Source organism: Rhodococcus sp. IEGM 1318, from assembly GCF_033142465.1.
GTDB classification, from domain to species: domain Bacteria; phylum Actinomycetota; class Actinomycetes; order Mycobacteriales; family Mycobacteriaceae; genus Rhodococcus_F; species Rhodococcus_F qingshengii_B.
In genome coordinates this window covers 1-115,343 of sequence record NZ_JAWLSC010000013.1, presented here as the reverse complement: position 1 = coordinate 115,343, position 115,343 = coordinate 1, and the positions used below count along the sequence as shown (strand labels likewise).

The 115,343-nt window shown below is 61.7% G+C and carries 102 protein-coding genes, 3 tRNA genes and 2 riboswitches (1 of these 107 running past the window's edge); of the genes, 52 read left to right on the top strand and 53 right to left on the bottom strand.

The features are described from left to right. The 3 genes from R4P65_RS26375 to R4P65_RS26365 all read left to right on the top strand — a co-directional run. Positions 1 to 634 carry the 3' portion of an AzlC family ABC transporter permease gene (locus R4P65_RS26375; protein WP_317828707.1) on the top strand. The gene continues 104 nt to the left of window position 1, outside the view, so the window shows 634 of its 738 coding nt (coding positions 105-738); its start codon lies off the left edge, out of view; it ends in the stop codon at positions 632 to 634. Beyond that, the gene (locus tag R4P65_RS26370) at positions 627 to 956 is read left to right on the top strand and encodes a branched-chain amino acid transporter permease (RefSeq protein ID WP_003940007.1); all 330 of its coding nucleotides are present in this window, start codon (positions 627 to 629) and stop codon (positions 954 to 956) included. Before R4P65_RS26375 ends, R4P65_RS26370 begins: the two co-directional genes overlap by 8 nt. Positions 957 to 1,096: 140 nt before the next feature. Continuing rightward, positions 1,097 to 2,242 carry a HoxN/HupN/NixA family nickel/cobalt transporter gene (locus R4P65_RS26365; protein WP_317828706.1) on the top strand — a complete coding sequence of 382 codons (1,146 nt, stop codon included), beginning with the start codon at positions 1,097 to 1,099 and terminating at the stop codon, positions 2,240 to 2,242. A 23-nt stretch (positions 2,243 to 2,265) separates the two neighbouring features. On the opposite strand, the gene R4P65_RS26360 is transcribed toward R4P65_RS26365, so the two are convergent. Beyond that, positions 2,266 to 2,634, bottom strand: a complete 369-nt coding sequence (locus tag R4P65_RS26360) for a hypothetical protein (RefSeq protein WP_095968796.1) — start codon at positions 2,632 to 2,634, stop codon at positions 2,266 to 2,268. 212 nt (positions 2,635 to 2,846) lie between these two features. Between R4P65_RS26360 and R4P65_RS26355 the strand changes: the two genes are divergently transcribed. Further along, positions 2,847 to 3,221, top strand: coding sequence for a hypothetical protein (locus R4P65_RS26355; RefSeq protein ID WP_317828705.1), 375 nt, complete (start codon positions 2,847 to 2,849; stop codon positions 3,219 to 3,221). A 262-nt stretch (positions 3,222 to 3,483) separates the two neighbouring features. Here the strand turns inward: R4P65_RS26355 and gap are convergent, their stop codons facing one another. Next, entirely contained in the window at positions 3,484 to 4,479 is a 996-nt protein-coding gene (gap, locus tag R4P65_RS26350) for a type I glyceraldehyde-3-phosphate dehydrogenase (RefSeq protein WP_095968795.1), read from the bottom strand. Positions 4,480 to 4,501: 22 nt separating this feature from the next. Further along, positions 4,502 to 5,080, bottom strand: a complete 579-nt coding sequence (locus R4P65_RS26345; protein WP_095968794.1) for a TetR/AcrR family transcriptional regulator — start codon at positions 5,078 to 5,080, stop codon at positions 4,502 to 4,504. 130 nt (positions 5,081 to 5,210) lie between these two features. On the opposite strand from R4P65_RS26345, the gene R4P65_RS26340 reads away from it, so the two are divergent. Next, positions 5,211 to 5,795, top strand: a complete 585-nt coding sequence (locus R4P65_RS26340; RefSeq protein ID WP_095968793.1) for a hypothetical protein — start codon at positions 5,211 to 5,213, stop codon at positions 5,793 to 5,795. 92 nt (positions 5,796 to 5,887) lie between these two features. Here the strand turns inward: R4P65_RS26340 and R4P65_RS26335 are convergent, their stop codons facing one another. Next, entirely contained in the window at positions 5,888 to 6,169 is a 282-nt protein-coding gene (locus R4P65_RS26335) for a hypothetical protein (protein ID WP_317828704.1), read from the bottom strand. A gap of 140 nt (positions 6,170 to 6,309) precedes the next feature. Then, positions 6,310 to 6,726: a hypothetical protein gene (locus R4P65_RS26330; RefSeq protein WP_317828703.1), complete on the bottom strand. Its 417-nt coding sequence runs from the start codon at positions 6,724 to 6,726 to the stop codon at positions 6,310 to 6,312. Positions 6,727 to 6,873: 147 nt separating this feature from the next. Between R4P65_RS26330 and R4P65_RS26325 the strand changes: the two genes are divergently transcribed. Beyond that, complete coding sequence (locus R4P65_RS26325; protein ID WP_317828702.1) at positions 6,874 to 7,506, top strand: alpha-ketoglutarate-dependent dioxygenase AlkB; 633 nt, start codon at positions 6,874 to 6,876, stop codon at positions 7,504 to 7,506. Here the strand turns inward: R4P65_RS26325 and R4P65_RS26320 are convergent. Together R4P65_RS26320 and R4P65_RS26315 are read right to left on the bottom strand one after the other, a co-directional pair. Continuing rightward, positions 7,499 to 9,037 carry an AMP-binding protein gene (locus R4P65_RS26320; protein WP_317828701.1) on the bottom strand — a complete coding sequence of 513 codons (1,539 nt, stop codon included), beginning with the start codon at positions 9,035 to 9,037 and terminating at the stop codon, positions 7,499 to 7,501. The genes R4P65_RS26325 and R4P65_RS26320 overlap by 8 nt on opposite strands. Then, positions 9,034 to 9,861, bottom strand: a complete 828-nt coding sequence (locus R4P65_RS26315; RefSeq protein WP_317828700.1) for a crotonase/enoyl-CoA hydratase family protein — start codon at positions 9,859 to 9,861, stop codon at positions 9,034 to 9,036. The genes R4P65_RS26320 and R4P65_RS26315 overlap by 4 nt, the downstream gene beginning before the upstream one ends. A 105-nt stretch (positions 9,862 to 9,966) precedes the next feature. On the opposite strand from R4P65_RS26315, the gene R4P65_RS26310 reads away from it, so the two are divergent. Continuing rightward, positions 9,967 to 10,740 (top strand): hypothetical protein, encoded by a 774-nt coding sequence (locus tag R4P65_RS26310; RefSeq protein WP_317828699.1) that lies wholly within the window; start codon positions 9,967 to 9,969, stop codon positions 10,738 to 10,740. Between the two features lie 22 nt (positions 10,741 to 10,762). Here the strand turns inward: R4P65_RS26310 and R4P65_RS26305 are convergent, their stop codons facing one another. After that, positions 10,763 to 11,455 (bottom strand): SDR family NAD(P)-dependent oxidoreductase, encoded by a 693-nt coding sequence (locus R4P65_RS26305; protein WP_317828698.1) that lies wholly within the window; start codon positions 11,453 to 11,455, stop codon positions 10,763 to 10,765. A 134-nt stretch (positions 11,456 to 11,589) separates the two neighbouring features. Here R4P65_RS26305 and R4P65_RS26300 point away from each other — a divergent pair, with 134 nt between their 5' ends. From R4P65_RS26300 to R4P65_RS26265, 8 genes are all read left to right on the top strand, one after another. Continuing rightward, positions 11,590 to 12,507, top strand: a complete 918-nt coding sequence (locus R4P65_RS26300; protein WP_317828791.1) for a LysR family transcriptional regulator — start codon at positions 11,590 to 11,592, stop codon at positions 12,505 to 12,507. A gap of 139 nt (positions 12,508 to 12,646) precedes the next feature. Next, positions 12,647 to 14,023, top strand: a complete 1,377-nt coding sequence (locus R4P65_RS26295) for an MFS transporter (protein ID WP_317828697.1) — start codon at positions 12,647 to 12,649, stop codon at positions 14,021 to 14,023. Positions 14,024 to 14,086: 63 nt separating this feature from the next. Beyond that, positions 14,087 to 14,968, top strand: a complete 882-nt coding sequence (locus R4P65_RS26290) for a shikimate dehydrogenase (protein ID WP_317828696.1) — start codon at positions 14,087 to 14,089, stop codon at positions 14,966 to 14,968. Between the two features lie 44 nt (positions 14,969 to 15,012). Continuing rightward, positions 15,013 to 16,965 (top strand): FAD-dependent oxidoreductase, encoded by a 1,953-nt coding sequence (locus R4P65_RS26285; protein ID WP_317828695.1) that lies wholly within the window; start codon positions 15,013 to 15,015, stop codon positions 16,963 to 16,965. After that, entirely contained in the window at positions 16,962 to 17,786 is an 825-nt protein-coding gene (locus R4P65_RS26280; protein WP_317828694.1) for an aldo/keto reductase, read from the top strand. Before R4P65_RS26285 ends, R4P65_RS26280 begins: the two co-directional genes overlap by 4 nt. Continuing rightward, positions 17,786 to 18,880 (top strand): Gfo/Idh/MocA family protein, encoded by a 1,095-nt coding sequence (locus R4P65_RS26275; protein WP_230814574.1) that lies wholly within the window; start codon positions 17,786 to 17,788, stop codon positions 18,878 to 18,880. Before R4P65_RS26280 ends, R4P65_RS26275 begins: the two co-directional genes overlap by 1 nt. Further along, positions 18,877 to 20,604: an FAD-dependent oxidoreductase gene (locus R4P65_RS26270; RefSeq protein ID WP_317828693.1), complete on the top strand. Its 1,728-nt coding sequence runs from the start codon at positions 18,877 to 18,879 to the stop codon at positions 20,602 to 20,604. The genes R4P65_RS26275 and R4P65_RS26270 overlap by 4 nt, the downstream gene beginning before the upstream one ends. Then, complete coding sequence (locus R4P65_RS26265; protein ID WP_317828692.1) at positions 20,601 to 21,404, top strand: sugar phosphate isomerase/epimerase family protein; 804 nt, start codon at positions 20,601 to 20,603, stop codon at positions 21,402 to 21,404. Before R4P65_RS26270 ends, R4P65_RS26265 begins: the two co-directional genes overlap by 4 nt. A 54-nt stretch (positions 21,405 to 21,458) precedes the next feature. On the opposite strand, the gene R4P65_RS26260 is transcribed toward R4P65_RS26265, so the two are convergent. Further along, positions 21,459 to 22,547 (bottom strand): 3-deoxy-7-phosphoheptulonate synthase, encoded by a 1,089-nt coding sequence (locus tag R4P65_RS26260; protein WP_317828691.1) that lies wholly within the window; start codon positions 22,545 to 22,547, stop codon positions 21,459 to 21,461. A gap of 256 nt (positions 22,548 to 22,803) precedes the next feature. On the opposite strand from R4P65_RS26260, the gene R4P65_RS26255 reads away from it, so the two are divergent. Further along, the gene (locus R4P65_RS26255) at positions 22,804 to 23,514 is read left to right on the top strand and encodes a hypothetical protein (RefSeq protein ID WP_230814577.1); all 711 of its coding nucleotides are present in this window, start codon (positions 22,804 to 22,806) and stop codon (positions 23,512 to 23,514) included. Here the strand turns inward: R4P65_RS26255 and R4P65_RS26250 are convergent. From R4P65_RS26250 to R4P65_RS26240, 3 genes are read right to left on the bottom strand one after another with little or no spacing between them, the layout of a single operon-like run. Continuing rightward, positions 23,436 to 24,536 (bottom strand): DNA alkylation repair protein, encoded by a 1,101-nt coding sequence (locus R4P65_RS26250; protein ID WP_317828690.1) that lies wholly within the window; start codon positions 24,534 to 24,536, stop codon positions 23,436 to 23,438. The two genes, R4P65_RS26255 and R4P65_RS26250, sit on opposite strands and share 79 nt — an antisense overlap. Next, on the bottom strand, positions 24,536 to 24,853 hold the full coding sequence (locus R4P65_RS26245; RefSeq protein WP_019744997.1) for a nuclear transport factor 2 family protein: 318 nt from the start codon (positions 24,851 to 24,853) through the stop codon (positions 24,536 to 24,538). The genes R4P65_RS26250 and R4P65_RS26245 overlap by 1 nt, the downstream gene beginning before the upstream one ends. Beyond that, on the bottom strand, positions 24,850 to 26,520 hold the full coding sequence (locus R4P65_RS26240) for a helix-turn-helix domain-containing protein (RefSeq protein WP_317828689.1): 1,671 nt from the start codon (positions 26,518 to 26,520) through the stop codon (positions 24,850 to 24,852). The genes R4P65_RS26245 and R4P65_RS26240 overlap by 4 nt, the downstream gene beginning before the upstream one ends. A 195-nt stretch (positions 26,521 to 26,715) precedes the next feature. On the opposite strand from R4P65_RS26240, the gene pruA reads away from it, so the two are divergent. Together pruA and R4P65_RS26230 are read left to right on the top strand one after the other, a co-directional pair. Continuing rightward, positions 26,716 to 28,377: an L-glutamate gamma-semialdehyde dehydrogenase gene (gene pruA / locus R4P65_RS26235; protein ID WP_317828688.1), complete on the top strand. Its 1,662-nt coding sequence runs from the start codon at positions 26,716 to 26,718 to the stop codon at positions 28,375 to 28,377. Continuing rightward, positions 28,377 to 29,342 carry a proline dehydrogenase family protein gene (locus R4P65_RS26230; protein ID WP_317828687.1) on the top strand — a complete coding sequence of 322 codons (966 nt, stop codon included), beginning with the start codon at positions 28,377 to 28,379 and terminating at the stop codon, positions 29,340 to 29,342. The genes pruA and R4P65_RS26230 overlap by 1 nt, the downstream gene beginning before the upstream one ends. Here R4P65_RS26230 and R4P65_RS26225 read toward each other — a convergent pair. Together R4P65_RS26225 and R4P65_RS26220 are read right to left on the bottom strand one after the other, a co-directional pair. Further along, the gene (locus R4P65_RS26225) at positions 29,339 to 30,637 is read right to left on the bottom strand and encodes an NtaA/DmoA family FMN-dependent monooxygenase (protein WP_317828686.1); all 1,299 of its coding nucleotides are present in this window, start codon (positions 30,635 to 30,637) and stop codon (positions 29,339 to 29,341) included. The genes R4P65_RS26230 and R4P65_RS26225 overlap by 4 nt on opposite strands. 113 nt (positions 30,638 to 30,750) lie before the next feature. Then, positions 30,751 to 31,296 (bottom strand): CGNR zinc finger domain-containing protein, encoded by a 546-nt coding sequence (locus tag R4P65_RS26220; RefSeq protein WP_317828685.1) that lies wholly within the window; start codon positions 31,294 to 31,296, stop codon positions 30,751 to 30,753. A gap of 68 nt (positions 31,297 to 31,364) precedes the next feature. On the opposite strand from R4P65_RS26220, the gene R4P65_RS26215 reads away from it, so the two are divergent. From R4P65_RS26215 to metE, 7 genes are all read left to right on the top strand, one after another. Then, positions 31,365 to 32,312, top strand: coding sequence for an EamA family transporter (locus R4P65_RS26215; protein ID WP_317828684.1), 948 nt, complete (start codon positions 31,365 to 31,367; stop codon positions 32,310 to 32,312). 45 nt (positions 32,313 to 32,357) lie between these two features. Further along, positions 32,358 to 33,314: an ABC transporter ATP-binding protein gene (locus R4P65_RS26210; protein WP_166809296.1), complete on the top strand. Its 957-nt coding sequence runs from the start codon at positions 32,358 to 32,360 to the stop codon at positions 33,312 to 33,314. Next, positions 33,314 to 34,108, top strand: a complete 795-nt coding sequence (locus R4P65_RS26205) for an ABC transporter permease (RefSeq protein WP_166809295.1) — start codon at positions 33,314 to 33,316, stop codon at positions 34,106 to 34,108. The genes R4P65_RS26210 and R4P65_RS26205 overlap by 1 nt, the downstream gene beginning before the upstream one ends. Further along, the gene (locus tag R4P65_RS26200) at positions 34,109 to 35,233 is read left to right on the top strand and encodes a sensor histidine kinase (RefSeq protein ID WP_317828683.1); all 1,125 of its coding nucleotides are present in this window, start codon (positions 34,109 to 34,111) and stop codon (positions 35,231 to 35,233) included. After that, entirely contained in the window at positions 35,230 to 35,859 is a 630-nt protein-coding gene (locus R4P65_RS26195; protein ID WP_317828682.1) for a response regulator transcription factor, read from the top strand. The genes R4P65_RS26200 and R4P65_RS26195 overlap by 4 nt, the downstream gene beginning before the upstream one ends. A 221-nt stretch (positions 35,860 to 36,080) precedes the next feature. Beyond that, positions 36,081 to 36,518, top strand: a complete 438-nt coding sequence (locus tag R4P65_RS26190; protein WP_124567623.1) for a helix-turn-helix domain-containing protein — start codon at positions 36,081 to 36,083, stop codon at positions 36,516 to 36,518. A gap of 105 nt (positions 36,519 to 36,623) precedes the next feature. Next, a riboswitch (cobalamin riboswitch) is annotated at positions 36,624 to 36,825 on the top strand. A 158-nt stretch (positions 36,826 to 36,983) separates the two neighbouring features. Next, positions 36,984 to 39,248: a 5-methyltetrahydropteroyltriglutamate--homocysteine S-methyltransferase gene (gene metE, locus R4P65_RS26185; RefSeq protein WP_317828681.1), complete on the top strand. Its 2,265-nt coding sequence runs from the start codon at positions 36,984 to 36,986 to the stop codon at positions 39,246 to 39,248. Between the two features lie 58 nt (positions 39,249 to 39,306). On the opposite strand, the gene R4P65_RS26180 is transcribed toward metE, so the two are convergent. After that, on the bottom strand, positions 39,307 to 40,905 hold the full coding sequence (locus R4P65_RS26180; protein WP_317828680.1) for an ABC transporter substrate-binding protein: 1,599 nt from the start codon (positions 40,903 to 40,905) through the stop codon (positions 39,307 to 39,309). A gap of 173 nt (positions 40,906 to 41,078) precedes the next feature. Beyond that, the gene (locus R4P65_RS26175; RefSeq protein WP_317828679.1) at positions 41,079 to 41,693 is read right to left on the bottom strand and encodes a helix-turn-helix domain-containing protein; all 615 of its coding nucleotides are present in this window, start codon (positions 41,691 to 41,693) and stop codon (positions 41,079 to 41,081) included. A gap of 104 nt (positions 41,694 to 41,797) precedes the next feature. Between R4P65_RS26175 and R4P65_RS26170 the strand changes: the two genes are divergently transcribed. From R4P65_RS26170 to R4P65_RS26150, 5 genes are all read left to right on the top strand, one after another. Then, positions 41,798 to 42,349 (top strand): MarR family transcriptional regulator, encoded by a 552-nt coding sequence (locus R4P65_RS26170; protein WP_317828678.1) that lies wholly within the window; start codon positions 41,798 to 41,800, stop codon positions 42,347 to 42,349. A 109-nt stretch (positions 42,350 to 42,458) separates the two neighbouring features. Continuing rightward, positions 42,459 to 43,658: a homogentisate 1,2-dioxygenase gene (locus tag R4P65_RS26165; protein WP_317828677.1), complete on the top strand. Its 1,200-nt coding sequence runs from the start codon at positions 42,459 to 42,461 to the stop codon at positions 43,656 to 43,658. Continuing rightward, positions 43,655 to 44,524: a hypothetical protein gene (locus R4P65_RS26160; RefSeq protein WP_317828676.1), complete on the top strand. Its 870-nt coding sequence runs from the start codon at positions 43,655 to 43,657 to the stop codon at positions 44,522 to 44,524. The genes R4P65_RS26165 and R4P65_RS26160 overlap by 4 nt, the downstream gene beginning before the upstream one ends. Further along, positions 44,521 to 45,711 (top strand): fumarylacetoacetase, encoded by a 1,191-nt coding sequence (gene fahA / locus R4P65_RS26155; RefSeq protein ID WP_317828675.1) that lies wholly within the window; start codon positions 44,521 to 44,523, stop codon positions 45,709 to 45,711. The genes R4P65_RS26160 and fahA overlap by 4 nt, the downstream gene beginning before the upstream one ends. Positions 45,712 to 45,887: 176 nt before the next feature. Further along, a complete protein-coding gene (locus R4P65_RS26150) occupies positions 45,888 to 47,780 on the top strand; it encodes an FAD/NAD(P)-binding protein (RefSeq protein WP_317828674.1) in 1,893 nt (630 codons plus the stop codon). 53 nt (positions 47,781 to 47,833) lie between these two features. Here R4P65_RS26150 and R4P65_RS26145 read toward each other — a convergent pair whose 3' ends face one another. From R4P65_RS26145 to R4P65_RS26130, 4 genes are all read right to left on the bottom strand, one after another. Continuing rightward, positions 47,834 to 50,257 carry an ATP-dependent Clp protease ATP-binding subunit gene (locus R4P65_RS26145; protein WP_019745017.1) on the bottom strand — a complete coding sequence of 808 codons (2,424 nt, stop codon included), beginning with the start codon at positions 50,255 to 50,257 and terminating at the stop codon, positions 47,834 to 47,836. 114 nt (positions 50,258 to 50,371) lie between these two features. Next, complete coding sequence (locus R4P65_RS26140) at positions 50,372 to 50,887, bottom strand: hypothetical protein (RefSeq protein ID WP_317828673.1); 516 nt, start codon at positions 50,885 to 50,887, stop codon at positions 50,372 to 50,374. A 12-nt stretch (positions 50,888 to 50,899) separates the two neighbouring features. Continuing rightward, on the bottom strand, positions 50,900 to 52,135 hold the full coding sequence (locus R4P65_RS26135) for an MFS transporter (RefSeq protein ID WP_317828672.1): 1,236 nt from the start codon (positions 52,133 to 52,135) through the stop codon (positions 50,900 to 50,902). Then, positions 52,132 to 53,034 (bottom strand): NAD(P)-dependent oxidoreductase, encoded by a 903-nt coding sequence (locus tag R4P65_RS26130; protein WP_317828671.1) that lies wholly within the window; start codon positions 53,032 to 53,034, stop codon positions 52,132 to 52,134. The genes R4P65_RS26135 and R4P65_RS26130 overlap by 4 nt, the downstream gene beginning before the upstream one ends. 108 nt (positions 53,035 to 53,142) lie before the next feature. On the opposite strand from R4P65_RS26130, the gene R4P65_RS26125 reads away from it, so the two are divergent. Next, entirely contained in the window at positions 53,143 to 53,721 is a 579-nt protein-coding gene (locus R4P65_RS26125) for a CGNR zinc finger domain-containing protein (protein ID WP_317828670.1), read from the top strand. A gap of 1 nt (position 53,722) precedes the next feature. Here the strand turns inward: R4P65_RS26125 and R4P65_RS26120 are convergent, their stop codons facing one another. Next, the gene (locus R4P65_RS26120; RefSeq protein WP_317828669.1) at positions 53,723 to 54,331 is read right to left on the bottom strand and encodes a TMEM175 family protein; all 609 of its coding nucleotides are present in this window, start codon (positions 54,329 to 54,331) and stop codon (positions 53,723 to 53,725) included. A 216-nt stretch (positions 54,332 to 54,547) separates the two neighbouring features. Here R4P65_RS26120 and R4P65_RS26115 point away from each other — a divergent pair, with 216 nt between their 5' ends. From R4P65_RS26115 to R4P65_RS26105, 3 genes are all read left to right on the top strand, one after another. Then, positions 54,548 to 55,798, top strand: coding sequence for an MFS transporter (locus R4P65_RS26115; RefSeq protein ID WP_317828668.1), 1,251 nt, complete (start codon positions 54,548 to 54,550; stop codon positions 55,796 to 55,798). 16 nt (positions 55,799 to 55,814) lie between these two features. Further along, positions 55,815 to 57,479, top strand: coding sequence for an amidohydrolase (locus tag R4P65_RS26110; RefSeq protein WP_317828667.1), 1,665 nt, complete (start codon positions 55,815 to 55,817; stop codon positions 57,477 to 57,479). A 97-nt stretch (positions 57,480 to 57,576) separates the two neighbouring features. Then, positions 57,577 to 58,233, top strand: a complete 657-nt coding sequence (locus R4P65_RS26105; protein ID WP_317828666.1) for an LppP/LprE family lipoprotein — start codon at positions 57,577 to 57,579, stop codon at positions 58,231 to 58,233. Positions 58,234 to 58,327: 94 nt separating this feature from the next. On the opposite strand, the gene R4P65_RS26100 is transcribed toward R4P65_RS26105, so the two are convergent. Beyond that, positions 58,328 to 61,783 (bottom strand): indolepyruvate ferredoxin oxidoreductase family protein, encoded by a 3,456-nt coding sequence (locus tag R4P65_RS26100; RefSeq protein WP_317828665.1) that lies wholly within the window; start codon positions 61,781 to 61,783, stop codon positions 58,328 to 58,330. 321 nt (positions 61,784 to 62,104) lie between these two features. On the opposite strand from R4P65_RS26100, the gene R4P65_RS26095 reads away from it, so the two are divergent. Continuing rightward, positions 62,105 to 62,860 carry a MerR family transcriptional regulator gene (locus tag R4P65_RS26095; RefSeq protein WP_317828664.1) on the top strand — a complete coding sequence of 252 codons (756 nt, stop codon included), beginning with the start codon at positions 62,105 to 62,107 and terminating at the stop codon, positions 62,858 to 62,860. Positions 62,861 to 62,867: 7 nt separating this feature from the next. Here the strand turns inward: R4P65_RS26095 and R4P65_RS26090 are convergent, their stop codons facing one another. Further along, on the bottom strand, positions 62,868 to 65,387 hold the full coding sequence (locus tag R4P65_RS26090) for a helix-turn-helix transcriptional regulator (protein WP_317828663.1): 2,520 nt from the start codon (positions 65,385 to 65,387) through the stop codon (positions 62,868 to 62,870). Between the two features lie 364 nt (positions 65,388 to 65,751). On the opposite strand from R4P65_RS26090, the gene R4P65_RS26085 reads away from it, so the two are divergent. Then, positions 65,752 to 66,753, top strand: coding sequence for an AraC family transcriptional regulator (locus tag R4P65_RS26085; protein WP_317828790.1), 1,002 nt, complete (start codon positions 65,752 to 65,754; stop codon positions 66,751 to 66,753). 179 nt (positions 66,754 to 66,932) lie between these two features. Continuing rightward, positions 66,933 to 67,109: a hypothetical protein gene (locus R4P65_RS26080; RefSeq protein WP_317828661.1), complete on the top strand. Its 177-nt coding sequence runs from the start codon at positions 66,933 to 66,935 to the stop codon at positions 67,107 to 67,109. Positions 67,110 to 67,677: 568 nt separating this feature from the next. Here R4P65_RS26080 and R4P65_RS26075 read toward each other — a convergent pair. The 3 genes from R4P65_RS26075 to sthA form a co-directional block, all read right to left on the bottom strand. Then, positions 67,678 to 68,550 (bottom strand): class I SAM-dependent methyltransferase, encoded by an 873-nt coding sequence (locus R4P65_RS26075; RefSeq protein WP_317828660.1) that lies wholly within the window; start codon positions 68,548 to 68,550, stop codon positions 67,678 to 67,680. Between the two features lie 92 nt (positions 68,551 to 68,642). Then, positions 68,643 to 69,545: a hypothetical protein gene (locus R4P65_RS26070; RefSeq protein WP_317828659.1), complete on the bottom strand. Its 903-nt coding sequence runs from the start codon at positions 69,543 to 69,545 to the stop codon at positions 68,643 to 68,645. Between the two features lie 151 nt (positions 69,546 to 69,696). Beyond that, the gene (sthA, locus tag R4P65_RS26065) at positions 69,697 to 71,109 is read right to left on the bottom strand and encodes a Si-specific NAD(P)(+) transhydrogenase (protein ID WP_317828658.1); all 1,413 of its coding nucleotides are present in this window, start codon (positions 71,107 to 71,109) and stop codon (positions 69,697 to 69,699) included. A 472-nt stretch (positions 71,110 to 71,581) separates the two neighbouring features. Here sthA and R4P65_RS26060 point away from each other — a divergent pair, with 472 nt between their 5' ends. The 6 genes from R4P65_RS26060 to R4P65_RS26035 all read left to right on the top strand — a co-directional run bounded on the left by R4P65_RS26060 (position 71,582) and on the right by R4P65_RS26035 (position 77,849). Next, a complete protein-coding gene (locus R4P65_RS26060) occupies positions 71,582 to 73,078 on the top strand; it encodes a condensation domain-containing protein (RefSeq protein WP_317828657.1) in 1,497 nt (498 codons plus the stop codon). Next, positions 73,011 to 74,483 carry a condensation domain-containing protein gene (locus R4P65_RS26055; RefSeq protein ID WP_317828656.1) on the top strand — a complete coding sequence of 491 codons (1,473 nt, stop codon included), beginning with the start codon at positions 73,011 to 73,013 and terminating at the stop codon, positions 74,481 to 74,483. Before R4P65_RS26060 ends, R4P65_RS26055 begins: the two co-directional genes overlap by 68 nt. Beyond that, positions 74,483 to 75,880, top strand: coding sequence for a condensation domain-containing protein (locus R4P65_RS26050; RefSeq protein WP_317828655.1), 1,398 nt, complete (start codon positions 74,483 to 74,485; stop codon positions 75,878 to 75,880). The genes R4P65_RS26055 and R4P65_RS26050 overlap by 1 nt, the downstream gene beginning before the upstream one ends. Before the next feature lie 78 nt (positions 75,881 to 75,958). Continuing rightward, positions 75,959 to 76,420: a MarR family winged helix-turn-helix transcriptional regulator gene (locus R4P65_RS26045; RefSeq protein ID WP_003940568.1), complete on the top strand. Its 462-nt coding sequence runs from the start codon at positions 75,959 to 75,961 to the stop codon at positions 76,418 to 76,420. Beyond that, positions 76,417 to 76,845 carry an organic hydroperoxide resistance protein gene (locus tag R4P65_RS26040; protein ID WP_317828654.1) on the top strand — a complete coding sequence of 143 codons (429 nt, stop codon included), beginning with the start codon at positions 76,417 to 76,419 and terminating at the stop codon, positions 76,843 to 76,845. Before R4P65_RS26045 ends, R4P65_RS26040 begins: the two co-directional genes overlap by 4 nt. Next, the gene (locus R4P65_RS26035) at positions 76,842 to 77,849 is read left to right on the top strand and encodes an NADP-dependent oxidoreductase (RefSeq protein ID WP_317828653.1); all 1,008 of its coding nucleotides are present in this window, start codon (positions 76,842 to 76,844) and stop codon (positions 77,847 to 77,849) included. Before R4P65_RS26040 ends, R4P65_RS26035 begins: the two co-directional genes overlap by 4 nt. 77 nt (positions 77,850 to 77,926) lie before the next feature. On the opposite strand, the gene R4P65_RS26030 is transcribed toward R4P65_RS26035, so the two are convergent. From R4P65_RS26030 to R4P65_RS26010, 6 genes are all read right to left on the bottom strand, one after another. Continuing rightward, on the bottom strand, positions 77,927 to 78,802 hold the full coding sequence (locus R4P65_RS26030) for an oxidoreductase (RefSeq protein WP_317828652.1): 876 nt from the start codon (positions 78,800 to 78,802) through the stop codon (positions 77,927 to 77,929). 50 nt (positions 78,803 to 78,852) lie between these two features. After that, positions 78,853 to 79,806, bottom strand: a complete 954-nt coding sequence (gene yidC / locus R4P65_RS26025; protein ID WP_230814619.1) for a membrane protein insertase YidC — start codon at positions 79,804 to 79,806, stop codon at positions 78,853 to 78,855. A gap of 112 nt (positions 79,807 to 79,918) precedes the next feature. Further along, positions 79,919 to 80,224 (bottom strand): DUF6412 domain-containing protein, encoded by a 306-nt coding sequence (locus tag R4P65_RS26020; protein ID WP_029256089.1) that lies wholly within the window; start codon positions 80,222 to 80,224, stop codon positions 79,919 to 79,921. A 34-nt stretch (positions 80,225 to 80,258) separates the two neighbouring features. After that, positions 80,259 to 80,486, bottom strand: coding sequence for a hypothetical protein (locus R4P65_RS26015; protein ID WP_317828651.1), 228 nt, complete (start codon positions 80,484 to 80,486; stop codon positions 80,259 to 80,261). 5 nt (positions 80,487 to 80,491) lie between these two features. Continuing rightward, positions 80,492 to 80,677: a hypothetical protein gene (locus R4P65_RS33215; RefSeq protein ID WP_411742590.1), complete on the bottom strand. Its 186-nt coding sequence runs from the start codon at positions 80,675 to 80,677 to the stop codon at positions 80,492 to 80,494. 323 nt (positions 80,678 to 81,000) lie between these two features. Next, the gene (locus tag R4P65_RS26010) at positions 81,001 to 83,337 is read right to left on the bottom strand and encodes an ATP-binding protein (protein ID WP_317828650.1); all 2,337 of its coding nucleotides are present in this window, start codon (positions 83,335 to 83,337) and stop codon (positions 81,001 to 81,003) included. 196 nt (positions 83,338 to 83,533) lie between these two features. Here R4P65_RS26010 and R4P65_RS26005 point away from each other — a divergent pair, with 196 nt between their 5' ends. The 3 genes from R4P65_RS26005 (at position 83,534) to R4P65_RS25995 (ending at position 86,675) form a co-directional block, all read left to right on the top strand. Next, complete coding sequence (locus R4P65_RS26005; protein ID WP_317828649.1) at positions 83,534 to 84,259, top strand: GntR family transcriptional regulator; 726 nt, start codon at positions 83,534 to 83,536, stop codon at positions 84,257 to 84,259. 107 nt (positions 84,260 to 84,366) lie between these two features. Next, positions 84,367 to 85,941 (top strand): NCS1 family nucleobase:cation symporter-1, encoded by a 1,575-nt coding sequence (locus R4P65_RS26000; RefSeq protein ID WP_317828648.1) that lies wholly within the window; start codon positions 84,367 to 84,369, stop codon positions 85,939 to 85,941. Positions 85,942 to 85,946: 5 nt separating this feature from the next. Beyond that, positions 85,947 to 86,675, top strand: coding sequence for an aspartate/glutamate racemase family protein (locus R4P65_RS25995; RefSeq protein WP_317828647.1), 729 nt, complete (start codon positions 85,947 to 85,949; stop codon positions 86,673 to 86,675). Here R4P65_RS25995 and R4P65_RS25990 read toward each other — a convergent pair. Together R4P65_RS25990 and R4P65_RS25985 are read right to left on the bottom strand one after the other, a co-directional pair. Continuing rightward, a complete protein-coding gene (locus R4P65_RS25990; protein ID WP_317828646.1) occupies positions 86,642 to 87,817 on the bottom strand; it encodes an MFS transporter in 1,176 nt (391 codons plus the stop codon). The genes R4P65_RS25995 and R4P65_RS25990 overlap by 34 nt on opposite strands. Positions 87,818 to 87,917: 100 nt before the next feature. Beyond that, a complete protein-coding gene (locus tag R4P65_RS25985; protein ID WP_317828645.1) occupies positions 87,918 to 88,229 on the bottom strand; it encodes a metalloregulator ArsR/SmtB family transcription factor in 312 nt (103 codons plus the stop codon). Positions 88,230 to 88,567: 338 nt separating this feature from the next. Here R4P65_RS25985 and R4P65_RS25980 point away from each other — a divergent pair, with 338 nt between their 5' ends. Both R4P65_RS25980 and R4P65_RS25975 read left to right on the top strand, forming a co-directional pair. Continuing rightward, positions 88,568 to 89,818, top strand: a complete 1,251-nt coding sequence (locus R4P65_RS25980; protein WP_411742589.1) for an MCE family protein — start codon at positions 88,568 to 88,570, stop codon at positions 89,816 to 89,818. An 82-nt stretch (positions 89,819 to 89,900) separates the two neighbouring features. Next, positions 89,901 to 90,656 carry a class I SAM-dependent methyltransferase gene (locus tag R4P65_RS25975; RefSeq protein ID WP_230814751.1) on the top strand — a complete coding sequence of 252 codons (756 nt, stop codon included), beginning with the start codon at positions 89,901 to 89,903 and terminating at the stop codon, positions 90,654 to 90,656. 44 nt (positions 90,657 to 90,700) lie between these two features. Here the strand turns inward: R4P65_RS25975 and R4P65_RS25970 are convergent, their stop codons facing one another. From R4P65_RS25970 to R4P65_RS25935, 8 genes are all read right to left on the bottom strand, one after another. Further along, complete coding sequence (locus R4P65_RS25970) at positions 90,701 to 91,453, bottom strand: MerR family transcriptional regulator (RefSeq protein WP_317828644.1); 753 nt, start codon at positions 91,451 to 91,453, stop codon at positions 90,701 to 90,703. A 75-nt stretch (positions 91,454 to 91,528) separates the two neighbouring features. Then, a complete protein-coding gene (locus R4P65_RS25965) occupies positions 91,529 to 93,016 on the bottom strand; it encodes a flavin-containing monooxygenase (RefSeq protein WP_230814628.1) in 1,488 nt (495 codons plus the stop codon). Then, entirely contained in the window at positions 93,013 to 93,933 is a 921-nt protein-coding gene (locus R4P65_RS25960; RefSeq protein WP_283302521.1) for a ferritin-like domain-containing protein, read from the bottom strand. Before R4P65_RS25960 ends, R4P65_RS25965 begins: the two co-directional genes overlap by 4 nt. A gap of 1 nt (position 93,934) precedes the next feature. After that, positions 93,935 to 94,846, bottom strand: a complete 912-nt coding sequence (locus R4P65_RS25955) for an SDR family NAD(P)-dependent oxidoreductase (protein WP_317828643.1) — start codon at positions 94,844 to 94,846, stop codon at positions 93,935 to 93,937. Positions 94,847 to 95,005: 159 nt separating this feature from the next. Continuing rightward, positions 95,006 to 95,947, bottom strand: a complete 942-nt coding sequence (puuE, locus tag R4P65_RS25950) for an allantoinase PuuE (protein WP_317828642.1) — start codon at positions 95,945 to 95,947, stop codon at positions 95,006 to 95,008. A 16-nt stretch (positions 95,948 to 95,963) separates the two neighbouring features. Continuing rightward, positions 95,964 to 96,950: an allantoicase gene (gene alc / locus R4P65_RS25945; RefSeq protein WP_317828641.1), complete on the bottom strand. Its 987-nt coding sequence runs from the start codon at positions 96,948 to 96,950 to the stop codon at positions 95,964 to 95,966. Positions 96,951 to 96,953: 3 nt separating this feature from the next. Then, a complete protein-coding gene (locus tag R4P65_RS25940; RefSeq protein WP_317828640.1) occupies positions 96,954 to 98,198 on the bottom strand; it encodes a DUF6986 family protein in 1,245 nt (414 codons plus the stop codon). Positions 98,199 to 98,260: 62 nt separating this feature from the next. Continuing rightward, complete coding sequence (locus R4P65_RS25935) at positions 98,261 to 100,288, bottom strand: CocE/NonD family hydrolase (RefSeq protein WP_317828639.1); 2,028 nt, start codon at positions 100,286 to 100,288, stop codon at positions 98,261 to 98,263. Between the two features lie 92 nt (positions 100,289 to 100,380). Here R4P65_RS25935 and R4P65_RS25930 point away from each other — a divergent pair, with 92 nt between their 5' ends. From R4P65_RS25930 to R4P65_RS25920, 3 genes are all read left to right on the top strand, one after another. Continuing rightward, complete coding sequence (locus tag R4P65_RS25930) at positions 100,381 to 101,352, top strand: pseudouridine synthase (protein ID WP_411742588.1); 972 nt, start codon at positions 100,381 to 100,383, stop codon at positions 101,350 to 101,352. Between the two features lie 75 nt (positions 101,353 to 101,427). Next, on the top strand, positions 101,428 to 102,963 hold the full coding sequence (locus R4P65_RS25925) for a CYTH and CHAD domain-containing protein (RefSeq protein ID WP_317828637.1): 1,536 nt from the start codon (positions 101,428 to 101,430) through the stop codon (positions 102,961 to 102,963). A 49-nt stretch (positions 102,964 to 103,012) separates the two neighbouring features. Then, the gene (locus tag R4P65_RS25920; RefSeq protein WP_317828636.1) at positions 103,013 to 103,903 is read left to right on the top strand and encodes a universal stress protein; all 891 of its coding nucleotides are present in this window, start codon (positions 103,013 to 103,015) and stop codon (positions 103,901 to 103,903) included. Positions 103,904 to 103,955: 52 nt separating this feature from the next. On the opposite strand, the gene R4P65_RS25915 is transcribed toward R4P65_RS25920, so the two are convergent. Beyond that, positions 103,956 to 104,696: a VIT family protein gene (locus R4P65_RS25915; RefSeq protein WP_317828635.1), complete on the bottom strand. Its 741-nt coding sequence runs from the start codon at positions 104,694 to 104,696 to the stop codon at positions 103,956 to 103,958. 131 nt (positions 104,697 to 104,827) lie between these two features. Between R4P65_RS25915 and R4P65_RS25910 the strand changes: the two genes are divergently transcribed. Next, entirely contained in the window at positions 104,828 to 105,586 is a 759-nt protein-coding gene (locus R4P65_RS25910; protein ID WP_317828634.1) for an SDR family oxidoreductase, read from the top strand. 3 nt (positions 105,587 to 105,589) lie between these two features. Here the strand turns inward: R4P65_RS25910 and R4P65_RS25905 are convergent, their stop codons facing one another. The 10 genes from R4P65_RS25905 to R4P65_RS25860 form a co-directional block, all read right to left on the bottom strand. Then, on the bottom strand, positions 105,590 to 106,222 hold the full coding sequence (locus tag R4P65_RS25905; protein ID WP_019745059.1) for a TetR family transcriptional regulator: 633 nt from the start codon (positions 106,220 to 106,222) through the stop codon (positions 105,590 to 105,592). 114 nt (positions 106,223 to 106,336) lie between these two features. Further along, positions 106,337 to 107,680 carry a putative lipid II flippase FtsW gene (ftsW, locus tag R4P65_RS25900; protein ID WP_411742587.1) on the bottom strand — a complete coding sequence of 448 codons (1,344 nt, stop codon included), beginning with the start codon at positions 107,678 to 107,680 and terminating at the stop codon, positions 106,337 to 106,339. A 257-nt stretch (positions 107,681 to 107,937) separates the two neighbouring features. Continuing rightward, positions 107,938 to 108,588: an MFS transporter gene (locus tag R4P65_RS25895; protein WP_317828633.1), complete on the bottom strand. Its 651-nt coding sequence runs from the start codon at positions 108,586 to 108,588 to the stop codon at positions 107,938 to 107,940. A 461-nt stretch (positions 108,589 to 109,049) separates the two neighbouring features. Further along, a complete protein-coding gene (locus R4P65_RS25890) occupies positions 109,050 to 110,444 on the bottom strand; it encodes an NtaA/DmoA family FMN-dependent monooxygenase (RefSeq protein WP_317828632.1) in 1,395 nt (464 codons plus the stop codon). 29 nt (positions 110,445 to 110,473) lie between these two features. Then, entirely contained in the window at positions 110,474 to 111,553 is a 1,080-nt protein-coding gene (locus tag R4P65_RS25885) for an LLM class flavin-dependent oxidoreductase (protein WP_317828631.1), read from the bottom strand. Positions 111,554 to 111,557: 4 nt separating this feature from the next. Beyond that, positions 111,558 to 111,653: riboswitch (SAM riboswitch) on the bottom strand. Between the two features lie 183 nt (positions 111,654 to 111,836). Then, the gene (locus R4P65_RS25880) at positions 111,837 to 113,465 is read right to left on the bottom strand and encodes an ABC transporter substrate-binding protein (RefSeq protein WP_317828630.1); all 1,629 of its coding nucleotides are present in this window, start codon (positions 113,463 to 113,465) and stop codon (positions 111,837 to 111,839) included. Positions 113,466 to 113,707: 242 nt separating this feature from the next. After that, positions 113,708 to 113,784, bottom strand: a tRNA-Phe gene (locus tag R4P65_RS25875). A 70-nt stretch (positions 113,785 to 113,854) separates the two neighbouring features. Beyond that, a tRNA-Asp gene (locus R4P65_RS25870) sits at positions 113,855 to 113,928 on the bottom strand. Positions 113,929 to 114,063: 135 nt separating this feature from the next. Further along, a tRNA-Glu gene (locus R4P65_RS25865) sits at positions 114,064 to 114,136 on the bottom strand. 112 nt (positions 114,137 to 114,248) lie between these two features. Continuing rightward, on the bottom strand, positions 114,249 to 114,902 hold the full coding sequence (locus R4P65_RS25860; protein ID WP_317828629.1) for a TetR/AcrR family transcriptional regulator: 654 nt from the start codon (positions 114,900 to 114,902) through the stop codon (positions 114,249 to 114,251). Between the last annotated feature and the right edge of the window lie 441 nt (positions 114,903 to 115,343).

The following is a 115,343-nucleotide window of genomic DNA, read 5'->3' as shown; positions in this document are numbered from 1 at the left end:
CCTGCTTCCACTCGGGATCGCACTTGGTGTTCTTGTGGTCCAACAAGGGCTCAGCCCTTGGTGGGCAGTCGCTTTCACCTCGCTGATCTACGCAGGATCGCTGGAATTTCTCGCCGTCGGAATGGTCGCGGCCATGACACCACTGCCGTACGTCGCTCTGACTGCACTTCTGGTCAACTTTCGACATGTGTTCTACGCCTTGAGTTTTCCGCTGGAGAAGATTCGAAATCCCTTCGCTCGCTTCTACAGCATGTTCGCGCTGACCGACGAGGCGTACGCGATGTCGGTGACTGCCGATCCCAAGGCACTCACCGGCCGCACCATCGTCTACTCCCAGCTGTACCTCCACGGCTACTGGATCGGTGGCGCGATTCTGGGTGCGACAGCAGGACAATGGATTCCGGACTCGATCGTCGGCCTCGACTTCGCCCTGACGGCGTTGTTCGTCGTCCTCTCGATCGAAGCAATTCGCGCGCAAAAAGGATTCGCGGTGCCGGTCGCCGCGGTCACCTGCGCTCTGGTCGCCCGGCTGGCAGCGCCGGACCACATGTTGCCAATTGCGATGGGCGCCTTCGTGCTCTTCCTGATCTGCCGCTTCGTCTACGACTCGCGCAAGGCGAAGATCGATGCCTGACACCTCGTACATCTTTGCGGCGGTCGCCGTCATGGCCGTGGTCACCTTCGCGCTGCGGGCGATTCCGTTCGCCGCGCTCATGCCACTGCGCTCCTCCGCCCTGGTCGGGTACCTCGGCATCTACATGCCAGCAGGCGTCATGTTGATCCTCGTCATGTATTCACTCAAAGGGGTGTCGATCACCGCTCCTTCTCACGGCCTACCCGAACTGATTGCAGTGTGCGCCACGATCGCCGCGCACCTCTGGCGAAAGAATGCCGTCCTGAGCATCGTCGTCGGAACGACGATCTACGTCGCGCTGGTCAATACCGTGTTCGCCTGAGCATTTCCCATCGACGCGCAAAATATCTTTACTCCCGAATGGGCAATTTGTAACCTCCAGGCGCTTATCTGAACAGTTGAACACTTATACGATTTCAGTAGCGTGGCCGCCGGCCGCGACTGAAGGATCGGTGAGGTTCGATGTCCACGACAATGACCACGACGGGCACTCGAATCGCCAGCGCTTGGCACAGTCTGGATCGAGGCCAGCGTCGATCCATCATCGGGATGACCGTCACCGTCGTAGCGCTCAACGTCGTCGGGTGGGCAGTTCTTCTCGGTCTGGTTGTCCCCGGCCACTACACGATCGAAGGCAGTGTCTTCGGCATCGGACTCGGTGTCACGGCGTACACGCTCGGCATGCGTCATGCATTCGACGCCGAGCACATCGCCGCTATCGACAACACCACTCGGAAGTTGGTGGCGGACGGCAAGAAACCGATGTCCGTCGGGTTCTGGTTTTCGCTCGGACATTCGACCATCGTCTTCGTTCTCGTCGCCCTCTTGGCTTTGGGTGTGCGGCAACTGGCCACCAGCCTTTCCGACGACAACTCCGATCTGGAGAAGTGGACCGGCTTGTTCGGCACCACCATTTCCGGCACGTTCCTGATTTTGATCGGAATCTTGAACCTTTTCTCTCTCATCGGGATTCATCGGGTGTACACGAAGTACAAGGCCGGAACCTTCGACGAGGAACAACTCGAGAAGGAACTCGACAGCCGCGGCGCCCTGAACAAGATTCTGGGCCCGGTGATGAAGATGGTTCGCAAGCCCTGGCACATGTACCCGGTCGGTCTCCTGTTCGGACTGGGATTCGACACCGTCACCGAAGTCGGACTGTTGGTGATCGCCGGCGGCGCGGCGGCGACAGGGCTCCCGTGGTATTCGATCCTCGTTCTGCCGATCCTCTTCTGCGCCGGGATGTCGCTTTTCGACTCGATCGACGGATCGTTCATGAACTTCGCCTACGGTTGGGCATTTGCTCAGCCGGTCCGAAAGATCTACTACAACATGGTGATCACCGGACTCTCGGTGGCAGTCGCCCTGCTGATCGGGACCCAGGAAATCATCTCGATCTTCACCGACAAACTCGACATCCACGACGGGATTCTCGGCGCTGTCGGAAACCTAGATCTCGGTGCGATGGGCTTCATCATCGTCGGACTCTTTGTCGCCACCTGGCTGATTGCTCTACTCGTGTGGCGGTACGGCCGCATCGAAGAACGGTGGCAAGCGCAGTCCGGTGTAGCAGTAGCACGACGAGCGACAGCGGACGAAGCGATGTGAGTCCGACTCGGTCTACGCGGGAATCATGGGCCGCCCGAAAGCGAATAGCTGATGTACGTCTCGCCCCATTTCAGGTACGCACTCGACGTCGCCTGGCCGCGGATCTGGTCGTTCTGCCACTGGTAGACAGCGCGCCACGGAAATACGGAACTCACTCGTTCCAAGGTGTACCGCTCACTGTGGCCTTGCGCGTATCGCTCTTCGATATCTTGACGAGTGTGCGGCGGGAAATTGCTGATCAGATAGGTCCGTCCGAGAGACTCTATGCGTCCCGGCGGCGCAAAGACATCAGCGCTGCGATAAGTGAAGGCCAAATACAGATAGGCCGCCACCACAATCGTTGCCAGCGCTAACACGCCAATCTTGAATGCACGTCGGAGCGGGGTCGGCATGGCTCACAGTACAACGGGCGGAATTGCCCCCTGGTCGATCAACCGAAATGGGCAGAGGTCGCAGACTCGACTGTCCACGTGATTCGCAATCCAATTCACTTGTCGGGCATGTTCAGCGGCTTTCACTTACTTATCGGAAGGCGCATCCTGCGGAGTTGGTGAGATGCAATAGTGGAGCTCGTAGAGGCAACAGCCCCGGCGAGGAGCAAACAGTGCAGGTACGTCACGCGGTAGCGGGTTTGGCGATCACGGGACTTGTTCTCGCAGTGGCAGGCCGCGGTAGCAGCGACGACAAAGCTGCCGAAGGACCAGGCGTCGCCGTGGCGGCGGAAACCACACCGGCTCCCGACCGGGTGACCGTGCACCGACCTGGCTTCATCGACACCAGCATTTCCCCGTTCGACGTTCCCGCATGGCCGGGTCCGCACCCCACCGAATTCCTGCGGCCCAACCCGCCGTCGGGCGAGAGCGGTGAAATCGTCGGCAACCAAGCTGCGGCAACGTACTCAGCCTCGCTCGACAACCCCGACGCACTGTGGAATGTCGGTGGCACGGTGGAGTGGCTGGTTGTCGATCCGCTCCGGTGAGTTTCTCCACCAGGACGTACGCATCAACTTCTCGTGAGCCTTTCCAGGGTCTGGCGAGACCTGTCAGGTTCGGTAGTTGTGAGCGGGCCCTGAAACCCATCTTGATCCCGCGCCCTTGGTCAAGTTGAGACCGTGGCGGCTTTGGTATTGCGGGCGCCACGCCTGGGCACCGCGCCCGTGCGAGGGGCGAGGGTTCCCACCGGACATCAGTTCCCCTCGCTCAGCCTCCACGAGCAAAGCCTTCCGCCGCTGCGTCCGGTCTCTATGAGCCCACACGCTGCGAGAGGTCGACGAGTCGATTCGAGAATCCCCACTCGTTGTCGTACCAGGCGAAGACCTTGACTTGTTCGCCGACCACCTGAGTAAGGGGCGCATCGAAGATTGCCGAGTGCGGATTGCCGACGATGTCGGCAGAGACAAGCGGTGCCTCCGAATAGGCAAGGTAAGACGAGAGTTCGGGAGTCTGCGCTGCGGCGCGGAATGCTTCGTTGATCTCCACTACCGTCGCCGGCCGAGAGAGATGGGCAGTGAGGTCGGTGATAGATCCGACCGGCACGGGGACGCGCAGCGAGAGTCCGGTCAATTTCCCGTCAAGCTCTGGGATGATCCGCCCGATGGTGGCTGCGGCGCCGGAGGAAGTCGGGATCGTGGACAATGCCGCGGCGCGGGCGCGCCGGAGATCGCTGTGAGGAGCATCGTGGAGGCGTTGGTCGCTGGTGTAGGCGTGGATCGTCGTCATAAGTCCGGACTCGATGCCGAACGCCTCGTGCAGCACCTTCACCATCGGTGCGAGGCAGTTGGTCGTGCAGGATCCGTTCGAGAACACGTCCTCCGTCATGTCGAGGGCGTCGTCGTTTACCCCGAGTACAACTGCAGGTACATCACTGTCGGCGGGAGCCGAAATGATCACCTTTCGCGCTCCCGCGGTGAGGTGTTGGCGGGCTTTGACCGAGTCCGTGAATCGGCCGGTCGACTCTATGACGACATCGACGCGTTCGGCTCTCCAGGGAATGAGGGACGGCTCGCGCTCAGAGGTGACGCGAATGCGCTTCCCTGCAACGAGAATCGTGTCCCCATCGACCTGAACGCCGTCCAGATGACCGGACACCGAGTCCCACTCCAGGAGCGAAGCGAGGGTTGCGGCGTCGGCGATGTCGTTGATCGCGACGATCTCGACATCCGCATCACTGCTTAGCGCGGCCCGCAGGTAGCTGCGACCGATGCGGCCGAAGCCGTTGATTCCGATCCGAACTGACATTGGTTTCTCTTTCTCGAGTAGGTCAGTGATCGATGCGGACAGCGGACCGGGCGGCGTCGAGCAGGGAAACGGCCCCCCGAACCGCCGCGTCCATCGGCCCCTGTTCACCCTTCGCGCGGGCAAGTACATAGCCGCCCTGCAGGACGGCCGCCAGCGTTCGTGCAAGATCGGCCGGGACGACGCTCGCAGGGAGCTCTCCTGCGGCAATCGCGGCGGTGATCGCCCGCTCCCAGCGGTCCAGCGTCGTGTCGAAGGCATTCGCAACGACTGCGATGAGTTCCACATCTGCGACAACCTGCGGGTCCTGGGTCATCCGACCCACCCGACATCCCCGCGTACCCGGCCGTGGCAACAAGAGATAGCGCTTGATCTGCTCGAGCGGAGAACCATCTCCGTCCAAAAGCAATGACTCGCCCGTCATTTCTCCGGTAACGGCAGACAGAGCTTCGACCGCGAGCTCGTGCTTCCCACTGAAATGGTGATACATGCTGCCCTGACCGACCCCGGCACGTGCCATCACGTCTCGTGGACTCGTCGCTGCATAGCCGCGCTCCCACAACAGCTCTGCCATCGCACCCGTCAGCTGGTCCTTTGAGTTCACGAAACGACTGTAACAACTAGTATGTACAACATCAACGGTGGGTTCGACAGACAGATCAGCCGGGCAATTCTGCGGTGATCGACCAGAGCATCGTTGCCGTTCTGGACACAGCATCTGCGAGACTCCTGAAATGAAGCACGTCGGGCACGAAGCAGCGGCACTGCTCAACGGAGCGGGGATAGAACTCGGCGAGGGCCTGACCGACGCTGAGTTCGATTCCGTCCACGAACGCTTTGGATTTCACTTCAACCCAGACCACCGCAGCCTTCTTGCCACTGCGTTACCACTTGGCGACCGTTGGCCGAACTGGCGTAGCGCCGACGACCTCGAGTTGGGTGCTTGGCTGGATAGAGTCACCGAAGGTTTCATTTGGGATGCACTGCATCAACAACCACCGTTCTGGCCGGCATCGTGGGGCAGAATGCCCGCCTCACCCGAGGACGTCGCCACAATCGTGCGTCAACAGATCGGAGCGTGGCCGCGCCTTGTCCCGGTCTTCGGACACCGCTTCACGCCCGCCGCACCCTCCCCCTCGGGATCGCCGGTGATCTCCGCGTGGCAGACCGACATGGTCTACTACGGGGCAAACCTCCTCGAATACCTCGCCAATGAGTTCCCCCTCGGACAGGGCCGAAAGACACTCTCTCCCATTAGCGTCCGCGTACCATTCTGGTCCCGATTCATCGAGGCGGCCAACCGCGCGGAATCGATCTGACCGGCCAAAGGTCCTGTTCTACCGGCCAGGAGTTTCACGGACGAATTTGCCGGGTATTGATCACTTGCGGCGGCGATTTCCAAAGCGAGGGGTCAGCCGCGCAAGGTCTGCCCCCGGCTGTCACTCGCCGGGTGGCGGGCCGCCAAAAACAAGCGAGCCGCCGAAAACGATTTGCGCCAGGCGATGATTTCGATGCAAACGACACGAATCGACACCATCCTGATTCTGATCGTCGGGACGGCAATCGGACTGAGCGTCTGGCTGGCCACACAGGAACCATTCGCGTCGATCGGACTCGGAATAGTAACGGTCGTGATCTGCTGGATTTCTTGCTCGATGATCCACGGCTTCCCACACCGATCGACGAAGGACATGCGTCCGCGCGAGAACCAGGATCGCGAGTCACCGAAACGGCGTTGACGCCGCACAGTGACGAGGCCAACCGTGGAGGCCCGGACACAGCGGAGTGAGTGGTTCGCCTGTCGCAGGTGAACCACTCACTCTGGTCAGAGGATCACACCTCGTCAGGTCGCCAGGTCGCGACAGCCCAGATCACAGCGACGTCGAGGGCGATGATCACGATCGACCACAGCGGGTAGTACGGCATCCACAGGAAATTCGCCACGATCGAAAGTGCCGCGATGACGAATGCCATCCCGCGGGCCCACGCGATGCCGACGAACAATCCCAACGACACCGCGACGCCGATGATTCCGAGCACGATGTGGATCCAACCCCATGTCGTGACATCGAATTCGAAGGTGTAGTTGACTCCGACGATCAGCAGGTCGTTGTCTGCGAGAGCCGCGATGCCCTGCAGCAACGCGACGATTCCCGCGACGAAGAGCAGGCAGGCTGCCGCCACCGTGGTCCCGATGGCAAAGCCTTGTCGGACAGGGTGGTTCGCATGAGATTGGTGCGGAGCAGTCATGACATCCCCTTCATCGGCGAAACAGCGTGAGAACAGTATTCAAAGGTTCACGCCGCCGGACATCACCCAGCAAGGATGAACAGCCGTCCAGCACTGCAATCAAAATTCATGGGAACATATGTTCGATTTCAGTGTACGGTGGAGCCTATGACCGCCACGATGCAACCGTCTCTGTTCGACAACGGTGACCTCGGCGTTTCTTTGGCCGATCTCGACGGAACAGTGCAGCGACGTATTCTCACCGCCGGCGCATGGGTCGACCATCGCCCGGCCTGGCTGACCGGATCGGAGGCCGTGTTCGACAATCTGGAAGCTACGGTCCCGTGGCGATCCGAACGGCGTCAGATGTACGACCGCGTTGTCGACGTCCCTCGTCTCGTGTGTTTCTACGCGGAGAATCAACGACTGCCGGACGCACTTCTCACCGAAGCGAAGGACGTGCTGAGCAGGCACTACTTCAACGAACTCGGCGAACCATTCACCACATCGGGTCTGTGTTTCTATCGCGACGGTTCCGACAGCGTTGCCTGGCACGGGGACGACACCGGACGAAGCCGCACCGAGGACACGATGGTTGCCATCCTGTCTCTCGGCGCCGCTCGCCCACTACTACTGCGTCCCCGTGGGGGCGGCGAATCCATCCGGTTCAATCTCGGGCACGGCGATCTCCTCGTGATGGGCGGATCCTGCCAACGCACGTGGGAACACTGCGTCCCCAAGAGTGCGCGGGCCCTCGGGCCGAGAATCAGCGTTCAATTCCGCACTCGCGGAGTCAGATAGCGTCGCGGCGTTCGTCTCGCAGCGCCTTCCGATTGAGCTTGCCGACGGCCGTCTTCGGTATGGATTCTGCGAAAACAACCCGACGCGGCTTCTTGTACGACGCCAGTCGCTCGCCGACGTGCGCGACCAATGATGCTTGCAGTGAGTCGTTTTCGACGGTCCCGTCCGCGAGGACAACCACGGCCGTGACCGCCTCCACCCACTTGGCATCTGCGGTGCCCACCACGGCGACCTCACGGACAGACGGATGTGTCAGGAGTGCATCCTCGACTTCACGGGGGTAGACGTTGTATCCGCCGCTGATGATCATGTCCGAAGCGCGGTCCTTCAAGAACAGGAATCCCTCGGCATCGAACTGGCCGATGTCGCGTGTGTGGACCCAGCCGTCTTCGGTGAAGGTGTCCGCATTCAGTTCCGGCGCATTGAAGTATCCGGCGATCGCCGATGGCGAGCGGATCACGATTTCGCCTGGCTCTCCCTGCGGCACTTCGTTTCCTTCGCCGTCGAGCAGCCTGATCTCGACGTCGATGGCGGGCTGACCACAGGACAGTAGTCGATCCTCCGTATGGTCTTCGGGCCGAAGGACTGCGATACACAGCGGCGCCTCGGTCTGCCCGTAGTACTGCAGGAAGCGGTGTTGCCCCCACGCCTGCATTGCCCGTTCGATGGTGGCCAGTGGCATCGGCGACGCACCGTAGATCACGGATTTCAGACTCGAGACGTCTGCGCTGGCGAAATCAGGGCGTTCGAGGAGCATCTGAATCATCGTCGGCACCAGATTGATCGCGGTGGCACGATGCTCGGTTATCGAGTTCAAGAACGTCGACGGGTCGAAACCGGGAAGGATGACGGTTTTTCCGCCGCGGAGCCAGAACGGAAGCACGAACACACCGCTGGCATGGATCAGCGATGCCGCATGCAGCATGGTGTCGTCCTGAGTCGCCGGAAGAAGATTGAGCAGCACATTGCGGCAGATGGCGGCGTAACTGCGCTGAGTGTGCTGCGCGGCCTTCAATGTTCCCGTAGTGCCGGACGTGAACAGCGTCAGGATCACATCGTCGGGAGCCACCTCGATGTCCGGCATGTCCGAAGGCATGCTCTGCGCTCGATCCAACAGCGAAAGCTGTCCCTCCGAGCTCGTTTCCAGCCCGACGAACGTCCGATCCGGGAACCTGGCGGACAGTTCAGCAGCTCGGTCCGCAAGGTCAGTACCGAAAACGACGTGCGAGGTGTCGGTGTCCTCGAGCATTCTCGCGTGCTCGTCCAGCGACAGTCGCGAGTTGAGCGGAACCCTGTTGATGCCGGCTTTGACACACGCAAAATCGACAGGCACGCTGGCAAGAGAGTTGTTGACCAGCAACGCAACCCGTGCACCCCGCCCGATACCGAGGGCGATGAATGTATGCGCCAATCGGCTGCTGAGTTCGTCCACTTCCGTGAACGTCATCGATCGATCGCCGAAGACGACGGCTGTTCGCGGTCCGTGCTGTCGCGCGCCACGGGCGATCAGGTCTTTGGTTATGGGCATCATGGTTCAGTTTCCTCGTTCGAATTCGGGTTGTTCTCGAATCGGCCGTGCCGGCCGGCGCCCGCGGCGAACGCAGCAGCGCCGCGCACACCTTCAGCGATGACAATGGGATTTCCTGCGACGCCCTCGGCTCGCAAGGCTTCCGCAAGTGGTCGATCAAAAGATCGGTAGGCCGACGCGCGATCCGCGAGCATGCAGAGTTGAGGAAAAGCGGTCAACTGGTGCGCAAGGTCCTTGGCCGCCTGGAGTGATTGACCCACTGGAACAACACGATTGGCCAGTCCGAAGGTCAGCGCCTCCGGAGCGTCAACCGGACGACCGGTCAAGATCATGTCGAGCGCTCGCCCCTGCCCGACAATTCGCGGCAGTCGCACGGTCCCGCCGTCGATGAGTGGAACTCCCCAGCGTCGGCAGAAGACTCCGAACACGGAATCTTCCTCGCAGATCCTCAGGTCCGCGAGCAACGACAGCTCGAGCCCTCCTGCAACCGCGTATCCACTGACGGCGGCGATCAACGGTTTGGACAACACCAACCGACTCGGCCCCATCGGACCGGTGCCGCCGCCTTCCGGATGCAACTCGTGCACGCGGGCGGGATCGGAGACTGCGGTCAAATCCGCACCGGCACAAAATGTGCCGCCCGCACCCCACAGAATCGCCACCTTCTGGCTCTCGTCCGACTCGAACTCCAGGAAGGCATCACGCAACTGCGCCGCCATCGGTCCGTCAACCGCATTCTTGCGATCGGGGCGATTCATCACGACAACGGTGACGCCACCGTCACGCTCCACATAGACATCGCCACCTGGTCGATCGGAGTCGGTCACGATATTTCCTCACTGCTCGCGGATAAGGTTTCCCGGTACCCACCATGCCACTTGTAACATGATTTGTCAGGAGTTGTTCCAAAGGTGTTACAAACTGATCGGGGAATGTCCGCAACCCGTGTTGTGCTGGACCTCGCAACGGCGAGCCCGGACGCCGAGTTCAGCACCGCCGTGCTGACCCGGGCCGGCGAGATTGTCGGCGTCAGCGCATCGAGCATTCGCGTGGCAGCGGGCCGTCTGTGCCGCGAGGACAAACTGCGTCGCACCGCCCGGGGAACGTACGTCCTCAACCCGGACGGCATCCCCACCTACAGCGAGGTCGAGGGGTGGCGAACTCGTACCGATCGCATACGTCCATGGGACGGCACCTGGATCGCCGTCGAGCACTCAGGGCTCAAACGAAGCGATCGCACCGCCGCCCGCCGGCACGATCAAGCGTTGCGCCTGGCGGGCTACGAGGACTGGAAGCCCACACTGGCAGTCCGTCCGAACAATCTCGCCGGCGGAATCGACATCGCTCGCCGCACTCTCCGTCGACTCGGCGCCGCTCCCGAATCGTCGCTCATGAAAGTTGATCACCTTGCCCCCGAAGATGATTCGACAATCCGCACACTCTGGAACTCGGAGGCCCTGTTGGCCGACATTGCCGAGGCTCGCCAAGCACTCACACAGGCGCAAACCCGCCTGGCGGCAATCGGCCGCGAGGAAGCCGCCCGCGAATCACTTGCCCTGGGCAGTGCGATCATCGCGGTCATCGTCCGCAATCCACTACTTCCGGAAGAGCTGGAACCAACGCAGCCACTGCGAGACCTGATCTCGCACATGCTCGAGTACCAGGATGCGTCTCGTGAACTGTGGCAGTCGCTGCTCCAATTCTGATCGGCTTCCTCCAGAAGGGATTTCAGTACGTTGCGCGGCCACCGCTGGCGTCGTACACGGCACCGGTCGAGTAACTCACCGCAGACGACGACAGCCAGGAGATCAGTTCGGCGATCTCGTCCGCCTTCCCCATCCGCGCCATCGGCGTCAATGATTGCGAACGGGCGAGAATGGCCGGATCGGTGCCGGCATTCATGGGGCTTTCCACGGCCGCCGGCGCTATCGCGTTGACCAGCACGCCGGTGGTGGCGACCTCTTTGCCGAGTGATTTAGTCAGCGCGACAACGGCCGCCTTGGACGCCGAATACGCACTCTGATTCGGGTTTCCGTCCTTGGCAGCAATACTCGCGAGATTGACGACCCGCCCCCACCCCGACGCGACCATCCCCGGCACGAATGCCCGGCACATGAGGAATGTTCCCTCGACGTTGATGCGGAACGTACGCTGCCAGGCCGCAAGATCGACGTCGACCAGCGGCGCTGACGGCCCGACAATTCCCGCACTGTTGATCAAGATGTCGACACTGCCGACTCGGGCACGAAGCGCGTCGACGGCGACCGGGTCACTCACGTCGAGTTGTTCGTGCGCTCCCTCGGTAAGATCTGCCGTTATCACCCGAACCCCCCTCTCCGTCAGCAACTTTGCGCTGGCGGCGCCGATTCCGCTCGCACCGCCGGTAATGAGCGCGGTGACACCTTCCGGGTAACTCTGCATCCTCTTCACTCCTGAGTTTCTGTGCGCTACGCACTCAATTTATGTTGCAAATAGGCATAATTGCCGTCACACTGTGTAGAAATTCTGAATATATGGCGTTCGTCCTCGACGTCAAATACCTGGAGGCGTTGTCGATGGAAACCCGCTGGTTGCACGCGTTCGTCGCGGTTGCGGAAGAACTTCACTTCGGACGGGCCGCGTCACGGCTCCAGATGGCGCAGTCGCCGCTCAGCCAAATGATCCGAAAGCTCGAAAAAGACATCGGCGTCAAGTTGTTCGAACGAAGCACCCGTAGCGTCGCGCTCACGTCCGGCGGACACGCCTTTCTCCCCCACGCCTATCGCGTCATCGAGAACATGGAAACCGCACGGCACGCTACGCGTGCATCCTCGGGAGGCGTCTACGGACGAGTCACGATCGGATTCACCGGAGTGCTCAACTATCAAGCACTTCCGCCGCTCACCCGCGCGTTGCGTCAGCGCTATCCCGAAGTCGAACTGACACTTCTCGGCCGGATCATGACGCGCGACGCGGTCATTCAACTCGAGAGCGGCGCCCTCGATCTCGCCTTCGTCGGGCTACCGGTGGAATCCACATCGCTCTCTACCCGACTTATTCGACGGGAGGCGTTCGGCGCCGTGCTTCCGATCGACCATCCCCTTGCCGAGAGGGACGCGATCGATCTCCGCGAATTGGCCGACGACGGATTCGTGACCACCCCGCTCTCAGCCGGCTCTGCCCTCCAGGAAACCGCGATGCGCGCCTGCATGAACGCAGACTTCAGACCTCGCGTGGTTCAGGAGATCACCGATCCGTACATGATCCTCATGCTCGTTGCCGCCGGCGTCGGTGTAGCCCTGATGACGTCCGGCATGGCTGCCATCACCCCACCTGGCAGTGTGTTCGTCCCGCTCACCGGCGAGCCGACGTTCATGAATCACGGAATTGCCTGGTCACCCCGACATATGACCGATGCGCTCGCCGTCGCACTGGAGACATCCGAGGAGATTCTGCCTACGCCGGATATTGAGACCAAAAACGTCATTATCTGAGACTCATTTAGTGTTGGACGCGCCATAGTCCTTCGTGGCACTGTCGTCTCAGCCGCCGAAAGGTGAGGGACGTCACCGATGCGTGGTGCATCACCAAACGTGCCGCCACGGCCGGCCCATCGGGACGAAAGGACTTCACATGGCACCACCGATCACCTCCACCGGTTCGACGCACTCCACCGAGGAGCACCCGAATTCGAATGCGCGCCGCGCCGCTGTTTCGGGCTTCCTCGGCAGCACCCTCGAGTACTATGACTTCTTCATCTACGGCTCCGCAGCCGCGCTCGTGTTCCCCAAGATCTTCTTTCCTGGCGGCGGCTCGACGGCAACGCTGCTCTCGATCAGCACCCTGGGCGTGGCCTACGTCGCGCGCCCACTCGGCGCAGTGCTGTGGGGACACCTCGGCGATCGGTACGGACGCAAGAACGCGCTTCTCGCCTGCCTGCTCCTCATGGGTGTTGCGACGGTCATCGTCGGTTGCCTGCCGACCTACGACCAGATCGGCATCGCCGCGCCGATCATTCTCGTCTTGCTTCGCCTACTTCAAGGGCTCTCTGCCGGCGGTGAATCACCCGGCTCTTCGGCACTGACGCTCGAACACGCACCGGATCACCGTCGTTCGTTCTTCACCTCGTTCACCATGAGCGGGATCATGTTCGGCATCGTCGTCTCCAGCCTGGTATTCATCCCAGTGGCGAGCCTGCCCGACGAAGACCTCTACTCGTGGGGTTGGCGAGTTCCCTTCTGGCTCAGCATCATCGTGACCGTCGTTGCGCTGTGGCTACGTCGAGCCCTTGATGAGCCTGAGGTATTCGAAGAACTCAAGGAACAGGACGAGACGGCCGGAATTCCCGTCGTCGAGATGTTCCGCTCGCACTGGCGCACCGTAATCCGTATCAGCATGAGCTCGACCTTCGCGATGATCAACACCATCGTCAACGTCTTCGCCCTGGCGTACGCCGTCGAATCCGGATTCGAACGCTCCACGATGCTGTGGGCCATCGCGACCGCCAATTTTGTTGCCGTACTGACTCAGCCGCTGTTCGGCATTCTCTCGGATCGCTACGGACGTAAGCCCATCTTCGTCGTCGGTGCCATCGGAGCCGGCCTGATGATCTTCGTGTTCTTCCATTCGATCGGAACCCAAAGCGTCCCCATGGTCTTCGCTTCGGGAATCGTCATGATCGGCATCTTCTACGCGATGCCCAACGGCACGTACCCGGCATACTTCCCGGAGCAGTTCCCCGCGAAGGTCCGATACACCGGAATGGCCGTCAGCCTCATGCTCGGACTCCTTGTCGCCGGCTTCACACCGGCTATCGCCCAGGCGATTTCGGCCGGAGACAAGAGCAACTGGACACCGGTTGCATGGATGTGCCTGGGCTTCGCCGTCATCTCAGCCATCGCGGCAATGACCGGACCGGAAACGTACCGCACGCCCACAGCGGAACTGGGCCAACCGAAGCCGAGCCTGCCGAGCACGCAGGCCTCAGAGCTCACCAGCAACAACGCTTGACCGGACCGGCCCCTCGCGCTGAATTGCCGCGAGGGGCCGTCCCCACTTATGCAGGAGAATGTCATGACTACCGAATACACACGTCACCGCATCGGCCTGGTCGGGTCGGGTATCGCCACCTCACTCTCGCCCGCGTTGCACGCACACGAAGCAGCAGCACTCGGACTCGACGATTACAGCTATGAACTGATCGATCTCGAGAACCTGAATATCTCGGTCGAGAAAACCGGTGAGGTGGTGCGTGGCGCCGTCGCGAGCGACTTCACCGGACTGAACATCACCCACCCGTGCAAGCAGGTTGTCGTGGACGCGCTCGACAAGCTGTCCGACAACGCGCGGTTGCTCGGTGCCGTCAACACGGTTGTGGTCGACAACGGGCGTTTGATCGGCCACAACACAGACCACAGCGGATTCCTCACAGCACTGCAGCGCGGTTTGCCCGACGCCGCCGTGGACCGAGTGGTGCTTGCAGGGGCAGGAGGGGCGGGTTCCGCTGTGGCATACGCACTCGCCGCCGCCGGTACCACGGATCTTCGCATCGCAGATATTGATCCCGATCGCGCTGCCGATGTGTGTTCTCGCGTCACCTCGGCCTTCCCTGGCACGCGCACAACGGCTTTGACGATCGATCAGATCGCCGACAATCTGGCTACGTGCGACGGAGTCGTCAATGCGTCACCAATCGGCATGGTCGGTCATCCCGGAACCCCCTTCGACCCCGCGGCACTGCACTCCGAGTTATGGGTCGCGGACATCGTTTATCGACCGATGCGCACCGAATTACTCGACGCTGCACTCGCTCTCGGATGCTCGGTTCTCGATGGTGGCCAGATGCTGGTGGCACAAGCCTCGGACACCTTCACTCTCCTGACCGGTATCGAAGCCGATACAGATCGCATGCGCAGCCATCTGCGCGAACTGCTCTCCGAGACGGCACGCGCATGAGCACAACCGAACACCTACTTTCTCGCGAAGTACCAGGAGCACTGATGAACGTGACTCAGCCGTTCGCCGAACCTCTCGACATGGGCAGCGTCCGACTCCGGAACCGGTTCGTGTCCGCCCCGATGGAACGCAACTACTGCGAAGTCGACGGCACCATGACGGACGAGTACATCGCGTACCTCGCCCGCCGCGCCGAAGGTGGTGCTGCACTGATCTTCACCGAAGCGAGCTACGTGCGTGCCGACGGCAAGGGACGCATCCGGCAGATGGGCGTCGACGTCGACGAACGGATTCCCGGCATCAAGAAGATGGTCGACGCGATCCACGCTCACGGCGCCCTCGTCGGAGTCGAACTCAACCACGGTGGACGCACGGCGCAGGGGTCGGTCAGTGGATTTGTTCCCGTTGCCCCGACACCGATTCCGTGTTTGGTTGTCGGCGGCGAGATGCCAGAACAACTCGACGGCGACGATATCGAGCACATCATCGAGTGTTTCGGTGAAGCCGCGGCGCGCTGCCAGCAGGCGGGCGTCGACGTCATCTCCCTGCACGGTGGCCACGGGTACTTGATCCACCAGTTCCTCTCCCCTGCTTACAATCACCGCGACGACGAGTGGGCCGACCCCACCTTGTTCGTCAACAAGGTCATCGCCTCCGTCCACGAACATGCTCCGGGAATCACTCTGGGACTACGATTCTCAGCCTTCGAAGGCATTGACGGCGGGCTCGACGCCGAGACAACCCGCGCGCGCATCGACGCCATCGAGACCGACCGACTCGATTTCCTCGACGTCTCGGCCGGCAACTACGAAGCGGGACAGTGGATCATCCAGCCCGGTGAATGGTCCCGCGGACTCCTCGCGCCGTACTCCGAGCAGTACCAGCGAGACTTCGACATCCCGGTGGGTGTGGCCGGACGCATCACGTCGCCGGAGATCGCCGCGCAGATCATCGAATCCGGGCAGGCCAACTTCGTCAGCATGGCGCGTACGTTGCACGCTGATCCGGATTTCCCGAATCGCGCTATCGACGGTGGCCGCTACCGCCCGTGTATCGCCTGCAATTACTGCATCGACAGCCTGGCCGCCGGCCCCATTCCCTGCTCCGTCAACCCGTGGGTCGGACGTGAACTGGACCAGCCTACAAAGCCGGCTGATGCCACCGTGCGGGTCGCCGTCATCGGTGCCGGTCCCTCCGGAATGGCCGCTGCCCGCGACCTCGCACTTGCCGGTCATCGCGTCGACCTGTACGACGAACGCCCCAGCCTCGGCGGCGACTTCGCTCTGGCATCGAAGCTGCACGAGTATCCCGAATACGGGCAAATCATGGACTGGTACGTCGCGGAACTGGCTGAACTCGGGGTCCACTGCCACACCTCGACCCGGGCAGATGCTGCTTTGCTCTCTGGTGGCGATTTCGACGCCATAGTTCTTGCCGCCGGCGGCGTCGGCCCTGTGGTCGATCTCCCCGGAGCAGCATCCCGTACCGTTCGCGACGTCCGCGAATTCCTCGTCTCCGGCGATCCTGCCCCCGAAGCAATCACCATTTTCGGCGCCGACCGCGAGGCTGCCGCCGTCGCCGACGAGCTGCTCCAGAAGGGTACGCAGGTCGTCATGATCGGCCCGCAGGAAACCATCGCGCACGACGTCGGACGCCGCGGAAAGATCGTGCTGCTGCCGCGCCTGGCCGCAAGTGAGAACCTCACGACCTACCTGAGCTCGATCGTCACCAAGGTCGACACCGACTCGGTCACGATCTCGACGGCCGGTGTGCTGAGCGAGGTTGATGCTCCCGGCGAACTCCTGATCTCGCAGGGCGTCGAGCCGCGTTCGGAACTTCTTGCCGAACTCCGTTCACTGGCACCACGACTCGGAGTCCATACGGTCGGCGATGCGAGCGGAGACGGCGGGTCCATTCACGCTGCACTCGTCACCGCAGCCGATGTCGCCGTCACGATCACGGCCGCCGCTGCGGCCCGTCAGGAGATTCACGCATGACTACACAGGCAGCCGCATCGGTGGCAACTGCATTGCCGCCCATCGGACTCGGAACCTGGCCCCTGGTAGGCGCGGACGCCACGAAGTCCGTCCTCTCCGGCATCGAGGCTGGATACCGCCTCATCGACACCGCCGCGATCTACAGCAATGAGGATGCTGTCGGTGTGGCGCTGGCAGAATCTGGTGTACAGCGAGACGAACTGTTCGTCACGACCAAACTTCGTGGAAACGACCAGGTTTCCGGTGACATCCGCGGAGCGCTCGAGCAGAGCCTGGAACGACTGGGACTGGACCGACTGGATCTGTTCCTGATTCACTGGCCGCTCCCACGAATCGATCGTTACGTCTCGTCATTCGAGGCGATGCTCGCCTGCCGCGACGCCGGGCTGGTTCGGTACGTTGGAGTGTCGAACTTCCTCGAGCACCACCTGCGCCGCGTCGTCGCTGAAACCGGCGAGGCACCGGCAGTCAACCAGATTCAGATGGACCCTTCGCTCGCTCGTATCCCGGTTCGCCGCGCAAACGACGAACTTGACATCTTCACTCAGTCGTGGAGTCCGCTCGGCCGGGGCGATGTGCTCGACAACGCCGTTGTGAGCGAGATCGCCGGTCGAATGGGTTGCACCCCTGCGCAGGTGGTCCTCGCGTGGCATGTCGCGCAGGGCGTGGTTCCGGTCGCGCGGTCCGCGAATCCGACGCGCCAGGCCGAGAACCTGGCAGCACTCGACGTGACCCTCACCGGCGAGGACATCGAAGCACTGAACAGTCTCGACCGCGGCGAGTCTGCGGCGCGGGACGTCGAAGCAGAGGAACATTTCTGATGACGTTGAAAGTCGGAATCGTCGGCTGCGGCAAGATCGCCGGCAACCATGCCCGAGCCCTGCAACAAGTCCCCGGCGTCGAGGTGATCGGCTGCTGCGATCCCGATCTCGGACGCGCCCAGGAGTTCGCGGCAGCGCACGGCATTCCCGCAGCCGTGAGTTCAGTGGAGCAACTTCTCGCTCTCGGACTCGACGCCTGCACCGTTTGCACGCCGCACCCGGTACATGAAGAGGTAGTCGTGGCCGCTGCCGACGCGGGTGTACATGTGTTGTGCGAGAAGCCCATCGCGGTCGATGTTGCTGCCGCCGACCGCATGATCGAGGCCGCCGACCGCGCCGGTATCACCTTCGGCGTCCTCTTCCAACGCCGCTTCTGGCCGGCCGCGCGTCGTATCCGGGACGCCATCGACGACGGCCGGATCGGACTGCCCACGCTCGGCGAGGCGTCGGTGATCCTGCACCGCCCGTCGAGTTACTACTCGGCCGACGCCTGGCGTGGACGGTGGGACACCGACGGCGGCGGCGTCCTCATGACGCAGGCCGTGCACCAGATCGACATGCTGGCCTGGTTCATGGGCGAAGCCGTCTCGGTCAGCGGCTTCATCCGCACCCACACCCACGGTGAGCACATCGAGACCGAGGACAGCGCGTCAGCTGTGATCTCCTTTGCCTCGGGCGGCACCGCCACCGTCACCGCGACTACCGGTGCAAATCACAATCTGGGCAACCGCGTCACGGTGATCGGGCGCACCGGCGCAATCGCCAGTGTCCTCGAGTTCCCCGAAGGGCACGAGGGTGTCAACGAAATGTGGACCGTGCCAGGCGAAGTGGAGTTCCAAGCGCCGTACTCGGCGGACATCGATGCGAATCTTGATGTGGGCGCGGTCAATGCGGCACTGACCGACTTCCACACCCTGCAGGTGCAAGACTTCGCCGACGCGGTCCTGAGCGGGCGCGAACCCGCTGTCACCGGACGCGACGCCCGCGCGTCGCTGGCCATCATCGCCGCAATCTACGAATCGTCACGAACTGGGAAGGTTGTCGAACTGACATCGACACCGACCCTCGCAACAACTGCCAAGGAGCAGAAATGAGTAGCAGTACCCCCCTCACCTACGACGTGGTTGTCGTGGGCTCCGGCGCAGGCGGGCTTTCCACAGCAATTGCCGCAGCACATGGCGGCGCGTCGGTACTCGTTGTCGAGAAGGCCGACACCTGCGGCGGCGCAACGGCCTGGTCAGGCGGGTGGATGTGGACCCCGCGCAACATGTTTGCCATAGCCGACGGAGTTGTCGAGGATCGTTCGGCGCCGCGGACATATTTGGAGAACCGACTCGGCGACAACTTCGACGCCGCCAAGGTGGATGCACTCCTCGACGGTGCACCGGAGATGGTCGAGTTCTTCGAACGCAAGACTGCGCTGAAGTTCGTTCCCGGAGCCAAGATCGCCGATATTCACGGCGACACACCGGGAGCCGGCACGGGTCATCGTTCCGTCGGACCGAAACCGGTGAGCTTGCGAAAGCTCGGTCCCGACGTCGCGGCGCTGCTCCGTCGACAGTTGTACGAGACGTCATTCCTCGGCATGGGCATCATGGCCGGCCCCGACCTTCAGGCATTCCTGCACTCGACCCGATCCCCGAAAGCCTTTGTGCACTGCGGTGTACGTGTCACCAAGCACATGTTCGACCTCGCCACCAAGCGTCGCGGTCAGCAACTCGTCAACGGCACCGCCCTGGTCGGCATGATGCTTCGCTCAGCGCTCGATCTCGGCGTCGAGTTTCGGGTGAAAACGTCGGCAACATCGCTGCAGACTGACGATGACGGTCGCGTTGTCGGTGTCCGCCTCGAAGGCCCGGACGGTGCGTTCTCGGTAACAGCCACGCGTGGCGTCGTACTCGCCACCGGCGGCTTTGCACAGGACATCGACCGACGACGCGAATTGTTCCCGCGCACCCCCACCGGACACGAGCACTGGTCGCTCACCCCGAAGACAACCACCGGCGACGGCATCACCCTCGGCGAATCCGTGGGTGGACGACTTGACCGCACGCTCGCCTCCCCCGTTGCCTACTGCCCCGTCTCCATCGTTCGTTACCGCAACGGCAAGGAAGGTGTGTTCCCCCACATCCTCGACCGCGGAAAGCCCGGGGTCATCGGAGTTCTCGCGAGCGGCAAGCGTTTTGTCAACGAGGCACTCGGCTACCACGACTACACCCTCGCGATGGTCGAGCAGGTTCCTGAGGGCGAAGAGGTGTGCTCGTGGCTGATCGCCGATCAACAGTACGTGCGCTACCTCCCGCTCGGTATGGCCAAGCCACTACCGATCCCGATCCAGCCGTACCTGCGCTCGGGATACCTCATCCGTGGTCGCACTGTTCGGGACTTGGCCGAGAAGATCGGCGTCGATGCGGCGCAGTTGGAAAAGACCGTCTCGACGTTCAACGCCGGAGCTCGCAGTGGCGACGACCCCGAGTTCGGTCGCGGCACAACACCGTTCAACCGGGGATCCGGTGATACCGCCAATCCCTGGCCGAACCCGTCACTCGCGCCCTTGCAGAAGGGTCCGTACTACGCGGTGAAAGTTGCACCGGGTAGCTTCGGTACCTTCGCCGGGCTTGTCACCGACTCGTCGTCGCATGTGCTCGACGACAACGACCGTCCCATCGAGGGATTGCTAGCCGTCGGCGTCGATCAGGCCAGCGTGATGGGCGGGCACTACCCGTCCGGCGGCATCAACCTCGGACCAGCCATGACGTTCGGTTACCTGGCCGGGCGGAACCTGGCCGGCGCCAAAACAGTTGGAGCGCTCGCATGACACTCTCACTCGGGCTGGCGGCCCTCACCGTGCTCGATACCGCACCGATGCAGCATGTCGATTTGGCCGAAAAGCACGGCTTCGATACCATCGGCATCCGTCTGATGCCCGCGGCACCAGGTACGACGGCTTACCCCTTGCACGAGGACAAGCACGTGTTGAACGAACTGGTGCGTCGACTGGAAGATTCACCGGTGGAGGTATTCGATCTCGAAATCATCCGCCTTGCAGCCGAATTCGAGCCCGCCGACTACGTTCCGCTTCTCGAAGCGGGCGCACAGCTCGGAGCCAAGGCCGTTCTGGTGGGCGGCGACGACCGCGACCGCGCTCGGCTCACGGACTCCTATGCCCGCCTCGCGGAACTGTGCGCGAACTACGGCATCGTCGCCTCGCTCGAATTCATGCCGTGGACTGCGGTGCCCGATGCGCGTGCGGCCATCGAGATCGTCTCGGCGGCAGACGGTCCGGCTCGTAGTGTCCTGGTCGACGCATTGCACACCGACCGCTCAGCGACCACACTGGAGGATCTTGCGTCCATCCCGCGCGAGTGGCTTCACTACGCCCAGATATGTGACGGTTCGATCCCCGCTCCCACCGATGACGCAGAGCTGATCCGTCACGCCCGCGAAGAGCGTCTGGTGCCCGGCACCGGCGGCATCGCCCTGGCCGACATCTGGTCGACCCTGCCTGCCGGACTGCCGGTCAGCATCGAATTGCCCAATGAACCGCTACGTCAGGCCGTCGGCACCGACGCCTGGCTGGAGCGCCTGGTCACGGCCACGCGAGAAGTACTGGCCTAGCGGCCCTGTGCGCCTTTTTGGTAGTTGGCGCTACTAAAAAGGCGCACGGGGGCGTCAGCCCCTCCGAGCCGCAACGGCCTGCGCCAGACGGTCCAACTGCGCTGCCGTGGTGGACCAGTCGATGCACGCGTCGGTGATCGACTGACCGTAGGTGAGCTCGTCCGCCTTACCCAAGGTCAGGTCCTGACGACCGGCCTCGATGAAACTCTCCAACATGACGCCGGCGATTCCCTGCTCGCCCTCGGTCAGACGTCGAGCAATGTCGTCCAGCACGATGACCTGACGCTCGTGGTCCTTGCTGCTGTTACCGTGGCTCGCGTCGATGACCACGCGCTCGGGCAGGTTCGACTTACGCAGGCGAGCAAGGGTATCCGCGACGGTCTCGGCATCGTAGTTCGGTCCGTCGCTGCCGCCACGAAGAATGACATGGCAGTCCGGGTTGCCCGCGGTCCGAATCAAGGCAGCCTGGCCGTCGAGATCCGTTCCGGGGAACACGTGGCTCGCCGCCGCGGCGCGGGTACCGTCGACGGCTACCTGCACATCACCTTCGGTGGAATTCTTGATGCCGACGGGCATGGACAGCGCGCTGCACAGCTGACGGTGAACCTGACTGGCGGCGGTCCGGGCGCCGATTGCACCGTAGCTGACCAGGTCGGCGATGTACTGCGGCATGATCGGATCAAGGAACTCGCAGCCGACAGGCAGGCCCAGACTCGACACGTCGAGAAGCAACTTGCGGCCGATACCGAGCCCGGTGTTGATGTCGAACGTGCCGTCGAGGTGGGGGTCGTTGAGCAGGCCCTTCCACCCGAGAGTGGTGCGCGGCTTTTCGAAGTAGACGCGCATGACGATGTGCAGGTCGTCCCGCAGTTCTTCGGCCTTGGCGGCCAACCGGCGGGCGTAGTCCATCGCCGCTTCCGGATCGTGCACGGAGCACGGACCGACAATGACGATCAAACGATCGTCGTCACCGTTGAGGATGTTGATCGTGTCGGCCCGACCGGTGCGCACGGTTGCGGCCGCGACCTCGTCCGGAGCGTGCTGAGCACGAACAGTCGCCGGTGACACGAGCGGACTGATACTCACAGTGCGCTGATCGTCGAGGCTGTCCGAAGCTGCGGTGGTGTCGATGGTGACAGTCATGGGGTTTTCGGTTTCCTGTTCTCAGGCCGACCCCAGAGATGAAGAGAAACTCCAGCGAGCCGGTCTGTAGTCCGGCTCTTGGGTGGAGGTTGTCAGCGCGTGGTTACGCCGGCAGGCCCACCCGGGGCCGGCCTGCTAAACCAGAAATAGACGCGCTGCATGACGGCCACGATACCTCGAGTTCGGATCAGATGGGCGCGCCCCTCCACAACAAGCCGAATCGAGGGGCGAGTCCCGTGGCACGAGTCCGTGAAGAATGGCCAAATCCGCTGAGCGGTTGGCGCTTTCGAGTAAGGCTCCGGCTTCGAAGTTCGAATACGTTAATTGGGCACCCCACGATCCCGATCTGTTGGTCGTCGGGAAGGGCTGGTGGGATCACTACCAGGACAAGGGCCTGCTCGGCACTGACATCGCCGCGGCGCTCGTCGTCAACGAGGGCACGACGGGCTCGTCCTGGAAGCAGCCCATGACCGCGCAGCTCACGGCGCTCGATCGCCGCGAAGTCGCCGAACGCGTCATCGCCCGATACAACGCCGAACTTGCACAAGCGCGAGCCAAGATCGGTGGTCTCCTCGAAGGCAAGTCGATTGCGATCGCCGGCGCAGACAGCGGTCAGATCTGGCTGCAAAACAACACCTTCGCAGTGTCGGTTGCGCAGGACCTCGGCTTGAACGTCGTGACCGACACCGCCCATGCTGCACCCGATCGGAAGGTTTCGACCTTTTACAGCCTCGAAGAGCTCGCCATCTTCGACCAGGCCGACTTCGTGTTGCTACAGAACCCCGGTGCCGTCGAAGCAGAATCGCCGAACAAGTACAGGTCATGCGCTGACGTCTGTGCGGGCATCGTTCAGGACTCGAGTGACCCCGCCTCAACGGGTGGGGTCATTCACGCGTCCAAACGGAATACGCCTCGCACTTGGCGTACGCCGTTGATCTGTACCTCGACGGCATGGTCGCCCGCGTAGTACTTCCGGGTACTGATCGGTTTGAAGGAATGCCTCTTCGCGATACGGACCGGCACCCCAGGTTCCAGTGTTCGTGTTGTCAGTTTGAAGACCTTGGGCGTCGTCTGCCCGTTGGCCTTCACGTGGTGGACGATGTAATCGATCACGACGGTGACGGAATCGCTGCCGTTGTTCGTGACAGCGAAGTCGAAGGTGAGTTCTCCACCCGCATCGACTACTTCTCGGTCGATGACGAAACCTTCGACCACGACGTCGGTGGGCGGCGCGAAACCCAAGAGAGACAGAGCATCTGGATCGCCAGACTTGATCAACGTCCGCAATGCATGTTTGACGATTCTCAGTGTGTTGGGATCCGGTGTCTGTAACCAACGCTTCGCAGTCGACACGGCGAGCGCTGCGTCAGCACGACTGAGATCGTTGAGATGGTTTGCGACCGAACGTCGTACATATTCCGAATCATCCCGATACAGCTCGTCGAGAATGACGATTGTCGACTCGGGACGCGCCGTCAATTCTTTCACTCGTCTTCCCCAGGGCAAACGAGTACGAGTGCCTTCGGTTGCCAAGCGCCGGACGTGTTCGTCTTCATGGCCGGTCCAGGTGAGTGCGATCGCCAGCGAACGGTCAAGGTCCGTCTCGAGAAATGTGCGAATTGCGAATTCGGCCGTCAGACGCGACGTCAGCTCGGCAAGGAGAGCCATTCCCTCGTCGAAATCCGACTCGGAGCCACTTCGTGTCGCCGTGACGGCGACGGCTTCGGTCACCGGCCAGATCATCCAACCAGTGAAGGTCTCCTCTGAAAGCGCACGGCGGATGATCTCGGCGAAGGCCGGAAGATCCTGAGGCAGTTCGGCAGTCATCGCGTCCCGCACGACGCGGGTACGTTCGCCGAGACTCATACCGTCGAATTCGGATGTACTACCCCGAACGAGGGCGAGGCGTGTGTGACCGGAGGCTCGCTCTAAACAGCCTGCCAGATCGGCGACGACGGATTTCCCGAGCAGTTCGTCAGCGGTGGGCATCAGGGGCACACCGTGAGAGCGGAAATCCGATCACCGTCGAGAGTGAAATGGTGATGTAACTGGACGGGGCTTCCGGGAAAATCACCCTCGACCTTCACCGACACGACAACGGCCGAGCCTGGGGTGTTGACCGACTCGATCTTCTGGGTGAAGGTGAACGCCGTCGACACGGCGGACTTCCACGCCACGATTTCTTCGATCCCGACGTACGTCCGGCCGTCGTCACGCACCACGGCGTCTTCGGTGAACACATCGCGGACGTCTCCGCCGTCGAAATACGCGCGCGCTGCGCCTGGCACCTTCGCTGAGTCGATCATTCGCGAAGAGTACTGCTGGGGTCCGACAGGTTCGGCGAACTCACTGCGCGAGCGGACGCCGCCAACTGAATCTCCATCAACAGCCTCGTCGAGGGCTCGGACAGGTCGGTATCTGTTATCTCCTCGACCCTTTTGATCCGATACCTGAGTGTGTTCGGGTGAATGCGAAGCTGCTCGGACGCGCGTCGGACATCGCCCGAATGCGCGAGGTAAACGGAGACGCTTTCACGCATGTTCGACCCGTTACGCCTGTCGTAGACGTCGAGCGCGTCGATTCTCGGATCGTGCAGTTGCTCGTCGGCCGCAATCGTGTCCATGATTTCGCCCAGCAGCACCGGAGTGCGCGAGTCCGCGAGGGTGGTCACACGAACATCCCCCGACGTTCCGTCCAAGACCCGATCCACTTCGGCGCGAGCCCTAGCCACCTCAGTGAGCGTCGAAACCGGAGACGACACGGCGGCCCGTAAACCCGAGGGCGACACCTTGTCCAAACGCGCGACAACTTCACGGGTCCACGAGACTGTGGATTTCACGGATTGGGTTCGCGGAAACAGCACATAGATCCGGGCGCCGAATGCACTCACCAGCGATTCACGATGAAAGGCACTGGCGTGCAGGCGCAACGACGACACGAGTTCGCCCGAAGACGGCAGCCCACCGTTTCCGATACTTGCCACTCCGATCACCATCGCGGGTCCGGACATCGGGATGGACAACGAGGCCGCCAGAGAAGGAACATCGACACCGCCGCCCCGAACCCCGAGCAAGCGCTGAACCTGTATCGCCTCGTTACTCGGCGCGTCTCGGATGCGCGAAATCAGCCGAGCTGCAACGGCCGCGGCACCGCGGAGCACTCTCTCGGCATCGCCGACGATGGGAAGCGGGCCTTCCTGAACCCAGATAGTGCCGAGCAGATCAGAACTGAAACCGCTCTCCCCCTTGACGTTCTCGGATATTCTGCGAATCGGAACCACCAACCGTCGCCTGATCGCGAGGTCTTCGTGCGCGGGCACCTCGACCACGTCGTCACTTCGCCCCAAGCTTTCGAAGACGCCCCAATCCTGCAGCTTCCGGAGGTATTCCCGAGGCCCTTCGCGGCCGAGGATCGATTGCCGGCGGAGCTCGTCCGCAGCATCTCCTGATGCCGAATAAGCCATGACGTGGGAACGCTCGTCCTCGATACTGACCATCCCCCGGGTGAGTGACGCGACGTTCTGCGCCAGCTCGAACAAGTCTGTGTCACTGCCGAATACAACGTCCTCAGAATCCTGACGGGATACCGAATGATCGAGCACGCCCCGGATCGTGGTGAACAATCGATCCCAACGAGCGTCCGGATGGACTGCTATCAAGGCGATCCCGGCGCGCTGTGCCGCCGCGCGCACCGACGTGTCCGAGGCCTCCTTCGACATGACGGCCCGAGGCGCTGATCCCTTCTGATCGACGCGGTTCAGCCAGGCTGCCAATTCGGCTGCGCCGATACCGACAGCGAGCCAGAGCTCAGAGGATTCGACGTCCGCGGTTCCGGGGCGTGTGAGGTCCCCGACCTCCGCGAACACCACGGAGTCGACGAAGACGTCATCACCTGACGGTGCGAGGACGAGCTCGACAAAGGCTCCGCCCAGCGCCCGAAGGACCGCGTCGAGCCTGACCTCACGGATAGCCACGTACCACCCACTTTCCGGACTGTTCCAACGCCTCAATTTCGAGAATAGTGCATTTTCCTGCGGAAATGGTTCAGCCGATCGAACAAACAGCGTCCGAGAAGTTTGGCCGATCAGCGGATTACTCGCCGACTCCTTTCGGCTTGACTGATGACGACACGACAACTGCCCCACCCATCAGTCTGCCGAAGGATCGTCATGGACGCCGTCACCAATGTCCCCCACCCCTCCAATGAGCCGGTCAACAATTACGGGCCGGGAAGCCCGGAACGATCACGCCTACGCACCAAACTTTCCGAACTGGCCGAGACTCCCACCGACATCCGACAGGTCATCGGGGGCGTCCACCGAACTGCGGAGGGCAAGCGGGAGAACGTAGTTCAACCACACCGTCACAGCTCGGTCATCGGATCGTTTGCGGGCGCAACGCACTCGGATGTTCGTGATGCCATCGACGCCGCTACACTCGCCGCCCCGGCCTGGCGCGACCTCTCGTTCGACGACCGAGCTGCGGTCTTCCTCCGCGCCGCCGATCTACTCTCCGGCCCGTGGCGCGAAACCATCGCCGCCGCAACAATGCTCGGTCAGTCGAAGACCGCATATCAGGCCGAGATCGATGCCCCGTGCGAACTGATCGATTTCTGGCGTTTCAACGTCGCGTTCGCACGTCAGATACTCGCCGACCAACCCGTTTCCGCTCCGGGAGTGTGGAATCGCGTCGAATATCGACCACTCGAAGGTTTTGTCTACGCGATCACCCCCTTCAACTTCACCGCCATCGCCGGAAATCTCCCCACCGCACCGGCCCTGATGGGCAACACCGTGATCTGGAAGCCGTCACCGACGCAGGCCGTCGCGGCGTACCTGACGATGCAACTACTCGAAGCCGCCGGCCTCCCACCCGGGGTGATCAATCTTGTTCTCGGCGACGGACCCACGGTGTCCGAGGTCGCGCTGGCCGACCCTCGCCTGGCGGGCATCCACTTCACCGGATCGACCGCAACTTTCCAGCGTTTGTGGCGTGAGGTCGGAGCCAACATCTCGAACTACCGGACGTATCCGCGTCTCGTCGGCGAAACCGGCGGCAAAGATTTTGTACTCGCACACAGTTCAGCAGACCCCGACGTACTCACGACGGCATTGATCCGCGGGGCCTTCGACTATCAGGGACAGAAATGCTCGGCCGCGTCACGGGCATTCGTCCCGAAATCGGTGTGGGCCAGGATGGGCGACACGTTCATCGACACAGTGTCGTCACTGAAGTACGGCGACGTCACCGACCTGACGAACTTCGGCGGCGCCGTCATCGACCAGCGTTCCTTCGACCGCAACGCCGCCGCGATCGTCCGCGCCAAGTCGACCGGCAGCCTCACCATCGCAACAGGCGGCGACTACGACGACCGCGAAGGATTCTTCATCTCGCCGACGGTCCTGCTCGGTGACGACCCCAGTGACGAGGCCTTCAGCACCGAGTACTTCGGCCCCATACTCTCCCTGCACGTCTACGACGACTCCGCACCGAATGCCTACGCCGACATCCTCGCTCGTATCGACAGCGGATCCGCGTACGCCCTGACCGGTGCCGTGATCGCCACCGACCGTGCGGCCGTCGATCAAGCTCACCACGGTCTGCGGTTCGCCGCCGGAAACTTCTACGTCAACGACAAGCCGACGGGCGCGGTAGTCGGACAACAGCCATTCGGGGGCGCGCGAGCTTCGGGCACCAACGACAAGGCCGGTTCACCGCAGAACCTGCTCCGTTGGACGTCGACGCGTACCGTCAAGGAAACCTTCGTTCCTCCCACCGATCATCGCTACCCCCACCAGGATATCGATCCAGCCGAGAGCGAGAACCGTTGATGAGTAACGTCTCTCTGAGCAACCCGCTGCGCCCGGTACTGCTTGCGGCGGCACGCTCGTCGCGATTGGAGAAGACAGTCTCCGGGATGACCTTGACCCGCAAGCTGGTAGACAGGTTCGTCGCCGGGGACGCGGAACCCGCAGCGGTGTCAGCCGTACGCGACATCCTCACCAGTGGCCGGTTCGCGACGGTCGACTACCTCGGCGAGGACACTACCGATCCGGCCCAGGCAACAGCTACCGTCGACGCCTATCTGTCCCTTCTCCGCTCGTACGCAACGCTTTCCGAAGCGGCTGGGACGCAACACACCCTCGAGGTTTCGCTCAAGCTCTCGGCGTTAGGGCAGTCACTTCCCGGTGACGGCGAGAAGATCGCCCTGGCGAACGCTCACCGAATCGTCACAGCGGCAGACGAAGTGGGCGCGTGGGTCACCGTCGATGCGGAGGATCACACCACCACCGACTCGACACTGTCCATCGTCGAAGAGTTGCGCCGCGACTTCCCGACGCTCGGCACGGTCCTGCAGGCGTATCTGCACCGCACCGAGGCCGACTGCCGGCACTTCTCCGGATCAGGTTCACGAATTCGGCTGTGCAAGGGTGCATACAAGGAACCGGCCGACGTCGCGTTCCAAAAGCCCGGCGAAGTCGACGCGTCGTACCTGCGTTGCCTGAAGGTCTTGATGGAAGGTGACGGGTACCCGATGGTCGCCTCCCACGATCCCACCATGATCGACGCCGCCCTCGAACTCGCCACATTGACCGAACGGACAGCCGAGGATTTCGAGTTTCAGATGCTCTACGGCATCCGCGACGGCGAACAACGCAGATTGGTAGCCGAAGGCAATCACCTGCGGGTCTACGTTCCCTACGGCAGCCAGTGGTACGGCTACTTCATGCGTCGCCTGGCGGAACGGCCGGCCAACCTCATGTTCTTCATGCGCTCACTCGCCTCCAACAACTAGGTGCTGGAAACAGGCGGCAGCGGTGGCAACTCGAGGTTCTCACGGAAGGTACCCCCGACGTAATCTGTTCCCACGATTCTGCGCTTGCGTAGTTCCGGCAGCAGCCCGTTCGTGACGAAATCGTGAGTACGCGGATCGGCAAGGTCACCGAGCGTGATGACGTCGAGTACGCCCGCGTCGTATCGTTCCTCGATCGCGTCCGCGAGCTGTTCCGGGGTGCCCGCCGCTGCCCAGTGGCCGGTGTCCTTGGACGCGATGATCAACTCACGCAGAGTCTTTCCTTGTGATGCGAGCTTGCCGAAGATCTCGACCCGGCCCCGTCGTCGATTCACCGACGACGGGTCCGGCAACAACGACTCCGGGATCGGCCGGTCCAGCGGCAATTCCGGGAAATCCACGTCACCGCCGAACATGTCGGCAAGCCTCGTGCGTCCGGCGTCGAAGTCCGTCGATTCCTCGGCTTCTCTGACCAATCGTTCGACTTCGGCTTCGGTGGCGCCGTACGTTGCGTGGAACGAGCTGAAAATCAGTGGCAGTTCGTCCCCACGCCCCAACTCTGCCGCCCGGGCGCGGATCGTCTTCGTGTAGGTGACCGCGTCCTCGAAGGTTGCGAGAGAAGTGAATACGACCTCCGCGAAGCGAGCACCCAGTTCGATACCTCCGGCAGATTGGCCGGCCTGGAATTGGACCGGACGACGCTGCGGCAGGGAGGGGATGTTCAGCGGCCCCTGCACCGTGAAGTACTTGCCTCGATGCTCGATGGGGACCACCCTCGACGGATCGAGCACCGCTGAGCCCTCTCCCCGGGTCAGGGCGCCGGGCTTCCAACTGTCGAAAAGCGCGTTGACCACCTCGAGCGATTCGGCCGCTCGGGCGTACCGCTCCTCCGGACTCGGCAGATCCAGGTCGCTGTAGTTCTCTTCTCCGAGTGAGGAAGTGACGGCATTCCATGCGGCTCGACCATTGCTGACGTGGTCCAGGGTGCCGAACAACCGTGCCAGGTTGAAAGGGTGATGAAACGTCGTCGTGACGGTGGCGATCAGCCCCACATGGGTGGTGACCGCACTCAGCGCGGCAAGGAAGATCAACGGCTCCTGCGCGCCGATCGCGCCCTGCGCGCCGAAACTCAGCAGGTCGGCGGCAAACAGTCCGTCGATCTTGTTCGCCTCGGCCGTCTTTGCGACGTCGATCGCGGACGCGACCGTCGAAGTCGTCGGATCGATCGCGGCGTCGTAGATACTCACCGCCCCGCTGACACCGGTCACCGTCTTGAGTGGACGCCTACGATCGGCCACCGACCATCCTCCTGGCTTCGCGAAATCTGTTCCGAATTCACAACGCTAGACCGATCCTGGCTCCCGACGAGGTATTCACTCAGCCTGGTTCTATCCCTCCGAACACCGCTTGGTCACGCACCGGATTTACGGGCACGATAGGCGGCGACGTGCGCCCTGTTCCCACAGTTTCCGGTGTCGCAGTATCGCTTCGAACGATTGCGCGACAAATCCACGAAGACCGCTTCGCAGTCCGGGGCCTCGCACCATCGCAACCTCGAGAATTCGTCGGTTCGGATCAGATCGAGCACACCCATCGCCGCTTCTGCGGCCATCCGGTCCACCAGTGGCGAATCGTCAGCGGTGACGTGCAGATGCCAGCCGAGGTCGTCGTGCCTGGTGAGCCGCGGCCTCGCGCCCGATTCGAGTAGCAGTGTGTTCACCACCTCGACGGCGTCGTCCACTCCCGCGGCTTCCCAGAACTTTCGCAGTCGTGGACGCAGCGCACGAACCGCCGTCAATTCCTCCCGCGTGCCGTCCCGCCTGCCGGTCCAATGATGAGCGTCGAGAAACCGCGTCAGCTCCTCTTGATCCGGAAGCAGTTCAGCCCCGCCGCGGGCCGTGTTGACCAACGAGGCAGCGAAGACGAGCGCCGATTCCGTGTCACCAGCAAAATGCACTTTGACTCCTGAGCCGTATCAACCTAATGTCAGCATCGTAATCGCTTTTACTCCTGACGGGTGACGACGTGAACTCTCGCAACGGCTTGATCTTCGCTCTGCTGTCCGCGGCAACGTTCGGCGTATCGGGCCCGTTCGCGAAATCTCTCATCGAATCAGGATGGTCCCCCGGCGGCGCAGTGTTCGCGCGCGTTGCCGGCGGCGCACTGGTGATGATGGTGATCGCGGTAGCCACCCAATGGCCTCGACTACGACAGGTCGGCGCCCACACGCGAACCGTACTGCTGTACGGAGTGTTCGCGATTTCCGGCGTTCAACTGTGCTTCTTCAATGCTGTGCAACATCTTTCGGTCGGAGTCGCATTACTCCTCGAGTACCTTGCACCGATCATCGTCATCGGATGGGTGTGGATCACCAAAGGCGCGCGGCCGAGCGTGCAGACACTTCTCGGTGCAGCGGTTGCCTTGATCGGCGCCGCAGTGGTGATCGACGTCTTCGGATCGGCAGAGATCAGTGCCGTCGGAGTCGCGTGGGGACTGGCCGCAGCGGCATGCCTTGCAGTCTATTTCGTCATTTCCGAACGTGCGGACGGCGATCTCCATCCTGTTGTGCTCGCGGCATCGGGGCTGACCGTCAGCGCACTGGTCATCGGCGCACTCGGGCTCGTCGGCATCCTCCCCCTCGAGTTCTCGGCCTCGAACGCAGTCGTGGCAGAACACTCGGTGGGCGTGTGGCTGCCCGTGGCGGTCCTGGTCCTGGTCAGCACTGTCATCGCCTATCTCACCGGCATCGCCGCGATCACACTGCTGGGACCGACCATAGGATCTCTGGTAGCACTGACCGAAGTGCTGTGCGCGGTCGTCGCCGCGTGGATCCTGGTCGGGGAATCCGTGACCGCACTCCAAGCCGTGGGTGGCGCAGCAATCATCGCGGGGTTGGTCCTCGCCCGGCTCGGCCGGAGTGCACCGAAACAGATACCGGCCGACCCGATGACAAATGTCATGGCAGAAGAATGACGGACGGACGAGGGCTCATGTCCTCGAAGCGAGCAGATTCTATGTATGACCTCAACACAGGCACGGCATTCACCACAGGCACTGCACACACTCACTGAAGGATCGGCACACGACGCCGTCCGGTTGACCGGACTGCGCAAGAGTTTCGGAACCGTCGACGCCGTCAAGGGCATCGACCTGAGCATCCGCCCCGGCGAGATCGTCGCGTTCCTCGGCCCGAACGGCGCAGGCAAGACGACAACCATCGACATGATCCTCGGACTGTCCCGACCGACGTCGGGCGACGTGAGCGTCTTCGGAATGTCACCCCGATCGGCGATCGCCCGCGGACTCGTGTCTGCAGTCATGCAGACCGGCGGGCTGCTCAAAGAACTGACGGTGGCCGAGACCGTGCAGCTGACCGCCAGCCTGTACGCCCAATCCCGTCCGGTCGACGAAGTGCTGGGGCGAGCCGGAATCCTCGACATCTCCGATCGCCTCGTCAGCAAATGCTCAGGCGGACAACAACAGCGCCTGCGGTTTGCGATGGCGTTGCTGTCGAACCCCCAATTGCTCATTCTCGACGAGCCGACCACCGGTATGGACGTCGAAGGGCGTCGGGACTTTTGGTCCGCCATCCGCGCCGACGCAGATCACGGTCGCACTGTGCTTTTTGCGACGCACTACCTCGAAGAGGCCGATGTCTACGCCGACCGCATCATCCTGGTCCGGCAGGGCACAGTCGTCGCCGACGGAACCACCGCCGAGGTCAAGGCGATGGCGTCCGGGCGCACCCTGCGCGCACGAGTCCCCGGTATCACCGACGAACTGCTGCGAGCCATACCGAACTCGGATGCCGTCGAGGTGCGTGGTGAGTCATTGCTCGTGCACTCGGGCGACACCGATGCCGTTGCACGGTTCCTGCTGACCAACACGCAGGCTCGCGATCTCGAAATCGTCTCGCGTGGCCTCGAAGACGCATTCATCGCACTCACGTCGAACAACTCCGAAGGACAGAAGTGATGACCACTGCAATCGAAGCGAACACCTACGGAGCCGAGCGAACCGTCGTACCACTGGGCGGATTCAACACGACCCTGTTGCGACTGGAATTTCGTCGTCTGACCCGCAATCGGCGCACGATGATCTTCACACTCGTCATGCCGGTCGTCTTCTTCCTCGTCTTCGGGCTCGGTCAGGGCGACGACGACCACGGGATCGGGCACGGCAATGTCGCCGCGTACATCATGATCAGTATGGCCCTGTACGGCGCGATGCTGGCCACTACGAGTGGCGGAGCGATGGTCTCGATCGAACGAGCGTCGGGATGGAGCCGGCAACTGCGCCTGACTCCACTGACGCCGGTCGCCTACATCGCCGTCAAACTGATCATGGCGATGCTGCTCGGTCTCGTCTCGATCCTTGTCGTCTACGTCGTCGGCGCGTTCACGTCTGCGCAGATGGACGGATCGCTCTGGTTCACAACAGCATTGATCGCCTGGCTGGGATCGTCGATCTTCGCGGCCTTCGGCCTGTTCATGGGGTATCTGCTCCCCAGTGAGAACGTCATGCAGTTGCTCGGCCCGGGACTGGCCTTGCTCGCCTTCGGCGGCGGACTCTTCGTACCTCTCACCGACGGTTCCGTGTGGGCGACCATCGCACAGTTCACGCCGATGTTCGGCATCAATGCCCTCGCCCACGCACCGTTGACCGGCAATAGCATTCACTGGACCTGGATCGTCAATATCCTGGTGTGGTTCGCCATCTTCGCCGGCGGAGCGATCTGGCGGTTCCAACGAGATACGGAGCGTGTGTAGTTGTCGCAAACGACTGAGCGAAACGATTCCGTCGCGCTGCCGCGGCGGAATCGTTTCGGTGTTCTCTTCGCGGCGGTCTGGATGGTATTTCTCGGCGGACCGCTGATCGAGGGATGGAATCTGCGCGACGAAGTGCGCGGCTGGACAGGGATTCTCGCGACGATCACCTTCAGTGCGCTCTACCTGTACACGTTCGCCACAACTCAGCAGCGGCGCCGAATGACAATGACTCGGCCGAAAATTCGCGAAGCTGCACTGGCTCTGGCCGCTCTGACCGCGTTGGCCGCCGTGATGATCGTCAGCGTCGGGCCGACGGGTTTGGCAGCCGCACCGTATCTCGCGGTGACAGCGGTGACGCTGCTGCCGACCGTCGCGGGCGGCATTCTCGCCTTGGTGTTTGCAGCCTCCGTGGAGATAGTCAGCCTCTCGTCCGGGTGGGGAAATTACTCCGGGCTCTCACTCGGAGTCTGCGCGGCCGCGTTCGCGACCTGGGGAATCATGTCCCTGATCAGCCGCAACTTCGCCATGCTCCATGAACGCGAAGAGCAAGAGCAGCGAGCAATCACGGAGGAGCGAACGAGGATGGCGCGCGATCTGCACGACATACTCGGGCACTCGCTGACCGTCATCACGATCAAAGCCGAACTGGCCAACCGCCTACTGGACGTCGACACAGAACGTGCACGCAGCGAACTCGACGATCTCGAAAGGCTCTCTCGAGACGCGCTTGCGGACGTGCGCTCGGCCGTCGAAGGATTTCGTGGAATTTCACTTCCCGTCGAGATAGCCCGTGCGCGAGAGGCATTGCGTGCGGCAGGAATCGAGGACGACGTGCCGAGCAGTACCGACATGGTCCCCACTCGCCTCCGAGAACTCTTCGCATGGACGATCCGTGAGGGTGTCACCAACGTGGTTCGGCACAGCGGAGCAACACACTGTCGGATCACGGTCGACGAAAGAAGCGCGTCTGTCGTCGACGACGGACGAGGGGCCGGGTCGACGTCTTCCGGCAACGGTCTGATCGGATTGCGTGAGCGGGCCGGCGCGTCGGGCGCACGACTGATCATCACTCATCCCGAACCGCAAGGGTTTGCACTTCAGGTCGTCGAACAGGAGAAAGTGTGAGCAACCAGGGCGATCGAGCAACCATACGGCTGCTCTTGGCGGACGACCAGGCGCTCGTGCGAGGAGCTTTGGCCGCGCTACTCGATCTGGAATCCGATCTGTCCGTGGTGGCCGAGGTCGGCCGCGGTGACGAGGTGGTGGCTGCCGTACTCGAGCACAGTCCAGACGTCGCACTTCTCGACGTCGAGATGCCCGGCATGGACGGTATCGCCGCGACAGCGGCCCTTCGCGAAGCAGCACCCGAGACCCGGGTTCTGATCGTCACCACGTTCGGGCGCCCAGGATTTCTCCGTAAAGCCCTTCACGCGGGGGCCGGCGGGTTCGTCGTCAAGGACACACCTGCCAGGCAGCTTGCCGACGCGGTCAGGCGTGTTCATGCCGGACTGCGCGTCGTCGATCCCACCCTTGCGGCTGACAGCCTCGTCAGCGGCGAGTCGCCCCTGACGGAGCGTGAGACCCAAGTACTGCGCGCTGCTCACGACGGCGCACCCGTGGCGGCCATCGCAGGGGCGCTGTTCTTGTCCGCAGGGACAGTTCGAAACCACCTGTCGTCCGCAATGGGTAAGACGGGTGCCACGACCCGCGCCGAAGCCGTGAGAATCGCCGAGTCGAACGGCTGGCTCTGATTCGCACATGACCGAATCCGCTTCGCCGGCAAATAGTCCGCCCTTCGATTCTTGATGACGAATTGTCCAGATCACTCAAAGTAGGGACCTTCTACCCTAGGGATTTTCCCTGCAAACGACCCCCTTCGTGAGAATCCAAACCAGCTAATCGTTCGATAACTGGCTATGATGCAGTTAATTGAATCGACGGAGCCTGTGCGTAACGGAGGAAGGGACGTCTCATGTCGAACCAGTTCAACGATCGCTTGAACTCGCTGTTCGAGACTGCCGACTTTCACGTCACCAACGCGATGGTCGTTCGCGGCATGACCGAGTTCGGTTGCCGCATCTCGACGCCGTACCTGTCGCAACTACGCACCGGCGTCCGAACCAACCCGTCACCCGAAGTGGTCGCTGCCCTCGCCCACTTCTTCAACGTCCATCCGGACTACTTCTACGCCCCGTCCGACCACACTCCACCGACCATCTCCGGTGGCGAAGCAGACCTCTCTCTTCTCGAACAGCTGCACAACGTGCGCCTGCGAAACCTCACTGCTCGGGTCGTCGATCTCTCACCGTCTTCGCAGGATCTGCTTGTGGAAATGGCGGAGAATCTACGTTCCTCCGAGAATCTTCCGCGCGTACCACCGGACTCGAATTCCTACATGTCACGCGCGTAGCGCCCTTCGCCGACTCTCCTTGACTGCGCAGGGAGGGTTGGCCTTATGCTGATCGGTGCAGCTGGTTCGCCCGGCACGGTCATGAGGAGCCCCGAAGACTGTTCCCGGCGTCGAAGCCCCGTCAGCGCAAGCTGACGGAGTGAGAGGGAACCCGGTGAAAATCCGGGACTGTCCCGCAGCGGTAAGCAGGAACGACCGCCGTTTATGTGCACTGGGCATCCGCCTGGGAAGCGACGGCCAGTAGGTTCGATCCAACTCGATCGAGTGCCCGCGAGTCCGAAGACCTGCCGACTGTGTCGGGCACGCCGTGCCCGACGGTCCACCGCCTCGTGGAATGGGCGTGTAGATCTCCATCGGACCTCGTGCGTGGTTCGGGCAGTGCTGCCCGCCGAAGCTAGGGGTCTCGTGAGGTGTACCCGTCTGCCGGCAGTGGCCATCAGTGCATTGGCAATCTGGAGAAACTCCGTGACAACGACATTCACTTCGACCGTGCTGGGCTCACCGCGCATCGGTCCTCATCGAGAACTCAAGCGGGCAACCGAAAGCTACTGGGCGGGGCGCATCGACGCCGACGCCTTGCAGAGCGTCGCCCGTGACCTCCGTCGGCAGGGCTTGGCCGACCTCCGTGACCTGGGCCTCGACTCGATCCCGGTCAACACCTTCTCCTTCTACGATCAAATGCTCGACACCGCAGTTCTTCTCGGAGCACTTCCCGATCGCGTCGCATCGGTCGCCGATCCGTTGGACCGCTACTTTGCAGCTGCCCGTGGGACGGACACCATCGCGCCGCTCGAAATGACGAAGTGGTTCGACACCAATTACCACTACCTGGTGCCGGAGATCTCGCCGTCCACCACGTTCGCACTCGACCCGTCCAAAGTCTTGTCCGAACTCGCAGAAGCACTTTCCGACGGCATTGCAGCCCGCCCGGTCGTCATCGGACCGGTCACCTTCCTGTTGCTTTCGAAGTCTGTCGGCACTGACGAGCCTCTGCTCTCGCGGCTCGACGAACTGCTCCCCCTCTACGCGGATCTACTCGGTCGGCTCGCGAAGGCCGGCGCGGAGTGGGTTCAGCTCGACGAACCGGCTCTCGTAGGTGATCGCACCGACGAGGAAACCGAAGCGGCACGCGCTGCGTACGAACAGCTTTCGGCACTGACCGAGCGGCCGTCGATCCTGTTGGCGTCATACTTCGGCTCGCTGCGTGACGCGCTGCCCGCACTCGCGTCCACCGGTGTCGAAGGATTTGCCGTCGATCTGGTGGCCGGTCAGGACTCGATCGGCTCCGTCCCCGAACTCGCCCGCAAACTGGTCGTCGCCGGAGTGGTCGACGGACGAAACATCTGGCGGTCGGATCTGGATTCGGCACTGAGCACGTTGGGTGCTCTGTTGGGCAGCGTGGATACTCTTGCCGTCTCCACATCGTGCTCCCTGCTGCACGTTCCGTACACTCTCGACGCAGAAGCCGATGTCGACAAGGCCCTGCGCTCGTGGCTCGCGTTCGGCACCGAGAAGGTCAAGGAAGTGGTCACTCTCGCAACCGCTCTCACACAGGGACGAGAGTCGGTGGAGGACGAGTTCGCGCTGGCACGAGCTGCCGCGTCGACCCGCAAGGACGATCGCAGACTCAATGACGCGAGCGTTCGAGGCCGGCTGGACGCCGTTCTGAGCTCGGCGACCGGTCGCGCGCCCGCCGCCGAGCGCCGCGCTGCCCAGGACGAGTTGCTTTCTCTGCCACCGCTGCCCTCGACGACTATCGGCTCGTACCCACAAACGTCGAAGATCCGTATCGCTCGCGCGGCGCTGCGCAAGGGTGAGATCGACGAAGCCGAGTACGTCGACCGCATGCGCGCCGAGATCGCCGAAGTTGTTGCACTCCAGGAAAAATTGGACCTCGACGTACTCGTTCACGGCGAACCGGAACGCAACGACATGGTGCAGTACTTCGCGGAGCAGTTGGACGGGTTCTTCGCCACCGCCAACGGATGGGTCCAGTCGTACGGCACCCGCTGCGTGCGTCCGCCGATTCTGTACGGCGACGTCTCACGTCCGAAGCCGATGACCGTCGACTGGATCACGTACGCACAGTCGCTGACAGACAAGCCGGTCAAGGGCATGCTCACCGGGCCCGTCACCATTCTGGCCTGGTCGTTCGTCCGTGACGACCAACCCCTCGCCGACTCGGCAAATCAAGTCGCACTGGCCATTCGAGACGAGACCGTCGACCTGCAGGCCGCCGGAATCGGAATCATCCAGGTCGACGAACCGGCTCTGCGAGAACTACTCCCGCTGCGTGCCGAGGATCAGCGCGCCTACCTGGACTGGTCGGTCGGCGCCTTCCGATTGGCCACCTCCGGCGTCGCGGATTCCACCGCGATCCACACGCACCTGTGCTACTCCGAGTTCGGAGCGGTGATCGGCGCCATCGCCGGCCTCGACGCGGACGTCACGTCCATCGAGGCTGCCCGCTCACACATGGAGGTCCTCGACGATCTCAGTTCAGTCGGGTTCGACCTCGGCGTCGGCCCGGGTGTCTACGATATCCACTCGCCGCGTGTGCCGAGCGTCGACGAGATTGCCGAATCACTGCGAGAGGCACTCAAAGCTGTTCCGGTCGAGCGGTTGTGGGTCAACCCGGACTGCGGTTTGAAGACCCGCGGCCCGATCGAGGTCGAGGCATCGCTGCGCAACCTCGTCGAAGCCGCGAAGTTGGTACGAGCGGAGCTTTAGGGGCGAAGCCCCTGTGTGCCTTTTTGGTAGTGGGCACTACCAAAAAGGCACACGGGGGTCAGCTCAACCACGTATTGCCGAAGAGCAGAATCCCGTCCGCACTCGGGGTCACTCCGTGGACGTTCTCGCGCCACGGGATGAAGACCTTTCCGGAGTTGACCACGGCCATCGGCGCCGTCTCGTTGACCACTGTCTGAATATCGTCGATGACGACTCGCCGCTCATCCTCGCCCAACGCTGTTTGCAGCTTGCCGAGCAGCTCGTCCATCCGAGCGTTCTTGTAGCCGAGGATGTTCGACGGCGATTCGCTGAAGAGGTTGCCGTACATGCGCACGAACGGCGACTCTTCCAACACGTTGAACGCGAAGTAGGACACGTCGTAGTCATGCTTTGCGTATAGCATGGAGATCAGATCGTTGATGCTGGTTGCGTAGGTGATGTCGACGGTGAAACCCACTGCCTGCAAGAGGGACTGAAACGTCAGCGCGCTGCGCTGCGTCGCCGGATCGTTCATTCCGACGTATGTCAGTTTTCCGTCGTACCCGTCGGCCTTCGCCTCGTCCAGATACTTCTTCGCGGCCTCGGGATCGAAACCGTTTCCGGCCACCGAACCGTGCCACCGCGACCACGACGCAAACATGTCGGTGCCGGGTTCGCCGAAGCCGCCCTGAACTCGCTCGTTGAACGTAGTCGGGTCCACCGCAGCGACAATCGCCTTACGTACGCGCTCGTCCTTCGCCGCCCGATCGTCGCGCTGATTGATTGCCAGAACTCCGGCCATGCTGGCCGAGTACACAAATCCGGGATCGCCGGCTTCGAAAGCCTCGTGAATGAAATCGGGAGACTTCAGATAGGCAACCTGAATTCCGTCGGTGTGCAATCCCTCGAGTTTGCTCTTCTCATTGACGATTGCGGGAAAGCGCAACTTCTCGAGGTACGGCGCCCCGTCCCAGTACGTCGGACGGGCAGCGAGCACCAATTCGTCCTGGGAGGCGAACTTCTCGACGGTGAACGGACCTGCCCCGATCGGGGTGAACGTGCCGGTAGCCATCGACGAGGGTGCCACGATCATGCCGGGACCGGTGGTGAACATGATCGGGAACTCGTCCCACGGCTGCGCCAATGTGAACACGACTGTACTCAGGTCCGGTGAATTCGCCTCGCGCACAGCGGTCTTCCATACCAGGGCGTGAGTTCCCTTCTTCTGCAAATAGTGATCGATGCTCCACAGGACTGCCGCACTGTCCACCGGAGTGCCATCGCTGAAGGTGACGCCGTCGCGCAATTTCAGTGTCCACACCGTGTTGTCGCCGTTAGCCGACAAGGATTGCGCCAAGTGGGGAACATATTCGCCCGCCGCCGTATCGAAGCGCATCAGAAGGTCGTAGATGGCTGCCATTTCGCTACCACCGGTAGCTCCGCCGTCCTGACGGTCCGCCGGGTCGAGACTGCTGATCCCGTTGTACGTGGCAAACGACACGGTGCCGCCCGAGCGCGGCTCTCCCCCGTTGTTCTGGTCACCGACAACTCCGACCGTCACGTCCGATGCATCCGTGGTCGTGCCTTGGCTGCTACCCGCGCACCCCGTCACCACCAGTGTCGCCGACGCCAGGACAACCATCCAGATTCGAGCGCTAGCTCGGTACGAGCGCTTCATTGCGACTCACTTTCACAGTTCACGGATACGTCGATCCCTGGATCGGACACCCGACAGATTTGTAAGTGAATTCTAGGTAAGGACCCATCCTGCGTCTTCGTTTCCACAAAGCTGAAGCGATAATTCGCATTCACCGCGGAAGAAACAAGAATTGAATTCTAGAGTGACGCCGTTCAGCGAAGTACCAGTCCGATGACGTCTTCGACGTTCCGCTGGGCTTCTGCGAATCCGATCCGGCCACTGGTCCACAGCGCAAGGGCCGTCAACATCGTGCCGCCTACTGCCACGGCCGCAACCCGCGCCGTCTCGGCCGGAACACCGTCCATCAATTCGAACAGCATTCTCCGATGTGCAGCCGCGCGCAGATCCAACGACTCGATCACGAACTGATCCGAGGACGAATGGAGTTCGATCTCCAGCCGAGCGAAGTAGGGCCTACGCTCGAATGCCTTCATCTCGCGGCGATGAAGTGCCAGAACCCGCTCGTACACGTTGTTCTCTCCACCGTCTGCCCGCGACTTCTCAGGACTACTGGCCGATTCGAGACCGCTCCACGCCGTCATCGCCGCAGCAAGAAGTTGCTGTTTGGTCGGAAAGTAGCGATACAGCGTTCCGAGCGCGACACCCGAACGCTCCGAGACGTCTTTCATCTGGATTCGATCCGACGGCACCTCGGCCAGCATCTCGACCACCGCCGTGGTCAGTCGTCCTCTCCGCTCGAGTTGTCCCACCGACATGAGGTCGACGTCCAAGGGAAACTCGTCGCTGCGCACAGTCACGCGCGTCACGATAGTTCAGAATCTTGGCCACAGTGCCGGGTTGCGCAGTTTCATCAGAACCCCGAAATCTAATACATACATTAATCAACTCCAGATCGCGCTAGGGTTAGTCCATGACTGACCGGACAACCGATGACCAGCCAGCCGTCGGCGAGCTCAATTTCTGGTCGTTCATCGAACTGGCCAACAAGCGACTGGCCACTGAACACGGCTTTCGCGACCAGCTGGCCACCGAGGTACTGCTGACACTCAATCGGGCCTCGAACGTGGTCACCTACGATCTCGAGTCGTCGATCCACCGCCCTCGAGGCTGGTCATGGTCCTCCTTCCGACTGTTGTTCGTCACCTGGCTGGCCGGTCCGATCGAGCCGAAGGCTGCCGCCGAGCTCACCGGGATGAGCCGGGCCGCTGTCTCCAATCTGTCCAAGTCGCTACTGGCGGAAGGCCTAATCGATCGCCGCCCCACCGAGAACGACGGACGTTCGGTCCAGCTGTACCTGACCGACAAGGGCCGAGAAGCCATGGTCGAAGCGTTTCGCGAGCAGAACGAACGCGAACACGCCTGGGTCAGCGTCCTGAGCGAGGCCGAACAGCGAATTCTTGTCATGCTCCTGGACAAACTGATCACCAACCGCAGCCAGTTCGACGTACGCGGACGTAACTGACATAGACCCGAACCCCCTTGGAGGGTTGCGCCCATCACATCATTTTAGTTAATGTATTTACTATCTGGTGGAGGTGAGCCAGGCAGAACAGCACAGAAGGAGCCCCGTCATGGCGTTCTATCGACAACTCGGCAACATCCCACCGAAGCGTCACACCCAACACCGTGACGAGTCCGGCAACCTCTACTACGAAGAGCTGATGGGCGAGGAAGGTTTCTCCTCGGATTCTTCGTTGCTCTACCACCGCGAGATCCCGTCGGCCATCGTCGACGCAACAGTCTGGGAACTGCGCGATCAGAGCACAACCCCCAACCATCCCCTCAAACCGCGCCATCTGAAACTCCACACACTGTTTCCCGAAAGCACCTGGAACGAGACCGACGTGGTAACCGGCCGTCGTCTCATCCTCGGAAATGCCGACGTGCGACTATCCTACGTCGTTGCGGCGGCGCCATCTCCCCTGTACCGCAATGCAATCGGCGACGAGATGGTCTACATCGAATCTGGCGAGGCGACCGTCGAGACTGTCTTCGGCACACTCGAGGCCCGTGAAGGTGACTACGTCCTGATCCCGATGTCCACAACGCATCGATGGATCCCCAAGGGTGACAAACCACTTCGTGCCTACGCCATCGAAGCGAACAGTCACATCGTCCCGCCCAAGCGCTATCTTTCCCGCTTCGGCCAGCTACTCGAGAACGCACCGTTCTGTGAACGAGACCTGCACGGACCGACCGCGCCCATGATCGCCGAAGGCACCGACATCGAGGTACTGGTCAAGCACCGCACGTCGGCGGGCATCGTCGGCACCCGAATGGTTTATCCCACGCACCCTTTCGATGTCGTCGGTTGGGACGGATGCCTGTACCCGTACACCTTCAACATCTCCGACTACGAGCCGATCACGGGCCGTGTTCACCAGCCGCCGCCCGCGCACCAGGCATTCGAGGGGAACAACTTCGTGATCTGCAACTTCGTGCCCCGCAAGGTCGACTACCACCCCCTGTCGATCCCCGTGCCGTACTACCACTCGAACGTCGACTCGGACGAGATCATGTTCTACTGCGGCGGAGACTACGAGGCACGCAAGGGTTCCGGCATCGGGCAGGGTTCGATATCGATTCATCCCGGCGGCCACGCCCACGGCCCACAACCCGGCGCATACGAGCGAAGCATCGGCGCCGAGTTCTTCGACGAGCTGGCCGTGATGGTCGATACGTTCCGGCCCCTCGAATTGGGTGAGGGAGCCTTGGCCTGTGAAGACGAAGCGTACGCCTGGAGTTGGGCAGGGCGGGGGCCTCAGCAATGACGATCATCTCCCCACTCCTGCGCGGCCTGTGCGACGACGCAGCACTCTTCCCACCCGGCAATGCTCCTCTCGCCGAAGCAGTTCCGGCCCACGCGGCCTACCAGCAGGCGGACTATGACGCACTGGTCGGGCCCTTCGTCTTTCCCGCGCCGCGATTGAGCGAACTGGCCGCGTACGTTTCAGCTGACAACCCGGTGACGCTGAGTCTGACTGTGCCGGCCGGTCCAGCCGATACGGCGGCGGCACTGTCGAACGCGCTCGCTATCCCCGGTGTCAGCGTCGCCGCCGTCGAAGTGGGAATTCCTGACGGGTTGGACGCCGAAGCCGCCTTCGAGGAACTCGCTCCCGTCCATGCCGCTCATCCCGACCTGGACATTTTTGTCGAGGTACCCCGCGGTGATCGACGCGTGGACTATCTGACGGCGCTCGAAACCGCCGGGTACTCCGCGAAGTTTCGCACCGGAGGAATTGTCACCGAAGCGTACCCGGACGAGGACGAGCTCGCCGAAGCCGTGATATCCGTTGTCCGAGCGGGTATCCCGTTCAAGGCGACCGCGGGACTGCATCACGGCGTGCGCAATACCGATCCGGAGACAGGTTTCGAGCAGCACGGCTTCCTCAACATCATGGTGGCCGTCAACGCTGTGAGGCGGGGCGCCGACCGCTCGGAAGTTGTTGCTGCTCTGGCGCAACGCGATGGCGAATCGATCGCGCAAGCCCTGGCCGAACTGACCGCGGACGAGGCCGGCGAGGTGCGTCGCCGCTTCCTCTCGTTCGGGACCTGTAGCATTTCGGACCCTCTCACCGAGCTCGAAGGCCTCGGATTGATCGTCCGCTCCGACAAAACCGAAGGAACACTCGTATGACCGTCACGACCATCGACATTCCCGCCGACTCGTTGTTCGGGATCGACAATCTGCCATACGGCATCTTCTCCCCCGCCGGAGGATCACCCCGTGTTGGTGTACGGGTCGCCGACTCGGTGGTCGATCTCGCAGCGACACTGGGAGATTCCGTCTTCGCCGAACCGACTCTGAATGCGTTCATGGCGCTGGGCCGAGATCAGTGGATATCGGTGCGTAATCGGATCACGGATCTAGTGACCGGCGAAATAGACTCGGACGCAGTGTTTCCCGTCGACTCAGTCACAATGCACTTGCCGATCGCGGTGGCCGACTACGTGGATTTCTACGCGTCGGAAAATCATGCGACCAACCTCGGACGCCTGTTCCGACCCGACGCTGCCCCCTTGATGCCGAACTGGAAGTACCTTCCGGTCGGATACCACGGGCGCTCGAGCACCATCGTCGTCTCCGGCACCGATATCGTTCGCCCCTGCGGACAGCGCAAGTCACCCGATCAGGAGAACCCGGATTTCGGACCGTCCCGCCGCCTCGACATCGAGGCTGAAATGGGCTTCATCGTCGGAACTCCTTCGAAGATGGGCGATTCCATCACCCCGGACGACTTTGCCGAGCACGTCTTCGGCGCCGTCGTCGTGAACGACTGGTCCGCCCGGGACATCCAGGCGTGGGAGTACGTGCCCCTAGGTCCGAACCTGGGGAAGAGTTTCGCGACCTCCATCTCACCGTGGGTCGTACCCTTGCTCGCTCTCGAAGCAGCCCGAATCGACACTCCGGTGCAGGATCCCGAACCGCTTTCCTATCTGCGTGGTGAAGAGAAGTGGGGGCTGGACATCGACCTGGCCGTCGAATGGAACGGTCACGTCGTCTCCCGGCCGCCCTACGCACAGATGTACTGGTCGCCTGCGCAGATGCTCGCGCACACCACCATCAACGGCGCAGCAGCGAGCACCGGCGATCTCTTCGCGTCCGGAACCATTTCCGGACCGGACAAAGATCAGCGCGGCGCCTTCATCGAGCTGACGTGGGGCGGCAAGGAACCCGTGGCTGTGGGCTCCGAGACCCGTACCTTTCTCGAAGACGGCGACACCATCGCCATCTCAGCCACCGCTCCCGGCGTCGGCGGATCACGAATCGGCTTCGGGGATGTTCACGCTCGGATCCTGCCGGCAACGCAAACCGAAAGATAGTGATTGACAACTGTTTGATTCACGTTGATCTGATGTCCGGAATTCCTTGCCTCACGATCCTCCGAAGATAAGCTGGACTAACCATCCAGAGCGATCGAGAGTCCTGGCTCCGTGACGTCGCAGCAACCCCCTCTGCTGAGGTGCGGGTGCTTTCTGCCAGGTCCGATGGAGGACTCGTGCCAGGCGATCGACCCCGTACCTCAGTGGGGACAGCAGCTGTCGTCGTGATCGTGGGCGGTGGACCACGCGGGACCGGCGTACTCGAGCGGATCCTCGCTCACGAATCGGTGAACGCCGATCCCACACCGATCGACATTCACGTTGTCGACCCGTATCCGGCAGGCGCCGGCCGCATTTGGCGAGGCAGCCAGGCGCCGCTTCTGTGGATGAATTCGACAACCGCGGACGTCACGATGTTCACCGACGAGACCACCGCCGTAACCGGCCCGGTGCTGCCGGGACCGACACTCGCGGAATGGGTCGCCGAGCACTCGGCTGAACTTGCCGAATTCCCCGAAATCGCGGCAGAAGTTCCGATGATCACCCCGTCGTCGTTTGCATCGAGGTCACTGCAGAGCCGATACCTGAACTGGGTGTTCCAGACCGCGGTCGACACTGCACCAGCGCACGTCGACGTCCGAGTTCATCGACGATCCGTGGTCGACATCGTGAACGTCGGCAAGACACAGACGGTTCATCTGGATGACGGAGCTGTCATCGGCGCGACGGCCGTCCTTCTCGCACAAGGGCACCCCGATGCGTTGCCTGCCCCACGTGAAATCGCGCTGACCAGCTTCGCGTCCGATCACGGATTGACCTATGTAGGGCCGGGATACACCGCCGACCTCGATGCCGATGTCATCCCCGAACGCGAACCGGTTCTGATCGCCGGGCTCGGGCTGGCTTTCATCGACTGGATGGTTCTCCTCGCCGAGAGCCGCGGCGGCATCTTCGAACGCGGTGAGGACGGTGCCCTCACTTACGCTCCCTCGGGTCGGGAACCCCTGTTGTATGCCGGATCTCGTCGCGGCGTGCCGTATCACTCCAAGATTTCGTACTCGATCGCTGACGCTCGGCCACCGCTACCGCGGTTCTTCACCGCTGATCTTGTGCCCGGCGACGGACCGTTGGATTTCCGAAACGACATCTGGCCCCTGGCGTCGAAAGAACTGGCAGGCGCCCACTATCACGAACTGTTCGCGTCGCACCCGGATCGGACAGTGGGCACCTGGGAGGAGTTCGACGCCGAATTCGCCTCGCTGGCTTGGGGATCACCTCGATTGCAGGAACTGGTCGAGAACGCAGTCCCGAAGCCGGAAGACCGCATCGATCTCGAGCGGCTGAACCGCCCACTCGGCGGTGAGCGCTACGACGGACTCGCCGAGGTCCAATCCCGGATCAGCGAATACATCTCGGCAGACGTCGTGCGGAGGTCGGACCCGTATTTCAGCGCCGACGCCGCTGTCTTCTCAGCGCTGCTGTCGACATACATGACTGTCGGAGAATTGCTGCGGCGCGGCAGAATCCCGGCCGAATCCGTCGCCAAGGACGTCGAGGGTTGGCTTCATTCGTTCTTCAGCTTCATCGCCAGTGGTCCGCCACCCGAGCGACTGGAACAGTTGATCGCGCTCAACGAGGCCGGCATCGTCCAGTTCCTCGGGCCGGATTCGGTGTTCTCCACCGAGATCGACCCGGCAACGGGGGCTGGGATCTTTGTCGCTCGCAGTGCGTCGCACACCGACATCGTGGCCGCGAACACCCTCGTCGAAGCACGCTTGCCGGTTGCTTCCATCAGCGCGAGCGGTGACTCGCTCCTGCGGACGCTTCACGGTCGGGGCGAGGCAGTCGAACTTCGTGCGACCGTGGACAGTTCGGCGAAGCTCGCCGTCGACGGTACTTCACGAATTCTCGACCAGGACAACACAGCTCATCCTCGCCGCTTCGCGGCCGGGCCGTGGGTTGCAGGCCACAACTGGTCGGCGGCTTTCCCTCGTCCCCGTACCAATGCGGGGTTTTTCCGGCACAACGACGCCTTGGCTGCGGAGATTTTGGGCGCTGCGCGCCTGTGAGCGGTTAGGGAGTCCAGAGACTCCCTAACCGCTCACGGGGGCCTGTGCCCCTCCTAGCTGAACACCAACTCACCCTCGTCAACCGCAACGGTGATACTGCCGCCCTCTTCGAGGAGATCATCGAGCAGCATGTCGGCGATCTTGTCGTCGACCACACGCTGGATCGAACGACGCAACGGGCGAGCCCCGAACTCGGGTTGATGCCCGTGCTCGGCAATCCAGTCCACTGCGTCGGCGGTGAACTCGATGTCGATGCCCTTGGACTGCAACCGCTTCCGGCTGTCGTCGAGCAACAGATCAGTGATCCGGTGCAGTTGCTCGGTGTCGAGCTTGCGGAAGATCACGATCTCGTCGATGCGGTTGAGGAACTCCGGCCGCATCGATTCGCGCAACCTGGCCATCACGCGGTCGCGCAGTGGCTTCTCCGCCGACTCTGCATCACCTGTGGTGAAGCCGAGTCCACCGGACTTGCTCGAGATGATGTCCGAGCCGAGGTTGCTGGTCATGATCACGACAGTGTTCTTGAAGTCCACCGTTCGACCCTGGCCGTCGGTCAGACGCCCGTCGTCGAGCACCTGGAGCAAGGTGTTGAACACGTCCGGGTGTGCCTTCTCGATCTCGTCGAGCAGGATCACCGAGTACGGGTTACGACGCACCTGTTCCGTGAGCTGTCCGGCCTCGCCGTAGCCGACATATCCGGGAGGAGCACCGACCAATCGGCTTACCGTGTGCCTCTCACCGAACTCACTCATGTCGAAGCGCAGCATCTTGTTCTCGTCACCGAAGAGTGTGGCAGCCAGAGCTTTTGCGAGCTCCGTCTTGCCGACACCGGTAGGTCCGAGGAACAGGAAGCTACCGACGGGACGATCCGGATCGCTCATACCGGTCCGGCTACGACGCACCGCACGCGCGATTGCGCGAACGGCGTCATCTTGCCCGATGACACGACCGTGCAGTTCCTCTTCCAGACGGCGCAGGCGATCTTTCTCTGCTTGAGTCATCTGGCTGGCCGGAATACCCGTGGCACGGGCGACAACTTCGGCGATCTGTTCAGCGGTCACATCCGGAGTTTCCTCGGAAGGAACCGAGGATCCTGCCTTCTCGAGACGCTTTGCGACGCCGTTGATCTCGTCACGCAGGGTCGACGCCTTCTCGTACAATTCGTCGGCGACAGCTTTCTCCTTGTCGCTCTCGAGCTGCTCGAGACGTTGCTGCAGAGCAGCGGTGTCTACCGTGGCAGTCTTCAAACGAAGCCTGGCGCCGGCCTGGTCGATCAAGTCGATTGCCTTGTCCGGCAAGAACCTGTCGCCGATGTACCGTGCCGACAGCTCCACCGCAGCGGTGATCGCCTCGTCGGTGTAGTGCACCTTGTGGTGATCCTCGTACCGACTGCGCAGTCCGCTCAAGATGGCGATCGCGTCCTCGATCGACGGCTCTCCGACCTGTACGGGCTGGAAGCGCCGCTCGAGCGCGGGATCCTTCTCGATGTTCTTGCGGTATTCGTCGAGCGTGGTGGCGCCGACGATATGCAGTTCACCGCGAGCGAGCTTGGGCTTGAGGATGTTTCCGGCATCCATCGCACCTTCGGCGCCGCCTCCGGCACCGGCGATGGTGTGCATCTCGTCGATGAAGACGATCAGCTCGTCCTTGTGCGCGGTGATCTCGTCGATCACCTTGGTCAGCCGTTCCTCGAAGTCTCCGCGGTAGCGAGTACCCGAGACCATGCTCGAGAGTTCGAGCTGGACTATCCTCTTGCCCACCAACGATTCCGGGACATCCCCGTCGACGATGCGCTGGGCGAGACCTTCGACGATGGCAGTCTTGCCGACGCCGGCCTCACCCACCAGGACGGGGTTGTTCTTGGTGCGGCGGGAGAGGATCTCGATGGTCTGTTCGATCTCGTCGGCGCGGCCGATCACCGGATCGACGCCGCCGTTGCGTGCGCGATCGGTGAGATCGACGCCGTACTTGTCGAGCGTCGGTGTGGTGGACTCGTCTTCGACTGGACCGGCTGCAGGGTTCTGAACCGCTGCCTGCAGCTTCTCCGGCGTGATGCCTGCCGAAGCGAGCAGACGCCCCGGAACATGATCGGGGTCACCGGCCAATGCGATGAAGAGATGTTCGGGGTCGATGTACGTCGATCCCAGGGCTCGGGCCAGTTGATGAGCCTCGAGTAGAGCGGTTTTCACGGCGCTGCTGAGCGCAGGAGCAGAGTAGGCCCCCTGCTCACGGCCTTGTGGCAGCCGCAGGTCGACGGCGTCGACCACGGATTTCGGGTCGGCTCCGGCGCGCTGCATGAGCGTGCGGACCGGATCCTGCTCCGCCATGACGCGGAGAACGTGCAGTGCATCGAGATCCGAATCACCGCGAGCAGCCGCTACACGTGCAGCGTCAGCCATGAGTTGCTGGGTGGCCCTGCTCATGAGCCGGGAAATATCGATGCGACCGGGACCCTCGGGCCCGAAGAATGCTGGCATTCCGAAGCCTCCTTGCAGAAAGTTGAGCGTTACTGACTCAATTAACGTGCATGGGGCTCGATCAATTCCCGCGGGCTCAGATTTGTTTCAACACCTTCAGGACGAAGATCGTTCTCAACTGCCGAAAGATCCGGTAGATCGACCGACCGGGTACGCCTCGATGTGCATGATCACCGATCCCTCGCAGGGGCCACTCTTGATGTCGGTACGCCACGAACCTTTCAGGCTGCCATCGGGCTGAGGTGTGTAGTACGCGTCCGAGTGCGCCGGCGCCCACACCTTCGGCACACCCTCACCCTGGTAGCAATCCCACTCCCAGTCATAGGGGTGCACCCAACTGGTTCCGTCCCAGGTGTATTGCGCCGGCTGCGGCAAAGTCGGATTGGCGGGAGCCGGCCCGCCCACCACGGTGGCAACACACACTCCGCCCGAGCAGTCCGTCTCGAACGTGTACGTATCCGAGAAATCCGGCTCCCATTGGCTGGCGGCCAGACTTGTACCCGTCTTGGTCGCGGCGAAGCGCTTGAGCGAGTAATCACCGGACCAGTTCGCGTCCGCCGCCCCCGCGGGCATCGCCCCTGCTACCAACCAACCAGCAACCAGCGTGACCAGCACAAATGACTTCCGCATGCGTGAAGTGAATCACAAGCTATGTCCGATTTGTCGGATACTGGCCACAAGAACACCGATTACGATCAGCACCAGCGCCACCAACGGCAACGCTCCCGCATCCCTGTTCGCCAGGACCAGTCCACCCACAACGCCGCCCGCTGCGATCGCCGAATTGAAGATCGTCACGAAAACCGATTGCGCAGTGTCCACAGCGTCGCCCGTCGTGTCGGCGAGCGCAGTCTGAAGGAGAGTGGGAGCGCCTCCGAATGCCACGCCCCATACCGCAACGCTGAGTGCGATCACTACGAAGCTGTCACCGCCGACGCCCAACGCCGTCAAAGCTGCGGCAAAGACCACCAAGCTCAGCACGGTGAGACTTCGAAGGGCCCGGTCGACAAACACCCCGACCACACCGATGCCCACGAAGGCGAAAAGTCCGAACGCGAACAAAACGATTCCCAACCGATCGCCGAAACCGATGCGATCCAGAAACGCCGCCAGATACGTGTACACGATGTTGTGCGCGAAGATCCACAAGAACGCGACAAACAGAATCGGTCGTACGCCCGGCAGGACCAGGACTTTCCGCACCGACAGCTGCCGATCCGCTTGTTGCCCGGGAAAGTCCGGCATCACCGTGAGTATCCATACGACCAGAAGTAGCGCAGCAACCGACATCACGGCGAAGACGACGCGCCAATCGGCCAGGGTCCCGAGCCACGCACCCATCGGAACGCCGATTGCCAGCGCGATCGGCTGTCCGACGGAGGCAACCGCAACGGCCCGCCCCTGCAGGTGAGGGGGTGACATCCTGCGTGCGTACCCGGCAAGCAACCCCCACACCACACCTGCTGCCATGCCGGCCAGAAACCGAACACCCAAGGTGAGAACAAGATTCGACGACAGCGCTGTCACCAGATTGAAGACACCGAACCCGACAATCCCCGACACCAGGACTGCGCGTCGTCGCAATCCCCGGGTCAACGCGATCAGCGGTACCGCCCCGACGACAGAGCCCAATGCGTATGCAGTGACCAATTGCCCGGCGCCGGAGACAGATACGGACAGTCCTGACCCGATCTGCACCAGTAGTCCGGCCGGCATGGTTTCGGTTGTGATCGCGATGAAACCTGCCATTGCGAGTGCCGACAACCCGGCCAGCGGTAGTGTCCGGACGGAATCGGTCTCCGCCAGTGCCGAAGTCGCAGTCCCGTCCGAAGTCGTAGTCCCGTCCGAAGTCACAGTCCCGTCCGAGTTCGCGCTCACCTCGTCGGTGTTTCGGGACTGCCTTCACCCGACTGGCCGGAACGGACCAGTTCTGCAATCGACGCCCAGTCCATCTCGCCCTGACCGTTCGCCAGAGCCTGAGCGAGCACGCCTCGAAGTACGCCACCGAACGGCAAATCCAGATCGACGCTGTCGGCGACGTCGAGCGCAAGCCTCAAATCCTTGAGGCCCAGAGCGGTGGTGAATCCTGCAGGCTCGTACTGACGCGTCGCGACGAGGTTTCCGTAACTGGAGTAGACCGGCCCCGGGAAGATCGTCGAGGTCAGCAGTTCTACGAGTCGGCTTCCGTCCACACCTGACCTCTCCCCCAATGTGATTGCCTCACCCAAGGATTGAATCGCAGAGAGGATGAGGTAATTGCCGATGATCTTGACGATGTTGGCCTGCTCCGGACGCTCACCTTGTGGCCACGTGCGAGCCCCGATGACGTCGAAGAACGGCTGTACTCGCTCGAGAAGTGCTTTGTCGCCGCCGGCGATGATGTTCAACTGACCAGCCTGAGCGACAGAAACGCGTCCGAACACCGGCGCCGCGATGTAACCGATGCCGTGCTCGGCGTGCAGTGCGGCGGCGCGCTTGGCAATGCCGACGCTGACGGTGGCCATGTTGACGTGCACGGTGCCGGACGGAACGGATGCGAGTACGGCGGGATCCAGAATGGCCGCAGACACGGCCGAATCATCTGCCAACATCGACAGCACAACACCGGACTGGAATGCCTCGGCAACGGTTTTCGCGCCGGTCGCACCTTCTGCGACCAGTTCGGCTACCGCTTCAGGGCTGCGATTCCACACCGTCACGTCGAAGCCTGCACCCATCAGATTTCGAGCGATGGGACGACCCATCGCGCCCAAACCGACCACGGAAACAGAAGTCATGGATTTCCCTCTCGAGAGTCTTGAACCATCTAAGACGGTTCAACACTCTCACACGGGTACAGTTGCTGTCGAACCGGTTGAGATGGTTCACCACAGAGGAGGACAAAAGTGAACGAAGCAGGAGATGATCAATCCGCTCGGGACGTCTTTCGGCTCGACAACGACACACTCGCGTTCCGCTTCACCGCCACCCTCACCAATCGGAACGGCTCGAGGCTCGAGCGACTCACAAGCCCGCAGCGGCTCGAATTATGGTTACGCGCCAACGATCTGATGAACACCACAGCAAGAGCGACGGCAGACGACCTCCGCGACGCGCAGGATTTACGTGAGTCCATTCATCGCATTGGAACCGCCGTGTGCGAGAACCGCCAGGCCTCACGCGCCGATGTCGCTGTCGTCAACACCGCATCCGAACTCGGCGGCGCCCACCTCGTCCTTCACGACGGCCGAGCTCTCTGGAAATCGACCGGAGGCAGTCCGATCCATAACGCCCTGTCGATCGTGGCAGCCGACGCGATCGCGGTACTGGGCGGCCCCGACCGCGACCGCGTCAAAGCATGCCAAGGCGACGGGTGCACCGGCCTCTACGTCGATACCAGCCGCGGCAGCAACCGACGCTGGTGCTCGATGAACATCTGCGGAAACAAGGCGAAGAAATCCGCGATGACCGCGCGTGCCGACTAGCTCATTTCACCTTCGCCGCCACTCGATCCCACAGCTTCTCGATCGGGGTCGACAGCAGGAGAAGCAGCAACGGGAAGTACGACGTCGCCGGGACAAGCACGCTGACGAGCAGTGCCACCGCCATTATCAGGAAGGTGACGATCTCGGCCGTGAAATGCGGCTTTGCACTCTCTTCGCTCAACGACGGGTTGCGGACCAGTCCCCACGCGACCACCGCCAGGCACGCGGCGCTGGCGGCCATCGTCCCGATGTAGAGGGCCCTGGTTCCCAGGTCCGGGGACGGCGCTGCAACCAGCGCCGTCGGGAAGGGCAGGAACACGATGGTCAGTACCCACAACCCCAGTCCGCGCACAACCACCTTGTCTGCGTCGACCACAAAGCGAAGGAGTCGATGCTGCGACCACCACAGGCGGAAGATCACGAGAAAGCTCAGGGCGAAGGAGTAGAACTGCGCAGAGTGTTCGCGCAGCAGTTCCGACGTGGTTCCGTGGTGGTCGCTGGTCAACTCGACCAACGGCAGGACGAGCAGCGTGATCGCGATGGCAACTATCGCGTCGATGAAAGTGACGTAGCGCTCGAAGTAGCGGGTTCGTTCCGCGATCTCAGCCATTGCGGAAGCATAAGCCTCACAACAAGAAACAGACCGGTGACGCCACTGCGCGGGAGTCAGGATCCCGAAACATACAATTAACGAATCAAATTCGTTATACCTCTTGACCGAGCCCTCGGTCGTCCCCATACTTAACGAATCACATTCATTAAGTGACTCGCATCACGCCATCAGGGGTCGGTTCCGCCACCCCCTTCAGGACTTGGGGTTGCCCTAGTGCCAAACAACGCTTCTGCGAATACGAAGTCAGACCGGGTTCCACTCACCACCAACCGTGGTGTTGCCGTCTTCAGTATCGGCGTCATGGGGTTCATCACCGCGAACCTCATCCCCCTGATGATCGTGGCAATGGTCGAGGACCTCGGTGTCACCGAATCTGCCGCCGGTGCAGTTCTGACCGCATCGCTGCTGGTCTGCGCGGTCACCTGCCTCGCCAGCACGCGGATCGCATCGGGTCCGCATCGCCATCTCCTCGGCCGCATCAGTCTGATCGCGATGGCGGCCGCATTCGGCGTCGCGGCCATCGCACCGTCGACGGCAATCGCGTGTGCCGCGATCATCATCGGCGGTGTCGGCGCTGGTGGAGCCGCATCCGTCGGTGGCGCGGCACTGGCCGCGCTCACGAACCCAGACCGGGCATCGAGCATCAGCGGGCTCGTGAACCGTCTCGTCGTCACAGCGGTCCTCGCTCTCATTCCCATCCTCGGCACACATATGACCAACGCCTTCGGCATCGTCGCAGTCCTGGCACTGGCTACCGCAGCAACGGTCACCTGGTTGCCGTCGTCCCCGGTGAAAGAGTCGCCGGAGACGGCGAAGTCCACCAAGGCGACCACAACTCTCCCCGCCGGGGTAAGCGCGAAACGACTCACTTTTGCCGGGACTGCCTTCCTCGCGATGCTCGCCGTCTGGGCGATCAGTGAGGACTCACTGTGGGCAGTACTCGGCATCATGGGTTCCGAGCACGCCGGGCTCTCGGATCAACAAATGAGTCTCGCACTGAGCGCATCAACGGCGGGTGGTGTGCTCGCGGCTGTTACCTTGACCGCGTTGGGTTCTCGGGTCAGTCGGACAGTATCGATCTCCGTGCTACTGATACTCGGGGCAATCCTGAAGCTGTCTGCCAGCCTCACCACCGATCCCACGATCTACCTCGCACTGGTCATCGCGTGGAACACGATCTACGCGGCCACGTTCATCGTCTTGGTTGCCATCTCGGCCGCGCTCGACGCGGCCGGCCGATGGTCCGCCCCACTGCTGGGTACCTACCTCATCGGCTCCGCGTTTGCGCCGTTGTTCGGCACCTCGGTGACTGCGAGCCTCGGGTATCCGACCTTCGGAGTCATCATCTCGGGGATCAGCTTCGTCTTGTTGGTCCCGTTCGCCTTGGTTTCCCGGCTCTCCGTGCGTACCGAGGGTGCGTATCGTCACCACAGCGCCGCCATCACTACTACCGTCATCGCGTAAGGATCACGTAGAAGTCATGAATGACAACATCACTCACTACCGCAACGGAAAGATCTTCACCGCTGCCGAGGACGGGTGGGCCGAATCGATAGTCGTCGAGGGCCAACAGCTCAGATTCGTGGGCGAAACCGTCTATGCCGATATCCTGGCTCCCGACGCCGAGGTGATCGACCTCGAAGGTGCCCTCGTGCTCCCCGGTTTTGTCGACGCCCATACGCATTTAGTCATGATGGGATTTGCGCTGCAGAAACTCGATCTCCTCGATGCCACCGATCTTGCCGACATTCAGTCCAGCATCCGGCAATTCGCGGAATCGAACCCGGACGCACCACGCCTGCTGGGTCGCAGTTGGTTGTTCTCCGCGCTGGACGGAGGGCACCCGACGCGAGAAATGATCGACGCCGTCGTGCCCGATCGCCCGGTGTACCTCGACGCCAACGACGTACATTCGGTCTGGGTGAACACTGCAGCACTGCGAGAACTCGGCATCGACGCGGACACGCCCGACCCGATCGGCGGTCGTATCGGCCGGGACCCGGACACCGGAGAAGCCACCGGAATGCTGTACGAGACGGCCATGATGCTCTACGTCTGGCCGAAACTGGCGGAGCTCGCATCCGACGAAGACCGGGACGCCGCCCTCTCGCTCGCGTTCCGCCACTATCTCGAGGACGGCGTGACCGGCGCGGTCGACATGGCGCTCGGCGCGGACGAATTAGCCTCGCTGGAAAGAGCATTGGACGCAGGAGACGGAACACTGCCGCTGCGCGTCGCGGCTCACTGGCTGATGACCCGCGAGGACAACGAAGCCGACAACGTCCGACAAGTTCACGACGTGATCGAACTCCACGAGCGCGTCCAAGGTCCGTGGCTCCGTATCGCCGGAATCAAGATCATCATCGACGGTGTGATCGACAGCTGCACTGCCGCAATGAAAGAGCCGTACTCTGACGGCACCAACGCCGAGCCAATCTGGGATCTCGAGTCCTTGATCCCCGTCGTGACAGCCGCTGACGCCGCGGGCCTGCAGATCGCGATGCACGCGATCGGCGACGAAGCGTCGGAGATCGGTTTGACGGCACTCGAGTACGCGATCGCCGCCAACGGAGACATTCCCCGCAGGCACCGAATGGAACACTTGGAGTCGATCACACGAGACAACGTCGAACGGCTTGCCCGCCTGGGCATCATCGCCTCGATGCAGCCAGTTCACGCTGACCCTGCGATTCAAGAGAACTGGCAGGCGATGCTCGGTGACTATCGCGTGAACCGCGCATACCCCTGGCCTGAATTCACCGAGGCCGGAGCGGTTCTGGCGTTGGGTTCGGACGCTCCGACGGCTCCTCACCCGCCGCTGCCGAACATGTTCATAGCCACCACCCGCCGATCCGCAATCGATCCGTCGCTTGCACCCAATCTGCCGAAGTACGCCCTCCCCCTCGCGGACGCGCTGGCTCACGCAACTCGTGACGCTGCCTACTCGTGCAGGTGGGAAGAGGTGACCGGCCAACTGGTTCGGGGTAAAGCAGCCGATTTTGTCGTGCTGAAACAAGATCCGTTCGCCGAAGGGGTCGATTCTCTCCTGACCACGGAGATCGCGAAGACCGTGGTTGCCGGATCCGTGCGATACGACGCATCCGAAGTTGCGAACACCGGAGCCGCGAACAGCGAACCCCGATAGCCGATCGTTACCAGTTGTTCGATAACGCAAACGCATATCCCGGCGACAGAACGAAGGAGGGACTTGAACACGTGAACCCACACTCTCTGGAGGACGCATGCGCAGGAAAGCTCCGATTTCGGTCGTAGCCGCGGCCATTGCACTGGTGACGGCCACCGCCCTGACGGTCGCCGGTTGCGGGTCGACCGAAGGAATCCCTGAGGCGGCGGCGAGGTCAACGGCAGCAAGTTCGGCGGCGGCGTCTTCGACTGCAAGCGAGTCCGAGACGACGGTAGCGAGTTCTCGCCCGCCACAATCGGACGCCCGCACAAGCGCACCCACGATGGCGACTACGACAGCAATCCCCGCTTCGGGTCCCTGTCTCGACGTCGGCTCTCCGTTCGTCACCGATGCTGTAAGCACGCTGGGTACCGACGTCAACGGAGGTAACTGGATACCGACGTCCTCGAGCGAAGAACAGATCGGTAATTGCCCTGACCTGCTCTGGGTTTCGGTCGATGGCGACGGCGTCGGCGATGCAACGTATCAAACACACGTTCTGTTCTTCCGCGACGGAACATACCTGGGCACGGCTACCAGTAAGCCGTATTCGTACACACACGTCATCGACAGCAACAAGGATTCGGTGTCCGTCCAATACCGATGGCTGCTGGACGACGACGCATTCTGCTGCCCCCAAGGAGGACCGAACATCGTGAACTTCACGTGGAACGGCGGCGCCGTGGTTGCCGACGGTCAGTTCCCGCCCTCCTGAACCTGTCTACGTACGATTCGGCTCCGAACACAACTGTGCCCCAGCAACAACGGTCACTGGGGCACAGTCTTCTTCGATCTACTCGCCGACGCTCCTACTCACCTACACCGAGTTCGCGTAGGCGAGTCTTGTACAGCTCGATGTTGCCGAGCTTGATGTCCTCGTAGCCACGAACCACGTCCGGCAGCGCCGCGATCTCGACGGCGCGATCGTATCCGTCGGTGCCGAGCGTACGAGAGAGATCAGCGATCATGGCCTCGTACTCGGCGAGCAGTTCACGCTCGACCTTGCGGACGTGCATGTAGCCGAAGGGGTCGAGCTTGGTGCCGCGAAGCTTCTTGCCCTTGGCCAGAACCTTGAGTGCAACATGCGACTTGGGTCCGAGACCGATCTTCTTCTTGCGACCCATCACTCGAAGGATCGGCGGGTGGAGCTTGTAGGTCAGGTTCTCCCCGGCCGGCACCTGCGACTTGACGTCTTCGATGAAAGCGGGGTCGACCAGCATACGAGCCACTTCGTACTCGTCCTTGTACGCAGTGAACTTGAACAGGCCGCGGGCAACCGCTTCGCTGAAGTCGGTCCGCTCGGTTGCGGCACGCTCGGCGGTCCAGACTGCCTGGACCTGATCGATGTAGCGCTGGGCGATCTTGACGGACTGGAACTCGATGAGCTGCGCAGCACGCAGTTCCACCAGTCGCAGGGTTTCACCGGTGAAGGTGGTTCCGGCGAACATGTGAGCCGGTGCGACAACGGGTTCGCGGACAGACTTGGCCGGCGTGGTGACGGCCGAGAATGCAGCGGTGTCGGCAATTGCTGCGCGACCCCAACGGAATGCTGCGATGTTCGCGTCCACGGCAACGCCGTTGATGCCGATCGCTTCTTCGATGGCCTCGGCCGGCAGACGAAGTCCGCCGCTCTGGTAGGCCGCACCGATCAGCAGGAAGTTGGCGGCTGCGGTGTTACCGAACAGTTCCTGCGCCGCGGCGAGGGCGTCAAACGAACGCAGGGTGCGCGACACCTTGTCGAGACGGGCGAGGAGTGACGTCTCCTCGGGGTAGCGAACAGCCTTGTCGTAGACCATGTCTCCGGTCGGCGTCTGCGACGTCGACGCGATGGAGACCGTCTTCTCGGCGTTACCGTAGTCGAGGTTCTTGTTGTCCGTCGCGGTCAGCAGGTCGAATGCGACGATGCAATCCGCACTGCCCGGGGTGAGACGGTTGGACGGCTCGAGCGCGCTGGAGCTGAAACGTAGGTGCGAGACAACGGGTCCGGCCTTCTGGCTCAGTCCGATCTGGTCAAGGCTCTCCACCTCGAGGCCGGCGCGCAATGCCGCAGTGGCGAGCACCTGGTTGACGGTCACGATGCCGGTTCCGCCGATACCTGCCAGGAAAACGTTCTGTGTGGTGGTGAGCGGGCCGAAATCAGGATCTGCGACGACCGGCGGGACGGGACGTGCGGCCTTGGGAGCCTTCTTGCCCGGTACCAGTTCGACGGTCACGAACGACGGGCAATCTCCGTCCATGCAGGTGTAGTCGGTGTTGCAGGACGTCTGATCGATCTTCGTCTTGCGGCCGTACTCGGTGTCCACGGGCTGGACCGAGAGGCAGTTCGACTTGACGCCGCAGTCACCGCACCCCTCGCACACTGCCTCGTTGATGACGACGCGAGTGTTGCGAGTGGGCAGCGTGCCGCGCTTGCGCTGACGACGAGCGTCGGCCGCACAGTGCTGGTCGTAGATCAGCACAGTGACGCCCTTGATCTCGCGAAGCTCCTTCTGAGCCTCGTCGAGGCGATCGCGGTGCCAGAGCTTGGTTCCCTTGGCCAGTGCACGCTTGTTGTGACGCGAGGGCTCGTCAGCGCAGATGATGATCTGCTTGACGCCCTCGGTGGTCAGCTTGTGGCTGAGTTGAGCAACGGAGAGGGCACCTTCCGCGTCCTGTGCACCGGTCATCGCCACTACCTCGTTGTAGAGCAACTTGTAGGTGATGTTCACGCCTGCAGCGATGCACGCCTGGACAGCCAACTGACCGGAGTGGAAGAAGGTGCCGTCGCCGATGTTCTGGAACAGGTGAGGCACGTCGGTGAACGGTGCCTGCCCGATCCACTGGCTGCCCTCGCCGCCCATCTGCGTCAGACCGGTGACAGCGCTGTCCTCACGGCCGGACATGGTGACGAGTGTGTGGCAACCGATTCCGCCGCCGCCGATGGAACCCTCGGGGATAGCAGTGGAACGGTTGTGGGGGCACCCGCTGCAGAAGTACGCGGTTCGCTTGGCGGAGAGCACGTTCAGCGACAGCGGGGCCGGGAGGGTGCGCTTGAGCTCGACGTGTGGCTTGAGTACGCGGCGCAACGGGGCGAGCAGCCGACCTGCGGTCAGTTCACCGCTGGCAGGCATGAGCAGACGGCCCTGGCCGTCACGCTTGCCGATGATGCGTGGGGCATCGTCGGTGCCGTACAGGACTTCCCGGATCTGCGCCTCGATGAACGCGGTCTTGTCCTCGACCACGACGATCTGCTCGAGACCTTCGGCGAACTCGCGAACCTTCTCACCCACAACGGGATAACACATGCCGATGCGAAGGAGACGGATCCCGGCGCGGTGCAGCGCGGCGTCGTCGACACCGAGGTCTGCCAGCGCCTGCCGGACGGAGTCGAAAGTTGTACCGGTGGCGGCGATACCAATCTTCGCACCGGAGGGGTTGACCTCGATCACATCGAGATTGTTGGCAGTTCCGTACGCGTGCACGAGATCCCATCGCGGGCCGTACAGATCGGCCTCGGCGATGACACTGTCCGGCGGCGCGGCCATCTGACGCTGCTTGTAGACGAAGGGCTTGCCCTCGAACTGCACCTCCGGAACCACGATGTCGAAGTCCGCGATGCTGCCGTCGATCGTCCAGGCACCGTCGGCGACGTCGGCGACGATCTTGAGCGCCACGACACAACCGGACACACGCGAGAGTGCAACAGCGTGCATACCCATCGTGATGATCTCTTCGGCATTGCGCGGGAACAGAACCGGCACACCCATCGCGGCAAGCGAACGCTCACTGACGGCAGGAACCGTAGATGACTTCGACGCCGGGTCGTCGCCCACCAGCAGGACGACGCCACCCTTGGGGTTCACGCCGTACATGTTGGCGTGGCGAATGGTGTCTGTAGCGCGGTCGACGCCTGGGCCCTTGCCGTACCAGACACCGGTCACGCCGTCGTGGGTCGCGGTTCCTGCAGGGAGGTCCGTCTGGCTTCCCCACACCGCGGTGGCAGCAAGTTCCTCGTTGAAGCCGGGGATGAAGGTGATGTCGTGCTCCGCGAGCACCTTGGGCATCCCGTGAAGCATCTTGTCGACGCCGCCAAGGGGGCTGCCCTGGTAACCGGACACGAAGGTGGCAATACGCTTACCTGCTCGAATGTCGCGAACGTGCTGCTCGACGAACCCGCGTGCAATTGCCTGAACACCGGTCAGCAACACCGGTCCCGATCCCGACCGGTACCGATCATCGAGGTCATAGGGCTTGGCCTGGGCTACGCCCGATACCAGTTCAGTCATCGTGGACCACCGTTCCGTCTGCAGTGCTTTTCAACTACCGTGCATTCTCAACAACCGCGTAACTCGATCTGTTCAGATGATCGTGGTCGAGGTATGTGAAAGCGTCAACAGAGGCTCGTTCAACTATTCAAATTGACAATTTGTGAGCCAAATCACGTGACCTAGGTCATCGAATCAATCAGTTGGAGACCTGTTCGTGGCGATACGGCGAAACGGACATAAAACATTCCAGACAATGCAAACCGAGAACCTCCTTGACATTGACGCAACGTCAACTTGCATGCTGAATGAGCACAACCGATCCGAGAGTAGGAACTCCACGTGAGCGAATGGTCCATCCAAGAACTCGCCAAATCCGCCGGTACCACCAGCAGAACACTGCGTCACTACGGCGATCTCGGACTCCTGGAACCGAGTCGCATCGGCGCCAACGGCTACCGCTTCTACAACGAAAACGCCATGGTGCGGTTGCAACGCATCCTGTTGCTCCGAGAACTTGGACTCGGATTGCCGGCCATCGCCGAAGTCCTCACCGGCGAACGCGACACGGCCGCCGCGCTGCGCACCCATCTCGAACTTCTCGAGCAAGAGCGCACGCGAATCTCGAGACAGATCGAATCTGTCAACACGACCTTGAACAAGACGAAGAAAGGTGAATCACTCATGCCGGAAGATGTTTTCGACGGGTTCGACCACACCCGATACAAGGACGAGGTCATCGAGCGTTGGGGCAAGGACGCTTACACCAGCGGCGACAACTGGTGGCGATCGATGTCCGAGCAGGACCGGAAAGCGCATTTGCAGACTCAAGCTGACATCGCTGAGGCATTCGGCACCGCACTGTCAGCTGGCCTGTCCGCGGAGAGCGACGACGTCCAGTCGATTACCCAGAGACAGTTCGAGTGGATAAAGATCGGTTGGCAGGGAAGGACTCCCAGCGCCGACGCTTTCACCGGACTCGGACAGATGTACGTCGACGATCCCCGCTTCACTGCAAACTACGACAGGTACGGCGACGGCACCGCTGTGCTGGTCCGTGATGCGATGAAGGTCTACGCCGAGCGCAACCTGCACTAGCCGGTAGTCAGTCCTGCCCGCTGACGAGCAGGTTGTGTCGGTGCGCTGCCGCGACGGCCTCTTCCCGGGAATGCGCACCGAGTTTGCGATACAGGGCACGGAGATGACTCTTCAATGTGTTGTTGGATACGAACAACTTTCGCGCTATCTCACCGATCGGAATGCCGAGACCCAGTTCCACGAGAACGTCCATCTCCCGCTTCGTCAATTGAACTCGAACGATCGCCGCCGGATACATCTGCGCCGCTTCGGATTCGAGAAAGGTTGCGACGGCGCTGCTCGAGCCCTCGGCCCGATCTTCGAGTTGCCTGATCAGATCACGCGGTATCGTCGCCAGCGCCGACAGGACACCTGAGGTTTCGAGCAGTCCGCGAGCCTCCTCCCACGGACTCGCGGAAGCGGGGATCCTGCCCAGTTCACTCAGAGCGGCGCATTCGATCAGCAGGGACTCGAGCCGAAACCTAGTGAGATACTGCCCGCTCCAGTCGATTTCGCGGCACAATTCCAATGCCTGGGACGGCGACCCGGTCAGGAGATGCGCCCGCGCTACGGAGACCGTGACAACAGCAAACGTGTGTGGCGCAGCGACTGATTCTTCCAGCGCCTTGGTGCCCTCCCCGGACGCCAACAGAAGATCGATACGTGCCGCGGTGAGAAGCGCGTCACCGAGTGATCGTTCACACGGATTCACGTGCCCGTGCGTTGCCACTGCGCGCTGGAGGGAAATCAGCCCCGAGAACGGGTCCGATTGCAGCAGTGCAAATCTGGTGTAAGTGTAGGCCGCGAACGCCCACAGGTCGCCCGGCGGTGTGATCTCGGCGAGTGCGTCCATCGCGGCAGCGCCGGCGTGCAGGTCCACGCTGTCGCACGCCACCAGTGCCCGCGCGATCGCTCCCCCCATGTGCGAGGGCGGTCCCAACCATCCCGAAACGTCCGGGTGTGTGTTTTCTAGGTGCAGCCAGTCTGTCGCGTGCGCGACGTCCCCGATCAGCGCTGAGTTGAGCGCGGCATTGCTTGAGGCGTGACGCAGGACGAACTCCGGACCATGTTGCACCGCACCTTGATAAGCGAGTCGCAATTCCACCGCGGCATCACCGAGGTCACCGGTCAGTTGATGCGAGACTCCCCAGATCAGCCGCAGGGCGGGCAGTTGAGACCCCAACGCGCCCAACGACTCGTCGCCGAGTCCGTACACGACGTGCGCCAACTTGCGCGTGATCTCGGTGGAGCGTTGGTACTTACCGGATGTTCTCAGCACCACCGATTGGACCGTTCCGACGTTCAACAAGCTGTGTGCATGCGGACTACCACCTATCGCACGCAATTCCGCCGGTTCCGTCGGTAACGAATCGCCGTTGATCAACTGCGGCCGCAGACGTGATTCGAGCAGGTCACGGCCCACCAGAATCGAAGGGTTCGAACTGAGTACGTCGCCGGGTATGGATTGCAACGCAGTCCGGACCAATCCGGTGTGATCGACCAGAAGATCGGCCCAGTGACGCTCGAGTATGTCGAGCACCCTGGTCCACTTGCGTCCGTCCAAGGCGTAGTGAACGGCACCGGCTATATCCGAAGTCCCGAGAGCGTCATCGACGAGAATCTGGAAGGGATCTTCGAATCCATCCCCTTGTTCGGTCCGTATCTGTATGAATGCCAGTCGAACTGACGGCGCAAAGTACCAGGACGGTTCTCCCTCGAAACCATTCCGGAAGATAAGACCGAAAGACTCGAGCAAGTCCAGTTTGCCCGCCACGTCAAGATCGCCGGACAGGACACGAGCGATCTCTGGCGTCACCGTGCGGGCAGCGGCGATCGTAGTCGCGAAGTCGAACAACTCGAGCGACTTGCCCGATCGAGGAGCGGTCCGACTGACGTACGCGTGGATCGCCTGGTCCACTCGCTGCTGAACGCGTTCGCGTCCACGGCTCGGTTCACTCAGCCCCGCAACCGCACTCAGAGCAACCTTCATCAGCACGGGAACGCCGGCAACGCGTTCACAGATCGAATGGACGATGCCCGAGGGAAGGTGGATCCCTGCCTCCGCGAATAGAACTGTCGACTCGTCGAGCGTGTATCTGAGGTCGTTCGCGCACAGGTACTCGTCCACGCGGACGTCTTCGAGCAAGTCTGTCGCAGACCGATCCTGCAGCGTGACGATTACTTTCAATCCGGGAAGCCGCACGATCAGATCCACGATTCGGCGTCCCACCTCGTCACCCTCAACCAGGTCGATGCGGTTGAACACCAACACGAATGGTGCGGACGACGAGTCGAGTAGTGATTCGATCGCGCCCACCGGATCCTTGCGCATTCGTGGCGGGGCCTCGAGTGATTCCAGCGAATCCTGAATCACTGCGAGCGCGGTGTTCCAGTACTCGAGGGGGGTCATCCGATGCGATGGCGCCGGCACCCAGACAACCGGTCTGCTCGGCACCTGCCCGAGAGTCGTGAGCCACAATGCGGCGAGTTCCGTCTTGCCGAACCCACGCGGCGAATCGATGACGGTCAATCCCGCCGAGCGTTCCATCAATCCGAGCAGACGAGGACGAATCGCCGTGGCTCCACGCCCGGCAAGCCGTCTTTGCAGCGTCCCCCTTCCTCGAGGATTTCGCTTTGCTCGAGATAGCTGCGATCGATTCGAAGTGGACGTCATGATGGCCGACCAACGAGCAGTCGATCCCCGCCGAACTCGAGATTTCGTTCGAGCATCGAACTCCCAACCTGTCCACCCATAACGAACAACATAGACAGGATCGCCGCGACACGCGAGCACTGGCCGTCTCACAAATACGCCCGAATTGTCTCATTATGTGGGCTCGGTCACTATTGACGATTATTTGCGGGAGAGTGACTGCGACCTGCAAGATCTGACATATCATGCCCGCGTGTCGATGAATTCCGCCCGCATCCGCGTGTCGACTCGATCGGTTGATCCGGAGGACGCCGACGACTTCTGGCGCGGCGCGACGCGTCCGTTCTTCGTCACCGAACCAGTGGGTGCCGACACTCCGCTCGAAGGCTCGATATCCGCTCTGCCCATCGGGACCTCGCTGATCGGTGAAACTACCTTCAATGCGCAGAAGTACACCCGAAACAAAATTGTCATCGCCGAGAGCGGACTCGACGATCAGTACATGATCCAGGTCGTCCTCGACGGGCAGGTGAGTGGTGATGCCGAGGGGGTGGATTTTGTCGCCCGCCCAGGGGACGTCACGTTCCTCGACCTAGGGCGTACCTGGACCGCCGACGCCGAAGCCGAGGTGACAGGGCGCACCATCACGCTCCTCGCCCCGCGCTCTCTCGTCGAAGCCGAGTCCAAGGGTCGTTCCCTCCACGGGACGGTACTGCGCGGAGTTCCTGCCTTCGTTCTCGCTCAGTGCATGCAATCGGTCGTACTGGCGCTGCCGCATCTCGACCCCGATGCTGCGGCGGGTTACGAGGACGTCGTCGCTTCCCTTCTCCGTGTCAGCTTGGGCATCGCCGAGCCGGACTTGTTGCCGCGGCCCGATCACTCTCTCCGCGATCGTGCGTACGCCTACATTGCCGAGCATCTCTCCGAGACCTGGCTGGGGCCGACGACCATGTGCGCGGCCTTGTCGGTTTCCCGGGCACAGCTCTACCGTGCATTCGCGTCCGACGGCGGAATTGCTCTTGTCATACGGCGCAAGCGCCTCGAACTCGTCTACCGCGAGTTGACCCGAGCCGAGATGTCGAACGAAACGATCGAAGCGCTGGCGCAGCGTTGCGGCTTCACGTCCAAGTCCCAGTTGGCACGCGCGTTCAAGGACTTCTACGGGATGACACCGAGCCAGGCCCGTACCGACGGCAGACGCACGATCGGAGACCCGTCGATCGCGCGTCTGCACCGCCGTCTCCGGTTCTTCAGCCCTTGAATCGCAATACTTCACAGCCTCGGGATCGTGCCTGTGTTCTAGTTGATCATGAGCTGGGTCGACAAGGAACTGAGTCTGGCTGCGCTCACCGGCGCCGTCACAGTGCGCTGAGCACAGGCCACAGATGGCCGGCGCGGACAGTCCGCCGCTGGAAGCATCGGTTCGCTGCGTATCCGACAATGGCGGTGACGCTACTGGTGGCCACAGTGTTCATAGCGGCCGTCATCGCTACGGGTGGCCCGGTGCGAGATGCCGGAGGATTCCCGACGTCCTTGATCGTACTGGCGGTCGTCGCCCTGGTGACGTATGCGTTCTCCTACGTGCTCGCCCCGGCCCAGGCCTCCGCAACTCCGTAAGTAACTCTGCTTCATCACAATTCAGTACCCGAACCGCGGTAGTGGCCAGAACTATCCATACCGAGCAACTCAGATCACTTCAGCTGGAAATGAACCGAAGAACAAACTGCTCGATGCCTTCCGATACGACCTTGGTGAGGGCGGTGAAGTCGTTCGACCAACGTTGAATATCCAAGCTGCTCATTGATTTCCTCCGGTCTACATCCCGCTGCCTTGTGACCGCATGACGAATGCGAGGCATCGGTCGCGTACTGGAACTATCTGCGAAAATGCGGTTTCCGTTAGCCGGACCTACCGAACAGCGACACTGGTTCCTGCGAACCTGGTCCTGCAGATGCCGCCGAACGGTTGCAACAACGCCGTGCAGAGTTCGAGCGAAAAGCGCTATCCGCCAAAAGTATTAGCTCGAAAGAACTACGATCCACGCGATTTCCGGGCGCACAAGACCCACAGCGCACCGACAGCGATCAGGGCGAGTTGGCTGCTCGATTGTCATGCACCAAACGCGGACGCCACTCCAGGAAGTAAGCGAAGTCCCCCCAATGGGAATCAGGCCCGCTTACTCACTTCACTGATTTCGTCTGGCGACGATGGCGAAGTTCAAGGGGATCCTCGGAGCCTGGTCCGACAGAGTCCATCCGTTGGCGCACGCAATGAGTTCCGGGAAGGCCGGCCAGTCCATGTAGGGAAGTTCCGAAACTGATTCGATATGAAGGCCCGCATCCAGCAAGGAACCAATGACCTCGCCTAGGTCGTGGCGCCATTCGTGGTTAGTGGCGTGCGCTATCTGTCCGTCGGAGTTCCCGGTGTAGGTCGCAGAGTCTTCGTACGAACGCACGCCGCCTCCGGAGAGGTAGTCGTCGGTGATCGTCCACGGTTCGAATGCCATTGCGCCGAGGATCGGATGATCGTCGCGGATCAGAAACACCCCACCTGGCTCGAGGAGGTCGTGGATCGACCGAGCCCAAGTAGCGAGTTCCGGCAACCAGACGATGGTCCCGGCGCTGGTGACGATCGTGTCGAAACGCCTGCCGACAAGAGTCGAAGCGAATCGCGCATCACCTTCCACCCAGGCGATCCGGCGGTTGTCGGCCTTCGCGATACGAGCTGCGTGGTGCAGGGAGTTGGGTGACAGATCAAGCCCGTGCACGTCGATCGCACCAAGCCGCGCCCAGGAGATGGTGTCGATCCCGATGTGGCACTGCAAATGCAGGAGCGAGCGACCCCGCACTCCTGACTCCGGCAGATGCGGGGCCAGAATTGACAAGTCGTTTTGCACAACTGTGGAAATAGCCGCTCTGTTAGCGAGAAACCCTCCGACGTCGTACATTTCGGAGCGCACATGCACATCGGCGCGATCATCCCAATTCGCCTTGTTGCCGGCGATGGCTTCGGCCTCGTGTTTCGCTTCGGCCTCGTGCTTCGCTTCTGGCCCGTGCATCAGTGCCCCTCCGAGATCGGCTTGAACTGCCTTTCTAACACGTCTGAAGTCGTGTTCGCCGTCGTGTTCTCGAGGACACTTTCGTTACCGGATCAGACGGTCACTTCTTCGACCGGTTTCTCCTCGTGGGTCGCGGCGCCGAAGACGGCCACGGCGACGGCACCGGCGATCGCTCCGACGAAGCCGACGATGGCAAGCCATTCCAGGCCCGGTCGCGACGCGTCACCAAGTACCACGACGCCGACGATTCCCGGAACAACCGTCTCGCCGACGACAAGGGCCGCCGTCGCTCCGTTGACGGACCCCAGTTGCAGCGCGACCGTGTGCAGATAGAAACCGCCCAGGCCCGAGACGAGGATTGCCCACCCGGCCGGATCGCGGAGCATCGTGCCGATTTCGAACGGATCGATTCCGTAGACCACGCGTACGGCAATGGCCAGACAGCCGAACAGCACACCCGAGATCAATCCGGCGACAACTGCTGCGCGTGAACCCAACCATCGGATCAAACCGATGCCGATCGACAAGATCAACACCGAGCCCACGAGGACACCCCAGTGGACGACGTCATTGGAACTCCCGCCGCCCGCGTGACCCGACGACAAGCCGAGCAGCAGGAGCGATCCGATCACAGCGGCGATCGCGAACCAGTCGCGGCGATGCAACTGGATGCCGAGGACCACGGTCCCCAGCACTGCCGTGATGACGAGATTGGCGCTGACCACGGTCTGCGACAAGAACAGTGGAATGAGACGCGCGGAGATCGCACTACCGGCGAATCCGACCGCATCGAGCACGGTACCCAGGATGAACGACGCCGTCAGCGCGGCCGCGAACGTCGAACGCAAGGTCGGGCCACCCGACGCCGTCACGTGCCCGGACTCGCCCCGCTCCTCGGCGGCAGCTGCCGACCTACGCGCACCGTACGCCTGCAGCACCGACGCAACGCCGTATCCGACACACGCCACGATTGCGGCTATCAGTCCGATCAGCATCGAAAGTCCACACGAAGTTCCAGGGCAATGGTCATAGAGGTAAACCCTGCCCTATTTCCCCAGTCCTGACATCACCCTCAGGTATTCCAACAAGTGCTACCCGAGAAGTACACCGGCCACCCCTGACCGGTACCTGAGGACACCCCGACCCCTAGTGGAACTGCTTGAGAGCCCTGATCTTGTTCATGACGTCGAGCGCCGCCACCTTGTACGCCTCGGACAGCGTCGGATAGTTGAAGACAGCGTCGACAAGGTATTCGACGGTCCCGCCGCACCCCATCACCGCTTGACCGATATGCACGAGATCTGTTGCACCCGAACCGAAGATATGAACGCCGAGCAGTTTCAGGTCATCTGTCGACACCAGGATCTTGAGCATTCCGTAGGTGTCGCCGCCGATCTGCCCACGTGCGAGTTCCCGGTATCGGGAAACTCCGACCTCGTACGGCACCGACTCCTTGGTCAGATCCACTTCGGTGGCGCCGACGTACGACACCTCGGGAATCGAGTAGATGCCGATCGGCTGCAGATCCATCAGCTTCGCGCCGGGTTCGTCGAAGGCATGGTAGGCCGCGAGTCGACCCTGATCCATCGACGTCGCCGCCAATGCCGGGAATCCGATGACGTCACCGACGGCGTAGATGTGTTCGACCTTGGTGCGAAAATTGTCGTCGACGTAGATACGCCCGCGTTCATCTGCCTCCAGGCCGGCGTTCTCCAGCGCTAGTGGCGCTGTGAGACCTTGACGTCCAGCCGAACACATCACGGTCTCGGCGGGAATCTGCTTGCCGCTGCGCAGCGTCGTGAGCGTTCCGTTCGCTCCGACGTCGACGGCCGTCACTTCCTCACCGAATCGGAAGGTGACCGCCAGATCGCGCAGATGGAACCGTAGCGATTCGATGACCTCGGGGTCACAGAAGTCCAGCATCGACGTTCTCTTCTCGACGACGGTGACCTTGGTGCCGAGCGCCGCGAACATCGACGCGTACTCGATACCGATCACTCCCGCACCCACCACGACCATGGTGGTCGGGATGGAAGTCAGATCGAGGATTCCGTCGGAGTCGAGCACCCGGTGACTGTCGAAGGACACGCCAGACGGACGGGCAGGCAACGTCCCGGTCGCGATCACGACGAATTTCGCAGTGATCGTCATCTTGTCTCCGCGCGAGGCGTCCTCGACGAGGATGGTGTGCTCGTCGAGGAACGAGCCGACCCCTACCAACAATTCGACACGGTTGCGCAAGAGCTGAGATCGCACGACTTCGATCTCTTTGGTGATGACATGCTGGGTTCGCGCCAGCAGGTCGGCCGGAGTGATGTTCTCCTTGACGCGGTAACTCGCGCCGTACAGTTCGCGCTGGTTCATCCCGGTGAGGTAGAGAACCGCCTCGCGCAGTGTTTTCGACGGAATGGTGCCGGTGTTGACGCACACTCCCCCGAGCATGTTGCCTTTCTCGACCATCGCCACCCGTTTACCCAGCTTGGCGGCCGCGATGGCAGCCTTCTGCCCACCCGGGCCGGAGCCGATCACAACCAGGTCGTATTCCATCGGATCAGTCATCGCTTACAGGTACCGTCTGCATACGACCGGCAGATGCCGAGCATGTCAATACTCGGTGAACAATCCGCGGCACCGAGCGCGCACGCCGGACCTACACGAACCAGGTTGCAATAGAAAGAGATACAGTCGAATCTCTACGAAACTTGCTACACACAAACATATTCCACTATTTGCATGTTCGAATGTGTCGCGATCTCACAGCTGTTGCAGCAGGTTGATGAAATTTGTTTCACCACAGAGTGATTGATCAATAAACTGACAGGTGACCAGGACTGTAAACCGGATGTCCAGTATTCGAATTGTCCGAAATAACGAGCGGAATGTTCCTCGTCACATACCGGACCGAAGCAGTTGCGCGCAGCCTCGGGTCGCGTTCTACTTGCCTTGACTAATCATCTGTCACTCTCGGTTACAAACATCCGCCCCGTTCACGATCCCCACCTTTCGCCATCTCGAGAGATCAGGTTTGCCAATGGAATTCACGGAACTTGCCGACTATCCCCTACCTCCTGGGACCGTCACCGAGTGGACTCCTGCCGCAGTGAATCCGCCCGAGCTGTGGCCTGTCGACCAGCGTCCTGCCAGCTACATACACGAAGCACACTTGAAACATGCCGAGCAGGCGAAACGGCAGGCGCACCATCAGATCGACGGATGCACTCCGTCGTGGCTGGGTACCTCGTTTCGCATCCACGACCGACTCGACCGAAGGATCTGGGCGGCCGCACTCGATCATTGGATCGATCGCCACGAAGTGCTCCGAACACGAGTCGCCATGGAGGGCGAAGCGATAGTCCGACGCACCGCGGGTCCTGGAGACGTCCGAATTCTGGGTAACGAAGTCGGACATCTTGCGTCCTCGATGTCCGTCTTCACGCATCTGCAGCAACTGCTCGACCGGTCGACCGATCCACTTGTCTGGCCTGCATATCAATTCGCGACGATTGAAAGTCCCAATCATTTCACCGTGGTTTTCGCCGCTGATCATGCTCTGCTGGACGGATATTCGGTGGCGCTGACCGCGCACGAACTGCAGACGATCTACCGATCGTTGAGCGAGGGACGCCCTCCTTCACCGACGGAAACCGGGAGCTACATCGACTTCGGCACCACCGAACGAGATCTCGTGGAACATGCGGACTGCTCCCACCCTGCGGTGCAGACGTGGCATGAGTTCTACACGCACGGTGAGGCTCCGTTCTTTCCGGCGTTACCCGAACCGGTCACCGGACGCCGAGTTCCTCAGCAAAGCCTGTCCGCCTGGCTTCTGAGCGCCCGGGGAGCCGAACGCCTGGCAGAAGCGAGCAAGCGCAACAACCAAGGATTCCTGGCCGCGATACTCGCGTGCGCGGCCAAAGTGACCGGCGATCTCACCGGCGCAGACGAATTCCGCGTCGTCGTGCCACAACACACCCGTTCAGAACTTCGATGGGCTGCGTCCCTGGGATGGTTCATCGGTGTTGTGCCGGTGAGGATTCCGATTGCCCCCGACGTTACCGTGAGCGATCTGGCCCAGGTTGCCGGCGCGGAGGTACGACGCGTCCGACCCGCAGCGGCCTTGCCGTATTCGAAAGTGTGCGAGCTGATCGACTGCCCGCAGCACCTGCCGTTCGTGCTCTCCTACATGGACGTTCGTCACGTTCCCGGTGCCGAGCAGTGGACGAGTTGGCAGACCAGAGGCCTTCGTAGTCGCGATCATTCGGGAACCGACGTCTACATCTGGCTGACGCGGACGCCGGAAGGGCTCAATCTGGCCATACGCCACCCGGGCAACGCGCGCACGAGCCGCCACATTCATCAGTTCGCCGGGCTGCTCCGCCGTGAGATGGAGGACTTTGCCTTCTTGACCGACACATGCGCACCTCCGACCAACACCGCTGCAACGATCGAGGAGAACTCCCATGGAAATGACACCCATCGATCTCTGGGCACCGAAAGCCGGGACGCTCACCGAGTTCAGGCCTACTGAGCAATCCCTGGCGGCGGCATCCCGGGCACCGCGGAGCGACCAACCACTCTCGTTCCTACAAGAGGGACACATTCGTACGGCCGACCACAAGCGTGCACAAGGCGTCGACTGGTCACCGTGGATCGGATTCACGTTCACTCTGCCCGGTGATCTCGATCGGGAGGCACTGCGGCGGGCAGTGCAGGCTTTTGTACTGCGGCACAACACACTGCACAGTTGGTTCGAGGTCAGACCATCCGAAGATCCTGGTGGTAGTGGGGTCATCGACCGTCGGGTGGTGGATGCGTCGACGATCGAGCTCACACCACACAGCGTCGGTCCCCTGAACACGACAGATGCGGTTCGTGAGCATGTGAGCCGAAGTTTCGCCTGCGATACCAGCCCACTGCAGTGGCCCTCGTTCATCAGTGGCGCCGTCGAACATGGAACGGGCGCCGGCTTCACCATCTACTACGGCGTCGATCACTCGCACACCGACGGCTTGTCGCTGATGCTCGGCGTCGAAGAACTTCGTGCGCTGTACGTCGCCGAAAGCGCCGGCATCGACGATCAACTTCCCTCTCCTGGAAGTTATGTCGAGTACAGCGGCGAAGAACGGGCGGCCGCGGGGGATCTCGATCTGTCCGCAGCACCTGTGCAGCAGTGGATTTCGATTCTTGCGGCCAATGCCGGACAACTCCCCACGTTCCCCCTCCACCTCGGCGTCGCGCGGGGCGAGCAGACCCGGTCGACGCGCACACATATCGACGTTCTCGACAGCGACGAGTCGGCCGCATTCGCGGCGCTGTGCAAGGCCAATGGTGTCGGCTTCTCCACGGGGATATTCGCAGCCCTCGCCCTCACCGAGATCGAGGTCGCGAACAGAGCGAACTACTTCGCGCTCAACGCAGTCGGCACTCGCTCCGATCCGAGATACCGTTATTCTCAAGGCTGGTTCATCAATCTCGTCCCGGTCTCGTTCACGCTGAGTGGTGTCACGAGCTTCACCGATACACTCCCCCTTGCCCACGCTGCTCGCGCCGCAGTGAAGGGGCTCGCGGACGTGTCCATCCATTCGGTGATCGCCGAGGTGTCGAAGTTGACCGGATCCGACATCGGCGGAACGTCGGTCCCGCCGATGGTGTCGTACATCGACATGCGCCTGATTCCAGGTGCCGAGCACCACGACGAACTCGAAGCGCGTGCACTCGGTGGACCTGGAACGACGGGTGACCTGTCGATGTGGATCAACAGGAAGAAAGACCGTACGTATGTGATGGTCAGTTTTCCCGACACCGAGCAGGCGCACACATCGGTGGATAGGTACCTTCGACACCTCCGCAACGTCCTGAGAACGGTCACTGATACCGGCGACTATCGCGTCGTTCATCAGGCGGATGCACGTCAGGAAGTGGAGACCGCCTGATGCACATCACCTTTCTCGACAGGTTCGAGGCACGGCCGGGCCGCATCCTGCAGTGGACGCCGAGCAAAATCTCCACCGGATCGACGTATCCGGTTCCTCCGACCTCCAATCAGCAGCTGCATCTTGCCGGCAGACGCGGCGATACGACTTGGCTCGCTGCCACTTTCGACGTTCCCGGCCCCATCGACACGGACGCACTCAAGGCCAGCTTCGAGGAATGGACGTCCCGTCACGACGCCCTGTCGTGCTCGTTCTCCCAGGCCGAAGAACCGGGCGAATCCTCGGCACTGTTCGTCGACGTCGCCGACGTCGCCGATCTGCGCCTGCGTGAGGAAACAGTGGCTGACGCACGAACACCTGAACAGGTACGAGAACTCTTGGGCGAGCGCTTGGATCGATGGTGCAATCCTTTTGCGTTTCCCGCGTACTTTCTCGGTGCCATCACCCGTGAGGACCAGTCAACAGTGATCTGCGGGTTCGACCATGCCATCTGCGACGGCTGGTCCATGAGCATCGCAATTACCGAGATCAGCACTCTGTATCGCGAATACACGCGGGCGGACCGTGTTCCGACCGCGTCGGATCTCCTGCCGGAGCCCGGGAGTTTCCTCAACTACTGCTTCCGCGAATCGGCAACCGCGGATCCAGAGCCCGGCGACCACCGCATTGCGGGTTGGCGGTCCTTCCTCCGATCATGCGGGGGTGACACTCCCCATTTTCCCGTAGATCTGGAACTGCCCGCCGGGACCATGTCGCCCCAGGGTACAGACACCCGGATGCTCCTGGACCCCGGCGAAGCAGAGCTGTTCGACCAGAACTGCGCCGATCATCGGCACTCGTCGTTCGGCGCGATACTTGCGTCGATCGGTTTGGCCGCAACACAATTGACCGGCAAGAGGGACACACACCTACTGTTCCCGGTCCACACGCGTAGGGAACCGCGACACAACCACACCTTCGGTTGGCTGGTGGCCAATGCGCCCATGACCGTGACGAGCATGGACAATCTTCACAGCACTGCTCGGGCAGTCAATCTCGCTTTCCACGAGTCACTTTCACTGTCATCCGTGTCGTCGAGACAAGTGTTGCGGAGCTTGGGGCCCGAGGTTTCACCCACTCGCAGGGACGTCTTCTCGGTGTCCTACGCCGACTACCGAACCATGCCTGGTGGATCTCGCCCCCGTAAATCACAGTCCTGCGAATCACGGCCCGGCGACTCACAGCCTGCGCCGATCAATCCGCAGCAACTCAGTCGCGTGTCGAGCGCAGACGACGTTCAGTTCTGGTTCTCACGCACTCACGACGGGTTGGCAGTGCGCACCAGGTTTCCGGCGCCGGGGGCCCGCACAGTGCACACCTTCCTCGAGCGTGTCTCCGAGATTCTGTCGACGCCGTAGACAGACTGCCGCCCATCCGCAGATCTATTTGACACTTCTTTGTTGTGTACAACTTAACTGTGCGCTACAGTTGTTCTCGTGACCAACCCACTCGCCCTCGAACGCCAGGTCTGCTTCGCCCTCTATTCGGCGTCGCGGGCCACTACGGCCGCGTACCGGGCAATGCTCGACGACCTGGGAATCACGTATCCCCAGTACCTCGTCTTGTTGACACTCTGGGAACGAGACGGCCGCGGGGTACGTGAGATCTGTGAGGCACTCGATCTCGATACCGGAACTCTGTCGCCGCTGCTCAAGAGGCTGGAGGGTCTGGGATTCATCGAGCGCCGACGCCTCACCACCGACGAGCGTCGCGTCGAGATTCACCTGACCGAGGCGGGTTCCACCTTGCGCAGCAAGGCCGAGGACATCCCGGCCAAACTCGCAGGCGCCACGGGTCTGAGTAACGACGAACTCACCGAGCTTCGAGACGTTCTCACTCGTCTCGGCGAATCACTTCAAGCATCCAATGCCCACTCCGACGGAAAGAAGAAGTCATGAACATCGTCTACACCGCAGAAGCACTTGCCACCGGCGAAGGCCGCAACGGTCACGCTCGCACCTCGGACGGACGCCTCGATCTCGGCCTCGCCATTCCCAAGGAAATGGGTGGCAATGGCGAAGGCACCAACCCCGAGCAACTCTTTGCCGCCGGATACGCAGCCTGCTTCCACTCCGCTCTGCAGATGGTCGCTCGCGCCGAGAAGGCCAACGTGGCTGATTCCGCAGTCGGCGCGCGGGTCGGCATCGGCCCCAACGGTGCAGGAGGCTTCGGACTCGCTGTGACGCTGGAGGTTTCACTCCCCCACCTACCCCATGATCAGGCCGTCGAGCTGACGGAGAAGGCACACCAGGTGTGCCCGTACTCCAATGCAACTCGCGGCAACATCGAGGTCACCCTCGAAGTAAGTAAGGACGACGAATGAGCACCACCACTGTCAGCCGGGAAATCCGCCTCGCTTCACGCCCGAACGGTTGGCCCACCTCGGAGAACTTCGCCACCGCCGAAGTAGAACTCCCCGAACTCGAAGACGGCCAGATCCTGGTCCGCAACATCGCGATCTCCGTCGACCCGTACATGCGCGGCCGGATGAACGACGTGAAGTCCTACCTTCCGCCGTTCCAGGTCGGTGCGCCGCTCGACGGTGGCGCTGTCGGCGAGGTCGTCGAATCCAAGTCGGCTGATCGCGCCGTGGGCGACGTTGTCGTCCACGGCCTCGGGTGGCGTGAATACGCCATCCTCGACGGATCCGCAGTGACTCCGGCCGACACCTCCATCGCGCCGGCGACGGCCTACCTGGGTGCCCTCGGCATGACCGGTCTGACCGCGTATGCCGGCCTCACCGCGGTTGCGGAGTTCAAGGAAGGCGATACCGTATTCGTCTCCGGTGCAGCCGGAGCCGTCGGATCGCTCGTGGGTCAGATCGCCAAGTTGCTCGGAGCGAAGCGAGTAATCGGTAGCGCCGGTTCACCGGCGAAGGTTGCCCGGCTTCTCGAACTCGGATTCGACGCGGCGTTCGACTACCACGACGGCCAGATCACCGAACTGCTCGCCGCTGCTGCCCCTGAGGGCATCGACGTGTACTTCGACAACGTCGGTGGCGAACATCTCGAAGCCGCTATCGATGCCATGAACCCGGGTGGCCGGATTGCCCTGTGCGGGGCCATCGCTCAGTACAACACCACCGAGAAGCCCACCGCTCCCCACAACCTGGCACTGGTGATCGGCAAGCAACTCACTCTGCGCGGATTCCTCGTGGGCGGCTACCGCCACCTCGGCGGCGAGTTCCGCACCCACATGGCAGGGTGGCTCGCCGACAACAAGATTCAGTGGGACGAGACCATCGTCGAAGGTCTGGAGAATGCACCACAAGCCTTCATCGACCTGATGCGCGGTGCGAACACCGGCAAGATGGTTGTCACGCTGTAACCCGAACAGTATGTAGCTCGAACATATTGACGGTGGCCGCGAACTTCTCGAAGTTCGCGGCCACCGCCGTATCCGAATCAGATCCCGTACGAGACTCCGGTCAACTTCTCCGACAGCATCCACAAGCCCGAGGCCGTCTTCTTGTCGTGTGACTTCTTGTTCGAGCCAACGACCTTCGGATAACCTCGCTGTTCGAACGGACCGTCCGGTCCGATGTAACTGCCGCCGAAGGCGTCCGGCGCGGTTGCGGCCCACAGTTCGGGGAGTGCACCCATCTCCGCGGACTGCGCGAAGATCTGGTTTCCGATCCCCATCAGCTTGTCCTGGATCGACTCGGTATGCCCCTGCAGGTTCGTCGACGCATATCCCGGATGCGAAGCCAAAGCTTTGAGCGGTGAACCGGACGCCGCGAGTCGGCGCTGAAGTTCATACGTGAACAACAGATTGGCAAGCTTGGACTGCCCGTAGGCCAACCAGCGGTTGTACTTCCGACGCTCGAAATTAAGATCGTCCAGATCGACAGTTCCGAGCTGATGCAGAGCACTGGACATCGTCACGACACGGTCGGTGAGCTTGTCCTTCAGCAATCCGGTCAACGCGAAGTGTCCGAGATGGTTTGTGCCGATCTGCATTTCGAATCCGTCGATAGTCCGGCGGAACGGAACCGCCATCACGCCGGCGTTGTTCACCAGGACGTCGACCTTCTCCGTTGCGTCGGCAAAGGCTCGCACCGACGATAGATCCGAGAGGTCCAATTTGCGGACAACCGCGTTGGGCCCGATCTCGGCGGCTACAGCGTCGGCCTTCGTGGTGTCACGACAGGCGAGGACGACGTCGGCCCCGGCTTTGCCAAGAGCCCGTGCGACTACCTCCCCCAGTCCGCTGTTCGCCCCCGTGACGACAAATGTGCGGCCGGTCTGATCGACTACGTCTTCTGCGGTCCATTTGGTCATGCATTCCAGCGTACGTGCCTTACCCGCCGGTAGGGAGGGTCGCTTTTCTGTCATCGCTTGCGTTTGGCGCGGATCGGCTTTGCACCCGGCAGCGGTCCTGCAGCCACCCCGGGCGACCGGGGCGCAGTCACTCCGGGTGTCGGCGACGATTCGGCTTCTTTCTGTTCCGCCGCGATGCGCCCGTACACGAAATGCTGTTGTCCCAACGTCCAGCAGTTGTTACTCACGAAATAGAGCAGGATCGCGACGGGCGCAAAAGCACCGAAGGCAATCACTCCAACCGGAAATACCCACAGAGCAAGTTTGTTCATGATTGCCGTTTGAGGGTTGACGGTTCCGGTGTCGACCTGACGAGCGATGGACGCCCGCGACGTGAAATGTGTAGCGACGGCGGCAAAAATCATCAGCGGTACGGCAACCAGAATGATGGAGATCCGACTGACGTCGCCGAACGCTTCCAACTGCGCTACCGGACTCGAAATCATGGCGGACAACGGCGCGCCGAACAGTTTGGCGTCCAGAAACGACTGCACGTCCGAGGCACTGAAGAAGTAGTTGGCCGTGTTCGCGTTGTCCGCCACCGACATCGGTTCGGTCGGGCTCAGAAACGGGACGTGGGATGCCGCTCCGGTTCGATTGAATGATCTCAGGACATGGTAAAGACCAATGAACACCGGTGCCTGGACGAGCATCGGCAGGCATCCGAGTAACGGACTGTAGTTGTGTTCCTTCTGCAGCTTTGCCATCTCGACAGTAAGTTTCTGCCGGTCGCCTGCGTACTTTTTCTGCAATGCCTTCAACTGTGGTTGCAGCTTTTGCATGACCAATTGGGTGCGAACCTGCTTGACGAATGGTTTGAACAGCAAGGCCTTGAGTGTGAAGACCAGAAATACGACCGACAACGCCCACACGACGCCGTTGTCGGGCGATCCGGAGATCAGTGAGAAAACTTTGTGCCAGAACCAGAGGATTCCGGACACCGGGTAGTAGACAAAATCGAGCATGACGAATGAACCTCACCGAGAGGCGCGCTCAGGCAATCGAGAGCGCGGGAATGGTCGTGGACGCAAGACGTCTGACCGACCTATGACGAGTTCACACCCGCCGACGGCCGATCTACAGACCGATTCCGGGTGCTCGAGGTTGCGGACGGCCTGGCGCATCCGGGCTGCTCTGCCTGCGGAAAGCACCACGCAGGCACCGTTCGTCATCAGACGGGCCGGTGGCCGAAACCGCGCAGAGCTGCAGAAGTTCGTACTTCGAGGAGGTTGCGAGGGCAGCGACCACGAAGACTGCGATCGCAGTTCCCAGCACCGCGGCACTGCCAGAGGAACCGAGCGGCGGCACGGCCAGGAGGGCGATGAACGGCAGCAGAAGCAGCAACAGTGACCGTGTCACCGTTCCCGTACTCCGCTGTTGCATGACTGCGAGAGTACAGAACGACCACCGAATCCAGCTAGACGCTTGCCTCCCGGACATGTCCGCGCAGCCATCTATGAGCGGGATCGTGATCCAGCCGACCGTGCCACTGTTGGTGGATGATGACGGCCGGTAGTTCGGTCGGCACCGCAAACCAGGCCACCTCGAGGCGAGCGGCAAAGTATCGGGCGAGCCTTTCCGGCACCAGTGCAACGAGATCGCTGTCGGCGGCCATCAGTGCCGCCGCAACGAGCGAGGCGACCACGGCGATCACCCGCCGGCGCAGTCCGAACGGGCCAACGGTGACGACTTCGCTACCAAGCCCACATGCCGCTCTCGGTAGAGAATCTCACTGCACACATCTGACGACGACAACGGATCAGCGCCGACATCGAGGTCGATCGTTCCGCCCCGAAGCGACTCGACATCCTCGTTTCCCTCTACGACACAACGGATTACAATGTTCGGGGCTTCCGCAGCAATACGCCTGACCAGAGCCGGCGTCAGGCTGGCCCGCCGCGCCCTCGTTGATTCGGATCACAAAGGTCCGCTCGAGGCCTGAAGGTTCGAAGTTCCTGCGGTCGATCAGCAACCCTTGCGCGCCTTCGAGGAGCGATCGGAGCTGAGTCACTGCGCAATCCGCGTGGTCGAACAAACCGCGAACGAAGGAGACAGAACAGGTGCATTGACGGCTCGTCCGGCTAGTTCTTCCGTCAGCACCTGGACGAACAACTCCGCATCGTCGATCAGCCCACAATACGAAAACCGGCGTCCGCGGCCTAGCCTCGAGAGTCGGTCTCCTGCGCGGTCGAGACGAACCACGCCGCGATCTGTGCTCTGGAAGTGAATCCCAGTTTTGTCAGCACGTGCTCCACATGCCCCTGAGCCGTGCGCAGCGAGATGACCAACTGCTCCGCGATAGCGCGGTTGGTCAGTCCCTGAGCCACCAATTCGGCGACCTGCTGTTCGCGAGGGGTCAGGTGAGGTGCGTCGATCGGCGATGCAGCCGGGGCGCTAAGACGCTCGTCGAGCGCGTAAACGACAGCTTCACCTTCAGCCATCTCGAATCCTCTGCGAAACTCCTTCTCGAAAGCACTCTCACCCAATGCCTTTCGAGCGGAAACTGCAGCGTTGTCGTGATAGGCTGACAAACCCGAAAGCCCGCTCAATCGACCCCCGACCCGCTGCCAGAACATCGATGCGGCACCGAGCAGAACCGCTGCATGCTTCCAATCACGTTGCGCTGCAGCAACCCAGGCCATCGATTCGACACACCATGCCGAGTTCAAAGAGGCGTCGGTGGTCCGCAGGCTTCGCGTCAGATGATCACGGGCGCGCTCGAGGTCACCCCGCAGCCAATCCACAAGCCCGAGGTTGGCCAACGTCGACGCCTGATACATCACTTCGTGCAGCGGTGCGGTGATCGCGAGGGACTCGTCGAAACATTCCACAGCACGCTCCAGAGCACCGGTAAAGATGTACGCGAGCCCGAGGGTGCCCAACCCGATCACTTTGTGCTGCAGATTCTCAGCTGATCGGAACAGCGTTACGGCAACTTCCAACTTCTCGGCGGCAGTGTCGAATTCGCCATTGAACGCGTCGACATATCCGTCGGCCCATCCGGCCAGGCCTCGCGAGCGTACGTCTCCGATGACGTCGGCAAGGCGCAAACTCTCGTCCGCCTGTCCGCGTGCACGAACGAGATCACCCTGCATGCCGTGTGCCACAGCATCGATGCACAGAATTTCCAGGCGATACATGTCCGGCTCTCCATCGGAGGCGCTCAGCGTCCGATCCGCCCAGCGCCTCGCCGAACCGATCCGCCCGCCGTTGAGCCAGAATCGGTACAACGCCGCGACCATTCGTGTCGCAGACCGTGCCTGACCCGGCGTCGAAATCGAGAACTCCAGCGCTTCGTGTACGTTGCGCTGTTCACGACTCAGCCACTCGATCCACCCAGCCTGCCCACTACTGATCCATTCTGAATCAGACTGTACAACAAGAGATTCGAACCAATCACGATGCCTTCGACGTCGATCGGAATACTCACCGGAGGACTCCAACTTTTCATGTCCGTACTCCCGGAGAAGATCCAGGAGGTGGTATCGAACATCCCCGTTGGTTTCCTCACGAATCAGGATGGACTTCTCTACCAACGCGGTGACGAGATCGAGCACTTCGGTCGAATTCAGATCCTGCCCACACACACCCTCGGCGGCATCGAGATCGAACCCACCCGAGAACACCGACAGCCTCCCCCACAACTGTTGTTCGGATGGCGAGCAGAGGTCGTAACTCCAATCGATCGACAATCGCAACGTCTGTTGACGACTCGGAACGTCGCGTCCACCAGTTGTCAGTAGTCGGTATCGATCCGAGAGCCTGTTCATGATCTGCTCAGCAGACATACCACGCAGGCGAGCTGCCGCCAGTTCGATCGGTAACGGCAAGCCGTCCAGATCGTGGCAGATACGCGCTACAGCAAGCTTGTTCCCCTCCGTGAGGACGAAGCCTGGGACTACCGCGGCCGCACGCTGGGTGAACAGTGACACGGATTCGTACCGAGCCAGCCCCTCGAACACTCCCGAGTCATATTGCTGCGGAGTGCTGAGGGAGGGAACACGCATCGTCGCTTCACCACCCACACCCAGCGACTCGCGGCTCGTCGCGAGGATCTTCACACCGGCACATCGACGTAAGATCGCCCCGGTGAACAGGGCAACTGCATCGACCAGATGTTCACAGTTGTCGAGCACCAAGAGCAGACTCCGATCGGCGCAGTAGTCGATCAATGCCTGCAGCGGGTCCGCCGACGAGACTGACCGGACACCCAGGGTCACGGCGACATAATCTTCGAGGAGATCTGGATCTGTCTGCTCCCCCAGTTCCACCAACCAGGCGCCATCTCGAAACACCCGTTGCAACGCTCCCGCAAGTCGGATCGCGAGCCTTGTCTTGCCCACGCCACCGATCCCAGTCAGTGTCAACAAACGGGACGTCTCGAACAGTCTCCTGGCGTCGGCCAACTCACGCCGACGACCGACAAAACTTGTCAGCTCCAAGGGCAAGTTACCGACAACTCGCTGGTCGGCTTCTGAGCGCACAGCGGATGCCATCGACCGACTCGCTTTCTGCCATACCACTACACAACAACGCTACCCCCACGATCGGCTTCCTGAGCAACACTCACTTTCGCTTGTGATCGGAGCCCTCATGTTCCCCCTCGAGTGCGCGATTCACGACGGCCACACCGGTGTCACGCGGGCGAAACAACATATTTCTACGCTGGCAGATACACGAAGGGAGAGCGACATGCCGCCGCGCCGTAGATCGGTACTGTTGACGCAACTGGTAATCGATGCTCCCGGTAGTCCACAACAAGCGATCCTCGACGAACTGCGGCGAGTGATTCTGTCCGGTTCGGCGCCTCCGGGTACCCCGATTCCTCTCGGCGACGTGGCTGATGTATTCGGTGTCAGCCGAATACCAGTGCGGGAATCACTGAAAACCCTGGTCGGAGAATCTTTGGTCGACCACCGACATCAACTCGGCTACACAGTTGCTCAGTTGACGCCGGCGGAATTGCGTGAGATGTACATCGTCCGCGAAACTCTCGAATCAGCTGCGTTGGCCGTCGCGGTCGAGCAGGCCACCGAGGAGGATCACGAACACGCCGTCGAGGTGAACTCCCGTCTGGAGATCGCATTGCGCTTCGACGACTCTCAGTCCTATCACTGCGAGAGCAGAAACTTTCACCTCGCACTGACCCGACCTTCGCACATGCTTCGACTTCTGCACATGTTCGAAGCTGCCTGGAACATCACCGAACCGGTTCAGCCGATGGTCCATGTTGCCGGCGTCGATCGCCAGGTTCTGCACTCGGATCACACCGCGATGCTGGACGCATTCCTGCACCGGGACGCAGCCGCCCTACTGAGTGCTTCCGAAATCCATCATCGCCGACTCAATTCCGTGATCGCGACTCTGCCCACAAACACCGGTCTACTGGCCGAAAAAGATATACCGATCGCGCAATAACTGTGCAACACAGCGTCGATACCTTTCTCTCAACACGGTTTTCATCACTGACGCTGAGAGCTTGTGCTCTGTCCGCTGATTTCCTGCACTGATGCACAGGAGCTGTCATGACCGACATTCTTCCGTCTCGAACGACCTCTACACCTACTCCCGCAATGGACACCGGCCCAGGTGACCTGGTCGAAGCCGCGGGCCACCCTGTCGGCAGCGGTTTGATCAAGCCCGGCTACGACCCACGTTTGACCAATGAGGATCTGGCTCCGCTACGCAAGCAGACCTGGTCGTCGTACAACATCTTCGCCTTCTGGATGTCCGACGTACACAGCGTCGGTGGATATGTCACCGCTGGTAGCCTTTTCGCGCTCGGACTGGCCAGTTGGCAAGTACTCGTCGCCTTGCTGGTCGGCATCACGATCGTCTATTTCTTCTGTAATCTGGTCGCCAAACCGAGCCAGGCCACCGGCGTGCCCTATCCGGTGATCTGCCGTAGCGTGTTCGGCGTCCTCGGCGCGAACATCCCGGCAATAATTCGTGGCCTGATTGCCGTGGCTTGGTACGGGATTCAAACCTTCCTTGCTTCGGCAGCGCTCGATGTCGTACTGATCAAACTCTTTCCGTCACTCGCGCCCTATGCAGTCGTCGAAGACTACGGATTCGCTGGGCTCTCCGCGCTTGGTTGGGGTAGTTTCATGCTGCTGTGGGTATTGCAGGCCTGCGTGTTCTGGCGAGGCATGGAGTCGATCCGCCGGTTCATCGACTTCTGTGGGCCGGCAGTGTATGTCGTGATGTTCATGCTGTGCGGCTACCTCATCTACCAAGCAGGCTGGAGCGCAATCGATCTCACACTCGGCGACGTCAAGTACTCGGGTTTCGACGCCGTACCGGTCATGCTCGGTGCAATCGCTCTGGTTGTCTCGTACTTCTCCGGACCGATGCTCAACTTCGGCGACTTCTCCCGCTACGGGAAGTCGTTCGCTGCAGTCAAGAAGGGCAACTTCCTCGGTTTGCCGGTCAACTTCCTCGTGTTCTCGGTTCTGGTCGTCGTCACGGCATCGTTGACACTGCCGGTGTACGGCGAACTGATCACTGATCCCGTTGCAACCGTGGCACGAATCGACAGTACCTTCGCCATCGTCCTCGGCGCACTAACCTTCACCATCGCCACGATCGGCATCAACATCGTCGCCAACTTCATCTCTCCGGCCTTCGACTTCTCCAACGTCAGCCCACAGAAGATCAGCTGGCGCGCCGGCGGAATGATCGCAGCGATCGGCTCGATCCTCATCACCCCGTGGAACCTCTACAACAATCCGGACGTCATCCACTACACGCTCGAAACCCTCGGAGCGTTCATCGGTCCGCTGTTCGGAATCCTGATCTCCGACTACTACCTCGTGCGCAAGCAGAAGGTGATCGTCGACGAACTGTTCAGCATGTCACCTACCGGAACCTACTGGTACAGCAAGGGATACAACCCGGCCGCAGTGATCGCAACCGTCGTGGGAGCAGTCGTCGCGATGGTCCCGGTGCTGGCCAAAGATCTCACCGGGATGTACACGGCAGCACAGTACAGCTGGTTCATCGGTTGCGGACTTGGATTTGCCGTCTACTACTTGCTCGCCACGCGTACCCTCCTGGCTGTCCGGAATACTTCCTCCGCGGAAACCACGACGGTCGATTGAACGTCATGAGAATCAAGGTGATCAACCCCAACACCACGTGGGCGATGACTGCCAAGATCGAGGAATGTGCCCGGGCCGTCTCCGGTCCGGGCACATTCGTCGAGGCGGTCAGCCCTGTCATGGGTCCCGCGTCGATCGAAAGCCACTACGACGAAGCTCTCAGCGTCCCAGGGATTCTCGCCGAGATCGCGTCCGGCGAGAAGAACGGTGTCGACGGATATGTCATCGCCTGCTTCGGGGATCCAGGTCTGGATGCAGCCCGCGAACTGGCCAGGGGTCCAGTGGTTGCGATCGCCGAGGCGGCGATGAATTACGCCGGCTTCCTGGGCCGCGGATTCAGCGTTGTGACCACCCTCGGTCGAACCCGTGGCCGCGCTGCCGACCTGGTGGACCGTTACGGGATGCAGGCCCGCTGCCGTGGTATCCACTCCTGCGAGATTCCGGTTCTCGAACTCGATCGTGATCCCGATGCGCGAAAAGTGATCCTGGAAGCCTGTTTCGACGCACTGGAACGAGACGACTCGGACGTCCTCGTTCTGGGTTGTGCAGGTATGGCGGACCTGTGCCAGGAACTGTCTGCCGAGCTGGGGGTGCCGGTAGTGGACGGCGTTGCCGCTGCCGTCACGATGGTTCAATCCTTGATCACGCTTGGATTGTCGACCAGTGCGCGCGGTGAGTTCTCGCGGCCACTTCCTAAGAATTACACCGGAACTTTGGCGCCGTTCTCGTTGTGAGCCCGCCCGAGCGACAATCGAGCGATGATCGTTGCCAGGGCGAGAGCGGCTAAAATGACTCCGGCCCAGACCAATTGACGTGTTCCGAGATGTGCGAGAAACAAGCCGCCTGTCGCTGTTCCGAGCGTGATTCCCAGATTGGAGAACGAAATGAACAGGCTGTTACCGAACTCGGGCGCATCAGCCGAATCTCGTCCCATCCAACTCTGCGAAACGACCAGTCCACCGGAATGCACCATGCCCCACACCAACACGGCTACAGTTATCGCGGCAGAGTACGGCCCCACCAGATAGATCACGACGTACACGACGATGTACAGCAACGGGAAAGCCACCACCGTTCGCACCACATTCTTTCCGAGCATCGCACCGAACACGAAGTTCCCGAAGATCATCACGACACCGAAAGCCAAGAGCATCGCGCTGATCCACGATCCGCTCATCCCGGTCACCCCGCCGAGATATTCGGCGAAGTATCCGTACACCGAAAACATGGCTGCGAAGACGAAGGTGACGGAAAGAATGGTCAACCACACGCGGGGCCGGCGAAGTATTCCGACCTGCGCGCCGTACGACATGCGTTGTGTCACCGGGGTCGAGGGCAGAAGTGTCAGAATTCCGAAAAACGCGAAGACGTTGACTACAGCGCCGAAAACGAATGCTGTCGACACCGTGAAGTTCTCGGCCAGATACGACGTCAACGGCACACCGAACGCAAATCCGACAGTGACACCGGCAAATACCTTCGTGACCGCAGAAGTTGCCTCCTCCGGTGGCACCAGACGAACCGCACTCGCGAGCGCGAGAGCGAAGAAGACCGGATGAACGACGGCGGGGATGATTCGGAAAGCAAACATCACCTCGAAACTCGACGTTGTCGCATACACCAGATTGGAAACCGCGAAGACTGCAATCGCCACCAACAGAACGGTTTTCCGGTTGATTCCCGAAGTGAAAAGCGTCGTGAAGGGACCGGTCACCGCCACGACGAGCGCAAACACGCCGACCAACCATCCAGCATCAGACGCGGTGATGCTGAACTTGTCGCTGACCTGGGGCAGAACCCCAATAATCCCCATCTCGGTGGTGATGATTCCGAATACGCCCAATGCCAGAACGGGAATCAACAATTTCGACTTCACAACACACTCCTCGTACTGCGCCACACGGGCGCGAAACAAATATATATCTAGATATGTAGATATGATTGGAGGACAACGATCGTCGCGGAAAACCCAACTGTCACAGTTTTTCGCGAACGAATTCCCTGAACTCGTCGATCACGGCTTCATTCCGCCGGTAGTACGTCCACTTCCCAATACGTTCGGACTCGAGCAGGCCCACATCCTTCATGCCCTGCAGATACCCCGAGATCACCGACTGCGCGAGCCCCGATCGCGACTGAATGTCACCAACACAGACTCCGATGTGAAAACCGAGATCCTGTTGCGTGTACGAGTCCTCGTCGAAGTACTTCGCCGGACGTGCGAGCCACTCCATGATCTGCAGGCGAGTCGGGTTGGACAGCGACTTGAAGATCGCCAAAGCATCCATCGATCACACCTCACCCTTCGCCGAGCGGAACGCATCTACTTTTATAGATACGAACGGCGAAGTCAAGCTTGCGCGGCGCATGGAAGGTTGTACATCACACATCGAGGCGTGAAGTGAGCTGTGCCACTTGAATTTCAGTGACCTGCGGAAACATGCGCCCCGACTTTCTATCTGTGACGACTTGTTTATAGTTATCGCCAACAACGAATTGTCGGAACTTTCCGGTTCACCTCAGAACGTCCGTGGGTGAACACAATTCGCTCAACATCAGCCGTACCCGGCTTGTCATTCGGGAGTCGAACCATGAGCACACCACACCAGTTCGGGCTCGATCTCTGATGGTGATGTCGAGGCTCGCCAAATGGCAGCTGGTCGCTCTCGTCGCCGTCGCGCTACTCGGGTTGATCTACGTCGGTGCCAAATACGTACGGCTGGACAATCTTCTGGGATTCGGCCAGTACACGGTCAAGACCGAACTGGCGACGTCCGGCGGCATCTTCACCAACGCCGAAGTGACCTACCGTGGTGTGCCTGTCGGACGCGTCGGCGACATGTCGCTCACGTCCGACGGAATCGAAGTCGACCTGTTGATCGACAGCAGTGCTCCCCAGATCCCCGCATCCGCGCGAGCCGTCGTGGCCAATCGCTCAGCCATCGGCGAGCAGTACGTCGACCTGCAGCCCGATACCGACCAGGGCCCGTTCCTCGAAAACGGCTCGGTGATCGCTGTGGGCGACACCACCACGCCGATCCCGATCGAGAACGTCTTGACCAGCGCCGACGGTCTGGTGCACTCCGTTCCGGTCGACGCCCTCCACACCGTCGCGAAGGAACTCGGCGCGGCATTCAACGGCAAGGGCGAAGATCTCCAGGTACTTGCCGACTCGCTGTCGGGGATTTCCCAGTCGGGCCTCGACACCCTTCCCCAGACCCTCGGACTGATCCGCGACAGCCAGACGGTACTCACAACCCAGTCCGATCAATCGTCGGCGATCAAGCAGTTCAGCACCGACCTCGACGCACTGACCGCGCAGTTGCGCACCAGCGACCCCGACATCCGACGCGTGATCGACAACGGCATACCGGCCAGCGAACAAGTCGGCGCACTCGTCACCGAAGCCGGTCCTGCGCTTACGACCAACCTCTCCAACCTCGCCGCCGTTGCATCGGCGGCCGCACCGACAGTGCCTACCCTGCAGCCCTTCTTGCTCTTTCTCCCTGCGCTCGCCGGTGCAGCGCCCACTGTGGCACCAGCAGATGGAACCGTGCACCTGGGCTTGGTGCTCGAGACCAACAACCCGCTCTCGTGCACCGTCGGATACGAAGGGACCATGGCGATCCTCGACGAGATGAAGCGCAAAGACCCGAACTTCGACGACACCACACAGGACTTTCCGCTGAACACCGCTGCCAACTGCCAGGCACCTCAGGGCAGTGAAACGGGTGTCCGCAGCGCCAACCGCATCGCCTTTGCCGATCCGAACACCTCGCAGCCGTGGGACAGCAAGCCCAAGGTGGACCCGGACAAGCTCGATCTCAATCCGATCGCCACCCAACTTGCACCGATGCTCGGCGCCACCCCGAAGTAGCCGTAAACGACTGGCACCGTCAGTGCTCGCCGACCATGATGATGTGATGTCAGAAGGAACGCCTGAGGGCAAGCCACAGGGGATGTCACGAAGTTTCGACGAACTCGTAGCCGAAGCCGAATCCGCCTCCGTCGACGGATGGGATTTCTCGTGGCTCGACGGGCGCGCTACGGAGCAGCGTCCCACGTGGGGATACCAGAAACTGATGGGTCAACGTCTCGGCGGTGCCGGCGCTGCGCTGGACATCCAGACCGGCGGCGGCGAAGTCCTTGCCGCCGCACCATCACTCCCGTCCGTGATGGCAGCTACCGAATCCTGGCCACCGAATGTCGCCAAGGCCACTGCCCTTCTGCGTCCGCGAGGTGTGGTGGTCGTCGCGGACGCAGACGAGCCACCGCTACCGTTTGCCGATTCGGCATTCGATCTGGTGACCAGCCGGCACCCCGCGACAGTGTGGTGGTCCGAGATCGCGCGCGTGCTCGAACCCGGGGGAACGTACTTCGCCCAACATGTGGGTCACGCAAGCGTGTTCGAACTTGTCGAGTACTTTCTCGGACCCCAGCCGGAGGCTCGTCGCGGACGGCACTACGAGGACGAAAGTGCTGACGCGATTGCGGCCGGGCTCACCATCGTCGACCTTCGTTTCGAGCGTCTGCGCATGGAATTCTTCGACATCGGCGCCGTTGTCTACTTCTTACGCAAGGTGATCTGGATGGTTCCGGGATTCACCGTGGCGCAGTACCGAGACCGACTCCGCGAACTCGACGCGCAGATCCGTCGCGACGGATCGTTTGTCGCATACTCGAGTCGATTCCTGATCGAGGCACGCAAGAGCTGAGCGCACCGCGACGGGGCAGCGCATCCCGAACGTGATCGAAGCTGCTACTCCGACTCGTCGACGTCGCTCCGCGAGCCGATCGCAGCGGCGAGATAGTCGCCGAGTTCACGCTGAAGGTTCGCGTCGAGCGCCCTGGCCAGTGCCGAATGTACCGACGCCACACCGAGTTCACGCATCGTCTGGAGCATCTCGGCGGTTCCGGCAACCTCGTCGCCCTCCGGGAGCCAACCGACCCCGTGCTGATCGACGATGCGATCCTTCGCCGCCTGAATCAGGTCTTTCGCGATTCCGTCCACGGCGTTGTGGAGCTTTTCATGCACATCGACAAGGTGATCGAGAGTGAAACCGTATTCGAGGAGACTCGAAAACCCGCTGAGCAAAGCAGGATCGGTGAAAACGCATTTCTCTCCTTCGATCTCTACCAGTCCGAGATCTACGAGACGATCCAGTTGACCATCCGCATCGCCCCCGAGAAATTCGCGTACGACGGTCATCTCGATACTCACTGTGTCACTGCGGGACCATGGTTCGGTGACCGCGTGTTGCAGACCCAGCACCTCTGTCAGGTCTTTCCCGGTTTCCCACCCGGTGATGAAGTCGTCGATATGCGCAGTGGTGAAACCTCGTTGAAGAAGTGTGTCGATCAGTTTGAGGCGTTCGAGGTGCGCGTCGCCGTAGATGCCTACCCGCCCCCGCTTCTCCGGCGGAGGAAGCAATCCGCGTTCCTGATATGCCCGTACATTCCGCGAGGTAGTGCCCGCAGCCCGCGCGAGATCGTCGATGCGGTACTCGGTCACCGCCTCGTCTCCTCTGCCGCGTCGGTCGTCACGATTCCAACTTAGTGGCAACACCAGGCCTGTCAGAACCCGGGATCAGGTCTGCGCAGTGTCTTTCTCGCGCACCGTGCTCGTGTAGTCCCGAAGATCCACCGATTTCAATTGGTTCACGTACTGGGTCGCGAAACCGGGAAACATCGTGGCGTTGAAACCTTCGTCAGTGAGATACCAACTCGAACATCCAGAGTTCCACGTGGTCTTCGACAGCCGCCGCTGCAACTCGACGTTGTACGCATCTTCGACATCTTGACGAACATCGAGTGCCTTGAGGTCGCGCTCGAGGACGATCTTGATCGCTTGTGCGAGATAGTCGAGTTGCGCTTCCATGTACACGAGGGCGGAGCTGTGCCCCGGACCCGAGTTGGGTCCGAAGGTGAAATACAGGTTGGGGTAGCCGGATACCGCGATGCTCTTATACGCACGCGCCCCGGATTTCCACTCCTGTGCGAGCACACGTCCACCCCTTCCGATGATCGGGACCGGTGTTCCGGTCTTGCAAACGTCGAAGCCGGTGGCGAACACAATGCAGTCGAATTGATGCTCGATCCCTTCGACCGTGCGAATGCCATGTGGGGCCAGTCTCGCGATCGGCCAGGTCACGAGTGTGCAATTGTCCTGCTGGAGAGCCGGGTAATACTCGCTGGTCATCAGCAACCGCTTACACCCAGCCCGAAAGTCGGGAGTGAGTTGTCGCCGCAACCACGGGTCCTTCACCTGCATACGCAGATGAAGACGCCCGACTGTCTCCACCACCCTCGTCAACGGGGATTGCCAGACCACCCCGAGTGCTACCGATTCGTGCCCCCAGTACCAAGCCCGACGCGCCAGAGTCTGGACGCCCGGATGACGACGGTACAGCTCCTTGGTCCGAGGTCGGGTGCGTAGGTTTGCTCGCGGCAATGCCCATCCGGGTGTTCGTTGGAAAACCTTCACAGATCGTGCAGTTTTGACGAGTTCCGGGACGATCTGGACGCCACTGGCGCCGGTTCCGATCACTGCGACTCGCTTGTCGGTGAAGTCGTAGTCATGGTCCCAGCGAGCGCTGTGAATCTTGTGTCCTTCGTAGCTCTCCAAACCCGGAACAGCAGGAAAGCTGACGTTCGCGAGCGGACCCGACGCCATGACGACGGTCCGGGCAACGAGCGCTTCACGGCCCTCGAGCGCGATCGTCCAGACACCGGTCTGCTCGTCCCACTCGATGCCCGTGACGTTGCACAGAAACCGAATCTTCGGATCGAGGCCGAACTCTTTCACCATCGTTCGGATGTAGCCGAGGATCTCCGCGCTGGCTGAGTAGGTGTGCGACCAGTCCGGATTCGGGGCGAAACTGTACGAGTACAGACGGGACGGAATGTCGCACGCAGCGCCCGGATACGTGTTGTCACGCCACGTCCCGCCGACTTCCGTGCCCCGTTCGAGAATGACGAAGTCCTCGATACCGTTCTGCTTCAACCGAATCGCCGCTCCGATTCCTGCGAAACCTCCACCGATGATCGCCACTGACAGCGGCTCGGCAGTACTCATGCGAGTGGCTCGTACGTCAGTTCCTTGGCCCAGGTCGGCTCGGAATTGAGTCTGCTGCCGGAAAGCCGGCCCGTGACCTTGACCATCCGATCGGCAAGCAGATGGTAGGGATGGTTGCGATTGATGACCATGTTGCCGTGCCACTTCACCACCCGATACATCGGGACGCGGAGCGCGGCCGGACTCCGTTCGCCTACGTTCCTGAACCGCTTCATCGCGGTGTAGAGCCGTTCCTCGTTCACTCCCATGTCGACGATGTTGTCGCGCATCTTGTTCAGCAACGGGATGTAACGAAGTGTCCCGATGATCAACGCCGGGTTCATCCAGGCGCCGACGGTTTCGACAACGAGCTTGCGCGTCGTCGAGTGCCCGAGCATCTCGATGACCGCAAAATCCACCGCCAGATGCCTGGACTCGTCTGCGTTGATCTTCTTGAACACAGCCTGACAGACCGGATCCTCGATCTCGTCCATGATGAACTTGACCAGGGCTCCGTCGAGCGCCACCTCGAGCATCGGTATGACGGTCCCTAGAATCGAGAGCGACAAACCATCGGAATGCTTGTCCAGCCAGTCGATGACGAGCTTGACGTTGATGTTGGGCTCGGGCATCTCGTCGCCGTCGAGCATTCCCCACCTACGCATCAGCGCGAGTTCGGCGTTGGCGTGCTTCTGTTCCTCTGCGTGGAAATGCCGATAGATGTCTCGGAGAGTTTCAGTCGGCGCCTTGAGAGCCATCGCAGCGAAGCCGCGGGCACCGACGTTCTCGATCCACATCAGGTCCGACATGAACGGTTTCAGCTTCGCATGAAGCTCTGGACTGATCGTCTCGGCACCGGGAGCATCCCAGTCGATGTCCACCAGAGCCCATTGGCGGTCCTTGATCTTCTGCAGCATTCCGTCGAAATCGAAGGACATGTCACGCTCCTTTCGTGCTCAGCGAGTTCGTCTCCGGCACCGCCGAGGTTCCAGATGATCCCGACTTCTGTTTCGGCGCAAAGCGATTGAGAACTCCGCAGCCCCACGTGTATGCAACGGGTAGATACCGCTTGAGTCGCCAGATCACCTTCGCATCGAACTGCGGCACCACGTAGAGGCGACCCTTGTCGTAGGCGTCGAGAGTGGTAACGGCGATGCGCTCCGGCGAAAAGCCGGTTCGTCGCATCAACGCCTGCGCCAATTGTGTTGCTTCCGCGGTGATTCGACCGTCGAGAGCAACATTTGTCTTGACGAAGGTCGGACACAGCACCGTCACCCGCACTCCCGTACCGGCAAGTTCAGCAGACAAGGTCTCCGAGAGCGACATCACGGCCGCTTTGCCGACGTTGTAGGGCGCCATCAGCGGCGCAGCCGCAAACCCAGCGGCCGAGGCCACGTTGATGAATCCCCCGGCGCCGCTCGCACGCAGTTGTGGAGCGAATATCTCACAGCCGTGGACGACACCCCACAGATTGATCCCGAGTGCCCACTCCCAATCGTCGAAACCGATCTCGCCCACCGGTTTTCCACCGATACCGACCCCGGCATTGTTGATCACCAGCGAAAGCGGACCCGCAAGTTCGAGTTCCGCGAACAACGCCAGGTCCTGAACCTGCTCACGAATCGACACATCGCATTGGACGGCGTGTGCGGTACCACCGACCTCATCGATGAGTGCCACTGTTTCCTTGGCCCGTTCCAGCGAGATGTCCGCGCAGATCACCTCACCGCCTCGGCGCGCCAACTCCAACGAAAAGGCACGGCCGATTCCGCTGCCGGCGCCGGTCACCACTGCGCGGGCGTTGTAGGACACCTTCGATCCGCGGTTCTTGGTCGGCTTCTTGGTTGACACTGGCCGGCTCACCTTGAAGACGCTTCGGCTGTTGTGTGTTTCTCCATCTACAAAGAGTCATCCACAACCGTGCCAGTTGTCAATGGCCTAGAATTCGATGGCGGAATACGCGCCGGTCGAACGAGTACCCGAACTGCGCGAATGAAGTCCTTTGTCGACCTACCGTGATCCCTGAGCGGGGTGCGCGGCCTTCCAGTGCTCGGCGATGTCGATTCGTCGCGTGATCCAGACCTTCTCGTGCGACTGCACATGATCCAGGAAGCGCTCGAGGGCAGCGGCACGGGCGGGGCGGCCGACAATGCGGCAGTGCAACCCGACCGACAGCATCTTCGGCGATCCGGCCGCTCCCTCCGCATACAGCACGTCGAAGGCGTCGCGTAGGTGCGCAAAGAACTGATCGCCGCTGGGAAATCCTGCGGGAGAGGCAAACCGCATGTCGTTGGTGTCAAGGGTGTAGGGAACCACCAGGTGCTTCGCCGACTCTGTTCCACGGGGCACGTCCACCCAGTACGGCAGATCGTCGGCGTACGAATCGGAGTCGTAGACGAAGCCGCCGTGCTCGACCACCAGTTCACGGGTGTTCGGTGAATCGCGTCCGGTGTACCAACCGAGAGGCGCCGAACCCGTCAGATCTCGCAGAATCTCGACTGCCTCGGCCATGTCGGCGCGTTCACGCTCGATGTCCACGGATTGGTAAGACTTCCAACGTAATCCGTGACACGCGATCTCGTGACCCAACTCCTGAAAAGCACTGACTGCTTCGGGGTTACGCTGCATTGCCCGCGCCACCGCAAAGACTGTGAGAGGCAGGTTTCGCCGCTCGAAGGTCCGCAGGACACGCCACAACCCGGCCCGAGAGCCGTATTCGTACAGCGATTCTATGCTCATGTGTCGATTCGGAAATGCTTCCGCCGGAGTCATTTCCGACAGAAAAGTCTCCGAAGCCGCGTCCCCGTCGAGGACGTTGTTCTCGGCTCCCTCTTCGTAGTTGAGTACGAACTGAACCGCTATCCGCGCGTCGCCGGGCCAGTGCGGATGCGGCGGATGAGGGCCGTACCCCACCATGTCCCGGGGATAGTCGTCGCGCGGATAGTCGCTCATGCCAACAACTTTACCGTCAGCGCCCGGAGATCACAGCGCGAGCAGCGTCGGTGAGTACGCCGAAGACTCTCAGCCGCGCCAGGCCACCGTCCGGGAAGATGTCCAGACGGACATCGGTGACCGGAACTTCGGAATCGATCGGAAAGCGATGGCGCGTGTCCGGACGCAGCGTCGTACGCGGCAACAGTTCGATCCACTCCCCTTCCGGAGTTCGGCCGGTCAGAGCGCCCTCACCTGGACTGTTTCCGAGGAAGTACGAGGTGTCGATCTCGGCGAAACTCAACACGCCTTCACCCGCGAGTTGTACTTGCACCCAGTCGTTTCCGTCGTCGCGGCGTCTGGCCGTCTCCCACCCGTCACCCATCGAAGCAGCGCGTCCGGGAAACAGAATGTTCTGCGGCGAGCTGTAGAACATATTGGAGCAATCGGTTACGCGGCCACCGTTTTCGAGTGCTGCGAGGTCCAACGGCCCGGCATCGAGGAAACGCGGGTCTGGTCGCGCTTCACCGTGAACACGGAACCTGGCAACACCGCCGTCCGGGTAGATGGTCAGCTTGACGTGTGTCCACCGCTCCTCCGAAAACACCGAGAACGGATTCTCGGAGTCGCCGTGCACGGTCGAGCGCTCGACGATGGTTGTCCACTCGTCGGAACCGGCCAGGTCGAGTGGATCCGGATACCCGTCCACGGAGATTGCTTCCACCGAGATCTCGGGCGGGTAATTGCCCTTGAACCAGGCCGTGTCGACGACGACACCTCGCACCACTCCGGGAACACCGAGGCGCACGATCGCCTCGTCGTGACCTGCCACCCGGCGACGACGCGTCTCCCAACCGTCGTACACCTGCCCCTTGTGACCGAACGTCGCCGGTTGGTATCCCGCTTTACCCGGTCGGATCAGGGCCTCACGCTCGGCGAATGCCTCGTCGTTCGCCCAGATGACGGCTCCGCCGAGGGTGCGCAGTGCCAGGTCGGGCAGCAAGGTGAATTCGGTGGTGCTCATCGGTCAGTGTTCTCCTGTGATCGGTGTGGTGCGTCCTACCAGATGGCGGAGTACGTCGGTGTCGGCGCTCGGCGCGAGCCGGAGAACCTCGGATTCCGGATAGGCCCCCGCGTCGAGCCCGCGCAGAACAACCGCCGCCAGAGCCTGTGCGGTTGCGGGTTCGTCCATCACATCGCCACCTTGGCGCCCCAGGTACGACTGGATGCGCGGGGCGGCGGCACCAAGCGCGTTGCGGTAGAAACCGAAGGTGGCGAGCCAGCGGGTGACCAGGTGCCCGGGGTGCATGTCCCACCCCTGGTAGTAACCGCGTTCCAGGGATCGTGTGACGAGCCCATGGTGCCGAGTGATCGCGTCGCGGATTGCCGTGGCACTCCCGACTGGCACGACCTGAGTGGACCCGTCGCACACCCACACGCCGGTCTGCGCGGCAGCAGCCAACATGACAGCCTTTGCGTGATCTGCCACCGGGTGTTCGAGCGACTGATGACGCGATGCAATTCCGCACGCCGCGCTGTAATCGTAAGTGCCGTAATGCAAACCGGTCAGACGACCGGCACCGCGATGGATGGCCGGAGCAACAGCCACCGTTCCGTCGGCAGCAATGACTGCCTGCGGGCTCTCGATCTGCAACTCGAACCGAAGCGAACCCGGCTCGAGTCCGTGAGCCTTCTCCAGTTCTTCACAGAGCAACACCGTCGCCGTGACCTGCTCCACCGCGCGCAGTTTGGGGACGGTGAAGACAAATCCGTCCGGCACTCCGCCGGCCGCGTCGAGCACCAACTCGAGCGTCCTGATCGAGCGCCGACGTTCACTGGCCGGCAGCCCCTTGAACCTGATGCCACCCCAGTTCGGCCCGGCAGGATCAGCGCTGAGCGCCGCGAGTGTCCGCCCGGCCGACGTCGCTGCAGCGTCTTCTTCCTCGTCGCTGCGGCGTCCGTATCCGTCCTCGAAATCTATTCGAAAGTCTTGGACCGGCTTGCGGCCGAGTTGAACTCGCACATCGGCGAGTGCGTTCTCGGTGTCGAGTTCGGCGAACACATGCGCGTGAGAATCGAGAAGCGCAATCGCCTGCTCACCCCAGAGACGAGGGGTGTCGACAGTTGCGTCTGCGGCACTGACGTAAATCGTGTGCACTGGCTGGATCTCGTCACGGTTTCCCGGGTACTGCGCCGCGAGCCGCTCGTCCACCGGGTCCAGAAGTTCGTCCAGACGATCATGGACGGCGGCGGAGAGTCGGGATTCTGTCATCGGACGATCTTCTCAGAACCTCCGCGAACCCGCAGGTTCTCACGCCGCCGTCGTAGTCCGGGTCAGCGACCCCCGACGAAGGGGACGTTGACGAAGCTCGGCCGGTCTGCAGCCAACTCGATGTGCTGCGGCTTTAGTTGACTGTCGGCGAGCATCGGCCCGAGGGCCAGGTAACGCGGCACGCTGGCAGCGTAGACGTCGACGCGGAGTCGGTGCCCCGTTTGCAGCACTGCGTCCGTCGGGAGCATGTTGATGTCGACGGTGGTGACCTCTCCGGGAACGACCGGCTGACGCGTGTCGATCGTCAGGTAGTGGTGCGGTTCACTGTAGTCACCGTTGGCCGAGCGGGTGCTTTTGGAATCGTCGACCGCCCGGAGCGACGCAGTCAGAGCGCCGTTCGTGATCGGCGTCGAGGTTCCGTCCGGCGCTACGTCGTTGACCGTCGCTGCCCAGAATCCGTCCGTCGCGTCCAGGACTGTCTCGAGATGGACGTTGATCGGGCCCGAGAGTGTGGTCGGCTCGGTCACTGCCTCACCGGTGAACGTCAGACCCTCCGCTTCCTGGAATCGGGAATCCTTGGAACACGACGCACCGAGCACCACGGAAATACCGGCAGTGCCCTGAGTTCCGTCACCGGAGCAGAAGCCTCGCAGTCCGGGTGCAACTGTCAATCGCGCTGCGGCACTGGCCGGGTCGTCGGTCAGGGAACCGTCGTACGCCGCGTGGGCGGCAGTACCGCTGGGCGCTGAGTTCAGATACATACGTTCGTAGCTCACACCCGCTCGCGGGAACTGGTCGTCCGTGATCCATCCGCCACCTTGCTGGAACATCGTCACTGGACCGTATCGATCGATTCCGTTGTCGATGCCCTTGAGCCACTTGTCGAACCACGCACGTTCGAGCACGTCGAGGCGCGGCGGCGCACCGTCCTTGCCGAACCCACCACCGGGAGTGACGTGATAGCCGTTCCCCATGATCAACTGCTTCTGTCCGAGCGGCAGATCTATTCCGTTGTAGATCCGCGGCTCACTGTTGGCGAAGATGTCGTGCCAACCGCCGTAGACCATCGTCGCAGCGGTGATGCTACTGACGTCTGCGGATCGGTCCTGATAGAACTGACCGTCTTGCGCGACTTGCAGAGTCGACGGTGACACGTCCTCGATTCTCTGAGCCGTCATCCCTTGCACCAGTTCGGGAATCAGCGTTCCCGGATCCTCGAGGCGGCTCGCCAACCACAGGGGATCGAAGTTTCCTTGCAGAATGTCCTGAATGTTCGGTACGAGTTTGAGCCCGTTGACCGCGGTCAACCACAACGGCATGAACCCGACGCCGAGGCCGCCACCGGTTCCGACGATGTCGCGCAGCAGATCGTTGCCCGGTTCGACCGGGAAGATCGCCTTCAGTGCAGGTGGATTGTTGCTCGCCGCCTGCACCGAGTTGATCGCGGAGTACGAGATGCCCGCCATCCCTACTTTCCCGTCGGACCACCCTTGCTTGCTCATCCAGTCGATGACCTCGACCGAATCCTGTTGCTCGCGCTTGCCGAGCACGTCCCAATTACCTTGGGAGAAACCGGTTCCACGTGCGTCGACCACAACCTGTGTATATCCGTTCCGGACCAGATCACGGTTGACGCCAAGGACCCTGGCACCTCCGCCGGCGATGACACCCGTCAACTCCGACACTCCGTCGAACGGCGCCGCAAGGTCGAGCGAGTTCGCCACGTCCATCAACGTCTCACCGACCTGCGGGATCGACAGAGCTGAATCCACCAGCGTGTCCAGCAGTTTCGTGTACGGCGTGATGTTGAGGACCGAAGGCGCCTTCGATTCCACGGCCCGCCCGGATGCATCCGCCGGTCGGTACACATTCGCTTGCAGAACTGTGCCGTCACTCATCGTGATGGGCACGTCCCATTCGATGGAGACCCCCGGATACTGCGGCGTCGCCTCCGTTGCCGCGAGCCAGGCCTGCCCGTCCGACCCTCCCGTCGGATCCGCAGAAGCGACGGCGCTCGGCACCGTCAATCCCACGACGCACAGCCCCACCGCAATCGTTGTCGACCTTCGACATAGAAGTCGTGTCTTCACGAAAACCCCAATTTTCTGTTGTGATGACCCAGCCCTGCCCCCACGACAGTGACCGGTGTCACTAACTTACCGGATAGTAACTTCCGCCCCATATGCCGTCAATAGGTCTGAATGCCGACCGGGCGGCTAGCTTTGAAGATGTGTCACGATCACCCCTTCCCGTCCGCGACGGCCTGAACCCCAGTCGCATCCGTCAGCCCGACGACGGCATGTGGGCGACGACGCTCGACTACCTGCTCGAACGGTTTCCTCAGGATGCCGTCCGCCTGCGGGAGAAAGTCGCTGCCAGGGAAGTCGTCGACGAGAAAGGCGTCGGAATCACCGAGACGAGCGCTTTCGCTCCCCGGCGGTTCGTCTACCTCTACCGCGACCCTCCCGTCGAGCCGCGGGTGCCATTCGAGATCGACATCCTCTATCGGGACGAGAACATCCTCGTCGTGGACAAGCCGCACTTTCTCGCGAGCACCCCGCGCGGGCGATACATCGCCGAATCGGCGTTGGTCCGCTTGCGTCGGGACCTCGATCTGCCGGAGCTGAGTCCAGCTCATCGCCTCGATCGCGTCACAGCGGGACTGCTGCTGTTCACCGTGCATCAGGCGGCCCGGCGCGGCTACCAGACCATGTTCGCCGAGCGCAGCGTCGCCAAGGAGTACGAAGCCATCGCGCGTTACGACGCTCAGGTGAGCACCCCCGTAGTCGTGCGCAGTCGCATCGTGAAAGAACGAGGGGTACTCAAGGCCGAGGAGATCGAGGGCGAGCCCAACAGCAAGTCGCGGATCGAACTGATCGAGACGCGGGACGGATTCGCGCGGTACCGGTTGATCCCCCACACCGGCAAGACCCATCAACTTCGCCTGCACATGAGCGCTGTCGGGCTCCCAATTCACGGCGACAACTTCTATCCCGACTTCTACGACGTTGCCGCAGAAGATTATTCGAATCCGCTACGCCTGCTGTCGAAGGTTCTCGAGTTCGAGGATCCGATGACCGGCCGGCTGCGACGGTTCGAAAGTCGGCGAACCCTGCCCTGGCCGGACGAATCAGGCGGTGGCGACTCGCCGTAGGGACCCCGGACCCTTCCACTGCGCCGCCGATACCGGGAGGATGGAAGCGCAGACCGCACCGCAAGAGGAGACCAGATGAGCAAGACCGCTGACGTACCCGAAGCCGTACGGGAGATCGAGCGCAAGTACGAGGCGCCGGCCGAGCAGGAAGTCCCCGCCTTGGGTGGACTTCCCGGTGTTGTCGGTGAGCCGGTTCACGACTCGATACAGCTCTCTGCCACCTACTTCGACACCGCCGACTACCGGTTGCTCGCCGAGAAGATCACGCTGCGCAAACGCGAGGGCGGCGATGATGCGGGGTGGCACATGAAACTTCCCGCAGGCCAGGACACTCGAACCGAGATCCGGCTTCCGCCGGACGAGAGCACCGACGTCCCCTCGCCGCTGTCGAGTCTGATCCGGGCGATCATTCGCGGTCACGACCTGGTTCCGGTCGCCCTGATCATCACCGACCGGGAGCGCACCCGACTCAACGGCGAAAACGGTGTTCTGCTCGCCGAAGTGGTCTCCGACACCGTCATCGCCTGCAAGGCAGACGGTTCCGGTGAGTCGACGTGGCAGGAAGTCGAGGTCGAACAAAGCGCAGGCGGACAAGATCTGGCCGACGCAATCGAGACGGTTCTACTGGACGCCGGGCTGGAGCGTTCTGCAAGTCCGTCCAAACTCAAACGAGCACTGGGCACTTCGGTGACCCCGTACGCCGGTCACGAGATCACCACAGGCAAGGCGTCGAATCCGCGGATTCTGTTGCGCAATTACCTCATCGAACAACTGCGCGCACTGGTCGCAGCGGATCTGGGGACGCGTCGGGCCGACGACGAAGCCGTTCACGATTTCCGGGTCGCAGCACGTCGCATCCGAAGCGCTCTCCAGTCGTACGCCGGCCACTCCCCCAAGACCGACGATCTCATCGCGGATCTGCGATGGATCGGCGGAAAGTTCGGCGACGCCCGCGACGTCGAGGTCCAGTGGGAGCGTCTTGTGGAACGCCTCGGCGAAATCGACGAGATGCCCGAACGAGAAGCTGTGCGAGCTCGAATCGACGAGTACTTCTCGGCACGCGGTGAAACCGCACAGGAAACAGCCCTCGAAGCGCTCGATTCCGAGCGATACACCACGCTGCTCGATCGTCTCGACGAGTACGTCGGCGACCTCGAGTTCGACACCGTCGCGCACCGCGTGGGAAAGAAGGCGTCGGCACGAGAATTGGCTCGTACCCTGCGCCACCTGGCACACAAGGTGGGTAAGCGAGTCGATCACGTCTTCGACGCCGATACCCGCACCGATCGTGACGAGCGAATGCACCGCGCCCGCAAGGGAGCCAAGCGGATGAAGTACGCGATCGAGGTCATGGAACCCGTGTCGAAGACTCGAGCCAAGCGCGCCTTGAAGCACTTCAGCCACTTCCAGGACGTTCTCGGCGAGCATCAGGATTCCGTTGTCGCCCAACATCATCTGCTCGAAATTGCTGCGGAGCAGGAACACACTTCATTGACCAGCTTCGGGTTGGGTATGGCCTATCGGCGGGAATTGGAAATCGCCGACGGGCAATCAACCCTGCTACGCAAGACGTGGAAGGAAGCCGTGAAGTCAGCATCGTCACTCTGGTGACTTCGCTGTAACCAGTCGACCGATCTCGATCATTTCAGAGGGAGTAGACATGAACACACTTGCAGGACACCAGGATGTCGTCGCCGGTATCGACGGATCCGAGGCCTCGACGGCGGCGGCCCGGTGGGCGGCTTCGGTCGCGAACGCGGTGAACTCACGACTGATTCTGGCGCACGCCCTGCCACAGGAGGGCCCGATCTACAGTCCCGCTGCAGTGATGTTGCAGTCGCAGTTCCTCAGCCAAATCCGCGAAGACGGCGAGGCGATCGTCGAGGCTGCCGCCGCGGTGATTTCGGCTGAATTCCCGGAACTGACCATCGAATCCGAGATCGCTCCGGGGCCGGCGTCGACGCACATCCTCGAATCCTCGGGTACGGCACGCCTGATCGTGATGGGTTCGACCGGATCGGGCGCATTGCGATCGAGGCTGCTCGGATCGACCGCACTGAAGGTGGCAAATCACGCCACCTGTCCGGTCACCGTCTGGCGTGGTTCGGCGCAGAATCCCGGTCCGGATCAGCGTCCCGTGATCGTCGGAGTCGACGGAAGTGCGTTGAGCAAGAAGGCCGTCGAGTACGCGTTTCGTTATGCCGATCAGTTCGACGCGCCGCTCATTGCGGTCCACACCTGGCAGGGTTCGTCTACCTTCCGCGAAGGCGGAGCGGGGATCCTGATCGACTGGGAGGCCGTCGAGCAGGAAGAATCGGCGCTACTGGCAGAGAATCTCGCGGGCATGGCCGATCAATACCCGGACGTGCCCGTCACCCGTATCAGTGAACCCGGTGCCGCTGCCCCGGTCATGCTCAAATACGCCGACGACGCGCAGTTGATAGTTGTCGGAAGCCATGGCCGCAGTGCGATGGCCGGCGCCGTCATGGGCTCGACCAGCCAGAATCTCCTGCACCATGCGCCAGGGCCGGTCATGATCTGTCGCGCCTGATCTTCACCGTGCGCGGTTGAGGAGTCCAGGGGGTCCTCAACCGCGCACGGGGTCAGCCGAGGCCCGTGCCCACCAGCTGACCTACTCCGTACGTCACAGCCATCGCGAGCGCGCCGCCGATCACCACGCGCAGCACCGCTCTGGTCTTGCGCGCTCCGCCGAGCGTCGCGCTGATCGTTCCGGTCAATGCGAGTGCGATCAGCACCGCGAAAAATGCGATGGGTACGCGGATGCCCGTCGGCGGCAACAGAATTGCGACCAACGGGATCGCCGCGCCGATCGTGAACGAGATTGCCGACGAAATCGCTGCATGCCACGGATTGGTGAGATCGTCTGGATCGATACCCAATTCGACTTCTACGTGCGCCGCGAAGGCATCGTGCTCGGTCAATTCCTCGGCGACGCGGCGGGCCGTCTCCGGACTCAATCCCTTGTTCTCGTAGATCTCCGTCAGTTCCTGAAGTTCAGCCTCCGGGGTCTCGAGAAGTTCCTTCTTCTCCTTCTGCAGGAGTGCGCGTTCGGTATCCCGCTGAGCGCTGACCGAGACGTACTCGCCCAACGCCATCGATACAGCGCCGGCAACCAGACCTGCAAAGCCGGCCGTGAAGATCGCGGAGCGCTCGGTTGTCGCTGCCGCAACACCGACCACGAGGCCTGCGGTCGAGACGATTCCGTCGTTTGCGCCCAGAACACCGGCACGCAGCCAGTTCAGGCGATTGTTCAAACTCGGTGCGTGAGGTTCCGATTCTCCACCGGGCGCCCCGTCGGTCAACTGCACACTGTCTCCGGACATGGACCCAGATTAGGGCGATCAGTCCGGTTGCGATAGCAATCTGAGCCTGTCCTTCGCGTACTGATATATTCCGACCAGTACACCAACCAAGCATTTGTTAGGTTGAAGATCGGCAGACACTTGGAGGCATTGTGAGCGCAGCACGCACCGCTTTTGTCAGCGGCGGAACCGGCGGAATCGGGTCGGCGATCGCCTTGACTCTCGCCGAACGCGGACACGACGTCGCCTTCACGTACCGAAACAACAAGGACGCCGCCGAGCAACTGAGCGAGCAGATTCGAACCCATGGCGTGCGCTCCCACTCGTACTCTCTCGACTTGACCGACGAGTTGTCGATCAGCGCCGCCGTCAACGATGCGGTCCGTGATCTGGGCGCATTGACGACGCTGGTCCACGCTGCTGGACCGCACGTCCCGATGACCCACCTCTCACGCGTGACACCCGCGTTCTTCACCGAACAACTGAACCAGGAAGCAGCGGCGTTCTTCACACTCGTCCACACTGCCCTGCCTGCGCTGCGTGTATCCTCGGGTTCGGTGGTAGCGGTGACAACCGCGGCAACGGATCGCTTTCCCGTGCGCGACGGACTCTCCGCAGGCACCAAAGGGGCTGTCGAACAACTTGTTCGCGGATTCGCCGCAGAGGAAGGACGCTACGGCGTCCGGTTCAACGCTGTAGGACCAGGCATGTTGACGGACGGAATGGCGGAGCGACTGATCAGCTCTGCCGAACTCGACCAGAGCGCACTCGACGTGACAATGAGCCGAATCCCGTTGAAGCGCTTCGGATCAGCTACCGACATCGCCGAAGCAGTATGTTTCCTCGCAAGCGATGCCGCCGGATTCATCAGCGGCCAGAAGCTCAACGTCGACGGCGGCTACACCGTGTGAGTGCTATCCACCCAACTTGCGGAAGACCAGTCGCACGGCAAGTTCGAGGTGCGCCATCACCTCGTCCGTCGTCATGCGGCCGGCAACCCACGAGACGAGACTCGACATCCAGACGTCGTCGATCACCTTCACCGCGTCCATCTGCTGTTGCGAGACTTCCTCGACGCCGATCGCCTTCGCGAACATCTCGGTCACGACCCCACCGAGTGCGTTGAGTTCCGGAGTCGCCGACGCGTCCGCGAACATGTACGCCCGAACCAACGCTTCGTAACGGAGGTGATCGGTCTCGAGGACCTCCGTATTCTTGCGCAGCACAAACAGAATCCGGTCCGACGGAGTCTCGCCTGGGATTACAAAGTCTTGGAATCTGTCACGCAAACCCTCGAACATCCACAACAATGCGACGACAAGCATGTGGTTCTTGGACGGGAAATATCGGTAAACAGTGCCGATCGCGACGCCGGCGCGATCGGCCACCGATCGCATCTGCACCGCGTCGTAGCCGCCTTCGGAGGCGGATTCCATTGCGGCGTCGACAATCCGGCGAAAACGCGCTCGCTGCGACGGCGTCGTTCGACGCCCGGTCACCGAGCTACGTTCGACCACCGACTGGTCTGCCTTGTCGCCACCTGCCATGTCCACAACCCTTATTAGACGTCTTTTTGCCGATCCCCAATGTAGTCGCCCACCGCAATTGGCGGGTGCATGACTGCCCACTTCCAAGTTGCCGGGCAGCGGGACTGACCGAGATCAGGACGCGCGCCGCGGCCGATCAGATCGGCCGCGTCTACGTGGATCTTCCGACCAGTCGCGAGAGGGTGCGCGTCGGCCCGGAGCTTGAGTCCGGCGCCTGTCGGGTTGCGGTGCCCGTCGCTCCGGTCGGCGTTGACCAGTAGGGGCAGTCTGGGCGCGGCGAGCAGGCGGCCTACGTCGATCAGTCTGTGGTTTCTTGGCAATGCCGAACCGAGGCTTGCCGAAGACCAGCGGAATCCAGCCGCGACCGCTGCTCTCGGCCGAGGCGACTGCCTCGGGTTCACGGAACGCTGCGTGCGCGATGAGCCCGAACATCAGCAAAGTGGTGATCATCGACGTTCCGCCCGCTGAGATGAGCGGTAGTTGCAGACCGGTCACCGGAATCAGGCCAACCACGTAGGCGATGTTGATGAACGCCTGTACGACGATCAACGTCGTTGCCGTCGCTGTCATTACCTTGAGGAACGGATCAGTGGACCGTTTCGCGATCCGCAGCCCGACGATCAGAACCGCGGCAAAGAGAGCGACGACGATCAGCGCGCCGACCAGACCCAGTTCTTCACCGATCACGGCAAAAATGAAGTCGTTGTGTGCCTGCGGGAGGTAGCTCCATTTGGCGTCGGACTGACCAAGACCGCGACCGAAAATGCCGCCGTTGGCCAATGCGTACTTGGCCTGAGTGCTCTGGAAGTTCAACCCCTGCGGGTCGAGGTCTGGATTCAGGAATGCCTTGATGCGATCCGATCGGTAACCAGCAGTAAGCCCGAGCACGAGAAACGCGACGGCAGAACCGAGTGTGAGGCTGATGAACGTCTTCATCCGGAACAGTCCGAACCACAGCACCGACATGAAGATGATGCCGATCGTGATGGTGGTTCCGAGGTCCTTCTCCAACACCACCAGGACCAGAACGAGCAGCGTCGTACCGCCGATCACCGGCAGTGCACGGTTGACATCCATCCGCGCGTTCATGAACGACGCAACTGTCGCCGCGGACCAGATCGCCAAAGCAAGTTTGGCCAGCTCCGACGGCTGAAAGGAAATACCCGCGATCACGAACCAGCTGCGAGCACCCATCTGTTCCGAGCCGATACCTGGAATCAGGACCAGGACAAGCAGAACAAGACACAGGATCAGCAGCCATGGTGAGGCTCTACGCATCGTTTCGGTCGGCAACCGCACGACCGCCACGAACATGACCAAACCGATCGCTGCGAACATGCACTGCGGCCAGAAGCGGGCGTAGGACGTCCCGGACAGAACATAGGACTCGACGCCTGAAGACGACAGCACCATCAGCAGTCCGAACGCGACGATCAGGACGACCAGACCGACGATCATATGGAAATCGAACAGTGGCCGATTCGTCCACAACGCCGTTCGAGCGCGGAAGGGTGTCGATGTGCGGTCACGTTTGTCCGACGATCCACGGGGTGAGTTAACTGGCTCTCCACTCCCGCGACCGTTGGGCTTGTCTTCACTGCGACCGGTCACCACACAAGTATCGTCCCACGACTCCTAACCCATGGGTAACACAAGTCCCACGAGTCACACGGGCTCGGCCTCCCGGGGGCACTGTTGACCCACGAAATACCAGGTCACGCCCTGCGCCGACGGCTGTCTGCCACCTCTCCCGCCAACGACAGCGTCAACATGACGACGCAGACAGCCAGCGCGAACCCGAACGCACGTCCGTATCCCTCGGTCGACGACCCGAGCACACCGAGATACAACCCCGATACCGCGGCCAGAGAGATGGTCGCCGACAAGCGCTGCGACAGTTGAAGGAAGCCCGCTGCAACTCCGTTCGCGCCCGCCGGGGCATATTCGAGAGTCAGCACCCGATTGGGCGCGTCGACGAAGCCGCTGGCAACTCCCGACAACACCGCCAGGACCACCAGCACCGGGATCAGATATTCCCGAGGAATCAGATTGACCGCCACGATGTAGCCGAGGATGACAAGGATCTCGCCGACTATCGCGAAAACGACCGCACTTCGGCCGAACCTGGCAACCAGCCGCCATCCGAAGGCCGACGTCATTGCCATGGCGAGTGAGCTACCGGTCATGATCAACGCCGCACTCAGCGGGGCGAAGCCCAAACCTTCGATCAGATAGAGGCTGAGCACTCCGTTGACGGCGAGGATGGATCCGAACCAGAAGAGTGCAACGGTTGTACCCAGTCGGAACCACCGGTTCGGGTCACGATGGGCCACAACAGGAGCCCGGTCGTAGTCGCCAGCAGACACAACCCCACCGGATCGATCGACGCGCCCGATCGGGTGGTTCGATCACGGCGCAGAAAGCGAAACGCCAGAATCAGTGTGATCAGAGCAAACGGCACGTTGAGAACGAGAAGCAACCGTCATCCGAAGTCGGCGTCGACATATTTCAGCAGTACGCCACCGAGGATCGGTCCGGAAACGCCGGCCAGACCACCCGCGGTGCTGTACGCGCCCGGCGACGTCACCGAGTCGGCCCGCCGGCACCAGTGCCAAGCTTAAAGTCAGCGAATAGCTCGCAAGAATCCACTGCACCTCGGAGGTCGACGCGCCCAGCGACGCGCGGATCGACGGAACCCCGATTCCGAGCACCGCCGAATCGAGAAGAGTGGTGAGCCCGCGGCTACGCAGACGGTGATCTCCCAGCGGACGTCCGACTCGAGCTTGGTGGATTCGGCCGCCGCTGTGACCGTGTGGGACAGGACCCGCTACCCCGCAGCTTCAGACGCGGCCCGACGCGTGAGCGGCGGTCGCAACCCCAAGTGCTCTCGCAGCGTCGATGTGGAGTACTCGGTGCGGTACGCCCCACGCTCCTGTAGCTCCGGGATCAACCAGTCGACGATTTCGTCGAGCCCGGTCGGCACCAGGTACGGCGAGATGTTGAAGCCGTCCGAAGCTCCGTTGCGCACCCAATGGACCAACTGATCGGCGACCTGCCCCGGAGTGCCCGCAAAACCCGAGCGCTGCGAGGTCTCGATGGCGACCTGACGTAGGGACAGATTCTTTGCCTCGGCCAGAGCCCGCCATTCACGCGCAATCGCAATGGGGTCGTTGCCGTCTCGCGCGGAACCGCGCGTCTCGGAAACCGGGCGGGCAACCGGATCTTCCTCTGGAAGTGGATCGTCCGGGTCTCGGTCGGAAAGGTCCTTCCCCCACACCAATCCGACGAGGGACAGTGCAGTTTGGCCGGTGAACTGACCTTCAAGGACCCACCGTGTCTTCTCCTCGACTTCGGACTCGCTCTCCGCCAACACGATCTGCGTGCTGGGCAAGATCTTGACGTCGTCCTCCGGCCGCCCGACTCTACGCAAACGAGCCCGAATGTCGTCGGCGAAGTCGAGTGCGCCGTCGAAATGCGTCCCGTGCCGCGAGAAGATGACGTCGGCGTGCGTCGCCGCGAAATCGCGTCCAGACGGCGAATCGCCGGCTTGAAAGATGACCGGATGTCCCTGTCTACTGCGGGGAAGCGTCGGCGTCACGGAGATATCGAACTGCGAAGTCTGACGTCGTACGTCGCTCACGGCTCCCGGGGTCGACCAGTTCTCGGACGTGCGAGAACCCGAGATCGCGTCGTCGGCCCACGAATCCCACAGTGCCCGCGCGGTTTCGATGAACTGCCCGGCACGCTCGTAACGTAGGGAGTGATCGAGGAAACCCCCGCGACGGAAGTTTTCTCCTGTCCACGCGTTGTCGGTGGTCACCGCGTTCCAGCCGGCCCGTCCGTCGGAAAGTAGGTCGAGGCCGGAGAGTCGACGTGCGAGGTCGGCCGGTTCGTTGTACGTGGTGTTCTGTGTCGCGACCAAACCGATCTTGTCGGTGATACCGGCGAGGGCGGCCAACTGCGCAATGGCGTCGGGGCGGCCGGCGATATCCAGATCGAGAATCTTGCCGTTCTGCTCGCGAAGGCGAAGGCCCTCACCGAGGAAGAAGGCGTCGAACAGGCCTCGCTCGGCGGTGAGTACCAACCGCCGAAACGTCTCGAAGTCGATCTGGGATCCGCTCGAGGAATCGGACCAGATGGTGGTGTGGTTGACCCCTTGGAAGAAGACGCCGAAGTGAACGTGAGCGTCGGGTCGAGGTACGGCGGAGCGTGATGCAGTCATGGCCGAAATATCCTTAGCGCGAAGTCAAGTCAGGAGGAGTGGGCGAATCGATTTGCGGGCCGCTGCAGACCGAGGTTGCCCCTCAAGGTCGATCCCGGAACCGGGCGTCGCGTCAACCCGGCCTTGGACAGCGCCGGAAGCACGAATTTGGCCAGCACCGGAAGGTCCTCGTCGATCACGAGAGGGTGGAAATGAACACCGTCGAGGCGCCCGGCCAACTCCTTCAGAACTACGGCCGCTTCCCCCGGATCTGCATCCAGGAGCAGTCGGCCAGTGTCGACGGCATTCCCGTACGAGTTCAGCTCGGTCAGCCGCTGCGCCGCAGACAGATTCAGCGTATCGAAAGCCACATCGACCTCGGCGACCACCAATGACGCGCCCTCATCGCGCGCCTTGGCGGCCGACTGTGCAATAGTTTCCGCCGAATCACCGGACACAAGAACAACATCCGACTGGCGTGGATCGATCTCGCCGTAGCGGCCGAACACCACCAACTGGCCTTGAGGCGGCCGCGGAACGATTGCGGGCCCCTTCACCGAGAACGTCTCACCCTCGAAATTGACGTAATGCAGACGATCACGCTCGAGGAAACGCCCACTGAGATAGTCACGGACAACAGCGTCGTCCTCCCATGAATCCCAGAGATCGGTCACAACGGTGACCGAATCCCGCTGCTCCTGCTGACGCGCCGACTCCGTCGTTACCGGAGCCCTCCCCCACGCCCTCGCCGCGGCATCGTCTTCGACCGGAACAGCAAGCCAGCCGCCACGCCCACGCGAGGAGTAGTCCAATGTCGCCAATTGCGAAGAGGTGTGGAACGGTTCGGCGTACGTGGTCCCGACGACGGGGACCAGTCCGATCGTGCTGGTCGTCGCCGCCACGTATGACGCCCTGGAGACGGCGTCGACGCGGCCGACAATGTCACCACTCGGAGGGAGGATGGAATCGTCGAACGTCGCGAAGGTGAAGCCCGCATTCTCGGCAGCCGCGACGCGATCGCGCACAGCCTTACCCGTGAGCAACTGATCCGGGCGATGTGAGCTTCGGCGCCAGGCAGCGGGGTGAGTGCCCTCGCCGTCCAGTTCGATACCCACGGCAAATACAGTCATGTGTCCTCCATCGGTCCTGGCGGTAGCACCCACACTGCGGTTAGGTAGCGGGTTGCTGCGGCATCATCGAGCCAGGTCTCTCAGCCACTCTGGATGGTGGATGCAATCTATGCGGGCGACGCTGAACAAGTCAAATCGCGCTTGACGAATCATATTGACCTACAACATATTTCAATACAATCACCCTGATCGAAAGGGTTGCGCAAACACTAGCCGACATCGAAACCAAAGAGCCCCGCCCGACTGTCGTCGGACGGGGCTCGTCTGGAGGGCAGCAGTTGATCTACTTCGCGCCCAGCCAAGCCTGGTCGAACAGCATGATTCCCGTGGCTGTGGGAACGACGCCGTGGACGTTCTTCTGCCAAGCCCAGAACGACGTCAGCCCGCCGATAGGCGCCGACGGAACCGTCTCGTTCCACAGCGTCTGAATCTTGCCGATGATCGCCAGAGTCGACGAATTATCCTTGGCTTGTTGTAGATCTGCGATCAGCTGATCCATCGCCGGGTTCGCGTATCCAGCAGTATTCGCCATCGAGGTGCTGTTGGTCGTGGAGAACAATCCGAGATCGAGAATCGACTCGTACATTCCGATGCCCGCGTGCGCGAGGTCGAAATCGTGCTTGACGTAGACGTTCTGCACGATGTCGCCGGCGTTGTTGGCCAAGATCAAGTTCACCTCGAACCCGACGGCCTGCAACAGTGACTGCACGGCGAGGCCGATCGCTTGGTCCTTCGGCTCACTGAGAACGACGTAGTCGAGAGTGCCGTCGTATCCGTCTGCCTTCGCCTGATTCAGAAGCTCCTTGGCCTTTTCGGGGTCGTAGGCAATACCCGGTGTGTCCACATGCCATTGCGACGTCGGACCGAACAACTCCGAGCCCGGCAGTCCCTCACCGTTTTCCACGCGCTGATCGATCAATGTCGTGTCGAGCGCATAGCCGATAGCTTGGCGGACGCGAACATCCGAGCCCGGCCGGCCTTCACGATTGTTGACAATCTCGGCACTCCCGGCGTTGAGCACGTCGATGTAGCCGGGGTAACCAGTGGACTTGGCGGAATTGATCGCCGAAGTAAGGCCACGAATATAGGCGACATCGAGCTGACCACTGTTCAATGATTCGAGATTGGCCTGTGGACCGTTGAGTGCCACCATCCGCAATTTGTCCAGCTTGGGAGCACCGCCGTAGTAGGACTGGTTGGCCTTGAAGATTCGCTCGACGCTCGGCGTGAAGAGATCTTCGGTGAAGGGTCCGGCGCCCACGGCGGTGAACTTGTCGCCTTGCTGCGAACTCGGGGCGACGATCATCCCGTGCCCGAGAGCGAGCATCGACGGAAAGCGCATCCACGGCGTCTTCAGCGTGAAGTCGACCGTCGTGGAACCGCTTGCCTGCGCCGATTCCACCGAAGCCAGCCACAACTCGGCGCCATTGCCCTTGCCCGCGTTGTACCGATCGATGCTCGCGATCACGGCGTCGGCGTCGAGCGCGGAGCCGTCGCTGAACTTAACACCGTCGCGAAGTTTCAACGTCCAGGTGGCTCCGTCGTCAGAGGTCTCGAGCGATTCGGCAAGCTTGGGCTTGAATTCGCCACCAGCAGTGTCGTAGCTCATCAAAACGTCGTAAACAGCTGCGAATGCTTCTCCACCGGAACCGCCGCGCGCGGCAGTCTTGGTCGGGTCGAGAGAGGGAACGAGCACCTGCACGCCGTACGTCATGGTCCCGCCGGCGACCGCATTCCCCGGATCGGGCTGCTCGTTGACCATGCCGGTCACGATGTGTCCCGACGCGGTCGTCGCGTCAGTACCACTGTCGTCATTGCTGCTCGCGCAGCCCACCAACAGGACACCGGCACCGATCAGCGCCACTGCGACACGGCTGACGTTCCCGATGGGCCAAGATCTCGAGTGCGACACGGAGATTCCACCTCACTTCCAGTAGACGCGGCCAGGGATCGGCCGCAACCGGCTAATAGTGAGGTTCTCGACGGAGTGACACGCAGCACGTTCCCGGTGACCGGAATCATTCACGGAGACAAAGAATGCGTACAACTCAGATGATCGAGCCGAGCGGTTTACGGCGACTGACATCCGAACACGAAAAAGCTCCAACCTCATGTTCAAAGAACATCGAAGTTGGAGCTTGTCGATAAGAATTATGGTGGCCAGGGCCGGGATCGAACCGGCGACCTTCCGCTTTTCAGGCGGACGCTCGTACCAACTGAGCTACCTGGCCGGACGGCACCCGAACCGAATGCCTATCGCATTGCGTTGTTCTCAATCAAGTGACTGAGAACAACGCTTTGCGACCCTGACGGGACTCGAACCCGCGACCTCCGCCGTGACAGGGCGGCGCGCTAACCAACTGCGCCACAGGGCCTTGCTTTTTCCTTGCTGTGAAACCGTACTACATCTTCGAGCCGCTCCCAAACCACTGTCCTGGCCTGGCATTTGTGCATCTCAAAGCGTGTCGTGCGGGTCAAACCATACTGCATCGTTTCGCTTTCGCAAAACGTACCCCCTACGGGATTCGAACCCGCGCTACCGCCTTGAAAGGGCGGCGTCCTAGGCCGCTAGACGAAGGGGGCCCGCCGGATCTCTCCGAACTAGTACCCCAACGGCGTTCCGTTGGGAGCTTGGATAGCTTATGGCACGGCATTCGGAAATCACAAATCGCCTGTTCACGGACAGAAAAGTGCACTATTCAGTGTCAGGGAACTCCACTTGGGGCCACCCGTCACGATGGAACGTCTCCAACCACTGCGGCGTAGCCATGGCTTCGAGGACTACTTCGAGAGACTCCTCGAACCACTCGCCCAGATCCCCGCTGGAGGCAATCAGGTCTGCCATGTACCGCTGACCCGCAAGGCTCGCCGCCAGTACGCGTGTGAATTTGACCGGGTCGGCATCTTCTCGCAGCAATCCGTCGTCCTTGGCACGCACCGCCAACTCGTAGGCGGACTTACCCCAGACCTGCCCGCCACCCGATTGCACATCCTTGTAGAACTCGGGCTCGATGATCAGGCGGAATTCCGCCTGCACGATCACCTCGGCACGAAAGACTTCTGCAATGTCGAGCACGAGTCCGTGCAATGCAACGAATGGATCGAGGTCTGTCCTCTTGGCCCAACGATCAGTGATTTCAGTGAAGGTTTCGATGGCCGAGGTCAGAACTGCTCGTGCCAACTCTTCCTTGGACTGGAAATGAAAATACATGGCGCCTTTGGTGGCGCGGGAGCCCTCGAGGATCGTGTTCACCGACGCAGCTGCATAGCCGCGCTTGGCGAATTCGACTGCAGCCGCTTCGACCAGGGCGGCGCGGGTACGCCGCGCACGCTCTTGTTGACGTGCCATTTACGGTGTTGTGCCTCTCGCAGAGTTGTTACGCAGAATCGCCGTGATCGGCGCCTGTCATCCCCCGAAACTTCACAATATCCCCTCCAACACACCCTACGTAAGGACTAGAGCGATACCCGCCAAAAGTACTAGACGCAATCGGCTTTAAGGGGGGCAACAACCGACTTTATGCCCAAAAGACACCAAGTGGTATGGTTTTGGCCGCTCGGGTGCGCCGCAGGGGGTGCGCATCCGAGCTTTTTCGTGCCCGAGATTCCGATAATCCGACCTCACAGACGGAACTGCTTCGCCGACCGATGGACGGCAACCCCAAGCTTTTAAACAACTCGTGCAATTGTTTATTCCCTCTTTTCCATCGAAAGATAGTGCCCCGTGGCGTGGTGGACTTCGGATCAGGTGAGCGTTTCGCGTTGTGATCAACGAGTCATGATGAATGTT

What these genes read in the sequence shown, in the direction of transcription:
- R4P65_RS26370 (WP_003940007.1), top strand. Translation starts at nt 627, where the DNA reads ATGCCTGACACCTCGTACATCTTTGCGGCGGTCGCCGTCATGGCCGTG.
- R4P65_RS26365 (WP_317828706.1), top strand. Translation starts at nt 1,097, where the DNA reads ATGTCCACGACAATGACCACGACGGGCACTCGAATCGCCAGCGCTTGG.
- R4P65_RS26360 (WP_095968796.1), bottom strand. Translation starts at nt 2,634, where the DNA reads ATGCCGACCCCGCTCCGACGTGCATTCAAGATTGGCGTGTTAGCGCTG.
- gap (WP_095968795.1), bottom strand. Translation starts at nt 4,479, where the DNA reads ATGTCAGTTCGGATCGGAATCAACGGCTTCGGCCGCATCGGTCGCAGC.
- R4P65_RS26340 (WP_095968793.1), top strand. Translation starts at nt 5,211, where the DNA reads ATGAAGCACGTCGGGCACGAAGCAGCGGCACTGCTCAACGGAGCGGGG.
- R4P65_RS26335 (WP_317828704.1), bottom strand. Translation starts at nt 6,169, where the DNA reads ATGTCCTTCGTCGATCGGTGTGGGAAGCCGTGGATCATCGAGCAAGAA.
- R4P65_RS26330 (WP_317828703.1), bottom strand. Translation starts at nt 6,726, where the DNA reads ATGACTGCTCCGCACCAATCTCATGCGAACCACCCTGTCCGACAAGGC.
- R4P65_RS26325 (WP_317828702.1), top strand. Translation starts at nt 6,874, where the DNA reads ATGACCGCCACGATGCAACCGTCTCTGTTCGACAACGGTGACCTCGGC.
- R4P65_RS26320 (WP_317828701.1), bottom strand. Translation starts at nt 9,037, where the DNA reads ATGATGCCCATAACCAAAGACCTGATCGCCCGTGGCGCGCGACAGCAC.
- R4P65_RS26310 (WP_317828699.1), top strand. Translation starts at nt 9,967, where the DNA reads ATGTCCGCAACCCGTGTTGTGCTGGACCTCGCAACGGCGAGCCCGGAC.
- R4P65_RS26305 (WP_317828698.1), bottom strand. Translation starts at nt 11,455, where the DNA reads ATGCAGAGTTACCCGGAAGGTGTCACCGCGCTCATTACCGGCGGTGCG.
- R4P65_RS26300 (WP_317828791.1), top strand. Translation starts at nt 11,590, where the DNA reads ATGGAAACCCGCTGGTTGCACGCGTTCGTCGCGGTTGCGGAAGAACTT.
- R4P65_RS26295 (WP_317828697.1), top strand. Translation starts at nt 12,647, where the DNA reads ATGGCACCACCGATCACCTCCACCGGTTCGACGCACTCCACCGAGGAG.
- R4P65_RS26290 (WP_317828696.1), top strand. Translation starts at nt 14,087, where the DNA reads ATGACTACCGAATACACACGTCACCGCATCGGCCTGGTCGGGTCGGGT.
- R4P65_RS26285 (WP_317828695.1), top strand. Translation starts at nt 15,013, where the DNA reads ATGAACGTGACTCAGCCGTTCGCCGAACCTCTCGACATGGGCAGCGTC.
- R4P65_RS26280 (WP_317828694.1), top strand. Translation starts at nt 16,962, where the DNA reads ATGACTACACAGGCAGCCGCATCGGTGGCAACTGCATTGCCGCCCATC.
- R4P65_RS26275 (WP_230814574.1), top strand. Translation starts at nt 17,786, where the DNA reads ATGACGTTGAAAGTCGGAATCGTCGGCTGCGGCAAGATCGCCGGCAAC.
- R4P65_RS26270 (WP_317828693.1), top strand. Translation starts at nt 18,877, where the DNA reads ATGAGTAGCAGTACCCCCCTCACCTACGACGTGGTTGTCGTGGGCTCC.
- R4P65_RS26265 (WP_317828692.1), top strand. Translation starts at nt 20,601, where the DNA reads ATGACACTCTCACTCGGGCTGGCGGCCCTCACCGTGCTCGATACCGCA.
- R4P65_RS26260 (WP_317828691.1), bottom strand. Translation starts at nt 22,547, where the DNA reads ATGACTGTCACCATCGACACCACCGCAGCTTCGGACAGCCTCGACGAT.
- R4P65_RS26255 (WP_230814577.1), top strand. Translation starts at nt 22,804, where the DNA reads ATGGCCAAATCCGCTGAGCGGTTGGCGCTTTCGAGTAAGGCTCCGGCT.
- R4P65_RS26250 (WP_317828690.1), bottom strand. Translation starts at nt 24,536, where the DNA reads ATGCCCACCGCTGACGAACTGCTCGGGAAATCCGTCGTCGCCGATCTG.
- R4P65_RS26245 (WP_019744997.1), bottom strand. Translation starts at nt 24,853, where the DNA reads ATGATCGACTCAGCGAAGGTGCCAGGCGCAGCGCGCGCGTATTTCGAC.
- pruA (WP_317828688.1), top strand. Translation starts at nt 26,716, where the DNA reads ATGGACGCCGTCACCAATGTCCCCCACCCCTCCAATGAGCCGGTCAAC.
- R4P65_RS26230 (WP_317828687.1), top strand. Translation starts at nt 28,377, where the DNA reads ATGAGTAACGTCTCTCTGAGCAACCCGCTGCGCCCGGTACTGCTTGCG.
- R4P65_RS26210 (WP_166809296.1), top strand. Translation starts at nt 32,358, where the DNA reads ATGACCTCAACACAGGCACGGCATTCACCACAGGCACTGCACACACTC.
- R4P65_RS26205 (WP_166809295.1), top strand. Translation starts at nt 33,314, where the DNA reads ATGACCACTGCAATCGAAGCGAACACCTACGGAGCCGAGCGAACCGTC.
- R4P65_RS26190 (WP_124567623.1), top strand. Translation starts at nt 36,081, where the DNA reads ATGTCGAACCAGTTCAACGATCGCTTGAACTCGCTGTTCGAGACTGCC.
- R4P65_RS26180 (WP_317828680.1), bottom strand. Translation starts at nt 40,905, where the DNA reads ATGAAGCGCTCGTACCGAGCTAGCGCTCGAATCTGGATGGTTGTCCTG.
- R4P65_RS26170 (WP_317828678.1), top strand. Translation starts at nt 41,798, where the DNA reads ATGACTGACCGGACAACCGATGACCAGCCAGCCGTCGGCGAGCTCAAT.
- R4P65_RS26165 (WP_317828677.1), top strand. Translation starts at nt 42,459, where the DNA reads ATGGCGTTCTATCGACAACTCGGCAACATCCCACCGAAGCGTCACACC.
- R4P65_RS26160 (WP_317828676.1), top strand. Translation starts at nt 43,655, where the DNA reads ATGACGATCATCTCCCCACTCCTGCGCGGCCTGTGCGACGACGCAGCA.
- fahA (WP_317828675.1), top strand. Translation starts at nt 44,521, where the DNA reads ATGACCGTCACGACCATCGACATTCCCGCCGACTCGTTGTTCGGGATC.
- R4P65_RS26145 (WP_019745017.1), bottom strand. Translation starts at nt 50,257, where the DNA reads ATGCCAGCATTCTTCGGGCCCGAGGGTCCCGGTCGCATCGATATTTCC.
- R4P65_RS26140 (WP_317828673.1), bottom strand. Translation starts at nt 50,887, where the DNA reads ATGCGGAAGTCATTTGTGCTGGTCACGCTGGTTGCTGGTTGGTTGGTA.
- R4P65_RS26130 (WP_317828671.1), bottom strand. Translation starts at nt 53,034, where the DNA reads ATGACTTCTGTTTCCGTGGTCGGTTTGGGCGCGATGGGTCGTCCCATC.
- R4P65_RS26120 (WP_317828669.1), bottom strand. Translation starts at nt 54,331, where the DNA reads ATGGCTGAGATCGCGGAACGAACCCGCTACTTCGAGCGCTACGTCACT.
- R4P65_RS26110 (WP_317828667.1), top strand. Translation starts at nt 55,815, where the DNA reads ATGAATGACAACATCACTCACTACCGCAACGGAAAGATCTTCACCGCT.
- R4P65_RS26105 (WP_317828666.1), top strand. Translation starts at nt 57,577, where the DNA reads ATGCGCAGGAAAGCTCCGATTTCGGTCGTAGCCGCGGCCATTGCACTG.
- R4P65_RS26100 (WP_317828665.1), bottom strand. Translation starts at nt 61,783, where the DNA reads ATGACTGAACTGGTATCGGGCGTAGCCCAGGCCAAGCCCTATGACCTC.
- R4P65_RS26090 (WP_317828663.1), bottom strand. Translation starts at nt 65,387, where the DNA reads ATGGAACGCTCGGCGGGATTGACCGTCATCGATTCGCCGCGTGGGTTC.
- R4P65_RS26085 (WP_317828790.1), top strand. Translation starts at nt 65,752, where the DNA reads ATGAATTCCGCCCGCATCCGCGTGTCGACTCGATCGGTTGATCCGGAG.
- R4P65_RS26080 (WP_317828661.1), top strand. Translation starts at nt 66,933, where the DNA reads ATGGCGGTGACGCTACTGGTGGCCACAGTGTTCATAGCGGCCGTCATC.
- R4P65_RS26075 (WP_317828660.1), bottom strand. Translation starts at nt 68,550, where the DNA reads ATGCACGGGCCAGAAGCGAAGCACGAGGCCGAAGCGAAACACGAGGCC.
- R4P65_RS26070 (WP_317828659.1), bottom strand. Translation starts at nt 69,545, where the DNA reads ATGCTGATCGGACTGATAGCCGCAATCGTGGCGTGTGTCGGATACGGC.
- sthA (WP_317828658.1), bottom strand. Translation starts at nt 71,109, where the DNA reads ATGACTGATCCGATGGAATACGACCTGGTTGTGATCGGCTCCGGCCCG.
- R4P65_RS26060 (WP_317828657.1), top strand. Translation starts at nt 71,582, where the DNA reads ATGGAATTCACGGAACTTGCCGACTATCCCCTACCTCCTGGGACCGTC.
- R4P65_RS26055 (WP_317828656.1), top strand. Translation starts at nt 73,011, where the DNA reads ATGGAAATGACACCCATCGATCTCTGGGCACCGAAAGCCGGGACGCTC.
- R4P65_RS26050 (WP_317828655.1), top strand. Translation starts at nt 74,483, where the DNA reads ATGCACATCACCTTTCTCGACAGGTTCGAGGCACGGCCGGGCCGCATC.
- R4P65_RS26040 (WP_317828654.1), top strand. Translation starts at nt 76,417, where the DNA reads ATGAACATCGTCTACACCGCAGAAGCACTTGCCACCGGCGAAGGCCGC.
- R4P65_RS26035 (WP_317828653.1), top strand. Translation starts at nt 76,842, where the DNA reads ATGAGCACCACCACTGTCAGCCGGGAAATCCGCCTCGCTTCACGCCCG.
- R4P65_RS26030 (WP_317828652.1), bottom strand. Translation starts at nt 78,802, where the DNA reads ATGACCAAATGGACCGCAGAAGACGTAGTCGATCAGACCGGCCGCACA.
- yidC (WP_230814619.1), bottom strand. Translation starts at nt 79,806, where the DNA reads ATGCTCGATTTTGTCTACTACCCGGTGTCCGGAATCCTCTGGTTCTGG.
- R4P65_RS26020 (WP_029256089.1), bottom strand. Translation starts at nt 80,224, where the DNA reads ATGCAACAGCGGAGTACGGGAACGGTGACACGGTCACTGTTGCTGCTT.
- R4P65_RS26010 (WP_317828650.1), bottom strand. Translation starts at nt 83,337, where the DNA reads ATGGCATCCGCTGTGCGCTCAGAAGCCGACCAGCGAGTTGTCGGTAAC.
- R4P65_RS26005 (WP_317828649.1), top strand. Translation starts at nt 83,534, where the DNA reads ATGCCGCCGCGCCGTAGATCGGTACTGTTGACGCAACTGGTAATCGAT.
- R4P65_RS26000 (WP_317828648.1), top strand. Translation starts at nt 84,367, where the DNA reads ATGACCGACATTCTTCCGTCTCGAACGACCTCTACACCTACTCCCGCA.
- R4P65_RS25995 (WP_317828647.1), top strand. Translation starts at nt 85,947, where the DNA reads ATGAGAATCAAGGTGATCAACCCCAACACCACGTGGGCGATGACTGCC.
- R4P65_RS25985 (WP_317828645.1), bottom strand. Translation starts at nt 88,229, where the DNA reads ATGGATGCTTTGGCGATCTTCAAGTCGCTGTCCAACCCGACTCGCCTG.
- R4P65_RS25980 (WP_411742589.1), top strand. Translation starts at nt 88,568, where the DNA reads ATGGTGATGTCGAGGCTCGCCAAATGGCAGCTGGTCGCTCTCGTCGCC.
- R4P65_RS25975 (WP_230814751.1), top strand. Translation starts at nt 89,901, where the DNA reads ATGTCACGAAGTTTCGACGAACTCGTAGCCGAAGCCGAATCCGCCTCC.
- R4P65_RS25965 (WP_230814628.1), bottom strand. Translation starts at nt 93,016, where the DNA reads ATGAGTACTGCCGAGCCGCTGTCAGTGGCGATCATCGGTGGAGGTTTC.
- R4P65_RS25960 (WP_283302521.1), bottom strand. Translation starts at nt 93,933, where the DNA reads ATGTCCTTCGATTTCGACGGAATGCTGCAGAAGATCAAGGACCGCCAA.
- puuE (WP_317828642.1), bottom strand. Translation starts at nt 95,947, where the DNA reads ATGAGCGACTATCCGCGCGACGACTATCCCCGGGACATGGTGGGGTAC.
- alc (WP_317828641.1), bottom strand. Translation starts at nt 96,950, where the DNA reads ATGAGCACCACCGAATTCACCTTGCTGCCCGACCTGGCACTGCGCACC.
- R4P65_RS25940 (WP_317828640.1), bottom strand. Translation starts at nt 98,198, where the DNA reads ATGACAGAATCCCGACTCTCCGCCGCCGTCCATGATCGTCTGGACGAA.
- R4P65_RS25930 (WP_411742588.1), top strand. Translation starts at nt 100,381, where the DNA reads ATGCCGTCAATAGGTCTGAATGCCGACCGGGCGGCTAGCTTTGAAGAT.
- R4P65_RS25925 (WP_317828637.1), top strand. Translation starts at nt 101,428, where the DNA reads ATGAGCAAGACCGCTGACGTACCCGAAGCCGTACGGGAGATCGAGCGC.
- R4P65_RS25920 (WP_317828636.1), top strand. Translation starts at nt 103,013, where the DNA reads ATGAACACACTTGCAGGACACCAGGATGTCGTCGCCGGTATCGACGGA.
- R4P65_RS25915 (WP_317828635.1), bottom strand. Translation starts at nt 104,696, where the DNA reads ATGTCCGGAGACAGTGTGCAGTTGACCGACGGGGCGCCCGGTGGAGAA.
- R4P65_RS25905 (WP_019745059.1), bottom strand. Translation starts at nt 106,222, where the DNA reads ATGGCAGGTGGCGACAAGGCAGACCAGTCGGTGGTCGAACGTAGCTCG.
- ftsW (WP_411742587.1), bottom strand. Translation starts at nt 107,680, where the DNA reads ATGATCGTCGGTCTGGTCGTCCTGATCGTCGCGTTCGGACTGCTGATG.
- R4P65_RS25890 (WP_317828632.1), bottom strand. Translation starts at nt 110,444, where the DNA reads ATGACTGCATCACGCTCCGCCGTACCTCGACCCGACGCTCACGTTCAC.
- R4P65_RS25885 (WP_317828631.1), bottom strand. Translation starts at nt 111,553, where the DNA reads ATGACTGTATTTGCCGTGGGTATCGAACTGGACGGCGAGGGCACTCAC.
- R4P65_RS25860 (WP_317828629.1), bottom strand. Translation starts at nt 114,902, where the DNA reads ATGGCACGTCAACAAGAGCGTGCGCGGCGTACCCGCGCCGCCCTGGTC.